Source organism: Pseudomonas sp. NBRC 111119, from assembly GCF_001320125.1.
Classification (GTDB): domain Bacteria; phylum Pseudomonadota; class Gammaproteobacteria; order Pseudomonadales; family Pseudomonadaceae; genus Aquipseudomonas; species Aquipseudomonas parafulva.
Window position 1 is genome coordinate 1 of sequence record NZ_BCAV01000008.1, and the last position, 113487, is coordinate 113487.

Sequence of the window (113487 nt, forward strand, 5' to 3'; positions counted from 1 at the left end):
GTGGTTTATTAAACCCTGACGCAAATATGAAACCTGCGTCATCTATGCCTGATGCCTGCCGGGCCGGTGCTACGCTCGCGGAAACTCCGCAAGGGTACTTCACCATGGAAATGAACTGGCACCAGGCCCTGCAACAGAGCCTGACCTGGCTTGCAATTGCCTCGTTTATTACGTTCGCCTGCTTCGCCATCACGGCGGCCCTGGCGGTTCGCTACGCGCGCTGGGGCCAGCAGTTCTGGCAGGTGGCAGGCCCGTATTTCAACCCCAGGCGCAGCTGGAAGCCCCTGCTGGGCTTCGCTGCGCTGCTGATACTGACGCTGTTTTCGGTCCGCCTGGAAGTGCTGTTTTCTTACTGGTACAACGGCTTCTACAGTGCGCTGCAGGGCCTTGACCAAACGGCGTTCTGGTCACTGCTTGGCGTGTTCGCGATACTGGCAACTATTCACGTGCTGCGCTCGTTGGTCGCTTTCTACGTTAGCCAGGCCTTCAGCATCCGGTGGAGGGTTTGGCTTACCGAGCGCCTGACCCGTGACTGGACCCAGGACGACGCCTACTACCGAGGGCGTTTCGTGAGTGAGCCCGTGGACAACCCGGATCAGCGGATCGAACTGGATGCCAGCGTGTTCGTCAGCAGCTCCCTGACGCTGGCCTTAGGGGCTGTGAGCGCTCTGGTTTCACTGGTCGCCTTTACCGGCATCCTCTGGGGGTTATCGGCGCCGCTGACGGTTTCTGGTATCGACATCCCCAGGGCCATGGTGTTTGCAGTGTACGTCTACGTATTATTGGCCACCTGGGTAGCCTTCCGCTTGGGTAAGCCACTCATCAAGCTCAACTTCCTCAACGAAAAACTCACTGCCAACTTCCGTTACGCCTTGATGCGCATGCGCGAGAACGCGGAGAACATCGCTTTCTATCAAGGTGGCACGCTTGAGCGACACACGCTGCTAGGCCGGTTCGGGGCGTTGATCCTCAATGCCTGGGCGCTTGTTTTCAGAAACCTCAAGTTCAGCGGTTTCAACCTGGGGGTGAGCCAAGTTGCAGTGGTGTTCCCCTTCATTCTCCAGGCTCCCCGGTTTTTCAGTGGTGCGATCAAGCTGGGCGATGTGATGCAGACCTCGCAGGCGTTTGGCCAGGTGCAAGATTCGCTGTCGTTCTTCCGTGAGTCCTACGATGCATTTGCCCAGTACCGGGCCACCCTGAATCGTCTGACCGGTTTTTTGAGTGCTAACCAGCAGGCCAGGGCGTTACCCCACACCGAGGTGAGCGACCAGCCCGATGGGCTGCTTGTTGAGGGCTTGCAGGTCAGGCGCCCGGACGGCGTCCCGCTGATCTCAGACCTCGATCTGGACCTGCGTGCTGGCGATGCACTGTTGATTCAGGGTGCTTCGGGCAGCGGCAAGACCACGCTGCTACGCGCGCTGGCAGGTCTGTGGCCTTACGCTGACGGTGCGGTGCGGCGTCCTTCAGGCCTGCATGCGCTATTCCTTTCACAGCGCCCTTACCTGCCCTTGGGGAATCTGCGCACCATCATCGCTTACCCGGCCACTTACTCGCTCAGTGATGAACAGCGGGTGGCGCAGGTGCTGAGCCAGGTGAGCCTGGGCCACTTGCGCGATCAGCTCGACACTCAATGCGACTGGGCGGGCGTGCTGTCCCTCGGTGAACAGCAGCGTCTTGCGTTCGCACGCGTACTGTTCAATCGCCCTGAGGTAGTGTTTCTCGATGAGTCCACATCGGCAATGGACGAGGGCCTGGAACAGGCCATGTATTCCCTGCTTCGGCAGCACATGCCACGCGCCTTGCTTGTCAGTGTGGGGCACCGCAGCACGCTCGCCGGGCTGCATACCCATCGACTGCGCTTGGATGGCGAGGGTGCATGGGGCATGCAACCCCTGTGAGCGTAGGTCGCAGCCTGACAGAAGGTTCCCTTGCGAAGGTGTAAATTTCGTAAATACGATATAAACACAATTGAGAATAAATGTATTTTCCATCCCTGTTGGCCACTCGAGCAGTGCGGGCCGGTGGGCGAGGGCTCCCGGTGACACCGGGTGCGCCGTTTCGCCCTTGAACAGCAGGAGATGTACCGATGCAGTGCAGAACTTCACCCAACAGCCTGGCCCTGGTGCTTTTCTCGCTGGTGTCACCGGCCGTGATGGCCACCTCGACCGACGATAAGGGTGAGGTTCTGAATGCCCCATCTGCCGATAACGCCCTGGTGATTCAGGACACACTGATCACAGCCGAGCGTGAGGCCCGGCAAGCACTGGGCACCTCGATCATCACGGCTGACGACATCAAGCGCCATCCACCTGCCAATGACTTGTCCGATATCATCCGCCGCGAGCCGGGTGTGAACCTGACCGGTAACAGTGCAAGCGGTGCGAGAGGCAACAACCGGCAGATCGACCTGCGCGGCATGGGCCCGGAAAATACTTTGATCTTGATCGACGGAAAGCCGTCCAACGCCCGCAACGCGGTACGTTATGGCTGGAACGGCGACCGTGACACCCGTGGGGAAACCAACTGGGTGCCGGCTGAGGCAGTCGAGCGCATCGAGATCCTGCGCGGTCCTGCTGCTGCCCGCTACGGCTCAGGCGCCATGGGCGGGGTGGTGAACATCATCACCAAGCGCCCTTCCGATGAACTCAAGGGTGGCGTGAGCCTGTACACCCAATTGCCTGAAGACAGCGCCGAAGGCGCCAGCCGGCGGGCCAACTTCAACCTGAGCGGCGGCCTTACCGAAAACCTTGGCCTGCGGGTTTACGGGGGGTGGGCCAAAACCGATGCCGACGACCTGGACATCAACGACGGCCACGCCACCAGCGCGTTGGTGGCGGGCCGCGAAGGTGTGCGCAACAAGGACATCAATGGCCTGGCGAGCTTGAGGCTTAACGATGAGCATCGTCTCGAAGCCAGTGCGGGCTACAGCCGTCAGGGCAATGTGTTCGCGGGCGATACCATGAACAGCAACGGCGGTGGTGATGTTGATTTTGTTTCCAGCTTGTATGGCCATGAAACCAATGTCATGCAGCGCAGCACTTACGACCTCACGCACCTTGGGGATTTCACCTGGGGCACCAGCAAAACCTCGCTAGGCTACGAGTACGTCCGTAACTGGCGCCTCAACGAAGGCCTGGCAGGCCGCACGGAGGGTGCCCCAAATGGCGAAGGCGCTGCCATGTCGCGGTTGCGCAACACCCGGTTGAGCAGTGAGGTGAACCTGCCGTTTGCACTGGGCAGCACCGAACACGTACTGACCCTGGGTGGCGAGTACCTGTACGAGGCGCTCAACGACCAAGGCTCGTTACGCCCGCAGAGTTCTGACCCTGCCGGGGGTGGAAGTATTGCCGGCTTCGAGCGCAGCAACTCCAAGATGACGGCCCGCAGCCATGCATTTTTCGTCGAAGACAACATCGTGGTTGGCAATACGACCGTCACGCCTGGCCTGCGTTTCGACCACCACGAAACCTTCGGCGACAACTTCAGCCCCAGCCTTAACCTTTCCCACAAGCTCACCGACGCATTGTCGCTCAAGGGGGGCATCGCACGGGCCTACAAGACCCCGAACCTGTACCAGTCGAACCCCAATTACCTGCTGTACAGCCGAGGCAACGGCTGCAGTGTCCTGCAAACCAACCGGGGCGGTTGCTACCTGCAGGGTAACGCGGACCTCAAGCCTGAAATCAGCGTCAACAAGGAAATCGGGCTGCAATACGACCAAGGCAGCTGGCGCACAAGTGCCACGTACTTTCGCAATGACTATAAAAACAAGATCATCGGCGATACCGATGTGCTGTACACCCTCGGCACAGGTAGCCGTGTGACCCAGTGGGACAACGCCGGCAAGGCGCGCGTGGAGGGCATCGAGGGCAACTACTTCGTCGAATTGACGCCCACCCTGGACTGGAATACCAACCTCACCTGGATGCTGGACAACCATAGCCGTGAGACGGGTGAGCCGCTCTCGGTCATCCCGCGCTTCACCGTCAATACTACCCTGGACTGGCGCGCTACCGAGCAGCTGTCCTTGCAGGTGGCGGGGACCTGGTTCGGCAAGCAGAAGTCGCCGTCCTACAACTACCGCACCCAACAGGACTACCATGCCAGTGCGCAGCAGGATGTAGACGCCTACGGCCTAGTAGATGTCAGTGCAGGCTACGCATTCAATGCCAACTACGATGTGCGGGTGGGTGTGAACAACGTCTTTGACAAGCAGATCCTGCGCGGTGGCAATGCCAGCACCTCAGGTGCCAACACCTACAACCAGCCGGGCAGGGCGCTGTTCATGGCATTGAATATCAACTTCTGACGCACTGGCCGCCCCGCTCCTGGGGCGGCTGCCTTTGATGTCCGGGCAGCAGGCGTGCTAAACCGTACGCTTGTTCCCGCGAGACCTCAGCATTGAAAGCCACGCACCTTACCCTCGTTTGCCATGCCTTGACCCAGTCGCAGAAGGCCGGGCGCCTGCCCGCACCTGGCGACCTCCTGGTCCAGTCAGCCTGGCAAGCCTTCGAGACGCCGCCAGATACACACGTGATCACAGCTCCCGAGCAGCGCGCGCGCGAAACGGCAAGCAGGTTCGGACACGCACGGGTAGCGCCGTCGTTGGCTGATTGCGACCTCGGTGACTGGCGGGGGATGCCGCTGAAGCAGTTGCAGGCAGAGCAACCGCAGGCGCTTGCTGACTGGCTGCAGGACCCGGCCAGCACGGTGCACGGTGGCGAGTCCTTCGCTGCGCTGTGCCAGCGCATGGCGGCATGGCTGGTGACCTTCGACAGGCCAGGGGCGTGGTTGGCAGTGACTCACCCATGGGTGATACGCGCCGTGCTGGTACAGGTGCTGGGCTGCCCACTCAGTGCAGCCCAGCGCATCGACATCCTGCCATTATCCCGCCTGCAGCTCGCCAGTACCGGTCAGTGGCGCCTGCGGGTCAGCTGAGCCTCAAAACGCCAGCTTGTAGCCGATCAGCAACAGCATCGCAGCCAGGCAGGGGCGCAGCACACGGTCCGAGATCCGCCCGGTGAGATGGCTGCCCAGGTAGATGCCTGGCAACGAACCCAGCAGCAGATAACCCAGCAGCGACCAGTCCATGTTGCCCATGCCGGCATGCCCCAGGCCGGCCACCAGCGTAAGCGGGACGGCGTGGGCGATCTCTGTGCCTACCAGGCGACGTGTGATCAGGAAAGGGTAGAGCAGGAACAGCGCCACCGTGCCTAACGCACCGGCGCCGATGGACGTAAGCGTAACCATCACGCCCAGTACCACGCCCGTGAGGATGGTCAGGGTATTGAGGCTGCGGTCGCTCAGGTGATAATGGTCGCCGGCATGGCGGCTGGCAAAGGCCTGCAGGCGGGACTTGAACAGGATCGCCAGCGCGGTGAGTATCAACACCACAGCGAGGCCCTGCTTGATGATGGCGTTCACCGCCGTGGTGTCTGTGTGCAGGGTGCTGAGAAACCACAGGGTCAGCGCCGCGGCCGGCACGCTGCCCAGGCTGAGCAGGCCCGTTATCTTCCAGTCGATGTTCTTGTTGCGCGCATGTACCCACACGCCGCTGGCCTTGGTGATTGCCGCGTAGAGCAAGTCGGTGCCTACGGCCGTGGCCGGGTTGATGCCGAACCACAACAGGATCGGGGTCATCAGCGAGCCGCCACCTACCCCGGTCATGCCGACGATGAAGCCTACAACCAGCCCTGCAATGGTGAACCCAAAAGAACCTACATCCATACGCTACTCGACTGCCCAGCTTTGCCCGTTATCGGATGCAGCCAGCATATAGGTTTTTTTATAGCCAAATAGACTTGTTCGTTATTAGGTTATAACCAGGGGTGGCGCCAGGTTACGCCACCCCTGCTGGGTCAGATCCTGAAGCTGCCCACCAGTTGCTTCAGGCGCCCGGCCTGTTGAGCCAGCTGGTCACAGTGCAGCAGGGTTTCATTCAGGTTCTCCACCCCTTGCTGGTTCAGCGCGTTGATCTGGGTGATGTCCAGGTTCAGGCTTTCGACAACAGCTGTCTGCTCTTCGGTAGCGGTGGCGACCGACTGGTTCATGCCATCGATTTCACCGATCCGCTGGGTGACGCTGGCCAGGCGCTCTCCCGCCTGGTTGGCAACCTGTACCGTCTGCTCGCTGGACACCTGACTGGTGTTCATCGTGTGCACGGCCTCCCGCGAACCCACCTGCAGGCTGGTGATCATGCGGTGGATTTCTTCTGCCGACTCCTGGGTACGGTGTGCCAGGTTGCGCACTTCGTCGGCCACCACGGCGAACCCGCGGCCCGCTTCACCCGCACGTGCGGCCTCGATTGCCGCGTTGAGGGCCAGCAGGTTGGTCTGTTGGGAGATGCCCTTGATCACGTCGAGGATCTTGCCGATTTCATCGGTACTGGCGTTGAGCGTCTCGATCTGCGCGCAGGACTCGCTGATGCGTTGCGACAAGGCGGTCATGGCGCTGATCGCCTCTTCGACAACCGCCCGGCCACCATGGGCCTGCTCGCTGGCGCCGCTGGCGTGCTGCGATGCATCGGCGGCATTGCGGGCAATTTCCTGGGTCGCAGCCCCCAGCTCGTTGATCGCTGCGGCCACGCTGTTGGTGCGCATGCTCTGCTCTTCAGAGCCATTGATGGACGCGTTGGATGCACTGACCACTTTCTCGGACAGGTCGTGAACCAGGCGCGTGGCCGACGATACTTCGCTGATGGACGCATGAATGCGTTCGACGAACCGGTTGAAGGAGGCTGCCACCTCACCGAACTCATCCTGGTTCTGCACCACCAGGCGGCGGGTGAGGTCGCCTTCGCCCTCGGCAATATCACGCATCGCACGGCCCATGGTAGTCAGCGGCCGCATCAGCACCGGGATCAGCAGGCCGAGCACAGCGGCGATGGCCGCCACCGCGATGAGCATGGCAATGATTGCAGAGGTGCGGAACTGACTGAGCGCGGCGTAGGCTTTGTCCTTGTCGATCGACAAGCCAATGTACCATTGCGCTGACGGCAGGCCGGCAACCGGAGCAAACGAAATCAGGCGCTCCTGGCCGTTGAGGGTGACATCCTGCATACCTGCAGCGACCCGCAGGTTGCTGCCGGGATAAATGTCTTTCAGGTTCTTCATGACCTGGTCTTTATCGGGGCTCACGATCACCTGGCCAGTGCTGTCTGCCAGGAAGGCGTGGCCAATGCCGCCAAAGTCGACCGAGTTGATGATTTCGACCAGGGTATCGAGGCTCACGTCGCCCCCCACCACGCCCATCATCTCGCCATTGGCCTTGCTCTTGACGGGCACGGCGATGGTTACCATCAGGCCGCCTACGGCACCTTGGTAGGGTGCCGTCAGTACAGTCTGCCCTGCGCTGGCAGCCACGCCATACCATGGCCGCTGCCTGGGGTCATAGCCTGCGGGCATCTGCGCATCGGGGCGCTGAGTGAAGCTGCCGTTGGCTTGGCCAAAGTAGGTGAAGAGGAAGTTGCGAGTGTACGAGGGCTGCTCGATCAACCCGGCCAGCTCGTTGCCGGCGCCCAGCAGGCCGATATCCTGGGCCAGGTTTTCCAGCACCAGAATGCGCCCGCCCATCCAGCTCTGCACGCTACTGGCCGTCAGCGCCCCTGACTGCTCCACCGAGGCTTCGATGTTCTGGCGGATGGTGTTGCGTTGCAGATAATCGTTGTAGAGGGTGAACAGGGCGAATGCCAGGACCACGACACCGCAGGCGCTGAGCAGGATCTTGTGGCGAAATTTCAGGTTCATGTTTCGAGACCTTGAGCCAATGAGGGGAGGGCGCCGTGCGCTCTTGACGCACGGCGGGGCCTGTCGACCGGGGTATCGGCTCACCCGGTAAAAGGTTGATACACCTACGGAAATTTCTTAAGGGCGTTTCGACAAACGGCGTTCAGCAGGCTGCCAGCTGTTCGATCAGCCGCCGCGCAGCTTGTTGCAGCGGCTGCTGCTTGCGCCAGAGGATATGCACCGGTAGCTGCAGGGCGTTGCGTGTGTTGCGAAAGTGCAGCCTCACCAGCCGGCCGCTGGCCAGCAATGGCGCCACCCGGGACAGTGGCAGGTCGCCCCAGCCCAGGCCGGCCTCGACCATCTGCAGGGCAAGGTCAAAGCTGTCGGTGGACCAATGCGCGGCGCCGATCAAGGGGCGCGGGTCGGCCAACGGCAGGTCGCGGCTGCGCACCAGAATCTGCCGTACCCGGGTCAGGTCCTCCAGGTAATGTATGGCGCCGCCGTCCAGGGCAGGGTGAGTGGGGGCCAGGGTCGCTACCAGCGACTCTTCACCTATGAATTGGAAACCACGGTGGCTCTCCACCTGCAAACCGGCGAAGGCCACGCACAGGTCCGCGCGGCCGCTGTCCAGCAATTGCAGCGCTTCTTCCTGAGGGGCGCTGAGCAAGGTGATGTCCAACAGGGGATAGCGTTCACCCAGCCGGGCGATGGCCGCTAGCAGCGGGCCGTGATCGATATCAGGGGCTACCGCCAGCGTGAGGCTGCTTTCCAGCCCTCGCGACAACTCCAGCGCATGCACCTGCAGCAACCCCAACTGCTCGGCTATCAGCCGGGCATGCGGCTCCAGCGCCAAGGCCTGCGCGGTGGGGCGCACTTCCCGTGCGCCCCTTTCGAACAGGCTGTAGCCAAGCTCGGCCTCCAGGTTGCCAATGCCCATGCTCACAGCTGAGGGTACGCGCTTGAGTGTGCGTGCGGCCGCTGAGAACGACCCTTGGTCGAGTACGCTGAGAAACAGCTGAATATTGTCGCTGGAAAAATTCATCGGGCTCTCCTGTCAGCTCATCTGACAGCTGCTGACTTTTACTGTCAAGCAGGGTGAAGCAAACTTTGCGCAATCATGTTGTGAGGTTGGAGGAAAACGCTGTGCAGGGTCTGAAACGCAAGCTGGTGTACGTGACGTTCTACGAGTTGATTGGGTTGTGCATGTCCACGCTCGGGCTCGCTTACCTGTCTGACACCCAGGCGTCTCACACTGGCCCGCTGGCGGTGATGATCACCACCATCGCCATGCTCTGGAACCTGATCTACAACATGGTGTTCGAGTATTGGGAAAGCCGCCAGCGTACCCGTGGGCGCAGCGTGGCAAGGCGCATCGTGCATGCCATCGGCTTCCAGCTGACGCTGGTGGTCTACTTGATACCGCTGATTGCCTGGTGGCTGGGCATGACCCTTGTGGAGGCGCTGCTGGTAGACATGGCGTTCATCATCCTGGTGCCGTGCTACACCTTTGCCTACAACTGGGCATTCGACCGGTTGTTCGGCCTGCCAACGTCAGCCATGGCGCCTGCCTGATCAGGCGTTGATCCGGCGCCGCCCACTGCTCAACCCAGTTGGAGCTTGCCTTCAAGCCGGTCGAGGTGCTTGTGCATCAGTGCCAGCGCAGCGGGCGCGTCGCCTTGCTCCACCGCATCGATGATCGCGGCGTGCTCCTGCCATGCACAGTGGTCGCAGCAGGGGGATTCGTAGCGGGCGATGATCAGCGAGGTCATCGGTACCAGCCCGTTGAGAAAGCGCGCCAGCGGGGCATTGGCCGCCACCTGCGCCAGTTTGAGATGAAACTCGCCGCCCAGCCGGATGGCTGCGCAGCGCTCGCCATTGTCGTAGTGCTGGCGTTCGCGTTCCACCAACTGGCGAAGCTGGCGCACCTGCGCTGGCCGGGCACGTTCGGCCGCCAGGGTAATCAGGGTGGTTTCGGCCAGGCGCCGGGCGCTCAGCACCTGGCGTGCCTGCTCAGGGTCGGGCGCCGCCAGGTGTGCCGTGTGGCTAGGGCGTTGCACCACCACCTGTTGGTCGCACAGGCGCCCAAGTACCCGGCGAATGACCGTCCGGCTGACGCCGAAGGCATGGCCCAGTGCCTGTTCGGGTAGCAGGCTGCCAGGCGGCAAGCGCTGTTCGAGGATCGCATCGAACAGCCGCGGGTAGATCTGCTCGGCCGAGAGCCGGGTTTCCCCCGCAGCAAGCAGGGCAGGCAAAGGGTGGGCGCCGTTCATCGTCGCTCTCCTGGGGTCAAGGGGTCGGGTGCTCATCGGGTACATTCAGGGCAATACCCATACGCAGCCCTTCTGCCAGAATGTGCTGTCGCATCTGCGCGCTGGCTTGCGCGCTGCTGCGCTCGCGTATGGCACGCACGACGGCTTCATTTTCTTTCAGCCGCGCTGCCAGATGCTCCGGTGAGTTGCGCAGCATGTCGGCGCTCTGCTTGAGGGCGTTGCCGGTTTGTTGCACCACGCTCTGGAAGATCGGGTTTGTGGTAAGGGCGAACAGCGCTTCGTGGAAAGCGATGTAGGCTTTTACCCCCGCCTCGCTGTCGTGCGCCTCCAGTGCTTCGCGCATGTCCATGAGGGTCAGGCGTAGTTGGCCGATGTCCTGGCTGTTGGCCGATTGCGCCACCAGGCCGACGATGAACGGCTCCAGGGTGTAGCGCAGCTCCAGCACATCGGCAAGGCTCGCCGCCGCGCCGGTGTCCAGGGTACGTTCTTGAACTGCACCCTCACCCTCGAGCACCAGTACGCCTTTGCCTGGCAATGATCTGACCAGGCCCAGGGTTTCCAGAACGGTTACCGCCTCTCTCAGGCTCGGCCGGCTGATGCCCATTTGCTCGGCCAGCTCGCGCTGGCCAGGCAGCATGTCCCCGCTGCGCCATTGGCCTCTGGCCAGGGCCTGGCGCAGTTTTTCAACCACTGAATTGACGACGGTGGATGAGCTGATCAAAGTTCGCTCCTTGGAGGGCCGGCACGGGGGCCGGCCGCACGCTTTCAAAAGTCCTGTTGATGGGTGCCTGGTTGTTTGCGGGGTGTGTGCGCAAAGCCGGGTTTGCCGTCGAGCACATTGTTGGCCCGCTCAAGGTCGATGTCCTTTTCCCAGCGTGCAATGGCCACCGTGGCGACGCAGTTGCCAATCAGGTTGGTCAGCGCCCGGCCGATGCCCATGAACCAGTCCACAGCCAGTACCAGCACCAGGCCAACCACGGGTATTGCCGGCACGGCGGTCAAGGTCGCCGCCAGAATCACCAGTGCAGAGCCTGGGATGCCATGAGCGCCTTTGGAAGTCACCAGTGACACCAGCAAAATGGTCAGCAGGTCGGTCATTTCCAGCGGCGTACCCGTCGCATTGGCGATGAATACGATGGCCAGGGTGAGGTAGATGGAGAAACCATCGAGGTTGAACGAGTAGCCGGTAGGAATCACCAGCCCCACCGTGGAACTGCCAATGCCCAGATGCTCCAGCTTGCGCATGATCTGCGGCAGCACGGCGTCGGACGAAGCGGTGCCCAGCACGATGGTGAGTTCTTCACGCAGGTATTTGATCAGGGGCAGCAGCTTGAGGCCAGACAAGCGCATCACGGTGCCCAGCACGATCAGCACGAACCCTGCGCAGGTGAGGTAGAACAACGCTACCAGGCCGCCCAGGTGCTGCAGCGATTCAAGGCCGTACTTGCTGGTGGTGAAGGCGATGGCACCGAATACGCCAATGGGCGCCAGGCGCACGATCATGCCCATGATGCGGAAGATCACATGGCTCAGCTCGTTGATCAGCCGCGAGATGCCGGCCGCCGAATCACCCACCAGGTTGAGTGCACTGCCGAACAGTACCGAGAACAGCAGCACTTGCAGGATATTGTTGTCGGCGAAGGCCCCGACCACCGAGTTGGGGATCAGGTCCATGAAGAAGGCGGTGGCACCATGGATGTGCTGGCCGCGCTCCGCCAGGCTGCTGGCGTCGGCGCTGGACAACTGGTCCAGATGAATGTTGGCACCGGTACCGATACCGCTGGTGAAGGCGAACACCAGGCCGATGACCAGGGCCAGTGTGGTCAACACCTCGAAATAGATCACCGATTTCAGGCCGATGCGGCCGACTTTCTTCAGGTCACCTGCGCCGGAGATACCACTCACTACCACGCAGAAGACGATAAGGCCGATGAGCATCTTGATCAGCTTGATAAAGCCGTCGCCCAAGGGTTTGAGTTGCAGGGAGAGGTCGGGGAAACTGAGTCCGCAGACGACGCCGAGGGCGAGGCCTAACACGACTTGAAGAAAGATCGAACGCGAGCACCATTTGAGCATGGAAGTGATCTCTGATCGGTGTCCCTGCTTCGGTAGCCGCATGGGGCGAAAGAGCGCAGGACTTAATTATTGTGGTCTTACCGGTTTGTTCAGCGCGTGGTCATAAAACCCCGAAATATCCTGCAATGCAAGGGTTTTTGGCCTTACCGGTCTGACCAGTTGTGGTGCACTTCAGTGGCCCGGGCTCTACTACGGTGCGTGCAGCGGTTTTTGCCGAACCGCATGCCGGGGTGACTGCACAGTGCAACGTAGCGGGTTGCAATCTGCTTGCCAGCTACCCGGAAGCTTGGCTGCTGCTCAAATGCAAGGCAAAAAAAAACGGCACCTGTATAAGGTGCCGTCGTGGGTGGCCAACAGTATCAGCCGTGCAGCTCTTCTGCTGCATACAAGGTGTTTTCCAGCAGGCAGGCCCGGGTCATCGGCCCGACGCCGCCTGGCACCGGGGTGATCCAGCCGGCGCGGGGCAGGGCGGTCTCGTAGACCACATCGCCGACCAGCTTGCCGTCTTCCTGACGGTTGATGCCCACATCAATCACGATGGCACCTTCCTTGATCCATTCACCCTTGACCAGCCCCGGCTTGCCGGCAGCCACGACCACCAGGTCAGCACGGCCAACGTGGCCAGCCAGGTCCTGGGTGAAGCGGTGGCAGACGGTCACGGTGCAGCCGCCAAGCAACAGCTCCATGGCCATCGGCCGGCCAACGATGTTGGAGGCGCCGACGATCACGGCATTCATGCCGTACAGGTCCTGGCCCGTGCTCTCGAGCAGGGTCATGATGCCCTTGGGTGTGCACGGGCGCAGCAGGGGGATACGTTGGGCCAGGCGACCGATGTTGTAAGGGTGGAAACCGTCCACGTCCTTGTCCGGGCGAATGCGCTCGAGCAGCAGTGAGGCGTCCAGGTGCGCCGGCAGTGGCAACTGCAGCAGAATGCCATCCACGGCTGGGTCATCGTTGAGGCGGTCGATGAGTTCGGTCAGTGCTTGTTGGGTGGTCTGGCTGGGCAGGTCGAACGCCTGGGAGATAAAGCCGACTTCTTCGCAGTCCTTGCGCTTGTGCGAGACATAGACTTGGGAGGCAGGGTCGGTGCCGACCAGGATCACTGCCAGCCCCGGTGTACGCAGGCCCTGCTGGCGCCGCTCCACGACACGTTGAGCGATCTGCTGGCGCAGCTTGGCGGCGATCGCCTTGCCATCGATTAGGTGTGCAGTCATAGACGCGTGATTAACCATCGAGAAGGAAACAATAAAGAGGGCGCATTCTCGCACGACATCGGCCAAGGGCAAAGGCGGGTGGTCGGGCAAATGCCCTAACCCCTTCAATAATTTATATTTTTTTGAAAAAGGTGTTGACGATCTACAGGGTCGCCTATAAGATTCGCCGCACTTGTCGGGCACAGCCTAGCACTGGTTGGCGAAGTCGGGCAGAATGAGCCGTTTGGCAGCAGCCTGCAAAACTTCTCGTTCGGTTAGGCTTCATGCTTAAGCGCCCGTAGCTCAGCTGGATAGAGCATCCGCCTTCTAAGCGGATGGTCGCAGGTTCGAGTCCTGCCGGGTGCGCCACTTAGGCAGCTTTGGCAAGCAAGTAGGCTGTAATGCAATATGGTGGGCGTAGCTCAGTTGGTAGAGCGCTGGATTGTGATTCCAGTTGTCGTGGGTTCGATTCCCATCGTCCACCCCATATTCTTCAAAGGCGCCGCGATAGCATCTGGCGCCTTTGTTTTAAGCGTTACGCGGACGTGGTGAAATTGGTAGACACACTGGATTTAGGTTCCAGCGGCGCAAGCTGTAAGAGTTCGAGTCTCTTCGTCCGCACCATGCTTCTGTAAGGCAGTACCGCAACACCGCAACATGGTGGGCGTAGCTCAGTTGGTAGAGCGCTGGATTGTGATTCCAGTTGTCGTGGGTTCGATTCCCATCGTCCACCCCATCTTTCGAAAGGCGCCTTGGTCATGGACCGGGCGCCTTTTTTGTTGCGCGTCGCGCGCAGCCCATGGCAGGTATTTTCAGGGCATATCACGGCTAGGCCCTTGCAATCCGCTGGTGAGGGCCCAATAAAAGCTGTTAGATTTCAGCCAGTTGAAATCCCGGCCCGTTGAGTCGGCGGAGGAGCAGCCCAATGATTGCAAAAGAAGCCCGTCAGGCCCTTGCGCTGCAGCGCTTTGCCCAGGCCCATCCACAGCTGCTGGAAGAGGTCCGTCAGCTTGATGCGCATGAGCAGGCGCAGCAAATCGAGTGGGCGTTCGAAGATGCCGCTCATGAGCAAGGCCTTCAGCCTTGGGAGTTGGCGCTGCAGTTGATTGCCGAAAGCCCCGAGCAACTGCAGGCGATGCGCCTGGAAACCCACCGGGAGGTGGCAGAGGCGCTGGGCATGGGCTGGGAGGAATACTGCCATTTCAACGAAATCGACCCTGCATAAAGGTAGCGATGTCGTTGAAGGTAGTTGTTGAACAAGATATTTCGGCCGCAGACCGTCATGGGCGTCCTGCGGCCCCTATTGAGACAGGTTCGGCGGCTTGCCGCCTGAGCCTTTAAAGCCAATCGACCGGCGTCGTCCAGGGGGCATCCCGGGTGGGGTGACTTCTGCTGCGTGACTCACTAGAATGCTTGCCCTTGATTCTGGAGTCGGGCAAACGCCGGCTAACGTCTGTGCAACGAGGAATATCCATGCAAGTTTCTGTTGAAAACACTTCCGCTCTCGAGCGCCGCATGACCATCGCCGTTCCGGCCGAGCGCGTCGAGAACGAAGTCAACAAGCGTCTGCAGCAGACTGCCAAGCGCGCCAAGGTTGCCGGTTTCCGTCCAGGCAAGGTGCCGATGAGCGTGATCCGCCAGCGTTTCGAAGCCGATGCCCGTCAAGAGGCGTTCGGTGACCTGGTCCAGGCTTCCTTCTATGAAGCGATCGTCGAGCAGAAGCTGAACCCGGCTGGCGCCCCTGCCGTCGAGCCCAAGTCCTTCGAAAAAGGCAAGGACCTGGAATTTGTCGCTATCTTCGAAGTGTTCCCCGAGTTCACCGTGGCTGGCCTCGAAACCATCAAGGTCGAGCGCCTGAGCGCCGAAGTGGCTGATTCCGACCTGGACAGCATGCTGGAAGTGCTGCGCAAGCAGAACACCCGTTTCGAGGCTGTCGAGCGTGCCGCCCAGAACGACGACCAGGTCAACATCGACTTCGTTGGCAAGGTAGACGGTGAGGCCTTCGCAGGTGGTTCGGCCAAAGGCACCCCGCTGGTTCTGGGTTCGGGCCGCATGATCCCTGGCTTCGAAGAAGGCCTGGTAGGCGCCAAGGCGGGCGAAGAGCGCGTTGTGAACGTAACCTTCCCTGAGGACTATCAGAACCTGGACCTGGCTGGCAAAGCCGCCGAGTTCACCATCACCGTCAACAGCGTTGCGGCACCTGTGCTGCCAGAACTGAACGAAGAGTTCTTCGCCCAGTTCGGCATCAAGGAATCGACCCTGGAAGGCTTCCGCACCGAAGTTCGCAAGAACATGGAGCGTGAACTGCGCCAGGCGATCAAGACCAAGGTCAAGAACCAGGTCATGGACGGTCTGTTGGCCGCCAACCCGATCGAAGTGCCAAAGGCGCTGCTGGAAAACGAAGTCAACCGTCTGCGCGTGCAGGCTGTTCAGCAGTTCGGTGGCAACATCAAGCCTGACCAACTGCCGGCCGAGCTGTTCGACGAGCAGGCCAAGCGCCGCGTCGTGCTGGGCCTGATCGTGGCCGAAGTGGTCAAGCAGAACGAGCTGAAGCCAGACGAAGCCAAGGTTCGCGAGATGATCGAAGAAATGGCCTCTGCCTATCAGGAGCCTGAGCAGGTCATCGCCTGGTACTACAAGAACGACGAGCAGATGAACGAGGTTCGTTCGGTTGTGCTGGAAGAACAAGTTGTAGATACTGTTCTGCAGAAAGCGACTGTGACCGACAAGTCGGTCTCGTACGAAGAAGCCGTTAAACCTGCCGAGGCACCCGCCGAAGCCGAGTAACGGGCCCTTCTCGTAGGAAACCCCCACAAGCCAGCCTTCGCGCTGGCTTGTGCGTATTCAAGCCATGACTATTTGGGAGTGAGCGCAGGACATGTCCCGCAATTCTTTTATTCAGCAGAGCTCTGACATCCAGGCTGCAGGCGGCCTGGTCCCGATGGTTATCGAGCAGTCCGCCCGTGGCGAGCGTGCTTACGACATTTACTCGCGCCTGTTGAAGGAGCGTGTGATTTTCCTGGTTGGCCCGGTAGAAGACTACATGGCGAACCTGGTCGTTGCGCAAATGCTCTTCCTTGAGGCGGAAAACCCGGACAAGGATATCCATCTGTACATCAACTCGCCGGGCGGTTCGGTGACCGCAGGTATGTCGATCTACGACACCATGCAGTTCATCAAGCCGGACGTTTCCACCATCTGCATTGGCCAAGCCTGCAGCATGGGTGCGTTCCTGCTGGCTGCCGGTGCCAAGGGCAAGCGTCACTGCCTGCCTAACTCGCGCGTGATGATTCACCAGCCACTGGGCGGCTTCCAGGGCCAGGCTACCGATATCGAGATCCATGCCCAGGAAATCCTCAATATCAAGGCCCGCCTGAACGAGCTGCTGGCGTACCACACAGGCCAGGACCTGGAAACCATCAAGCGTGACACCGAGCGCGACAACTTCATGAGCGCCTCGCGCGCGGCCGAGTACGGCCTGATCGACTCGGTATACGACAAGCGGCAACTGGCTTCCTGACCCTGGCAGCCAGAGCAGGTGGGCGCACATGGCGCCTGCCTGCGGACTTGAAAAAGCCCGCAATTGCCTTCATCTTGTGTTGCAAGCCTACCGGATTGGATCGATCGAATGACTGACACCCGTAACGGCGAGGACAGCGGCAAATTGCTTTATTGCTCCTTCTGCGGCAAAAGCCAGCACGAAGTACGCAAACTGATTGCCGGGCCCTCGGTATTTATCTGCGACGAGTGCGTCGACCTGTGCAACGACATCATCCGTGAGGAGGTGCAGGAAGCCCAGGCCGAGAGCAGCGCGCACAAATTGCCTTCGCCGAAAGAAATCAGCGGCATCCTGGACCAGTATGTCATTGGTCAGGAGCGCGCAAAAAAGGTGCTTGCCGTAGCGGTGTACAACCACTACAAACGCCTGAATCAGCGTGACAAAAAGGGCGACGAAGTCGAACTGGGCAAGAGCAACATTCTGCTCATCGGGCCTACCGGCTCGGGTAAGACATTGCTTGCAGAAACCCTCGCTCGCCTGTTGAACGTACCATTCACCATTGCAGACGCCACCACCCTGACCGAAGCTGGTTACGTGGGTGAGGACGTCGAAAACATCATCCAGAAGCTGCTGCAGAAGTGTGACTACGACGTGGAGAAGGCCCAGATGGGCATTGTCTACATCGACGAAATCGACAAGATCTCGCGCAAATCTGATAACCCGTCGATTACCCGTGATGTTTCGGGTGAGGGCGTGCAGCAGGCGCTGCTCAAGCTCATCGAGGGGACCGTTGCCTCGGTACCGCCTCAGGGCGGCCGCAAGCATCCGCAGCAGGAATTTCTGCAGGTTGATACCCGCAATATCCTGTTCATTTGCGGTGGCGCCTTCTCCGGCCTGGAAAAGGTCATCCAGAACCGCTCTACCAAGGGTGGTATGGGCTTTGGCGCTGAAGTGCGCAGCAAGGAAGAAGGCAAGAAGGTTGGCGAGTCGCTGCGTGAAGTCGAGCCGGATGACCTGGTCAAATTTGGCCTGATTCCGGAATTCGTCGGCCGTCTGCCTGTATTGGCGACGCTTGACGAACTGGACGAAGCTGCGCTGATCCAGATCCTGACCGAGCCGAAGAACGCCTTGACCAAGCAGTATGCCAAGCTGTTCGAAATGGAAAGCGTCGACCTTGAGTTCCGCTCTGATGCGCTCAAGGCCGTGGCACGCAAGGCCCTTGAGCGCAAAACGGGTGCTCGTGGCCTGCGCTCCATTCTCGAGGGCGTTCTGCTCGACACCATGTACGAGATTCCTTCCTCGAAGGATGTCAGCAAGGTGGTCATTGATGAGAGCGTCATCGAAGGCACTTCGCAGCCGCTGATGATCTACGAAAACAGCGAGCCGCAAGCCAAGGCCGCACCAGACGCCTGATACGGGCATGGTCGGTTGAAGTACCTGCATAAGGGGCCCACGGGCCCCTTTTTGCTTTTCCTGCGCTAGCGCTTGTAATTTCGCAGGCATGCCCCCACATTAGGTCCAAGCATAATTTCCAACGTTTTCCGGCCATAGGGCCGCTGTAGAGGCGAAATCATGAAGACCACCCTCGACTTGCCTCTTTTGCCATTGCGCGATGTCGTTGTTTACCCGCACATGGTCATCCCGCTGTTCGTGGGGCGTGAAAAGTCCATCGAAGCCCTAGAGGCGGCGATGACGGGCGAAAAGCAGATTCTGCTGCTGGCCCAGAAAAACCCGGCCGATGATGATCCGGGCGAGGACGCGCTGTACCGCGTCGGCACCGTAGCCACTGTGCTTCAACTGCTCAAGCTGCCAGATGGCACCGTCAAGGTGCTGGTCGAGGGTGAGCAGCGCGGTGCGGTCGAGCGCTTTAGCGAAGTCGATGGCCATGTGCGTGCCGAAGTGTCGTTGATCGATGAAACCGACGCTGCGGAGCGTGAGTCGGAAGTATTCGTGCGCACGCTGCTTTCGCAATTCGAGCAGTACGTGCAGCTGGGCAAGAAAGTCCCCGCCGAAGTCCTGTCATCGCTTAACAGCATCGATGAGCCTGGCCGCCTGGTGGATACCATGGCTGCGCATATGGCGCTGAAAATCGAGCAGAAACAGGAAATCCTTGAGATCGTCGACCTGTCGGCGCGTGTCGAACACGTGCTGGCGCTGCTGGACGCCGAAATCGACCTGTTGCAGGTCGAGAAGCGCATCCGTGGGCGGGTCAAGAAGCAGATGGAGCGCAGCCAGCGCGAGTACTACTTGAATGAGCAGATGAAAGCCATTCAGAAAGAGCTCGGTGACGGCGACGAGGGCCACAATGAGGTCGAAGAGCTTAAAAAGCGCATCGAAGCCGCGGGCCTGCCGAAAGATGCCATGACCAAGGCTCAGGCCGAGCTGAACAAGCTCAAGCAGATGTCACCGATGTCGGCCGAGGCCACGGTGGTGCGCTCGTACCTCGACTGGCTGGTGCAGGTGCCGTGGAAGGCCCAGAGCAAGGTGCGCCTGGACTTGACCAAGGCCGAGGAAATCCTCGATGCCGACCACTATGGCCTTGAAGAGGTCAAAGAACGCATTCTTGAGTACCTTGCCGTACAGAAACGCGTCAAGAAAATCCGTGGCCCTGTACTGTGCCTGGTTGGCCCACCCGGCGTCGGCAAGACCTCGCTGGCTGAGTCCATCGCTGCGGCCACCAACCGCAAGTTCGTGCGCATGGCCCTTGGCGGCGTGCGTGACGAGGCAGAAATCCGCGGTCACCGCCGCACTTACATCGGCTCCATGCCGGGCCGGCTGATCCAGAAGATGACCAAGGTGGGCGTGCGCAACCCGCTGTTCCTGCTCGATGAAATCGACAAGATGGGCAGCGACATGCGTGGCGACCCGGCATCGGCGCTGCTCGAGGTGCTTGACCCCGAGCAGAACCACAATTTCAACGACCATTACCTGGAGGTCGACTACGACCTTTCGGACGTGATGTTCCTGTGCACCTCCAACTCGATGAACATTCCGCCAGCGTTGCTGGACCGTATGGAGATCATCCGCCTGCCGGGTTACACCGAGGACGAAAAGATCAACATCGCGGTCAAATACCTGGTACCCAAGCAGGTCAAGGCCAACGGGTTGAAGAAGGACGAGCTGGAGGTCGACGTATCGGCGATCCGTGACATCATCCGTTACTACACCCGCGAGGCTGGCGTGCGTGGCCTGGAGCGGCAGATTGCCAAGGTCTGCCGCAAGGTGGTCAAGGAACATACTGGCCAGAAGCAGGTGAAGGTCAAGGTGGCTGGCGAACAGCTTGAGCACCTGCTGGGTGTACGCAAGTTCCGCTACGGGCTGGCGGAGCAGAAGGACCAGATCGGCCAGGTCACAGGCCTTGCCTGGACGCAGGTTGGCGGTGAACTGCTCACCATCGAAGCCGTGGTCATTCCTGGCAAGGGCCAGTTGATCAAGACCGGTTCGCTGGGTGACGTCATGGTCGAGTCGATCACGGCCGCGCAGACGGTTGTGCGTAGCCGGGCGCGTAGCCTGGGGATCGCTGCTGATTTCCATGAAAAGCATGACGTTCACATCCATATGCCCGAGGGTGCTACACCCAAGGATGGCCCGAGTGCTGGCATTGGCATGTGCACGGCGCTGGTATCGGCACTGACCCAGATACCCGTACGCGCCGACGTCGCCATGACCGGCGAAATTACCCTGCGCGGGCAGGTGCTGGCGATCGGCGGCTTGAAGGAAAAACTGCTGGCGGCTCACCGTGGCGGCATCAAGACGGTGATCATCCCGGAGGAGAATGTGCGCGATTTGAAGGAGATTCCTGAAAACATCAAACAGGATCTTCAGATCAAACCGGTCAAATGGATTGACGAAGTCCTGCAAATTGCGCTGCAATACGCCCCGGAGCCCTTGCCAGATGTGGCTTCCGAGATTGTCGCCAAGGACGAAAAGCGCGACAGCGATGCTAAGGAAAGAATCAGCACGCACTAGCAGTTTTAGGCTGGGGGGCTTTCCTTGACAGTATTTTCGGGGCCTTGCTATAAAGCGGCACGCTATTGTCATCAGGCCACCCAGCGTACGTTTCAAACGTTTTTGATTACATACTTAGAAACATACTCATTAGAGAGATAAGGGGACTTAGAGTGAACAAGTCGGAACTGATTGACGCTATCGCCGCATCCGCTGACATCCCGAAAGCTGTTGCTGGTCGCGCCTTGGACGCAGTCATCGAGTCTGTGACCGGTGCCCTGAAAGCAGGCGACGATGTGGTACTGGTGGGCTTCGGTACTTTCACTGTAAAAGACCGCGCTGAGCGCACTGGCCGCAACCCGCAAACCGGCAAGGCGATCAAGATTGCCGCTGCCAAGGTGCCGGGCTTCAAGGCTGGCAAGGGTCTGAAAGACGCCGTTAACTAACAAGTCGTCTCTTTCAGCCGAACCGGGCACTGCCAGGTTCGAGCACGCCGAAGGCGAGGCGCAAACGTTCTCGCCTGACACGTTTGCTAAGAAAAGGCGCATCCTCGGATGCGCCTTTCTTTTATCAGGACTCTACCCACGCTCCGCGGTTGTCGACGCAGTGGTACAGCCGTCTCTGGGGGACGCATGCTGCAAAATATCAGGGACAATTCACAAGGTTGGATTGCCAAGACCATCATCGGCCTCATCGTCGTTCTGATGGCATTGACCGGTTTCGAAGCTATCTTCCAAGCCGCCACCCATAGCCAGGACGCCGCCAAGGTCAACGGCGAAACCATCAGCCAGAACGAACTGAGCCAGGCAGCCGACATGCAGCGCCGCCAGCTGGTGCAACAGCTGGGCAAGGACTTCGACCCTGCGCTGCTGGATGACAAGCTGCTGCGCGAAGAAGCACTCAAGGGCCTGATCGCCCGCAAGCTGCTGCTCGAAGGCGCCAAGGATGCCAAGTTCGCCTTCTCCGATGCTGCCCTCGACCAGGTAATCTTGCAGACGCCGGAATTTCAGGTCGATGGCAAGTTCAGTGCCGACCGCTTCGACCAGGTCATCCGCCAGATGGGCTATGGCCGCATGCAGTTCCGCGACATGCTCGGCGAAGAAATGCTCATCGGGCAACTGCGTACCGGCCTGGCCGGCAGCAGCTTCGTGACCGACCAGCAGGTAGATGCATTCGCCCGCCTGGAAAAGCAGACCCGCGACTTTGCCTCCCTGACTTTCAAGGTCGACCCAACAGCGGTGAAGGTCAGCGATGAAGAGGTCAAGCAGCACTATGACCAGCACGCCAAGGAATTCATGTCACCCGACCAGGTGGTGATTGATTATGTCGAGCTGAAGAAGTCGGCATTCTTCGACCAGGCCAAGGTTACTGACGAGCAACTCAAGGCGCAGTACGAGAAGGAAATCGCCAACCTTGCCGAACAGCGTCGCGCCGCCCACATTCTGATCGAGGTCAACGACAAGGTCACCGACGCCCAGGCCAAGGCCCGCGCTGAAGAGATCGAGAAGCGCCTGGCCAAAGGTGAGGATTTCGCCGCGCTGGCCAAGGAGTATTCCCAGGACCCAGGCTCGGCCAGCAACGGCGGCGACCTCGGTTTCGCGGGCCCTGGGGTCTACGACCCGGCATTCGAGCAGGCGCTGTACAAGCTGCACGATGGCCAGGTCTCTACTCCGGTGCGTACCGAGTACGGCTACCACCTGATCAAGCTGCTGGGTGTGGAGGCGCCTGAGGTGCCGAGCTTCGCCAGCCTGAAAGACAAGCTGACCCGTGACCTGAAGACGCCAATGGTAGAGCAGCGTTACGTGGATGCCAGCAAGCAGTTGCAGGACGCGGCCTACGAGGCTTCCGACCTTGGGCAACCTGCCCAGGACTTGTACCTTAAGGTACATACCTCCGCGCCGTTCGGTCGTGAAGGCGGCGAGGGCATCACCGCCAACCGTTCCGTGGTGCAGGCTGCATTCTCCGAAGAAGTGCTGGAGGAGGGTGCCAACAGCACCGCCATCGAGCTGGACCCGGAAACCACCGTCGTGCTGCGCGTCAAGGAGCACCGCAAGCCTGAGCAATTGCCGCTGGAGGCAGTCGCCAAGAGTATCCGCGACCACCTGGCCAAGGAGAAGGCAACTGCGGAACTCAAAGCCAAGGCGGACAAGCTGATCGCCGGCCTGCGTGACGGTTCCATCGCTGCCGGTAGCGTGCACGAAGGCCAGGGCTGGAAGGCCTATGAGGCGGTGACCCGTGGCGAGGACGGGATTGACCCGGCTGAACTGCAGGCGCTCTTCCGTCTGGGCAAGCCTCAGGCCAAGGACAAGCCAGTCTATGGCAGCGTGGTGCTGCGTGACGGAAGCCTGGTGGTGCTGCAACTCAAGGGCGTGAACGAAGGCACCGCAGCGACTGACGAAGAGAAGCAGCAGATCCGCCGCTACCTTGCCTCCCGCGCCGGCCAGCAGGACTTCGCTGCGTACCGCAAGCAGCTGGAAGCCAACGCCGACATCACCCGCTACTGAGGTGATCACCTGGGGCTGCACAGCAGCCCCAGTATTCAATCCCCATCCCCCAGCCTTGCGCTAGCGCTTGGCCCCCTCGTAATTGTCCAGCGTGTCTCGCGCAATCTCCCGCCCCAGCGCAATCAGCTCTGGCGCTTTGTAGAACTCGAAGAACCGACAAACACGTTTGGGCACGTTGATCAGGACGTCTGGCGGATAACCGGCGATCTTGTACTGTGCCAGCGAGGTTTGCATCACCTCGAAGCTCTGGTTGATGAGGTCCAGCAGGGAAGCAGGGCCCACGTTATCGATGATGAACGAACCTGTTGCCGACTTCGGCGCCCCCTCGCGCTCGGGCGCGGCGGTGGGTTGCTGGGCCTGCGGGTTAGCTGCATCGGCCAGCCAGGGGTTTGGCGGCACCAGGCCCTCGGTACCCATGCCCTGAGCGATGCGCACTAGCTGCTCGGCTGGTTTACGGCGGAACGGCAAGTGTGAACCCAATGAATTCAACAGCGCGTCGAAACGCATCTTGAAAGCAGCCGGCCGCTCGATCACCGGCAGTTGGTAGTGCTTCTGGTTGGTGGCATTGAGGTTGACCGCAATAATCAGGTCGCAGTGGCTGGATACCACAGGCACGATCGGCAACGGGTTGAGGATGCCCCCATCGACCAGCATGCGGTTGCCCTGCATCACTGGGGTGAACAGGCTGGGGATGGCGGCCGAGGCGCGCATGGCCTGATGCAGGCAACCCTCCTGGAACCAGATTTCCTGCTGGTTGGTGAGGTCTGCGGCGACTGCCGTGTAGGGGATGCGCAACTGCTCGATGTTGATTTCGCCAACGATCTTGCGAATTTGGCCGAATACCTTGTCGCCTCGGATCGCGCCAAGGCGGAAGCTGACATCCACCAGGCGCAGCACATCCAGATAGTCCAGGCTTTCGATCCAGTGGCGGTACTCCCCCAGCTTGCCTGCAGCATAGATGCCGCCTACCACCGCCCCCATGGAGCAGCCGGCAACACAGGCGATCTCATAGCCGCGGCGTTCGATTTCCTCGATCACGCCGATGTGCGCATACCCCCGGGCGCCGCCCGATCCCAGTACCAGTGCCACGCGTTTGCTCATGTACAGTCCCCAGCCCGTGTAACCCTGCGCCTACAATGCACTGAACCCACCCCGGGCTTCAATGCGCATTGTGCGGGGCTACCCGCGTGGTGCAGCAAGCCGGGGCCAGGGGGGCACTTTTCAGATGCCCGAGCGTCCAAACGCCACTGTTTTCCTATCTTCGAGGTCTTAACAATGAAAGCCTGGATCTGCCTTCCCCTGATTGCCCTGGCCCTTGCCGGCTGCGCAGGCAAAACCGCGTACCGCGACAGCTGTGCCACCCAACTGGATGCGGCCTGGAAAGAGCTGGACCTGGCCAAGGCTGAAGGCTTCGCAGGCGCAGTGAGTTATTCCAAGGCGCTGTCACTGCTCACCGGTGCCAAGACCCAGCAACAGTTCGAAGGGTATGAGAGCTGCACCCGAAAAGCCGAAAAGGCCCGTTTCTACATTCGTGAGTCGCGTGCCGGTCGCTGACCAAGGAGCGCCACATGTCTGACATGCTCGATCATCTGGTCGCACAGGTACTCACCGTACAGGTACGGCTGTTGGCCTGCCGCGAGCGACTTGCTGCCGACACCGACAGCGAGGCCTTGCACGATCTGCGAACCACCTTGCGCCGCTTGCGCAGCCTGCTGCGGCCGCTGCGTGGGTTGCCCGGTGTCGAGCAGCTCGAGGAAGCTGCAAAGTCGCTGGGCACGCTGACGACACCGCTGCGCGACAATGAGGTACTGGCTGCAGAGCTGGTGGCGCGGGGGCATGCGCAGCCTGGGCAAAAACGCCTGGAAGGCCGCGCCAGCAGCTACGCCAGCGTCGCCGCCAGCCCGCAGCTGACACGCGTGCTGGCCATTGTCGATGCGTTCCCGTTGTTCCTGCGGGCTGCCGGGCGCGAAGGCCTTACCAGGTCCCTGGACAAGCGCATCGACAAGGGCCTGGTCAAGCAGTGGCGAAAACTCGAAGCGGCCCTGAAGGACCCTGCGCACGACCGCCACCGCCTGCGCCTGCTGATCAAGCGCGCACGTTACGGTGATGAGGCGTATCCGCAGCTCGACCACGCCGGCAAGCGCCTGCAGCAGGTGCTCAAGCGCGCACAAGGCGACCTTGGCGACTGGCATGACCGCCTGCAGTGGCTGCTGCAGGTGCGTGAACATCCAGACTTGCTGGTTTGCCAAGGTGAGTGGGAGCAGGAGCTGCATCAGGCTGAACGCAAGTCTGACAAGACGCTGGAGGCCCTGCGCAAGGCGTTGGTGCGTCGCAAGCCTGGACATTGACCGATATGAAGGCTGTGGTGTGAGCAGTTGGTGGCTAGGATGGGCAGACACGTCGATTGCGACCTGCTCAGGAATTGCCCGATGAACTTCACTCAGATGCTCGAGGCCGCCAGGGCCAACCCCGACAACATCAACGTGCCGGTCAGCTGGGCTCAGGGGCGGGCGGTGTTCGGGGGGCTGATGGCAGCGATGGTGTTCGAGGCCATGCGCCAGCGGGTGGAGGGTGATCGCCCCGTGCGCTCGCTGGCTATCAGCTTTGTTGCGCCGGCGGCGCCCGAGGTACCGCTTCGGCTCGAAATCGAGTTATTGCGCGAGGGGAAGGGGGTCAGCACCTTGTTGGGTCGGGCCGTGCAGGACGGCCAGGTGGTCACCTTGGTCCAGGGTAACTTCGGTGCCTCACGCGCTTCGGTGGTGCAGGTGCCTGCCTTGCCGCCCGAACCCATGAAAGCCCTGGCTGATTCAGCGGAGGAATTGCCCTTCATGCCAGGGATTACACCCGCGTTCATGCGGCACGTGGCCTTGCGCTGGGGCGTGGGCGACTTGCCGTTCACAGGCAGCAGCGCACGCAAGATGGGTGGCTGGGTGCGCCTGCGCGACATCGCGGCGCAGCCGCTCAGTGAAGCTCACCTGCTGGCATTGGTGGATGCCTGGCCGCCCAGCCTGCTTCCGTTCTTGAAGCATCCTGCTGCGGGCAGCACGTTGACCTGGACCATTGAGTTCGTCCAGCCGATCGCGCAGGCGTCTGCGACTGACTGGTACCGCTACTGCGTGGAAACCGAACATGCGCGTGACGGTTATGGCCATGCGGCGGCCGCGTTGTGGGCCGCCGACGGGGCTTTACTGGCGTTGAGCCGGCAGACTGTCACCGTATTCGCCTGATCTAGCCCGGATGCCGATGGCTGTGTCGCTGCAGGCTCGCGCCTGCAACCAGGGCAATGGCGCCGACGGCGGTTTGCGTCAGGTCGATGCCAAACAGGCCTGACAGCACCAGTAACCCACCCAGTATGCACAAAGGCACGGCAATGAAGTGTGGCGCAGGGTTGCCCGAGTGGCGGTGATTGTGGGCGTGGCGTCGCCATTGCCAAGCGGGCAGGTGGGGCAGGTATTTGTTCATGGGCAGTTCCTCTCGGTCATGCCCAAAGCTTAGTGCGGCCCCATGCAGTGGGCCAATCGAGGCTGGCTATGGCGACTATAGCTTCAGCTGGCCTATGGCCTTGTTCAGCGCGCCGGCCAGGGTGGCCAGCTCGGTGCTCGTGTTGGCCGAGCCCACGGTCTGCTGCACCGTCTGCTCGGTGACATCGCGGATACTCACCACGGCGCGGTTCATCTCTTCTGCAACCTGGCTTTGCTGCTCGGCCGCCACGGCAATCTGGGTATTGCTCTCACGCATCTGCGCCACAGCCCCGGTAATTTCCGCCAGTGCGGCCCCGGCTTCCTGAGCCTGCCTGACGCAGTCGTCGGCCTTGTAGGAGCTTTCTTGCATGAAGTCCACAGCATCGCGGGTGCCTGACTGCAAGGCGGACACCATGGTGGTGATCTCGTCGGTGGAGGTCTGCACGCGCTTTGCCAGGTTGCGCACTTCATCTGCCACCACTGCAAACCCACGGCCCAGGTCACCTGCACGCGCCGCCTCGATGGCGGCATTGAGTGCCAGTAGGTTGGTCTGCTCTGCGATGCTGTGAATCACGCTGACCACGCCATTGATCTTCTGGCTGTCTTCCGCCAGCTGGCGAATCATCTCGGCGGTCTGCTGCACGCCGCTGGACAAGCCCGAAATGGACGTCTGGACGCGGCTCACCACTTCCTTGCCACTGCCTGCCAGGGTGTCGGCCGTCTGCGACAGGTCACGGGTGGCCCCTGCGTGCTGGGCGATGTGGTGCACCGTGGCCGACATTTCATTGATGGCCGTGGCCGCCTGGTCAGTCTCACTCTGCTGGCCCAGCATGCCGTGACGCACGTCGCTCATGCTGGCAGCCAGGCGTACGGCGCCGGAGTCCAGTTGCGCTGCCGTGTGGGCGACGGTACTGACCACCCGGTGATAGGTTGCCTGCATGGCGTTGAATGCGCCGGCCATCTGGCCAACTTCGTCACCGCAGGCCAGCGGTACCCGGGCGGCCAGGTCGCCAGTCTTTTCCACGTGCAGCATCACATCCTTCAGGGTGTTCAGCTGGCTGAGCAAGAAGCGGATCAGCAACTGCGAGGCACCTAGCATGGCCAGCATCAGGATCAGTACGCACACCGCGTAATTGGTGAACCGCTCCACGAACACCTGACGCAGGCTGGGCGCCTGTGCGATCACGGCGACCTGGCGGTCGCCCAGGCTCAGTACCTGCGCACCCTCGATGGGGTCTTCACCCAGCAGGTGATCACCAGGCAGGTTTACCCAGCCTTGAGCGTTACGCAGATCGTCGAGGGGCTCGCCGGCAAAGGTTGGCGTTTGCCCGGCCGACCAGCTGACGACGGCGGCAGCGCGGGGCAGTGCCTGGCCTGCCGGCCAGGCCGCAAGCACTTCAGCCTGCGCCACGGCCTGGCGCTGCGCTGCCTCGGCGCGCGCACGCTGCTCCAGGTGCACGGCATACAGCACCAGCAGTAGGGTCGTGACAAAGGCCACCGCGTTGACGGCCCAGAACTTGTATTTCAGTGAAACATTGCTAAGCCAGGCACCCATGGGTAGGTCTTCTCTGAGTTGAGCGGAAACAGTATTGGCAAGGTGCCATCATTGTGCCGCTGACTGCCAGCGAGGGTGTTGATATGTATCAAGAAACAACGGGCACTGAAGGCAGGCCGAAGAAGGTACGTGCAGTGTCGGTGGTATGCGCAGCGGTTGTCTCGATACGCTCGGATCGGTGCAGCGCAACCTCCCTTAGCACCTCGCCCAGGTAGGCCGGTTCGTTGCGACCGCTTTTGGGCTTGGGCCGCAGGCTGCGCGGTAACAGGTAGGGCGCATCGGTTTCGAGCATCAACCGGCCTGCAGGCACATTGCCCACCAGCGCATGCAGGTGAGTGCCGCGCCGTTCGTCGCAAATCCAGCCCGTAATGCCTATATGCAGATCCAGGTCCAGGTACGCATACAGCGCTTCACGTTCACCGGTGAAGCAGTGCACCACTGCGCCTACCAGGTGGTCGCGGTACTCCTTGAGAATCGCGACCAGGCGCTCGCTGGCATCGCGTTCGTGCAGAAAAACCGGCATCTGCGTTTCCACCGCCAGCGCCAGTTGCCCATGCAGGGCGGCTTCCTGCTGTGGGCGAGGGGAAAAATCGCGGTTGAAGTCCAGCCCGCATTCACCCACTGCTCGCACCCGAGATTCTTTAAGCAACTGGCGTAAACGCTGCTCGCTCAAGCTGTCCCAGCCTTGGGCATCATGGGGGTGTACGCCTGCCGTGGCGAACAGGTGCGCGCCTGTTTCGTCAAGCTGATGGCACAGCTCCAGCGCTTGTTCGCTGACGGGCAGGCTGGTACCGGTCAGCACCAGTTGCGCCACATTCGCCTGCAGGGCGCGCTGGAAAACCTCGGCCTCTCGGCCCTGGAAACTGCTGTTGGTCAGGTTGACGCCGATATCGATCAGTTGCATGGTGCTACCTCGTGCCGCGGGGCGGCCAGCATAGCAAAAGCTTGCGTTTTTCTGAAAATCCAAGAACTTCATATGCTTGTAGAGGTCTTTTGCCGTCAAACCTCATGTGGCGATGGCCTGGTCAACCGGCCCCCACACCCCACGGATACGCTGCCTATGCCGCGATACTGGCTTGTTTTCCTGCTAACGCTCTGCCTGCCCCTGGCTGCGTATGCACAGGCGCGGGCGCCAGGCCCGCAGCACATTCCTGCGGCCAAGGCCCGCGACCTGCAGCAGATACGCAGCAGCAAGGTGTTGCGCGTGCTGGTCAACCAGAGCCGCAACAGTTCGGGCGAAGTGAAAGGCGAACCGGTGGGCATCGAATATTACCGGCTACGGGCCCTGGAGCATTTTCTCAACGCGCGTGTCGAGGACGGCCAGCGGTTGCAGCTCAAGCTGATCCCGCGGGCCAAGGAGCAGTTACTGGGCGCCCTGGCGCGGGGCGAGGGTGACCTGGCAGCACCGGGCGAACTGTTCGACCCTGGGGTAGTGCGTGGCGTCACGGCCACTGCGCCCATACGCGACCACGTAGCGCTGACGCTGGTCGGGCGCAAGGGTGAGCGCGGCTTCACCCAGGTGGAGCAGTTGTCTGGGCGTACCATCGCCCTGACCAGTGCCAGTGCCGCCGGCCCGCTCATTCAGCAGGTCAACCAGCGGCTGGCCTTGCGCAAGCGCCCGCCCATCAAGGTGGAATGGGTGGATTCAACGCTGGCGGTGGAGGATGTACTGGAAATGGTGCAGGCCGGCATCTATCACCTCACGGTGGTCGAGCAGCCGATTGCCCAGCGTTGGTCCAGAGTGATGCCACGCCTGCGCCTTAACCCGGGTGTACACCTTGGGCCGCCGCAGGCCATGCGCTGGTATGTGGGGCGCGATACGACCGAGCTGCAGGCCGCGGTCGACCGGTTTCTTCAGGGCTACCGTGCACCGGGCAACCAGGACGCTGCTTTCGAGCGTATCTACCGCCGCCAGTACCGTGTTCATGACCCCCTGGCAAGCAAGGCCCGCCAGCGCCTGGCCTCCGTGCGCTCGGTCTTGCAGAAGCATGGTGATGCGCAGCAGATCGACTGGCTGAACCTGGCGGCGCTGGCGTTCAAGGAGTCGACCCTGAACCCGACGGCGCGCGGCGCGGGTGGGGCGCATGGGTTGATGCAGATCACCCCCTCGGCGGCTCAACGGGTAGGGGTGAGCAATACGTCAACGGTGGATGGCAATGTGCAAGCGAGTGCCCGCTACCTGGCGCTGATCCGCCGCAAGTTCTTCTCCAGCCCGCGCATCAACGAGCGTGAGCGCATGGCCTTCGTCCTGGCTGCCTACAACCTGGGCCCGGAGCGGGTGCAGGCCATGCGCGCCGAAGCCCGCAAACGCGGCCTCAACGGTAACCAGTGGTTTTTCCAGACCGAACGGATTGCCATGGAGCAGGTGGGCATGGGGCCGGTCAACTTCGTCAACAGCGTGAACAAGTACTACGTGGCGTTCAACCGCCAGCGTGGGGTGCTCGAGCGCGTGGTGAAGCGCTGAGCGGCCAGGCTGGCGGAGGCTGTAGCCGAGCCGCTTGCAAGTTGTGGCACATCGCTCTAGCATACCGCTTGCGCCGATTTAAACAGCTACTTGCGGGGCGCAAAAACGCCCCAGGGGTGTTTTCAAATACCGCTAAAGCGCTGGTTCGGTGATGCCTCCCACCGCTGCCCAGCGGGATTTGCGAGGCAGAGAAAGCGCCATGAGTTGCCCACGTACCAGTGTCTGTTTAAGCCCTTTGCCTGCCAGCCAGGCGTCCCGTACACCGCGCATTCTGCTCGGTGGTCAGCATCAGCCCACCCTGTTGCGCCATCTCGAAGGCCTGTCTCGCCGCCGAGGCCAGGCCCGCGCCTTTCTGATCCAGTTTGCCGAAACCGGGCAGCACCTTGCCCAGTACGCCAATGATCGCTTTGACCTGGCGGTCATCCAGGCGCCCGCGCCGGAAGACGCTGCCGAAATCATCGGCAACTTGGTGCGCATTGCCCGCCAAGGCCTGATCACAGGCCGCTGAGGAGCGCTCAGTTGAGTACCAACATCATCACTGTTCAGGGCCATGAGGCGCTTAAGAAAGAGCTGGATCATCTCTGGCGGGTCTATCGCCCGGAAATCACCCAGAAAGTGACCTGGGCTGCATCGCTGGGTGATCGCAGCGAAAATGCCGATTACCAGTACAACAAGAAGCTTCTGCGCGAAATCGACCGGCGGGTGCGCTACCTGCGCAAACGCCTGGAGGACGTGAAAGTGGTGAGCTATGCGCCCGAGCAGGAAGGCCGGGTGTTCTTCGGCGCCTGGGTGGAAATCGAGAATGACGACGGCGCATCACTGCGCTTTCGCATCGTCGGTTACGACGAAATCCATGGGCGCAATGATTACATCTCGATCGATTCACCCATGGCGCGTGCCTTGCTAAAAAAACAGCAGGGCGATGAGGTGGTGGTGCACACCCCTACCGGCGAGGCAAGCTGGTACATCAACACCATCAGTTACACCCAGTAGGCGCACAGCCTTCCTGTGGCGCCTTAGCCATCGCGCAGCACGGCCAGTGGGCTTGCATTCAGCGCCCTGCGGGTGCCCAGTACGCCGGCCCCGCCTACCAGCAGTGCGCCAGCCACCGGCATCACCAACAGCCAGGGGTGCGGCCCCCAGGGCAGGTCGAACGCGTAGCGGTACAGTACCCAGGTGATCAGCTCGCAACCCGCGGCTGCCAACAACCCGCTGACTGCGCCCAGCAGGCCAAACTCGATACGGCGTGCTTTTACCAACAACGGTCGGGCCGCCCCCAGCGCCCGCAGCAGTGCACCTTGGCGGATACGCTCGTCCAGCGTGGCTTGCAGGCCTGCGAACAGCACGGCCAGCCCCGCAGCCAGCACGAACAACAGGACGTACTCCACAGCCAGCGTCACCTGCGCGAGGATGCTGCGCAGTTGATCCAGCAGGGCGTCAACCTGCAACAGCGTCACCGCAGGGAAGGCACGCGACAGCGCGACGACGTCCAGGTCATGCCCCGCCGCCAGGTAGAAGCTGGTCAGGTAGGTGGTAGGCAGGCCCTGCAACGTGCCAGGCTGGAAGATCATGTAGAAGTTGGGCTGAAAGCTGTCCCAGTGCACGCTGCGCAAGTTGATCACCCGGGCCTGACGTTGCTGCCCGCCGATATCGAACGCCAGCAGGTCACCCAACTTCAACCCCAGGCTGACAGCGAGTTCCGCCTCTACCGACACGCCGGGCACTTCGTCGCCTGCCGGCAGGCCTTGCCACCAGTGGCCCTCGGTCAGGGCGTTGCCCGTGGGCAGGTCCTGAGCCCAGGTCAGGCTCAGGTCACGTTGCACGGCGCGCTCGCCCGCCGAGTCCTTGCTGACGATCTGCTGCACCGGCTCGCCGTTCACGTGCACCAGCCGGCCCGGGGTGACCGGGTACAGCGGGGCGGCGGCTGCATTGATCTGTTTCAGGTGCGATGCGAAGGGTTCGCGATCGTCTGGCAGAATGTTGAGTGCAAAGTAATTCGGGGCATCCTTGGGCAGTTGCGCCTGCCAGGTGTCCAGCAGTTCTGCGCGCAGCAGGGCGACGAGGCCCATCGCCAGGAGAATCAGGCCAAATGCCAAGGCTTGCCCCGCCGCCGCCATGGGGTGGCGCAGCAGCTGGCCGAGCCCCAGGCGCCAGGCCAGTGGCGCGTTCGCCAGCAAGCGCCTCAGGCTGCGCAGGCTCAGCAACAGCAGGCCGCCGAGTGCCAGCGCTGTCACCAGGCCGCCGGCCAGTAATGCGAAGGTCAGCAGCAGGTCCAGGCTCAGGCGCCACATGATAAGGCCGAGCGCGAGCAGCGCCGCGCCGTACACGAACCAGCTGCCTGGCGGCACGGGCAGCAGGTCGCGGCGCAGCACCCGCAGCGGCGGCACCCGGCCAAGGGCTGCGATGGGCGGGAGGGCAAAACCTGCCAGCGCCACCAACCCGGTGGCGATCCCCGCAAGGGCAGGGGCGGCGTCCCCCGCTGGCACGGTGCTGGGCAGCAGGCCTTGCAACAGCCGGAACAGGCCCAACTGGGCAAGCCAGCCAAGCACGCCACCGGCGGCTGCCGCTGCGATGCCCAGCATGGCCAACTGCAGGCTGTAGAGGGTCAGCGCCTGGCGGCGCGAAAGCCCCAGGCAGCGCAGCAGCGCGCTGGCATCCAGCCGCCGGGAGGCATAGCGGCTGGCCGACATGGCGACGGCAACGCCCGCCAACAGCACCGCCACCAGGCTTGCCATGTTCAGGTAGCGCTCGGCTTTACCCAGCGCGCCGCCAATCTGCTGGTTGCCATCACGGGTATCGCGCAGGCGCTGACTGGCTGCCAGGTGCGGCTCTACAGCCTGGCGGTACTGCGCCAGCGCGTCGGTAGTGCCGCTCCACAGTTCGCGGTAGGTGACCCGGCTGCCTGGCTGGACCACGCCTGTGGCGGGCAAGTCCGCCAGGTTCATCAGTACCCGCGGCGTTAGGCTATAGAAGTTGTTGGCGCGGTCTGGCTCATACGTCAGCACCCGGCTCAGGCGCAGGGTTTTCATGCCCACGTCGATACTGTCACCTACCTTCAGCCCCAGTGCCGCCAGCAGCCGGGGCTCCACCCACGCCTCGCCGGGGGCGGGGAGGCCGCCAGGGCTTTCTTCGGCATAGGGCTGGGCGGCGCTGCGCAGTTGCCCGCGCAGTGGGTAAGCGTTATCGGCGGCCTTGACGCTGGACAGCTCGATGCCGCTGTCGCCGCCCACCACGCTGGTGAACTCCACCACTTGTGCGTGGCGCAAACCCTGGGCGGTCCCCGCGGTGATCTGCGGTTCGGCAGCCGGCGCGCTCCCTTGCAGCACCAGGTCGGCCCCCAGGAACTCGCTGGCACGCAACTGCATGGCGCCGTTCAGGCGGGCGCCGAAATAGCCGATGGCAGTGCTTGCCGCCACCGCCACCAGCAACGAGAAGAACAACACGCGCACTTCGCTGGCGCGCAAGTCCCGTAGCAGCTGGCGCGCAGCCAGCCCCAGCAGCCGTGCCAGGGGCATCCGTGTCATCCTGCCTCCAATGGCGCGACCAGGTGGCCGGCATCCAGGCGGATCTGACGGCGGCAGCGGCGCGCCAGGCGTTCGTCATGGGTGACCAGCACCAAGGTGGTGCCCCGTTCCTGATTCAGTTCGAACAACAGGTCACTGATGCGCTCGCCGGTGTGGCTGTCGAGGTTGCCGGTGGGTTCGTCGGCGAACAACACGGCGGGTTGTGCGGCGAATGCGCGTGCGATGGCCACTCGCTGCTGCTCGCCACCGGACAACTGCCTGGGTGTGTGGCTCAACCGCTGGCCCAGGCCAACGCGTTCCAGCAGGGTGCGGGCATGTTCCCTGGCATCGCGGCGGCCATCCAGCTCCAGGGGCAGCATGACATTTTCCAGGGTGTTGAGGCTGTCGAGCAGTTGAAACGACTGGAATACGAAACCCACGTGTTCGGCGCGCACCCTGGCGCGCTGGTCTTCATCCAGCGGCCCGAGGTCGTGGCCTGCCAGCAGCACGCGACCGGCGCTGGGTTGGTCAAGGCCTGCCAGCAGGCCGAGGAGGGTGGATTTGCCGGAGCCGGAGGCGCCGACGATTGCCAGCGAATCGCCGGCGGCAAGATCCAGTGACAACGCGTGCAGAATCACCAGTTCGCCTTCCGCGCTGGGGACCACTTTGCTAAGGTTCTGCGCAACGAGAATGCTGGGGCCCATGGAGAATCCAATGCGAAGAAGGTGGTTGAGTGCCGTGCTGGTCCTGTGTTGCCTGGCCCAGAGCGCCACGGCGGGGACACTGCTGATCGTTGGCGATAGTATCAGCGCCGGTTTCGGGCTGGATACCCGCCAGGGTTGGGTCTCCCTGTTGCAGACCCGCCTGCAGCAGGAAGGTTTCGACGACAAGGTGGTCAATGCCTCCATCAGCGGTGACACCAGCGCGGGGGGCCAGGCGCGGCTGCCGGCGCTGCTTGCGGCGCACAAGCCTGGGGTGGTAGTGCTGGAACTGGGAGGCAATGACGGCCTTCGTGGGCAGCCGCCTGGGCAATTGCAACAAAATCTTGCTTCGATGATCGAGCAGTCGCACAAGGCCGGGGCCAAGGTGCTGTTGCTGGGCATGCGCCTGCCGCCAAATTATGGCGTGCGTTACACCGAGGCATTTGCACAGGTCTACCAGCAATTGGCAGCGGACAAACACGTCGCGTTGGTGCCGTTCTTCCTCGACGGGGTAGGGGGTGTGCCGGAATTGATGCAGGCCGATGGTATCCACCCTGCGCAAGGTGCTCAGCAACGCCTGCTGGAAAATGCCTGGCCGGCGCTAAAACCCTTGCTGTGACGCTTTAAACGGGGCCGGCTTTCGGCTAATGTTGCGCCCCCCGTTTCGAGTGCCCCCGATGCCGCGCCCTGCCTGGTCCCTGTATGCCTATCAACTGATCGAGCCCGACGAGCAGCTTGACCTGTTCGCCTGCCAGGAGGTGCGTGTCCACCTGGTCGCCCGCCAGCTCGAGTTGGGCGTGCCGGTCGACAGGACATTGTGCGGGGGGTTGCTGCCGGCTCACCCTCGCTGGTCCGGGGTGCCGCAGTCGATCTACCGCGATGGCCGTCTGTGTGACCTTTGCCGTGCCATACTCGATGCACAACGGCGTGGCATGCGGCCCATCTGGCCCGAACTGCAGGCCAGTTGAAGCCGGGCCCTTTCATCATCTGCAAAGGCTTGCAACGCGCCAATGCCTCCCGCTGGCCCGGGGGCGGGTGTACAATCGAACCTCTTGACTCACCTTTCGAAGGATTTACCGGATGTTGCCGCGCTTTCCTGCCGTCACCCGTAGCCTGTCCCTGGCCGCCCTGCTGGTAGCGGGCCCCGCCGCCGCGCTGGAGCTGCCGCTGCCACCGCCCGGTGATGACCTGGTCGGTCAGGTGCACGTCATCAAGGCAAAGTACGAGGACACCTTCGCCGACATCGGCACCGCCAACGACCTGGGCTACCTTGAAATGATCGCGGCCAACCCCGGTGTCGATCCCTGGCTGCCTGGCGCCGGTACGGAAATCATCCTGCCCACGCGCTACATCCTGCCGCCGGGCCCGCGTGAAGGCATCGTCATCAACCTCGCGGAGTACCGGTTGTACTACTACCCCAAGGGGCAGAATGTGGTGCATACCTTCCCGCTGGGTATCGGTCGCGAGGGGTGGGGGTCGCCGGTCGCCAACACCAAGATCACTGCCAAAACGCCGAACCCCACCTGGACCCCGCCTGCTTCCATTCGTGCCGAGCATGCTGCGGACGGTGACATCCTGCCGGCCGTCGTCCCTGCAGGGCCCGACAACCCGTTGGGGCCCTTCAAGTTCACGCTGGGTGTGCCTGGCTACCTGATCCACGGCTCCAACAAAAAGTTCGGTATCGGCATGCGCACCAGTCACGGTTGCTTCCGCATGCTCAACAACAATGTGCTGGAGCTCTCGGGTATGGTGCCGGTGGGCACGCCAGTACGCATCATCAACGAGCCCTACAAGTTCGGGGTCAGTCAGGGCAAGGTATACCTGGAGGCCCACACGCCGCTGGATGACCAAGGCAACCCGTCGGTCGTGGACAAGCATACGGCTGTTATCAACGCCCTGCTCAAGCGCGAAGACCTGGCCAACAACGTGCGCATGAACTGGGACATGGTGCGTGACGTGGTGGCTGCCGAGGATGGCATGCCGGTCGAAATTGCCGTGCCGGCCAATGGCCCTGGCGATGCGCCGATGGTATCCACTATTCCGGCTGAGCTGCAGTAGCCTCGCCTACTGTGTGACAGGGCCTGCCATCGTGCAGGCCTTTTTGTATGAGCTCGACTGCTTTATTGCGGGCAACAAAAAAGCCGACCCACAGGTGGATCGGCTCGATAACAATCCGTGAGGATTATTACTTGCGGCTGGCTTTGTCCAGCATACGCAGTGCGCGCTCGTTGGCTTCGTCAGCGGTCTGCTGAGCCTTCTGAGCGGCTGCCAGTGCGTCGTCAGCCTTACGGTAGGCTTCATCGGCACGAGCTTGAGCACGAGCTGCTGCGTCTTCAGTCGCAGTCAGACGAGCTTCGGTTTCTTTGGAGACGCTGCTGCAACCGGTAGCCAGAACTGCGGCCAGAGCCAGAGCAGAGAATTTCAGAACGTTGTTCATCGTGTTCCCCTTCAAGGACTTTCTATTAAATAGCCATCTCTCAGAAAAGAGAAACTGGCCGGCGTACATAGTACCCATTACTTGTAGTAAGTAAACTGACGGAGCGCAAGAACTGCAAAAAAAAACAGCCCGCTGCTGCACGCTAGAAAGAGGCGCAAGGTGGGCGTGAAACAAAAAGGTGCAGTAATCGCAAGCGGTTGTAGTACCTGTACTTTTTTGTGGAACCAATAGTGACTTGCACTGTCATGGGACGTCTCAGTCCTACAACATCCGACAGCAATTGCTTGCAGCCACCCACAGTTGCGACAGCAGAGTTTGCCCTTTCATGGGTGCGCACCTTGAGCAACCCCTAGTAGGGCGCCTACTATCTTATGAGTGCTACAGATCCGAACGAACGCACTGCTGTGCGGATCGGTCGAAAGCCAAGAGGCGGCGTACTGCATAGTGCGCCGGATGAACCACCCGCTGTAAGGCGAAAAGGTCTGCCAGGAAGACCTGCGAGGAGTAGTGATGAGTGAAGCGCTGACCATCCACCATGACCAGGCCGGTCATCAGTTCGAGACCAGTGTGGACGGTCATCGTGCCTACCTGACGTACATGGACCTGGGCAAGCAGACCCTCGACATCTACCGCACCTTTGTGCCCAACGCTCTGCGGGGCCGGGGTATCGCTGCAGCCTTGACCGAGCAGGCCCTGGCGTACGCCGAGCAGATGGGGTACACGGTCATCCCGTCCTGCTCGTATGTAGAGCGGTACATGGAACGCCAGCAGCGTCATTCCAGCAAAGCCTGACATTCATACCGACCTGTCAGGCTGAGCGAGGTGCTGATCAGCCGCGCTTGCGCTGTGGCAGCACATCCTTGAGCTTGGCGCGCATGCTGCGCAGTGTTTTCTCGGTTGCCGACCAGTCGATGCAGGCGTCGGTGACCGACACCCCGTATTGCAACTGGGCCAGATCCTTCGGAATGGACTGGCAGCCCCAGTTCAAGTGGCTTTCAACCATCAGCCCGATGATGGACTGGTTGCCCTCGAGAATCTGGTTGGCCACGTTCTCCATCACCAGCGGTTGCAGTGCCGGGTCTTTGTTGGAGTTGGCGTGGCTGCAATCGACCATGATGTTGGGCTTGATCTTGGCCTTAACCAGGTCCTGTTCGCAAAGCGCGACGCTGACCGAGTCATAGTTGGGCTTGCCATTACCGCCCCGCAGCACCACATGACCGTACGGGTTCCCTTTGGTGGTGACGATGGACACGCCGCCTTCCTGGTTGATGCCAAGAAAGCGGTGAGGCTTGGACACCGATTGCAAGGCATTGATGGCCACGGTAAGGCCGCCATCGGTACCGTTCTTGAAGCCAACGGCCGAGGACAGGCCCGACGCCATTTCACGGTGGGTTTGAGATTCCGTGGTACGGGCGCCGATGGCGGACCAGCTGATCAGGTCCTGCAGGTACTGCGGCGAAATCGGGTCCAGTGCCTCGGTAGCGGTAGGCAGCCCCATCTCCGCCAGGTCCAGCAGCAGTTTGCGACCAATGTGCAGGCCATCCTGAATCTTGAATGAGTCATCCAGGTAGGGGTCGTTGATCAGGCCTTTCCAGCCGACAGTGGTGCGCGGCTTCTCGAAATATACACGCATGACCAGGTACAGCGTGTCGGACACTTCCTCGGCCAGCACCTTGAGGCGCTCGGCGTATTCGTGGGCTGCCTTGATGTCGTGAATGGAGCACGGCCCAACCACAACGAACAGGCGGTGGTCCTTGCCATCCAGAATATTGCGCACCACTTCGCGACCTGCTGTAACGGTCTGCAGGGCCTTGGTGCTGAGGGGGATTTCCTTCTTGAGCTGATCAGGGGTGATCAGCGTGTCGTTGGAGGCAACGTTCAAGTCATCGATCGGTAAATCAGCCATCGTGTTACTCGTCAGGTCACGGGTGCCGGCCGCCAACAGTCCCCGTGCGGCCCAGCAGCAAGAATAATCGCAGCGGGGAGCCGAACCTTAGCGCGTTAGCGTTGGCGCCACAATGGGGATTACCCCACCTGAATGGGTCAATCCGGTGTACAAAGTAGCCTCACATCCACAAGGAGGGCGGCATGCGCACAACCAACCCACGCATCGGCATCATCGGCAGTGGCGCGATTGGCGGCTTTTACGGGCTGATGCTGGCCCGGGCAGGCTTTGATGTGCACTTTCTGCTGCGCAGCGAGTACGAGGCGGTGCGCGAGCGGGGGCTGGCCGTGGAAAGTGCCGTTCACGGTGCCCTGCATCTGAACGCCCAATGCTATGCCTCGGGCACCCAGATGCCGGCGTGCGACTGGTTGCTGATTGGCGCCAAGGCTACCAGCAACCACCAACTGGCGCCGTTGATCGTGCAGGCCGCAGCGCCAGGTGCAAAAGTGGTGCTGCTGCAGAACGGCCTGGGGGTCGAGGAGCAACTGCGCCCGGCATTACGCCCGGACATGCACCTGCTGGGCGGGCTGTGCTTCATCTGCGTGAATCGCCAGGCGCCCGGGGTGATTTGCCATCAGGCGCTGGGTACCGTCAACCTCGGCTACCACAGCGGCCCGGCAGCCGACGGCGGGGCGCAGCTGGTCGAGCAGGGTGCCGGCTTGTTCAGGGCTGCAGGCGTGGCCTCGCAGGCCATGCCCGACCTCGCGCAGGCGCGCTGGCAGAAACTGGTGTGGAACGTGCCCTACAACGGGCTTTCCGTGCTGCTGGGTGCCAGTACCGGGCTGTTGATGGCCGACAGTAGCAGCCGTGCGCTGGTGCGGGCGCTGATGGATGAAGTGGTGCAGGGCGCAGCGGCCTGTGGCCATGTGCTGCCTGAGGGCTACGCCCAGCAGTTGTTCGAAGTGACGGAAGGCATGCCAGATTACTGGCCCAGCATGTACCACGATCACGCCCACGGCCGCCCCCTCGAACTGCAGGCCATCTATGCCGAGCCCCTGGCCCGCGCTCAAGCGGCCGGCTGCAGCTTGCCCCGCATACAGATGCTCCACCAGGCACTGGCCTTCCTGAGTGCCCGCGCCAACCGCTGAGGCCTGGGCAGATGCGGGCGCGCCGGATGGCCAGGCGGGTGTGCGGCGCGCTGCTAAGCTCTAGCTTGCTCTGCCGCCGCGGCAGTCGAGGAGGTCGAATGATCCGTTCCATGCTGTATGCCACCGACCTCGGTGTTTATGCGCCTTTCGTGATGCAGCATGCGCTGGCCCTGGCGCGCACCTTTTCGGCGGAGTTGTATGTGATACACGCCGTCGAGCCCATGGGCCAGTTTGCCGAATCCCTGTTGCAGAGCTACCTGGACGAGCAGACTCTCGATCAATTGCACAGTCAGGGCGTAAGCACGGTGATGGCCAACATCGAACAGCGTGTGCTGGAAAACCTGCGTGATGAGCTGGGTGAAGACGCTGACCTTGCCGTGCTCAAGGCGGTGCGCGTTCGCCAGGGGGACCCTGCGCAGGTCATCCTCGACCAGGCGCAGCGGCTTAGCGTCGACCTGCTGATATTTGGCAGCCACAGCGCCGGCGCGGGGGTTGACGTGCCCCTGGGCAGAACAGCGGTGAGGCTGTTGCAGCTGTCCCCGGTGCCGGTCTACATGGTGCCGCTGTCGCAGCATCTAGGTCGTAGGAAAGCGTGAAGCTGCGTGTAGGGCGCTTCCCTAGGCATGTAACAAAATAGTTCTAGATTTATTTCAATAACCACTAATATAGTTATATATCGTCGCTGCCCGCTGCCGCTGACTCATCGCTGAACCGAGGGAAACCTATGAAGCTTCAACAACTGCGCTACATCTGGGAAGTGGCGCACCATGACCTCAACGTCTCCGCGACAGCCCAGAGCCTGTACACCTCCCAGCCAGGTATCAGCAAGCAGATCCGCCTGCTCGAAGATGAGCTGGGCGTCGAAGTGTTCGCACGCAGCGGCAAGCACCTTACCCGCGTCACCCCTGCAGGTGAGCGCATCATCAACACTGCCGGGGAGATCCTGCGCAAGGTTGAAAGCATCAAGCAGATTGCCCAGGAATTCTCCAACGAGAAGAAGGGCACGCTGTCTATCGCCACCACCCACACTCAGGCCCGCTATGCGTTGCCGCCGGTAATCAGCAGCTTCATCAAGCAGTACCCTGAAGTTTCGCTGCACATGCACCAGGGCTCGCCGATGCAGATTGCCGAAATGGCGGCTGACGGCACGGTCGATTTTGCCATCGCCACCGAAGCGTTGGAGCTGTTCGGCGACCTGATCATGATGCCGTGCTACAAATGGAACCGCTGTGTAGTGGTGCCTCAGGGCCACCCGTTGGCAAAACTGCCTAAGCTCACCCTGGAGGCAGTGGCCGAGTACCCGATCGTTACCTACGTGTTCGGCTTCACTGGGCGCTCCAAGCTGGACGAGGCCTTCAACCACCGCGGCCTCACCCCGAAAGTGGTCTTCACCGCGGCGGATGCCGACGTGATCAAGACCTATGTGCGCCTTGGCCTGGGTGTGGGCATCGTCGCCGGCATGGCGGTGGACGCCAAGCTCGACAGTGACCTGGTCGCCCTGGATGCCAGTGAGCTGTTCGAAGCCAGCATCACCAAGATCGGCTTCCGCCGAGGCACGTTCCTGCGCGGCTTCATGTGCGATTTCATCGAGAAATTCGCCCCGCACCTCACCCGTGAAGTGATGGCCAAGGCCATTCAGTGCCACAACAAACAGGAGCTTGAGGCCCTGTTCGAAGGCGTCGAATTGCCTGTGCACTGAGTGCCGCGGGTGGCGGCCAGCTGCCGGCCAGCGCCGTGCAGCTGGCCGTGATGGGTTTCAGGCCTTGGTGATCAGGTTGCCAGCGTGCAGGCCGCATTCCTTCTGGGTGGACTCCTCCCACCACCAGCGCCCTTCGCGCTCATGCTGGTTAGGCAGCACCGGGCGTGTGCAGGGCTCGCAGCCGATGCTGATGAAGCCGCGCTCGTGCAAGCTGTTGTAGGGCAGTTCCAGCATGCGAATGTAGCCCCACACTTCCTCGCTGGTCATCTGCGCCAGTGGGTTGAATTTGTACAGGGTGCGTTCCGGGGTCGAAAAGCCGCTGTCGATTTCCAGGGCCGCCACCTGGCTGCGGGTGCCGGGGCTCTGGTCACGGCGCTGGCCAGTGGCCCAGGCGCTGACCGTGGCCAGCTTGCGGCGCAGCGGCTCGATCTTGCGGATGCCGCAGCACTCACCGTGCCCGTCGCGGTAGAAGCTGAACAGGCCTTTGTCTTTGACGAAAGGGTCGAGCGTGTTGCGGTCCGGGCTGAGGATTTCGATAGGCAGCTTGTACTGTTCGCGCACCTGGTCGATGAAACGGTAGGTTTCCGGGTGCAGGCGGCCGGTGTCCAGGCTGAACACCCTGACCTGCTTGTTCAGCTTCCAGGCCATGTCTACCAGCACCACGTCCTCGGCGCCGCTGAACGAAATCCACAGGTCATCACCGAAATGCTCGAAGGCAAGCTTAAGTATGTCCTGCGGGGACTTGTTGGCATAGGCCGCGGCCAGGGCAGCGACGTCGAAGGGTTGGCTCATCAGGCGGTTTCCATCTTGGCTGTGGCGCTGTGCGCTCGTAATGGGGTGATGGTAACAAAAAAATACGGGGCAGACGGCTCTACAGCGCCTGCAAGGCCTGCATCAGCACGCGTACCTTGGCGATCGACTCTTCGTATTCAGCTTGCCATTGCGAATCGGCGACCACGGCACCCCCGCCCCAGCAGCTGACGTGTCCGTCCTTGACCAGCAGGCTGCGGATGGCGATGGAGCTGTCCATTTCGCCGCGCACATCTACATACAGCAAAGACCCGCAGTACAGGGCGCGGCGGGTGGGCTCCAGCTCGTCGATGATCTGCATGGCGCGGATTTTCGGTGCGCCGGTAATGGACCCGCCCGGGAAGCTGTCACCGATCAGGTCCAGTGCATCCCTGCCGTCAGCCAGTGTGCCGATGACGCTGCTGACCAGGTGATGCACGTTCGGGTAGCTTTCCAGGCTGAACAGCTCCGGCACGCTGACCGAGCCGATCTGGCAGGTGCGCCCCAGGTCGTTGCGCAGCAGGTCGACGATCATCAGGTTCTCGGAGCGGTCCTTGGGGCTGTGCAGCAGTTCTTCGGCATTGCGCGTGTCTTCTGCCGGGTTGCTGCCGCGTGGCCGGGTACCCTTGATGGGCCGGGTTTCTACCTGGCCCTGGCTGACCCGGATGAACCGCTCTGGCGAAAAGCTCAGCAGGGCACTGCCGTCGGCCAGTTGCTGGTAGCCGGAAAACGGTGTGGGGCAGGCCCGGCGCAGTGCCTGGTAGGCGTGCCAAGGGTCGCCCTGGCAAGGTGCGCGAAAGCGTTGGGTGAGGTTGATCTGGTAGCAGTCACCGGCCTGAATGTAGCGCTGCACCTGGTTGAATGCGGCCTGGTACTGTGCCGGCTGCAGATCGCCGGCCATGGGCGCGAGCAGTTTGAAAGGGCCTGATGCACCAGGCGCTGAGCTGCTGAACAGGCTCACCAGGCGGTCCCGCTCGTCAGCAGCCAGGCTTGGGTGAAACACCAACTGGGTGGTGCCTTGCACATGGTCGGTGACCATTGCCCAGGCATACAGCCCCAACTGTGCATCCGGCAGGCCGAGGTCATCCACCGCCTGGCTGGGCAGTTGCTCCAGCCGGCGACCGAAGTCGTAGCTCAGGTAGCCGATCAGGCCGCCGGCGAACGGCAGCTCGCTGCCTGCTGGCAACTGTGCAGTGCCAAGCTGCGCCAGGCTTTCGCGCAAACGGTGCAGAAACGCGCGGCCATCTTCGCCAGGCCGTGCGTGAAGCTGCTGCACAGGCCAGGCGCTGAGCAGGTCGAACCGGCCACGGTCGGCGGCAGGGCGAGCGCTGTCCAGCAGAATCGCCCCCGGCGCCTGGCGCAGGTGGGCAAAAAAAGTGGCGGGGTCGGCTTGGTAGGGCAGGGGGTAAAGCGTACAGGTCGGCATCAGTGTGGACGGCGATGTAAAAGCGAGGGGGGCAATTGTAGACCGCTGCAGGAACTGCGCCTAGCACCGGGCTTTACATTCACCCGCACCCAATGCCACGTGAAGGAAGGGGCTGCAGGGCAGCCCCACCCGATCAATGGCCGGGCACGTGCCCGAACAGCCCCTGTGCGACCCGGACGCGTTGCTCGGCATCTTCAGTGATACCTTCCTTCGCCAGCGCTTCCAGGTGGGCTTCGATGGCATGGGTACGCTGGGTCAGGCCGCAGTCGTTGGCGATCTGGATGTTCAGCCCCGGGCGGGCGTTCAGCTCCAGAATCAGCGGCCCCTTCTCCTGGTCCAGTACCATGTCCACGCCGATGTAGCCCAGCCCGCACAGCTCGTAGCAGCCTGCGGCAAGCTTCATGAAGCCGTCCCAGGTGGGCAGTTGCACGCCATCCACCGAGTTGGTGGTGTCCGGGTGCTTGCTGATGATGTTGTTCAGCCAGGTACCGCGCAGGGTCACGCCGGTGGCCAGGTCTACACCCACGCCGATGGCGCCTTGGTGCAGGTTGGCCTTGCCGCCCGACTGGCGGGTGGGCAGGCGCAACATGGCCATGACCGGGTAGCCCATCAGCACGATGATGCGGATGTCCGGTACACCTTCGTAGCTGATGCTTTTGAAGATCTGGTCGGGCGTGACCCGGTATTCGATCAGTGCCCGGTCACGGTGCCCGCCCAGCGAGTACAGGCCGGTGAGGATGCTGGAAATCTGGTGTTCGATTTCCTCGTGGCTGATGATCTTGCCCGACACTGTGCGGTAGCGGTCCTCGAAGCGGTCGGCGATCACCATGATGCCGTCACCGCCAGCGCCTTGCGCCGGCTTGATAACGAAGTCATTGCGCCCGCCAATGATCTGGTCGAGCTTTTCGATCTCTTTTTCCGTCTCGATCACGCCGTACATTTCCGGCACATGAATGCCAGCAGCCAGTGCACGCTCCTTGGTGATGATCTTGTCGTCGACGATCGGGTACAGGTGGCGCTTGTTGTACTTCAACACGTAGTCCGCGTTGCGCCGGTTGATACCCATGATGCCCCGGGCCTCCAGGGCTTTCCACGTCTTGATCAGGCCAAACATCAGGCGTCAGCCTTCTTCAGGAATGCCTTGAAGCGCACCAGCTCGGTCAGGCGGTAGCCGCGGTAGCGGCCCATCGCGAGCATGAAGCCCACCAGAATCAGCAGCACTGCCGGGAAGGTGAAGACGAAGTACACCAGCTCCGGCACCATCATCAGCAGGTGTGCGAGGGATGCCGCGAACAGCGTGCCGATGGCCACCTTCATGGCATGGCCGCCCCCGCGTTCCTCCCAGGTGATGGACAGGCGCTCGATGGTCATGGTCAGGATCACCATGGGGAACAGTGCTACCGACAGGCCACGCTCCAGGCCAAGCTTGTGGCTGAACAGGCTGATGGCGGCAATCAGTACCACCACGAAGGTAAGCACCACCGACAACCGCGGCAGCATCTGCAGCTTCAGGTGTTCCAGGTAGGAGCGCAGTGACAGGCCAAGCGCGGTAATCACCGTGAACAGCACGATACCGAAGCCCAGCTGGGTCTCGCGGAAGGCCAGGGCGATCAGCACGGGGGTGAAGGTGCCCAGGGTCTGGATGCCGATCAGGTTGCGCAGGATCAGGATCACCAGCACGCCAATCGGGATCATCACCATGATCATGAAGGTTTGCTGGGTCTGCAGCGGCAAGCCGTAAAGCGAGTACTCGAGGAAGTCGGCGTCGGTGTTCTCGTCGGTCAACTTGGCCAGGCGGATGGCGTTCATCTCGCTGTTGTTCATGCTGAAGGTGACGTTGGCTTTCTTGCCGCCATCGACGGTGATCAGGTTGTCGTCACCGGTCCACCACAGCAGGCGGTCGCTTGGCAGGCCCTGTTCGCCGGTATCGGGGTTGAAGTACAGCCAGTCGTTGCCATTGAAGCTGCGCAGCCACAGCTCAGGGGTTTGCGGGGTGTCTGCCACCAGGCGGATGGTGTGCACTCTTTCCATCGGTACGTGGGCGATGGACAACAGCAGGTCGATCACCTGGGCCTTTTTCAGGGACGAGGTGTCGCCGGCCAGCAGCAGCTTGACGTTGTCGTCGTTGAGGTTGTTGACCCGCTTGATGGTCTCGCCGACAAAGGTTTCCACGTCGGCCGAATGCTGGCGAATCGGTGCCATCAGCGCTTCTGCGGCGATCTTCTCGGGGCCGTCCACCGCCAGGCTGTCGCGGAAGGTCGGGCCCTTGATCTTGGCTTTTTCGGTGCTGTAGCGCTTGGTCAGCACCAGGCGGTAGTACAGCGTCTGGTTGCCGCTGGCGCGGCGGGCCGACCAGGTGACCTTGCGGTTACCGTCGGCGCGGTTGACGCTGACCCCATAGTTGTTGGAGATGAAGCTCTCGTTGAGGCTCACGTAGTCGCGGTTAAGTGGCGGTACGAACATCTGCACCTTGACCGGGTCCTTGGTGCTGGCGACGAATTCGATCTTGGCGTCGATGTTCCACAAGTCGTCGGTTTCATCCTCGGTGACCGGGATGCCGAGCACCAGGATCTGATAGGCCGTGACGGCTACGCCCAGAAGCACCAGTACGGTGATCAGGACTTTCAGGTGGAGGGTAAGAGAGCGCATCGGGATTACTCTGCTTTGGGAGCGTCGGTGGCACAGGCAGGTTTGCCGGCCGCATATTTAAGGCTGGGGTCGACCAGTGCGTCGAAGTGTTTCAGGGCTTCAGAGCCGATCAGCAGCGGGAACTGGAAAGCGCTGCGGTCTGTGAGGTTGACTTCGATGGTGCGCCGGGCCTGGCCCATGCAGATATCGAGCTCGATGACCGGCCGCGCGGTATAGGCCTTGCCGGAGTCAGCGTCGTAGTCGCTGGCACGGCGCTTGATCTTGCTCACCCGCGCCAACGGGCGTTCGATGGGGTGAGAGTGGGCGGCGTCGATGGCCAGGTAGAAGCGCACCCAGCTTTCGCCGTTGCGTTTGAAGCGTTTGATGTCGCGGGCGCTGAGCGAGGCGGTCTTGGCACCGGTGTCGAGCTTGGCCGCCACCTCCAGGTCAAGGTCACCCAGGCGTGCGTACTCATTGAGCCCGTACACGGTCTTGCCCGCCGCCTGGCCAAGGGCCGGCAGCAGGGTGAGGCAAAGCAGTAATAAAGCAGGTGTAAGTCTCATAGTCCTGGCGCGGTATTGTGCAAGTTTCGGGGTAAGGCGACTGGCAACTGCTGCACAAGCTTCCTCGTTGAACTGTCAACACGCGTACGGCGTTGGCAGTCAGGCTATCCATACTCCATCGGAGGCGCGGCATTCTATCACGCCGACGTATTGACGCCAGCGGTGCGCGATCTGACAGCGACAGGGCAGGAGAAGTTCTGGTCAGCATAATTGTCAACAATCCATATTTAGCCTTTGACTGATCATGCCTTTTTGGCTAATTTCAGCGTATGGATTAAATAAGGTGTCGACAATATGCAGGACCTCTCCGCCGTTGGCCCGGCCTTGATGGACGAATCGGAAACCCTGTCCGAGCATGTGTTTCGGCGCATCCAGGCGGCCATCGTCAAAGGTGACATTGCCCCTGGCAGCAAGATTTCCGAGCCTGAGCTGGCCCGCACCTATGGCATCAGCCGTGGGCCCCTGCGCGAGGCCATCCATCGCCTCGAGGGGCAGCGCCTGCTGGTGCGCATACCCCATGTGGGCGCGCGGGTGGTGTCGCTCAACCATGCCGAACTGATCGAGCTGTACGAGATCCGTGAGTCGCTCGAAGGCATGGCGTGCCGGCTGGCAGCAGAGCGCATGAGTGTGGCCGACATCGAAGAACTGCGCCGGGTGCTGGACACCCATGAGCGAGATGCTGCCTTCCAGGCGGGTGTGGGGTATTACCAGCAGGAAGGTGATTACGATTTTCACTACCGGATCATCCAGGGCAGCGGCAACCAGACCTTGGTCAAGATGCTGTGTGGCGAGTTGTACCAGCTGGTGCGCATGTACCGCATTCAGTTCTCCGCCACGCCTAACCGCCCGCGCCAGGCATTTGCCGAGCACCACCGTATTCTCGATGCCATTGCCGAGCGTGATGGCGAGCTGGCCGAACTCCTGATGCGCCGCCACATCGGCGCCTCCAAGCGCAACATCGAGCGCCACTACCTGGACGCCCGCACTGACAGCCCAAGAGGTGAGAAATGACCGTGAAGAGCACACCCGGCCAGCGTTTCCGCGAAGCCGTTGCCGCCGAGCAGCCGCTGCAGGTGGTCGGCACCATAAATGCCAACCATGCACTGCTGGCCAAACGCGCCGGTTTCAAGGCCATCTACCTGTCCGGTGGTGGTGTGGCTGCCGGGTCGCTCGGCCTGCCTGACCTGGGCATCAGCAACCTCGATGACGTGCTCACGGATGTACGCCGCATCACCGACGTGTGCGACCTGCCCTTGCTGGTGGACGTGGACACCGGGTTCGGCGCATCGGCCTTCAATGTGGCCCGCACCGTGCGCTCGATGAGCAAGTTCGGCGCCGCCGCCATTCACATCGAAGACCAGGTTGGTGCCAAGCGCTGCGGGCATCGGCCCAACAAGGAAATCGTCAGCCAGCAGGAAATGGTCGACCGCATCAAGGCGGCCGTCGATGCCCGCACTGATGACAGTTTCGTGATCATGGCGCGCACCGACGCGCTGGCCGTCGAGGGCCTGAACGCCGCGCTGGACCGGGCTGCCGCCTGTGTCGAAGCCGGCGCCGACATGGTGTTCCCCGAGGCCATCACCGAGTTGTCGATGTACCGGACGTTCGCCGACCGGGTAAAGGCGCCGATCCTGGCCAACATCACCGAATTCGGCGCCACGCCGTTGTACACCACCGATGAACTGGGTTCGGTCGGCGTGTCGCTGGTGCTCTACCCGCTGTCGGCATTCCGCGCCATGAACAAGGCGGCTGAAAACGTCTACACGGCCCTGCGCCGCGACGGCACGCAAAAGAACGTGGTCGACACCATGCAGACCCGCATGGAGCTTTACGATGCCATCGGCTACCACGCGTTCGAACAAAGCCTGGACGCCCTGTTTGCCCAGAAAAAGGCCTGACCCCCCGTCCTTGTAGGAGCGAGCAAAGCTCGCGATAAAGGCCTCAGCCAAACCCATCAGCCAAACAGCATTCCCATAACAAATTCAAGAAAGGAGAAACACCATGGCCGAAGCAAAAGTACTCAGTGGCGCTGGCCTGCGCGGGCAGGTGGCCGGCCAGACCGCGCTGTCGACCGTGGGCCAGGCCGGTGCCGGGCTGACCTACCGTGGGTACGACGTGCGCGAACTGGCTGCCGGTGCCGAGTTCGAGGAAGTTGCCTACCTGCTGCTGTACGGCGAGCTGCCCAGCCAGGCCGAACTTGCCGACTACAAGCACAAGCTGAAAGGGCTGCGTGAGCTGCCCCAGGCCTTGAAGGAGGTGCTCGAGCGCATCCCGCGTGACACCCACCCCATGGATGTGATGCGTACGGGCTGTTCGATGCTCGGCACGCTGGAGCCCGAGCTCACCTTCGACGCCCAAGTCGAGAAGACCGACCGCTTGCTGGCGCTGTTTCCTGCGGTGATGTGCTACTGGTACCGCTACAGCCACCATGGCGTGCGCATCGACTGCCACAGTGACGAAGACACCCTGGGTGGCCATTTTCTGCACCTGCTGCACGGCAAGAAACCCAGTGCGCTGCATGTGAAGGTGATGAACGTTTCACTCATCCTTTACGCGGAACACGAGTTCAACGCCTCCACCTTCACCGCCCGGGTATGCGCCTCGACGCTGTCCGACCTGTATTCGTGCATCACGGCCGCCATCGGCGCATTGCGCGGCCCGCTGCACGGTGGTGCCAACGAGGCGGCCATGGAACTCATCGAGCGCTTCCAGAGCCCGCAGGAGGCCACGACCGAGTTGCTGCGCATGCTTGAGCGCAAGGACAAGATCATGGGCTTTGGCCATGCCATCTACAAGGAGTCCGACCCGCGCAACGAGGTGATCAAGGGCTGGGCGAAGCAGCTGGCCGATGAAGTGGGGGATACGGTGCTGTACCCGGTTTCCGAGGCCATCGACAAGACCATGTGGGCGCAGAAGCGCCTGTTCCCCAACGCTGACTTTTACCATGCGTCGGCGTACCACTTCATGGGCATCCCGACCAAGCTGTTCACGCCCATCTTCGTCTGCTCACGCCTCACAGGTTGGGCCGCGCATGTATTCGAGCAGCGCGCCAACAACCGCATCATCCGCCCAAGCGCCGAGTACGTGGGCGTGGAGCAGCGGCCATTTATGGCGATTGAGCAGCGGTGATGGAGCCTGGCCTGTAGAGCCGCACATAACCTGTGGATTCAGCAGGGGCCTGTGGGAGCGGCTTCAGCCGCGAACACCGGCGAAGCCGGTGCAATCCCGGGCTGCCTGCTTCGCGGGTGAACCCACTCCCACAAGGAGCGTGGGTTGCTTGCACAATCAGTTTGAACGCTATCCGTGAGCGAGCCTGATAACGATATGAACACTGCCTACCGCAAAGCCCTGCCAGGTACCGACCTGGAGTATTTCGATGCCCGCGCAGCCGTCGAGGCGATCAAGCCCGGCGCCTACGACGGCCTGCCCTATACCTCCCGCGTGCTGGCCGAAAACCTGGTGCGCCGCTGTGACCCTGCCCACCTGGCCGCCTCGCTGGGGCAGCTGATCGAGCGTCAGCGCGACCTGGATTTCCCGTGGTTCCCGGCACGCGTGGTGTGCCACGACATCCTCGGCCAGACGGCGCTGGTCGACCTGGCCGGCCTGCGCGACGCCATCGCCGACAAAGGCGGCGACCCGGCGCAGGTCAACCCGGTGGTGCCGGTGCAACTGATCGTCGACCACTCCCTGGCCGTGGAGTGCGGCGGCTACGACCCCCAGGCCTTCGACAAGAACCGCGCCATCGAGGACCGGCGCAACGAGGACCGCTTCCATTTCATCAACTGGACCAAGAAAGCGTTCAAGAACGTAGACGTTATCCAGCCCGGCAACGGCATCATGCACCAGATCAACCTGGAGAAGATGTCGCCGGTGGTACACAGTGACCATGGCGTCGCCTACCCAGACACCTGCGTCGGTACCGACAGCCACACCCCCCATGTCGACGCTTTGGGTGTGATCGCCATCGGTGTGGGTGGCCTCGAGGCGGAAAACGTGATGCTGGGCCGCGCCTCGTGGATGCGCCTGCCAGAGATCGTGGGTGTGCAGCTCACCGGCAAGCTGGCCCCGGGCATTACCGCCACTGACCTGGTGCTGGCCTTGACCGAGTTTCTGCGCAAGCAGAAAGTAGTAGGTGCCTACCTTGAGTTTCACGGGGAGGGCGCCAGCGCCCTGACATTGGGCGACCGCGCCACCATCTCCAACATGGCCCCCGAATACGGCGCCACGGCGGCGATGTTTGCCATCGACCAGCAGACCATCGACTACCTGCGCCTGACCGGGCGGGACGACCAGCAGGTTCGCCTGGTGGAAACCTACGCCAAGGTCACGGGCCTGTGGGCAGACAGCCTGGCAGGCGCCGTCTATGAGCGTACGTTGAGCTTCGACCTGTCCAGCGTGGAGCGCAACATGGCCGGCCCTTCCAACCCCCATGCCAGGGTCGCTACCCGCGATCTCGCGGCCAAGGGTATCGCGGGCGCGTGGGAGCAGGTGCCGGGGCAGATGCCTGATGGCGCGGTAATTATCGCGGCCATTACCAGCTGCACCAACACCAGCAACCCGCGCAACGTGATCGCTGCCGGGCTGCTGGCGCGCAATGCCAACAGGCTGGGCCTGGTTCGCAAGCCGTGGGTCAAGTCCTCGCTTGCACCGGGCTCCAAGGCTGTGCAGTTGTACCTGGAGGAGGCCGGGCTGGAGAAGGAGCTGGAGCAGCTCGGCTTTGGCATCGTGGCGTTTGCCTGCACCACCTGCAACGGCATGTCTGGCGCGCTGGACCCGGTGATCCAGCAAGAGATCATCGACCGCGATCTGTACGCCACTGCCGTGCTGTCGGGTAACCGCAACTTCGACGGGCGCATCCACCCCTATGCCAAACAGGCGTTTCTGGCGTCGCCGCCGCTGGTGGTGGCCTACGCCATTGCCGGCACTATCCGCTTCGACATCGAAAAGGATGTACTGGGCGTGGTTGACGGCCAGGAAATCCGCCTCAAGGACATCTGGCCAAGCGATGAGGAAATCGATGCCGTGGTCCGCGCTGCGGTCAAGCCAGAGCAGTTCCGCAAGGTCTACATCCCTATGTTCGCCATCGAGGAAGATCGCGGGCCGAAGGTGGCGCCGCTGTATGAATGGCGCCCGATGAGCACCTACATCCGCCGCCCGCCCTACTGGGAAGGCGCCCTGGCGGGTGAGCGGACCCTGCGGGGCATGCGCCCGTTGGCTGTGCTGCCGGACAACATCACCACCGATCACCTGTCGCCCTCCAACGCCATCATGCTGGACAGCGCAGCAGGCGAGTACCTGGCAAAAATGGGCCTGCCGGAAGAGGACTTCAACTCCTACGCCACCCACCGTGGTGACCACCTGACAGCCCAGCGTGCCACGTTCGCCAACCCCAAACTGTTCAACGAGATGGTGCGCAACGACGATGGCAGCGTGAGGCAGGGCTCGCTGGCGCGGCTGGAGCCGGAAGGCAAGGTGACCCGCATGTGGGAGGCCATCGAGGCCTACATGCAGCGCAAGCAGCCGCTGATCATCGTCGCCGGTGCCGATTACGGGCAGGGCTCTTCCCGTGACTGGGCCGCTAAGGGCGTGCGCCTGGCCGGCGTCGAGGCGATCGCCGCCGAAGGCTTCGAGCGCATCCACCGCACCAACCTGGTGGGCATGGGGGTACTGCCGCTGGAATTCAAACCAGGCACCGACCGCAACACCCTGGGCCTGGATGGCAGCGAAACCTACGACGTCGTGGGGGCACGTACACCGCGGGCCACGCTGACGCTGGTGATCACCCGCGCCAACGGCGAGCGCCTGGAGGTGCCTGTCACCTGCCGCCTGGACACGGCGGAGGAAGTGTCGATCTACGAGGCAGGCGGGGTGCTTCAGCGTTTTGCCCAGGACTTCCTCGAAGCCACTGCCTGAATGAAACGGGGCCGCCTGGCGGCCCTTGGACCCGAATCACCAGGATGCCTCAGACCATGGCACACGCTCCCCAGATCAAGATCCCGGCTACCTATATGCGTGGCGGCACCAGCAAAGGCGTGTTCTTCCGCCTGCAAGACCTGCCCGAACGGGCGCAGGCCCCGGGCCCCGCCCGTGACGCGTTGCTGCTGCGGGTGATCGGCAGCCCAGACCCCTACGCCAAGCAGATCGACGGCATGGGCGGCGCTACGTCGAGCACCAGCAAGGCCGTTATTGTCTCGCCGAGCACCCGGCCCGCGCACGACGTGGACTACCTGTTCGGCCAGGTCAGCATCGATAAACCCTTCGTCGACTGGAGCGGCAACTGCGGCAACCTGTCGGCTGCGGTCGGCTCGTTCGCCATCGCAAGCGGCCTGGTCGACCCGAGCCGTATCCCGCGCAGCGGCGTTGCCACAGTGCGCATCTGGCAGGTCAACATCGGCAAGACCATCATCGCCCACGTACCGATCAGCGAGGGTGAGGTGCAGGAAACCGGCGACTTCGAACTGGACGGGGTCACCTTCCCTGCCGCCGAAGTGCAACTGGAGTTCCTGGACCCGGCGGCCGACGAGGAGGGCGCAGGCGGCGCCATGTTTCCCACCGGTAACCTGGTGGACGACCTCGATGTACCGGGTGTTGGCACGTTCAAGGCTACCTTGATCAACGCGGGCATCCCGACCATTTTCCTCGAGGCTGGCGAAATTGGTTACACCGGCACCGAGTTGCAGGACGCGATCAATGGCGACCCCCACGCCTTGCAACGCTTCGAGACCATCCGTGCCTGGGGCGCCGTGCGCATGGGGCTTATCGAGCACGTTGACCAGGCGGCCGGGCGCCAACACACACCCAAGGTGGCGTTCGTGGCCCCGCCAGCCTCTTACACGGCGTCCAGCGGCAAGGTGGTCGGTGCCGCGGACATCGACGTGCTGGTGCGGGCCTTGTCGATGGGCAAGCTGCACCACGCCATGATGGGCACCGCCGCCGTGGCCATCGGCACGGCGGCCGCCATCCCCGGTACGTTGGTCAACCTGGCTGCAGGCGGCGGGGAGCGCACCGCCGTACGCTTCGGGCACCCCTCGGGTACCCTGCGGGTGGGCGCTGAAGCACGCCAAGTGGATGGGCAGTGGACGGTGACCAAGGCCATCATGAGCCGCAGCGCGCGTATTTTGATGGAGGGCAGTGTGCGGGTGCCGGCAGACAGTTTCTAGCTACACAGCCGCTGCCTGCCACACACAAAAAAGCCCCGGCATTTCTGCCGGGGCTTTCTTATACAGCAAGCGGCCTATGGCAGGCCGCTGGCTATTGGCCTTATGCCTGGACCACCGGGATCTTGGCGTTGGCGGCCGCTTCACGGAACTCGGCGATCTGGTCGAAGCTCAGGTAGCGGTAGACGTCGGCAGACATGCTGTCGATGTCCTTCGCGTACTGCATGTATTCTTCGACGGTCGGCAGCTTGCCGATGATCGAAGCCACAGCAGCCAGCTCGGCCGATGCCAGGTACACGTTGGTCGCGTCGCCCAGGCGGTTCGGGAAGTTACGCGTCGAGGTGGACACCACGGTCGAACCGGTCTGCACACGTGCCTGGTTACCCATGCACAGCGAGCAGCCTGGCATTTCCATGCGCGCGCCAGCCTTGCCGTAGATGCCGTAGTAGCCTTCTTCGGTCAGCTGGTGGGCGTCCATCTTGGTCGGCGGGGCCAGCCACAGACGGGTAGGGATGCCACCCTTGACCTTCTCCAGCAGCTTGCCGGCGGCGCGGAAGTGGCCGATGTTGGTCATGCACGAACCGATGAACACTTCGTCGATCTTCTCGCCCTGAACCTGCGACAGCAGGCGGGCATCGTCCGGGTCGTTTGGTGCGCAGAGCACAGGCTCTTTCACGTCGGCCAGGTCGATTTCGATGATTTCGGCGTACTCGGCATCGGCGTCGGCCGACAGCAGCTCAGGCTTGGCCAGCCACGCTTCCATGGCCTGGGCACGACGCTCCAGGGTACGGGCATCGCCGTAGCCTTCGCCGATCATCCAGCGCAGCAGGGTGATGTTGGACTGCAGGTATTCGGCGATGGCCTTTTCCGGCAGCTTGATGGTGCAGCCCGCAGCGGAGCGCTCGGCCGAGGCGTCGGACAGCTCGAACGCCTGTTCGACGGTCAGTTCGTCCAGGCCTTCGATTTCCAGGATGCGGCCGGAGAAGGCGTTTTTCTTGCCTTTCTTCTCGACGGTCAGCAGGCCCTTCTGGATGGCGTAGTAAGGGATGGCATGCACCAGGTCACGCAGGGTGATGCCCGGTTGCAGTTTGCCCTTGAAGCGCACCAGGATCGACTCTGGCATGTCCAGCGGCATCACGCCGGTGGCGGCAGCAAACGCCACCAGGCCAGAACCGGCGGGGAACGAAATGCCGATCGGGAAGCGGGTGTGCGAGTCGCCACCGGTGCCGACGGTGTCCGGCATCAGCATGCGGTTCAGCCAGCTGTGGATGATGCCGTCACCTGGGCGCAGCGACACGCCGCCACGGGTGCGGATGAAGTCGGGCAGGGTGTGGTGGGTGGTGACGTCGATCGGCTTCGGATACGCCGCGGTGTGGCAGAACGACTGCATCACCAGGTCAGCGGAGAAGCCCAGGCACGCCAGGTCTTTCAGCTCGTCGCGGGTCATCGGGCCCGTGGTGTCCTGGGAGCCGACGGTGGTCATCTTCGGCTCGCAGTAGGCGCCTGGGCGCACGCCCTGGCCTTCTGGCAGGCCACAGGCACGGCCGACCATTTTCTGCGCCAGGGTGAAGCCTTTGCCGGAGTCCGCAGGCTGCTCAGGCTTCTTGAACAGGTCCGAAGCCCCCAGGCCCAGTTCGGCGCGGGCTTTCTCGGTCAGGCCACGGCCGACGATCAGCGGGATACGGCCGCCAGCGCGGACTTCATCCAGCAGTACTTCGGTTTTCAGCGCGAAACTGGTAACCAGTTCGTCGCTGTCGTGGCGGCGCACTTCACCTTTGTACGGGTACACGTCGATGACGTCGCCCATGCCCAGGTTGGTGCAGTCGAACTCGATCGGCAGGGCGCCGGCGTCTTCCATGGTGTTGTAGAAGATCGGGGCGATCTTGGTGCCGAAGCAGAAGCCACCGGCGCGCTTGTTCGGCACGTACGGGATGTCGTCGCCGAAGAACCACAGCACCGAGTTGGTGGCGGATTTACGCGACGAACCGGTACCGACCACGTCACCCACGTAGGCGACCGGGAAGCCTTTGGCGCGTACCGCTTCGATCTGCTTCAGCGGGCCGACCGAACCGGGTTGCTCTGGCTCGATGCCGTCACGGGCCATTTTCAGCATGGCCAGGGCGTGCAGCGGGATGTCAGGGCGCGACCAGGCATCGGGTGCTGGGGACAGGTCGTCGGTGTTGGTTTCGCCAGGCACCTTGAACACGGTCAGGGTGTACTTGTCGGCGATGGCAGGGCGCGAGGTGAACCACTCGCCAGCAGCCCAGGATTCCAGCACGGCCTTGGCGTGAACGTTGCCCGCCTTGGCTTTTTCGGCCACGTCGTGGAAGGCATCGAACATCAGCAGGGTGTGCTTGAGCTTTTCGGCCGCGACGGCGCCCAGTTCGGCGTCATCCAGCAGCGCGACCAGCGTTTCGATGTTGTAGCCGCCCTGCATGGTGCCCAGCAGCTCGGTGGCGAGCTTGCGGTCGATCAGCGGGGACTTGGCTTCGCCCTTGGCCACGGCGGAGAGGAAAGCGGCCTTGACGTAGGCAGCTTCGTCTACCCCTGGCGGTACGCGGTTGGTGATCAGGTCTACGAGGAAGGCTTCTTCGCCGGCCGGCGGGTTTTTCAGCAGCTCGACCAGGCCTGCAGTTTGTTCGGCGTTCAGCGGCTGGGGCACGATACCCAGAGCGGCGCGCTCTTCGATGTGTTTGCGGTAGGCTTCAAGCACAGTTATTTCCCTCATCAGTGGTCCCTAAAGGGGGTCCGGGACGCTCATCCAGCATTCCGTGCACCCGTGCGCAATGACGGCTTCTTGGGCCGCCCAGCCAGGGTCGCAAGGAATCCTTACAGAAGCTGCTTTCAAAGTTTTACGCCTGCAGAACGGGAAACTGATGAGGGCTGGCCAGGGGCTGCTGAGGGTGCAGGGCCCGGGCCAACGCCGTTCTGCCGGATCAACTGTGCTCGTGACGCTTTGAAAACAGCTTCCAACGGACATTGTTGCCTTCGAAAAGGCCGAATGATTCTACGGTAAAAAATGCCCGAAGGTAAGGCGGCGATCATGACTTTAACGGGTGACCCCGGTTAGACAAAGGGCTAACATGGCCCGGTATTCCTTCTTCAAGCCGTTGTTTTTCATGTCCAACAAGTCCATCAAGACCCCTTGCGTCGGCCTGTGTTCCACGGTGTATGGGGACACCGTTTGCCGTGGCTGCAAGCGCTTCCATCACGAGGTCATCAACTGGAATGGTTACGACGACGAGCAAAAGCGCGCCGTGTGGCTGCGGCTGGAGCAACTGCTGGTCCAGGTGATGATGGCCAAACTGGAGGTGTTCGACAAAGCATTGCTGCGCCAGCAACTGGAGCAGCGCGCCATCCGTTTTGTCGAGCAGCAGTCGGAGTACTGCTGGGCTTACCAACTGATCGCCCGGGGGGCGCGCATGATCCGGGATGTTGAGGCCTACGGCATGGCCCTGCTGCCCGAGTTCAGAGACTGGGAGCTGCCACAGCTGCGTGACGCCATCGACCGTGAGTTCTTCCTGCTGTCCGAAGCGCATTACCAGCGCTACATCGCCCCGGCATTCCTTGCCGACGCCTTGAAGTAGGCTATTTCCACCTGCCGAAATGGCGGCGGGTTCCGGCATCGTCCTGGGCTTCTGAACCTGGGATTAACCGGCATGAGCTACTACAAATTTCAACCCTATCTGTGTTTCAACGCACGCTGCTGGTGGCACCCGGCGCAAGTGGGTGAGGCGGCGCAAGTCGACCCTGATACCTCAAAAGCCTTCATCCCAGTCTGGAGCACGGTGGACAGCGGTGACCGCGATGACGGCTGGGTCCGCTGCGGGCGTCTGCCGGCTTACCCCGAGGGTGATGGCGTGCTATGCGAACGTTTCTGGTTCGGGGTGTACCGCATCGGCGAGCAGTATGTCTATGACATTCGACCGGCCTATTCCGGGAGAACGCTAGACCTGTGGCCACGCCTGGACAGGGTGTTGGACAGCAACGTAGATGGCTACTTGGGCCTGTATGCCGTGCCCCAGGACCCTTACCGGTGGGAGCAGCCCACTGCACCACTGTGGCAGCTTGATGGGTTGGACCCTGAGCGGCTGACGCCTGGCGTACGCCGCTTCAATCTCACGTTGTGCAACCCGTCAGGCAAGAGCGTGAGGCGTACCGAGGATTTCACCCGCGCCTACCTCAACGACTGGAAAGGCGTCAGGGGCCTGGTGACCCTGGAGATAACGGAAGTGCCGGTGCCCCCGCATCCCCGCCCGCAGGGCTGACGTCAGTCGCCGGTATATTCGCAGCCACTGGTGCAGGTTTCGTGAATGCGCACCTTGGACAGCTCCGGGAGCAGGGGCTTGACCTGCTCCCAGATCCACTTGGCCATCACCTCACTGGTGGGGTTTTCCAGGCCAGGGATGTCGTTGAGGTAGTTGTGGTCCAGCCGGTCATAAATAGGCTTGAAGATCGCCTTGACCTCGGCGAAATCGCGGATCCAGCCGGTGTGCGGATCGAGCGGCCCGGTCAGGTGCAGCGCAACCTTGAATGAATGCCCGTGCAGGCGGCCGCATTTGTGGCCTTCGGGAACATGGGGCAGGCGGTGAGCCGATTCGAATGTGAACTCTTTGAAAATTTCCACGGGTGGACCTGTAAAGCTGGTGGTGAGGCGTATATTACCCTGTTTTGCAGCGCCAACCTGCCTGATTCTGCGACGGCCGGTAGCACGCGCGTTGCAGTTGGCCTTGTCGACGGGAGATCCGCATGAGCATTGATTGGACCCACTTCACGCCTTGGTCATCGCTGGGCGGGGGCGCGTTGATCGGCCTGGCTGTGGCGGTGTTCATGCTCGGTAACGGCCGTATCGCAGGTATCAGCGGGGTATTGGCCAGCGTCATGAACCCTCGCAGCGAAGGCTGGAGCGAAAAGGCGCTGTTCCTGTTGGGACTGCTGGCTGCGCCGCTGCTCTGGGGTGCATTCGCCGTACTGCCAGCAATCGACGTACAGGCCCACTGGCCAGCCCTGGTGATGGCGGGTCTGCTGGTGGGGATCGGGACCCGCTACGGCTCGGGATGCACCAGCGGCCATGGCGTCTGCGGGGTATCCCGGCTGTCCCCGCGCTCAATCGTGGCCACGCTGTGTTTCATGGTGGCGGGCATGGCGACGGTGTACCTCATTCGTCATGTGTGGGGCGTGTGAAAATGATCAAGCTAAGCGCATTCGTTGCCGGCCTGGTGTTCGGCCTGGGCCTGCTGCTGGCGGGGATGGCCAACCCCGCCAAGGTACTGGCGTTTCTCGATGTGACCGGTGCGTGGGACCCCTCGCTCGCGCTGGTGATGGTGGGTGCCATCGCGGTGGCGGCCGTGCCGCTGAACTGGGCGCGTACACGCCGGCAGTCGCTGCTGGGGGCTGCAGTGCAACTCCCGACCAAGCGGGGGCTGGATACCCGTTTGATCGTGGGCAGCCTGTTGTTCGGCGCCGGTTGGGGTATTACCGGTATCTGCCCCGGCCCGGCGGTGGCGGTGCTGTTGACCGGGCACTGGCAAATCGGGGTGTTCTTCATCGCCGTGCTGGCGGGGATGTACGCGTTTTTCCGTCTGGAGGCCTGGCGCGGGCAGTGAGTGTGTTGCCTGGTTGGCAAGGCTGTTACAGGGCCTGCAGCCGCTCATGCACTCGCCCTGTGGCAACCAGTTCGAGCAGTTCATCGCCCAACCGCTCACTCTCTGCAATGGCCTTGTACCAGTAGCGTTTACGTGAGGGTGCGTCGCCCATGAAGCGCTTGAAGTCATTACGGTCAGGCAGCTTGCCGTAGGGCAGGGCTGCCAGGTACTGCGGGGACGGTGTGAGCAGCACCACGTTCTGCAGGCGCGTGGGGTCACCCCTGCGCCAGGGTAGGGCCTTGTCGAACCAGCCGGGGACCACCTTGTCTGTAAAATGCGGGTACAACACCAGGTCGTCACCTTGGTAAGGCAGGTCGAGGTGGTAGTCGAGCAGGCCGCCATCGCGGTAGGTGCCTGCGCCAGCACCGGGAATGTCCTTTACACCTTCCATCACCATGGGGATGGAGCCCGAAGCCAGCAGGGCGTGGCGCAGGTTTGCCAGGTCCAGCGGCAAGTAGCGGGAAGGGAAGTCTGTCAGTTCGTTCAGGGGTGGGGGCGTGCGCCGGTCGTGCAGGATGACGCGTTCGAAGTGGCGCCCCAGCCTGGCGCGGCCCAGCAGGTTGCTGGCGACCACCGAACCCAGGCCGATACCCAGGCGGCCCCGATGGTCGTGGGCGAGCTGGCCATGGCTTTTGACCACCAGAATGTTCAGGCGGTAGTGCGGGTTGGCAAGCACCTCACCGTCGCGGGCTTGTAGCAGGTCGTCGAGCATGTACTGGCAACTGCGGCTGATGTCAGTGGGGGTTACGCCTTTGGCGAAATCCTGCTCGGTATACAGCTCGCCCAGGCGGCGCAGACCGGCGACCGGGTCTTCCAGGCAGGCGCTGGCGAAGCGCCAGGCGCCGATCGATGCGCCGATGAGGGCGCGAGGGCGCGGGGCCGCTGGCAGCCACTCGCCAAACAGCGCCAGGTCCAGGCCCTGGATGCCCAGCGGTTTAGGCCCGCCCGCGGCGCCGGGCAGTATGCCCACATCCGCCGCCTGCAGCCCGCGTTCACGCACCTGGCCCAGTGCGCGCCGCCCGGCCTTGAAGGTGAGGGCGGGGTATTTGATGTGGATGGCGCTCATGGCTGGGCTCCTGGGCAGAGAGTGTCGCATTATAAGGCGAGGCAGGGGCTGAAGGGGTTGATCGTGAAGCGTGCAGCGCCTGCGCTATCATGTCGCCAGCTTTTTCAGGTTCAATTAAGGACGGCTGGGTAATGTTGATTGCGTAGACAACTTGTACAGCTTCCAGGAGAAACCTACGATGAAAACCTTGACTGCCCTGTTCACCGCCGCCGCCCTTACTCTGGGTGCCAACGCCGCCTTCGCCAAGGACGTACAGCCCGATGAAGTGGTCAAGCTGGTGAACGCCAAAACCATCAAGTCGCTGGACGAACTCAAGGCCGCCGCCATCGCCAAACACCCGGGCTCCACCGTTACCGACTCGGAGCTTGAGAACGAATACGGCCGCTACATCTACAAGGTGGAACTGCGCGATGCCCAGAACGTCGAGTGGGACGTGGCCCTCGATGCCAAGACCGGTGAAGTCGTGAAGGACGAGCGGGACAGCTGATGAGTCAGCCACCACGGGCGGCAGGCTACCTGGCCCTGGCGTTACTGGCAGTATGCTCTTTGGTCGCTGCCCGTGACCTGGACCAGGACGAGGCCCTGGCGTTGCGCCAGAAGGGTGTCATCCTGCCCCTCGAGCACCTGCTGCAAACCGCCCTGGGGCGTCACCCCGGGGCGCGTCTGCTCGAGGCCGAACTCGAAGAAGAACACGACCGCTATGAATACGAAGTCGAGCTGCTGACGGCGGAGGGCGTGGTGCGCGAAATCAAGCTCGACGCCAGTACCGGCGCCCTGCTCAAAGACGAGGAAGATGACTGAATGCGCCTGTTGCTTGTCGAGGACAACGTGCCGCTGGCCGATGAACTGACAGCCACCCTGCAACGCCAGGGCTACGCGGTCGATTGGCTGGCCGATGGCCGCGATGCGGCCTACCAGGGCCAGTGCGAGCCCTACGACCTGATTATCCTCGACCTCGGCCTGCCGGGGCTGCCGGGCCTCGACGTGCTGGCCCAGTGGCGGGCAGCCGGCCTGGCTACGCCTGTGCTCATCCTCACGGCGCGAGGCTCGTGGGCCGAACGTATCGAGGGGTTGAAGGCTGGTGCCGACGACTACCTCAGCAAACCCTTCCACCCCGAAGAACTGCAATTGCGTATCCAGGCGCTGCTGCGCCGCGCCCGTGGCCTGGCCAACCAGCCAACGCTGGAGGCGGCGGGCCTGCACCTGGACGAGCGCCGACAGTGCGTGAGCCGTGAGGGTGTGGACATCCAGTTGACGGCTGCCGAATTCCGCCTGCTGCGCTACTTCATGCTGCACCCGCAGCAGATCCTCTCCAAGACCCACCTGGCCGAGCACCTGTACGACGGTGAAACCGAGCGCGACTCCAACGTCCTGGAAGTGCATGTCAACCACCTGCGCCGCAAGCTGGGGCGCAGCGTGATCGAAACCCGCCGCGGTCAGGGTTACCTTTACGCCGGTAGCGCTGCATGAAGTCGATCCAGGCACGCCTGAGCCTGGGCCTGGTGGCTGTGCTGGTGGTGGTAGGGGTGGTGCTGGCGCAGCTTACCCTGTGGTTGTTCGAAGCTGGCCTGCAGCGCTACCTGGAAAACGGCCTGCGCAACGAAAGTGAAACCCTGCTGGTGGCGCTGGTGCGAGGGCCCTCCGGGCTGCAGCTGGACGAGCGGCGTATCTCGGCCGCCTACCAACGGCCGTTTTCTGGCCACTACTTCCGCATTGATTTCGACCAGGGCACCTGGCGGTCGCGCTCGTTGTGGGACATGAACATGCCCAAGCCTTCCGCCCCTGGCCTGTCCGACCGGCACGAGCTGGGCCCCGAGGGCCAGGAATTGCTGACCCTGCGCGCCGACTACCGGCGCCTGGGCCAGGATATCTCGATCAGTGTCGCGCAAGATTACTCGCCGGTGCGCGAGGGGTTCCGCCGCCTGCAGCAGATCGGCCTGGGCATGGGGCTGGTGGCGCTGGCCTTGGTGCTGGTGCTGCAGCGCATCACCGTTACCCGGTCGCTGCGGCCGCTGGAGCGTGCCCGGCAGCAGATTGCGCAGTTGCAGCAAGGGCAGCGCTCGCAGCTGGACGACGAGGTGCCCAGCGAACTGGCACCGTTGGTGGGGCAGATCAACCACCTGCTCAATCACACCGAAGACAGCCTGCGCCGCTCGCGCAATGCCCTAGGCAACCTGGGCCACGCGTTGAAAACCCCGTTGGCGGTGTTGCTGAGCCTGGCGTCCAGCGACCGGCTGCACGGGGTGCCTGGGTTCAGCGGGCAGATGCGTGAGCAACTGGAGCAGATCCAGCAGCGCCTGGCGCGTGAACTCAACCGTGCGCGCCTGGCCGGCGATGCCTTGCCCGGCGCCCAGTTCGATTGTGACGCCGAGCTGCCGGGGCTGCTTGGCACACTCGGCATGATTCACGGTGAGGGCCTGCGGCTGGAAAGTGACGTGCCCGCCGGGCTGTTACTGCCCTGGGACCGGGAAGACAGCCTTGAGCTGCTGGGCAATCTGCTGGATAACGCCTGCAAGTGGGCGGACAGTGAAGTGCGCCTGGGGATCGCTTCCACAGCCGGCGGGTACCAACTGTGGGTGGACGACGATGGTCCTGGTATCCCGGAAAGCCGCCGGCAGCAGGTGCTTGAGCGCGGTTCGCGGCTGGACGAACAGGTCGACGGCCATGGCCTGGGGTTGGGTATTGTGCGCGATATCTGTGACGCCTGGGGTGGAACCCTGTCGCTCGCGCAGAGCCCCCTGGGTGGCTTGCGAGTCACGCTCGACCTGCCGCGCAAGGGGGCTTGAAACGGGGCTGCCATCCTCGATGTCTGGCTTCGTGGTGCAAGAAAATTGCACCTCAAGCGCATTTTTTTGAATTGGTTCGGTGGCGTTGGCCCGTGCAGAATCCCGCCCTTGAGCGAACCCGTTGCTCGATGACAGGGCGCTGTGTGGTTGCCCATTCCCTGCACAAGATAGATCCAATACCCGATGCCCGCCTCACGATCCCCGAATCGCCTGCACCGATGGCTGCCAGCGCCCCTGAATACGCCGCCGAAAGAATGGCTGCGTGCAGGTGTTGGCGCACTCCTGGGTTTATTCCTCGCCGGCTGGGCGACCAGCTTGGTATTCGGCCCCGCCATTGCCCTGCATCTGCTAGGCCCTCTGGCTGCCTCGGCGGTGCTGGTGTTCGCCGTGTATTCCGGCCCGTTGGCCCAGCCTTGGCCCGTGGTGGGCAGCTATGCATTGGCTGGCATCATCGGGCTGGCCATGCGGCAATCCCTCGGGCCTGAGCTTTGGGTGGCGGCCAGCGCCCTGGGCGTTTCGGTACTGGTGATGTGCCTGATGCGCTGCCTGCATCCGCCCGGTGGCGGTGTTGCGGTAAGCGTGGTGCTTGCCGACCCAGGGCTCACCGCCATGGGCGAGCACCTGCTGGAGCCGGTGCTGTTGAACGCAGGGGGGCTGGTAGCCGTGGCCATCCTCTACAACCGTTGCACGGGCGCGGCTTACCCAAAGGGCCTGGCCTCGCGCAAGGACCTGCACCACACCCAGGACCCGCCCCCCCGCGAACGGGTTGGCGTACGGGGCGAAGACCTGGACCAGGCCCTGGAGGCCCTCGGTGAGTTCGTCGACGTCAGCCGTGCTGAACTGGAGCAGATCATCCTGGCGACCGAGCAGCAGGCGCTGCGGCGCAGCTTGGGCGGCTTGACCGCAGCCTCGGTAATGTCCCGTGACGTGCAGTTCGCCACCCCTGACATGCCGCTGGCGCAAGCCTGCACGCGCCTGGCCGGCCATCACGTAAAAGCGCTGCCGGTGCTGGCCAAGGGTGAACTGGTGGGCATCGTCACCGTCAGCGACCTGCTCGGCCCCGCCATGCGACCACAGCGGCAAGGCTGGCGTCGGCTGTTGGGCGGTGAAGTGCTGCGCCTGGAGCAGGTGATGAGCCGTCAGGTGGTGAGTGTCGACAGCACGGCCCCGCTGGATACCCTGCTGCCCTTGTTGTGTGAACGAGGCTTGCATTGCCTGCCGGTACTGGAGGCCGGGCGCCTGGTCGGCGTCATCACCCAGACCGATGTCATCGCGGGCCTGCAGCGCCAGGTGCTCAGCCAGCCAAAGGCGTCAGATAGCCGGGTCCCAACGCTGTGACCAGTCGCTTTGGTCTGCGGCCACCAGGCGTCTTAACGTGGCGCACGCCTGTTGCAGTGCTGCGCTGTCGCGCTCGCGTGAATACACCAGGTAGGTCGGGTAGGTGAACTCGGGTGCTTGCGGCACCCGCTCGAACACGCCACTGTCCAGGTAAGCCTGCACCACCCGCGTGCGGAAATAGCCACTGCCGCCCTGGTCGAGGATGAACTGCAACGCCAGCGGGCCAAGGTTGAAGCTCAGTGCTGCCTGCGCACACTCTGGGAGCGCCGCGTCGTGCTGCCTGCGAAAGGCATCGCCCCAGTCGATGTACACGTAGGGTTCAGGCCGGTCCACCCGGCGGATGCGGATGAGCTTTTCTTCCATCAACTGCTCCACCTGCAACCCCGGGCCGTAGTTGGGCTGGTACACCAGGGCGGCATCCAGCAGGCCCATTTCCACCTTGCGCAGCAGCGCTTCGCCGTCGCTGACCTCACTTCGTATAGCGTAGCCGTGCAGCTCGCGGTGCAGGGCACTGACCCAGCCCAGCATCATCGGGTTACCAAGGCTTACTTCCCCACCCACGTGCAGCATCTGCTGGCAGCCCCGGGGCAGCGGCAGCTCGCGGCGCGCGGCCTCCCAGGTCTGCACCAGCTGGTTGGCGTAGCTGACGAACGCCTCGCCATCAGGGGTCAGGCTGGCGCCGCTGCGGCCACGGACGAACAGCTGGCAGCCCAGTTGTTGCTCCAGGCGCTGTACCCGCGCAGTGACGGCCGTTTGCGAGACGAACAGGCGTTCGGCAGCGGCCACCAGGCTGCCGCTGCGGACGATTTCCAGAAAGGTACGGGCCTGATCGATGTCCATGGGGCAGCCTCGGCAAGGGAGGGCCCATTCTAGTGGAAAGGCACGGAGCGTGGTAAAGGCAGGCCGTAGTAGGTGCTGGCACCTGATCCCTGCAAATTTGCAGGTCTGTTAGGCCTTTAGCCGCCTGGCGCGCCGGGTCAGCCCGGCCATACTCAGCATTCGCCCTTCAATAACAACAACGATCGGGTTCATTGCACATGAGCTACCAGCAAAGCTACGCACACTCCATCGCCGACCCGGCTGCCTTCTGGGCTGAACAGGCCCGGTCGATCGCCTGGTATCGCGCCCCTGCCATCACCCTGCAGGACAATGCCGACGGCACGCATCGCTGGTTCCCCGATGGCCGTCTGAACAGCTGTTACCTCGCCCTGGACCACCAGATCGAACAGGGCAGGGGGCAACAACTGGCGTTGGTCTACGACTCTCCTGTCACAGGGGCGCAGCAAGCCTATACCTACCTTGAGCTGCGCGATGAGGTAGCCCGCCTGGCTGGGCTGCTAAGCCAGCTGGGGGTGAAGAAGGGTGACGGGGTGATCATCTACATGCCGATGGTGCCGCAGGCCGCTATGGCCATGCTCGCCTGCGCCCGCATTGGCGCGGTGCATTCGGTGGTGTTTGGCGGCTTCGCAGCCAACGAGCTGGCGCTGCGTATCGACGATGCGCGCCCAACCCTGCTGCTCACAGCCTCTTGCGGGCTCGAGTTCGACCGGGTGATCGAATACAAGCCTCTGGTCGACCGCGCGTTGCAACTGGCCCAGCACCAGCCGCGCCATGTGCTGGTGTTGCAGCGGCCACAGGTGCAGGCACCGCTGCAACCAGGGCGAGACCTGGACTGGGCCGAGGCGCTTGTGGGCGCAGTGCCCGTCGCCCCGGTGGTGCTCGACGCTGGCGATCCGCTGTACATCATGTATACCTCGGGCACCACCGGCAAACCCAAAGGCATCGTGCGGGAAAACGGCGGCAACGCTGTGGCCCTGCGCTATGCCATGCACAACATCTACGGCATGCAGCCCGGTGATGTGTGGTGGGGCATATCGGACGTCGGCTGGGTGGTAGGCCACTCGCTGATCGTCTACGGGCCGTTGATGTGCGGTTGTACCACGGTGTTTTACGAGGGCAAGCCAATCCGCACCCCGGACGCTGCCGCCTACTGGCGCGTCGTGCAGCAGTACAAGGTCAACGGCCTGTTCTGCGCACCCACCGCCATGCGCGCTATCCGCAAGGAAGACCCGGAGGGCGAGCTGCTTGGCCAGTACGACCTGAGCTCGCTGCGCCAGTTATTCCTGGCCGGGGAAAAGCTCGATTCCAGCACCCACCAATGGCTGGAGCGCGTCACCGGTAAGCCGGTGCACGACCACTGGTGGCAAACCGAAACCGGCTGGCCCGTCACCGCGCCGTGCGTAGGCCTTGAAGGCAGTGCGGCCAGGCCGGGTTCGAGTAACCGCGCAGTGCCGGGTTACCACGTGCGCGTGCTGGATGACGAGGGCCATCTGCTGGGCACCCACCAGCAGGGCGCCATCGTGATCGCACTGCCCTTGCCCCCAGGGTGCAGCCAGACGCTGTGGGGGGACCACGACCGTTACCTGCAGGCCTACCTGCACACTTACCCTGGTTACTATCACACCGGCGACGGCGGGTTCCTGGACGACGACGGCTTTGTCTACATCATGGGGCGAACGGACGACGTCATCAACGTGTCCGGGCACCGGCTGTCCACCGGGGAAATGGAAGACCTGGTGGCACGCCACGCGGCGGTTGCCGAATGCGCAGTGATCGGCGTGCATGACGACATCAAGGGGCAGGTGCCGCTCGCCTTGGTCGTGTTGAAAGATGGTGAGGGCACTACCGAGGCGCAGTTGCTGGCAGACCTGGTGGCCAGGGTGCGTGAAGAAATCGGTGCGCTGGCCTGTTTCAACCGGGTGCGGCTGGTGCGGCGGTTACCCAAGACGCGTTCGGGCAAGATTCTGCGGGCGTTGCTGCGCAAGATCGCCGACGGGCAGGCCTACGTGCCACCCTCTACCCTGGATGATCCCGCCGTGCTTCAGGAAATCGAAACGGTGCTGGCCGACCTGCCTAAAGCAGTGTGAAAACAGTGCTGGTCAGGTCGGGCCAGGGCCGACCTGATGCAATTGCCCCAACCGGCTTCGGGTACGCATCAGGTCGGCAATGGCCCCGTCCAGGCTGTCTGCCAGCGGGCGTTTGCCAATGACAGTCACCTGGCGGTCCTGGTCGTACAGGACATCCACCAGATTGACAAAGCGCTGCTGCGCCGCCAGCGAACAGTCCGCCAGGTCGTCCAGCCCGTCGATGACCCACTCACTGAACTGGCGGGCCAGGGCCAGGTAGTCGATCACGGCGGTAGGCTGCTCGCACAGGTCGTCGAATGTGAACATCACCCGTGTGCCATCCACGGCCCTGGCCCGTAGTGAACGGTTGTTGATGTGCAGCACCCCGGGTGCCGCCTCGGGCAGCTTCAGGGCCAGGCGCTGCCCGGCATCGCCTGGCCATACATAGAGGCCGCGGGTGAAACACTGGTGTTCGCGGTTGGCCGGCAGGCTGCGAAAGTCGATAGCACCGCCCACTTCCATGACCTTCATGCGGGTGTTGATCAGGCGGATGACGGGTAGGAAGCGCTCATGGTAGAGCGGGTTGGGCAGCAGCCCCTCCGGCGCATAATTGGAGGTGACCAGCAGGTAGATGCCCCGAGCGAACAAGGCATCGAACAGGCGCGTAAGCAGCATGGCATCACCAATGTCATGCACATGGAACTCGTCGAAGCACAGCACCTCGCACTTGCCGATCAATTCGTCGAGGGTAGCGGCCATGGCGTTGTCCAAGGCGCGGTGGCGGTGCATGCCCTGGTGCAGTCGGGCGAAAAAGTCATGAAAGTGCAGGCGTAGCTTTGCCTGCACAGGCACAGCCTGGAAGAAGCCGTCCAGCAGCCAGCTTTTACCGCGCCCGACCGCGCCGTGCAGGTAAAGGCTACTTGGCTGCCCCTGCTCAAACTGGCTCAACTGCTGCCCCATGCACGCAATCACTTGGCGCTGACCCTCGCTCAACGCGTAGCCACGGCTCTGGGCTTTTTCCTCGAACCACGTGAGCAGTGCATGACGGTCAGCGCGGGCAGGGCTTAGGCGTTGGCCAAGTTGGCGTAGCGGGGCAGGGATCCAGGCAGGCACGAACTGAGCTCCTTGGGCAATAAACGGGCGCCCGGAAGCTTGCCCGGGTGCCGCGGATTTGACCAATAGAGAAAGTGACCGTCAACCATCACTTACCGCGATAGGTCATCACCGGCAAAACCCCGATCTCAGGCTTTACGTTCCAGCTGGCGCTCGATCATGTACTTCACCGCAAGCCGGCGTTCCTTGAGGTGGCGCAGGTCCTCATCGACGAAGTTGCCGGCCGAGATCGACTCCGCTGCAAGCACCTGGTTATCGATGTCGACGTACTCGTCCAGCAAGCGGTCTAGCGTCTGGTCCTGCAGGCGACGCTGCTGGACGATTTCACGGGGGTAGTGCAAGTCCTGATACAGGTCGTGAGAAACAGGCATACGGTCCTCCTTGGTCACTGCGTTGGGTTATCTGATTTGAAGGAGCGAATGCGATTGTGTTGAGGTACGGCGGCAGGAAAGCGACGAGCGGTAATTTTTTTTCTGCTAATAACTAAGCCGCTGTTTTTTGGCATTTTTTTTCGATTAGGGGCTTCACAGGCAGCAACATTGTTGTTAAAGTGCCGCGCATTCCAAGACAACAACACGTTGTCACCTTATTGGGATTATCCGGGCAGCGATTGCTGCATCTGATACAGGGGCGTCGCCAAGCGGTAAGGCAGCAGGTTTTGATCCTGCCATGCGTTGGTTCGAATCCAGCCGCCCCTGCCATTTTCTCAGATCAAAACATCTTTCCAGTGCTTATCACGTAAGCGCTGGTTTCGTCGTTTTTGTCGTTTGGCATTCAGTGTGTGGGCGAGTCGGGGCTGAGTGGCCCCGATTGCACAGGTTTACCCCGGTACGCCCAGCATTTCGTCCAGCGCCCTGGCCAGGTCGTCCGCCTGAACGGGCTTCTGGATCACAACGCTGCCCGGCAGGTCCAGGCCTTGCAACTCTGCGTAGCCAGTTAGAAAGACCACAGGTAGCTGAGGGAAGCGTTCACGAGCGGCAACGGCAAGCTGCGCGCCGTTGAACTCCGGCATGGCAAAGTCGGTGAGCAGCAGGTCGATGCCGTCATCCAGAAGCGCCAGTGCCTGCTCGCCACTGTGCGCCTGGCGCACCTCATAACCGTACTGGCGCAACACGTCGCCAAGCATGTCGCGCACCAGGTGGTCGTCGTCTACCAACAACACGGTGCGGTTGCTGCCGCTGTCGCTGATGGACTGGCTAACCACCGGGGCGGCAGGCTCGCTGATAACGTGATTCTTGACTGCCGGCAGGTAGACGGCCACCTGAGTGCCGCGTCCCGGGGTGGTTTCGATGCGCACACCGCCGCCAGACTGCTTGGCGAAACCGAACACCTGGGCCAGGCCCAGGCCAGAGCCTTTCCCGATGTCCTTGGTGGTGAAGAATGGCTCGAATACCTTGGCCACCACCTCTTCACTCATGCCGCAGCCTGTGTCGCGGATGCTCAGCATTACGTACTCACCAGGGTCCGGATCTTCCGGGCGCTGAGGTGGGGTGTCGATGCGCGTGTTGCGGGTCACCAAGGTCAACTGGCCGCCATCGGGCATGGCATCGCGGGCGTTGATGGCCAGGTTGAGGATGATCATCTCGGTCTGGGTGGGGTCGGTCAGGGCCTGCCACAACGCCCGGTCCAGGTCCAGGCGCACCGAAACGTTGCCCCCCAGCGTGCGCCGCAGCAGTTCTTCCAGGCCATCGAGGGTGCGGTTGAGGTTGAGGGGTACTGGCTCCAGGCACTGACGGCGGGAGAATGCCAGCAACTGCGAAGTCAGCTTGGCCCCGCGCTCACCCGCTTCACGCACGTGGGTCAGGCGGGAGCGGGCCTTGTCGAGGTCACCTTTGTTCAGGTCCCGCTCCAGGAAGCTCGCGCCAGTGAGGATCACCGTGAGCAAATTGTTGAAGTCGTGGGCAACCCCCGCGGTCAACTGGCCAACGGCTTCAAGGCGCTGCATTTGCTGCAGTGCAGCCTCGATTCGTTCGCGTTCGTTGATCTGTTCGCGCAGGCGGGCGTTGGCATCGGCCAGGCCCACTGCAGCTTCACGCTCGCTGGTGATATCCCGCGCCACCACGTACAGCAGGGTATCTTCCGGCACCACCACCCACGACAGCCAGCGTTGTTGGCCGCCGGCATGCAGAATGCGCCCGACGAAACGGGCACTGGTGCGGCCATGGGCGAGGGCAGCCAGCTCGGTGAGCAGCAGTTCCTGGTCGGGTTCGGGGAGCAGGTGCAGCAGCGATGACTGGCTCAGGCGTTCGCGAGACAACCCCAGGCTGGCTTCCCAGGCAGGGTTGAGCGCCACCGGGGTCAGGTCTTTGTTGAGTACGGCCAGCAGGTCCTGGGACAGCTCCCACGCCCGGTCGCGCTCGCGGGTGCGGCGTTCAACCCGTTCGCCAAGCATCTCGTTGAGCTGGCGTAGCGCCTGGGTCGCCACCCGTTGTGCATGGATGTCCTGAAGAACACCGGAAAAGCGCACGCATTTGCCGTCAGCGAACTGGCTCTGGCCACTGCTGAGCAGCCAGCGTGGCTCCTGGCCGTTCGGCTGAACGATCCTGAATTCCATGCGGTAGTGACCGCCGCTCTCAGGCTGCATGGCTTGGTCTACGGCATCCTTTACCATCGGCACATCTTCGTGATAGATGCCGGCGTAGAAGACTTCAAGGCTCATCTGCGTGTCGGTGGCCAAACCGAACAGCTTCTTGGCGCGCTCATCCCAGACGAGCAGCCCCTCCTGGGGGCGAAGATCCCATGTGCCCATGCCGGCAGCGTTGATGGCGATGCGGGCCCGCGCTTCAACCTCGGCCAGTGCTTCTTCAGCCCGACGACGGCGCTGACGTTCCTGCACTTCGGTGAGGGCGCGGCGTACTGCCTTGGGCAGCAACGGCAGGTTCTTTTTCAGTACGTAATCGGTAGCACCCAGGCGGATCATCTCCACCGCATGCTCTTCACCGTAGATACCGGACAGGAAAATGAACGGCACGTCCGGCGCCAGGCGCTGGGCGATGGACAGCACGTCGGTGCCGGACGAGCCGGGCAGTACGCAATCGCACAGGATCAGGTCGTAGCGCCCGTCGCGCAGGGCATTTTCGACACCCGTGTGGTCGAACACCAGGTGCGACTGAACGTGCAGCCCGCTGCGCTCCAGGCGCATCAGGGTCAGCTCGGCATCCATCGAGCTGTCTTCGACCATCAGTAGGTTCAGCGGGGTAGACTGCATCGTTGCGTGAGCCTCAGTTGCCGCGGCGGGTCAAGCGCAGGGAGCCAGGTGGCGGCTCGTTCAGCACGGCCCAGAAGACCCCAAGGTCGGAAATGGCGGCGACGAACTCCTTGAATTCGACTGGTTTGACCACGTAGGCGTTCACGCCCAGTTCATAGGCACGCAGCAGGTCAGGCTCTTCACGCGAAGACGTCAGCATCACGGTCGGGATGCTGCGCAGTTCGGGCGTGGCGCGCACTTCCTTGAGCACCTCGAGGCCATCGACTTTCGGCAGTTTCAGGTCCAGCAGCAACACGGCAGGGTTGCCGTCGTCGCGGTCGGCGTAGGCGCCACGGCGCAGCAGGTAATCGAGGGCATCGGCGCCGTCGCGCAACACGATAACTTCGTTGGCCAACTGGCTACGCTCCAGGGCCAGGAGCGTCAGCTCCAGGTCCCGAGGGTTGTCTTCGACCAGCAGGATGGGTTTGAGCATGATGGTAACGGTACCTCAGTGTGTCGCGGGGTGGCGCGGTAGAGTGAAATGGAAGCTGGCGCCTTTGTCGATCTGGCCGTCGGCCCAGACGCGCCCGTCGTGGCGTTCGATGATACGGCGCACGCTTGCCAGGCCGATTCCTGTGCCTTCGAAGTCTTCCATGCGGTGCAGCCGCTGGAACACCCCGAACAGCTTGTTGGCGTACGCCATGTCGAAGCCTACGCCGTTATCACGGATGCACACCTCGACTTCCTCGGCATGCTGCACGGCGAACACCTCGATGCGAGCCGGCGTGCGCCCACGTGTGTATTTGATGGCGTTGGCCAACAGGTTGTTCAACGCCAGGTTGATGAAGGCGGGGTCTCCATGAACCTTGGGCAAGGGCGCAATGGTCCAGATGATTTCACGCCCCGCGTAATCCGGTGCGAGTTCCGCACGGATGGCATCGATCAAGGCATTGAGGTCTACATCTGACATGCGCAGCGCTGAGCGGCCCATTTGTGAAAAATGTAGCAAATTGTCGACAAGGCTGCCGGCAAAATGAGCGGCTTCGCCGATATGCTGCAAGAAGCGCTTGCCGCGCTCGCTGAAACCGGGGCCTTCGATTTCGCTGAGCAGTTCGGTGTAGCCGGCAATGTGCCGAAGCGGCGCACGCAGGTCATGGGAGACGCTGTAGGAGAACGCCTCCAGCTCCTTGTTGGAGCGGCGCAGTTCGCCCGCCAGCTGGGCCATTTCTTCCGCTTTGCGCAGCACGATGCCCATCACGGCCGTACGCAGTTCGCTGACCCCCTCCACAATCAGTGGGTCCCACGGGGCACAATAGCCGCTCAGTTGTTCCTGCCAGCGCTCGAAGCTGTGCCGCGGGTCCAGGTTACCTTGCGGCCCCACCCGCTTGGTCGGCTGCCCCGCCCATTCAACGGTGCGCACCTGCTCGGGCCGGAACCACAGCAGGTAATGGGAATGGATCTGCGAGATGGCCACCGCAAGCACGCCACCCACATGGTTGCCAAGCTCAGGCAGCTCATCCACGTCGCGGCGCGCATTGTCGGTGTGGAAAACAAGATTACCCGCACGCCGAGACAACCAATGCACCAGTGCGTTGACCTGTGCCTCGGGCGGTGTCTGACCGTATAGCTCGCAACGGTCAGCAGAAATGACAGCAGCGCCTTGCGCGTTGGCAAATGCCAGTAACACGTCAGGAACGGCATGCAGCCCCTCGCTGACGCTATCGTGGTCTGCCATGGAGGCGATCATGCGCACGATGTGCTGGCGCAGCTCTAGCAGCCGTTGAGTGTCGGCGTGTGACTCGCGGGATTCAATCTGCAGCGACAGCACACTGGCCAGCAGTTCGCAGGCGGTGCGGGTACGCAGGTCGACCGGGCGAGGCTCCGCGTTGTGGCAGGAGATCAGCCCCCACAGCTTGCCATCCACCACGATCGACAGCGACATGGAGGCCAGTGTGCCCATGTTGCGCATGTATTGCAGGTGTACCGGCGACACGCTGCGCAGGCTGGCAAAGCTCATGTCCAGCGGCTTGCCGCTGAGCGGGTTGGTGCCCGGCACCAGCGGTGACGGCTGGTAGTTGGCATCTTCGATGACGCGGATGCGGTTGACCCGGTACAACTCACGGGCCTGAGCAGGAATATCGGATGCCGGGAAGCACAAGCCCATGAAGGTGGGGTAATCGGGGTCGGCGACCTCCGCCAGCACTTGCCCATTGCCTTCGGCGTCGAAGCGATAGGCCTTCACCCGGCCAAAACCGGTGACGCGCTTGAGCTGCAGCACCGTCTGGTGCAGCAGTTCTTCAAGGGTACCAGCCAGATGCACGGTGCTTATGAAGTTGCGCACCAAGGGGTAATAGTCGCCCTGCGAGGCCAAATCTTCCGGCAGACGTGGCGCCTCCAACTCGACGATCAGCGCCTGATCATGGCGGTGGGCCAGCATGTGCAATGCTTGGCGGTATGGAGCGCCTTCGCGAAGTTGCACATCGCCGATATGAAACGGGAAAACCTCATCTTGAGGAAGCCTGCCTAGATGCGCGCGCAAATCGAAGTCGCCAGTGACAACGTCACTGAAGGGCGAACCAACCAGCGATGCAGCGGATATGCCTAACCACTGCTGGGCGTTCTCGCTCGCCTGCAACACCCTCAGGTCATTTTCATCAAGCACAAGCAGAAAACCGTGTGGCTGAATGCTGCCAGGAATCTGGATAGGTTCCTGGGCACAGCGCTCCACCGCCTGGGCCAGCGTTAAGTCTGTCGTCATTGATGAAAACGCTCCTGTCGATTAGGTCCATGCATGCCGCATGAGTCTGGGCAGGATGAAGGTGATACACCCTATCAGAATATCGCTCGGGTTGCCGTTGTTTGCCAATTTTGAGCGCGTCTTCAGCAAAGCGTTCGGCTCAGTGCGTTGGGGGTGTATCGCACGCCCTATCGCTTTTTTTGCTAATACCAAAAACGGCCTCTCCGCCCGTTTGCCCATGCACCTCACTGCTACGCTCAAGACCAGCATAGATCGACAAGGGCCGAACAGGGAGGTTACGCCATGAGCCGCTCTTCGCTGTTGCTGTTGACCCTAGGGCCGCTGCTGGTCATCAGCGCTGCGTGGCCTGTTCGGCGATGTCGGGCCGGGCCGCCTTATCAATGGGCGCGAGTTGCTGCCCTACCAACTGGCCGTCGACCCATACCGACCAGCCCACATCCCCGGCCGCGAGCTATTCCGACAGTGTGGTACTGGACGTTCAGTTCTGAGGCTCAGCGCAAGCGGTCGACCATGTGCGCCAGCGTGTCCAGTACGGCGCTGGCCAGTGCCTTCGACCGTGCGCCCGACCAGCCGGTGACCGCATTGGGTGCGTCGTCATGGTCCTTGAAAGGCATCTCCAAGGTGAGCGACAGGCAGTCGTAGGCCATGCCGACGGCGTTGCAGGCCAGGGTGGTGTTGGCCTGGCCGGGCGCGTCGCGGGTGTAGCCGTGCAGCGTCTGGAAGTCAGCCGTCAGGCTGCACAGGGTGCTGCGGAAGTGCTCTTCAAGCTGGGCGAGGCGTGCAGAGTACCCCGGGTTGCCCTCGCAGGCGGCGGTGAATACGTGGGGGATTTCTTCGTCCCCGTGCACGTCGATGAATGCGTCCACGCCGTATTGCTTCATCTGCGCCTGGGCAAAGAACACTTCAGGCGTGAACTCGATGCTGGCGTCCTGCCAGGCGCGGTTGAGGTCCTTGCCCGGGTAGTTGGTGCGCAGGTGCCCGAGGAAGGCGCCGTCCGGGTTCATGTTGGGGATCAGGTACAGGTCAGCCTTGCCCAGCAACTGCTGAATGGTCGCGTCGTTGGCTTGAAGGCGGTCGATCACGCCCTCCATGAACCACTCTGCCATGTGCTCGCCGGGGTGCTGCTGTGCAATCAGCCACAGCTTGCGCTTGCCCGGTGCGGCATCACCGGCCCGCAGCAGAGGGATATCGCGGCCCTGCACGCTGCGGCCACTGGCCAGCAACTCGACGCCGGGCACTTGGCGGGCACGTTCGATCAACTGGTTGTGGCGGGCGCGTGAGTAGGGCTCGAAATAGGCGAACCACATCTGTGGTTGCTCGGCTGTCACCTCGAACGACAGCGCCGTGCCGTCGAACTGGCTGGGCACCCGGAACCAAGTTTGCTGGTCATGGGAGGCCACGGCGTTGTAACCGTGCCAGGCGTTGCGATAGGAGGAGCCGGAGGCGTTTTCCAGGCTGAAACGGTGGGTTTGCCCAGGGGTAAGGCCGCTTGCCTTGAAGTGGAACCACTGGTAGTGGCCACTGTGGGTGTCCGGGCGTATGGCCAGCCTTACATGGGCGGGGTCATTGGCATCGATCACCTGGATGTTGCCGGAATCGAAGTCGCAGTCGATCTGCAGGGGGGACAGCGTCACGGTCATGTGCCGGGCTCCTGTGCGGGCATTGTTGTGGGCCTACTGTACACAACTTGGCGGCTGAACTGCGTGCAGGCAGGGCACCTTGCGCAGCCAGGTTGAAACAGGTGGCCCGCCAGCGTATCCATGCCCCAGCCGCCAAGGCTGCCCGGCCTGGCTTCAAAGCCCCAGTTCAGAGAGGCCGGGGTGGTCATCGGGGCGGCGCCCCAGCGGCCAGTGGAACTTGCGTTCGGTTTCGGCGATGGGGTGCTCGTTGATGCTGGAGTGGCGGTTGTGCATCAGGCCGTCCTCGGCAAACTCCCAGTTTTCGTTGCCGTAGGCACGGAACCACTGGCCGCTGTCATCGCGGTACTCGTAGGCGTAACGCACGGCAATACGGTTGTCGGCGAAGGCCCACAGCTCTTTGATAAGGCGGTAGTCCAGCTCGCGGTTCCACTTGCGGGTAAGGAAGGCTTGTACCTCGGCGCGGCCACGTGGGAACTCGACGCGGTTGCGCCAGACAGTGTCCGGGGTATAGGCCAGGGCGACTTTGGCGGCATCGCGGCTGTTCCAGCCGTCTTCGGCCAGGCGAACTTTCTCGATGGCGCTGTCACGGGTGAACGGGGGCAGGGGTGGGCGGGACATCAGGTAACTCCTCGGCGGGTGACTGTGCAAGAGGAGCGTAGTACGCGGTTGGCGTGAGGAGAATGCTTACCTGCGGGCGTTGATAATTTCGCGTGGTGCAATAGCCAGTTGCGGGCAAGCCCGCCCCCGCAACTGGTCGCAAAGCGAATGGTCAGCGACGACGGAACAAGGGCAGTGGCTCGTCGGTGGCGCCTTGGTACGTCACCGAAAAATCCTTGAGGCTTTGCAGGGCTTCTTCCGGGTTCTTGTCGGCGCGGATGGCAAAGGCGTCGAAACCGCAACGGGCCATGAAGAACAGCTGGTCGCGCAGTACGTCGCCGATGGCACGCAGTTCACCCTTGAAGCCGAAGCGGTCACGCAGCAGGCGAGCATTGGAATAACTGCGCCCATCGGTGAATGCCGGGAAGTTCAACGCAATCACCTGGAAGTGCTGCACGTCTTCGCCGATTTCTTCGGCTTCCTCATCGCTGTCCAGCCACACACCCAGGCCACCGTCACGGGCCTTGAGGGCATGGGCGTGGTCGCGCCACATCTGCAGGGGTACGATGTAGTCGTCGCAGTTGGTCAGCTCGTCGAACGACGTTTCCTTGGGCAGCAGGTGCCAGGTTTCGTCGACGATCTGGTTGTTCTTAATGATTCGCTGCATACACGCGTTCCTTGAAGGGGTCGATGCCGATGCGCTGGTACGTGTCGATGAAACGCTCGTCTTCGGTGCGTTGCTCGACATACACGGCAATCAGCTTCTCGATCACGTCGGCCATGTCATCCTGTGCGAACGATGGGCCAAGGATCTTGCCCAGGCTGGCGCCGCGTGCAGCATTGCCGCCCAGCGAAACCTGGTAGAACTCCTCGCCCTTCTTGTCCACGCCAAGGATGCCGATGTGGCCGACGTGGTGGTGGCCGCAGGCGTTCATGCAGCCAGAGATGTTCAGGTCGAGTTCGCCGATGTCGAACAGGTAGTCCAGGTCATCGAAGCGGCGCTGGATGGATTCGGCAATCGGGATCGACTTGGCATTGGCCAGCGAGCAGTAGTCGCCGCCCGGGCAGCAGATGATGTCGGTCAGCAGGCCGATGTTCGGGGTGGCGAAGCCCCCTTCGCGCAGCTCCTGCCACAGCGCGTGCAACTGGCGCTGCTCGACGTCGGCGAGGATGATGTTCTGCTCGTGGGACGTGCGCAGGAAGCCAAAGCTGTAGCGCTCGGCCAGGTCGGCCACGGCATCGAGCTGCTTGTCGGTGAGGTCGCCTGGCGCCACGCCGGTCGGCTTGAGCGAGAGCGTTACCGCCACATAACCCGGGCGCTTGTGGGCGCGGGTATTGCGCGCACGCCAGCGGGCGAAGCCAGGGAAATCGGCATCCAGCGCGGCGTAGTCGACGTTTTCCAGCGCCAGGTAATCAGGGTCGACGAAGTGGCGCGACACGCGCTGCACTTCCGCTTCGGTCAGGGTGCTGCTGCCGCCGCGCAGGTGGGCCATTTCGGCCTCGACCTTCTGGGCGAACACTTCCGGGGTAAGTGCCTTGACCAGGATCTTGATCCGCGCCTTGTACTTGTTGTCACGGCGGCCGTAACGGTTGTACACGCGCAGGATCGCGTCCAGGTAGCTGATCAGGTCCTGCCAGGGCAGGAACTCGTTGATGAACGAGCCCACCACAGGGGTACGGCCAAGCCCACCGCCCACCAGTACCCGGAAGCCCAGCTCGCCGGCTTCGTTGCGCACCGGCTCAAGGCCAATGTCATGCACTTCGATGGCGGCGCGGTCTTGTTGCGAGCCGTTGATGGCGATTTTGAACTTGCGCGGCAGGAAGGCGAACTCGGGGTGGAAGGTGGTCCACTGACGCACGATTTCGCACCATGGGCGCGGGTCGATGACCTCGTCTGCGGCCACGCCGGCAAACTGGTCGGTGGTGGTGTTGCGCAGGCAGTTGCCGCTGGTCTGGATGGCGTGCATCTGCACGGTGGCCAGCTCGGCGAGGATGTCGGGGATGTCTTCCAGCGCCGGCCAGTTGTACTGCACGTTCTGGCGGGTGGAAATGTGCGCATAGCCCTTGTCGTAGTCGCGGGCGATCTTGGCCAGGGTGCGAACCTGCCGGGCGTTCAGCTGGCCGTACGGCACGGCGACACGCAGCATCGGCGCGAATCGTTGGATGTAGAGGCCGTTCTGCAGGCGCAGAGGGCGGAATTCTTCTTCGCTCAGCTCACCGGCCAGGTAGCGGCGGGTCTGATCACGGAACTGCTTGACGCGGTCCTCGATGATCCGCTGATCGTACTCGTCGTATACGTACATAAAAGTCCTGTCTCAGGCATGCAGCTATTCGCGCGCACGGCCGCGCACTCCGGTACGGAGCCGGGGAACGATAGCAGGTTGCGGTTATGCGCTAAAGTGATGTTTTAGCATATGAAAAGAACCAAATGGACTATGTGAGACTGACTGCCATTTGTGCCGTCGATAGCCTTGGGGCGTTATAATCCGCGGTTTGCTTTGCAGAGATGTCAGCCCATGTTCAAGGCCCTGTGCCAAAGCCTGTGCCTCGCCCTGCCGCTGACGGCGGGGGCGCAAGCGGCTTCGGTGGTTTTCCTCAACCCTGGGTTGTCGAACGAAACCTTCTGGACCAGTTATACCCGCTTCATGCAGGCAGCCGCGGACGAGCTGGGCATGGACCTGCGTGTCGAGTACAGCGAGCGCCGCGCCGATGTGGTGATGAAACAGGCCCGCGCGGCCCTGGCTGGGCCGCAGCGGCCCGACTACCTGGTGCTGGTCAACGAGCAGTACGTCGCCCCGGAAATCATGCGCCTTTCGCAGGGTACCGGGGTCAAGCTGCTGCTGGTCAACAATGGCCTTACGGCTGGCCAGGCGCGCCGGGTAGCTGCCCAACCCGACAAGTACGCCATGCCACTGGGTACGCTGACCACCAACGATGAGCAGGCGGGTTTCCAGATGCTCCACGAGATGGTGGCGCAACTGCCCAAGGGTGAAGGCACGTTGGACCTGCTTGCCTTTTCCGGCGTAAAGACCACCCCCGCCTCGCAACGGCGTGAAGACGGCATGCGCCGGGCATTGGCGGATTTTCCGCAGGTGCGCCTGCGCCAGGTGGTGTATGGCGGCTGGAGCCGCGAGCGTGCCTATGAACAGGCGCAGCTGCTGCTGCAGCGTTACCCCGACACCCGCCTGGTGTGGTCGGCAAACGACGAAATGGCTTTTGGGGCCATGCAAGCGTTCGAAGAGGCTGGGCGCAAGCCTGGGCGTGACGTGGTGTTCAGTGCGGTGAACAGTTCGTCCGAGGCCTTGCGTGCGCGCATTGACGGGCGTTTGAGCGTGCTGATGGGTGGGCACTTCACCCTCGGAGGGTGGGCCATGGTGATGCTGCACGATGATGCCAGGGGGTTGGCGTTTGCCCGCGACGGTGGTGGCGATTATAGCCTGCCCGTGCTGCAAAGCATTGACCAGGCGAAGGCCAGGCGTTGGCTCAAGCGCCTGGAGCTTGCCGATTACGGTGTGGATTTCAAAGCCTATAGCGCAGTGGGTCACCCGGCCAGCTATCGCTATCCGTTTCTCACGTCACCGGTCGAGTACTGAAAGCCCCTGCTTGAGGGAAGGGCATTGCTGGTCTTAACTGCTGGTGGTGAAGTGCATTCCCATAACCACTACAAGAGGCGATGCAATGGCCAACTCAACCAAGGCGCGCAAACCCGATAGCAGCGTGGATGCCTGGGCAATCCTCTGCCTGATCCTGCTGGTGGTCGTCACCGCGGTGTACTGGGTCAGCCACCAGTAAGCTAGCGTGCCAGGTGCAGGGCCAACTGCACCAGCCCGATCAAAACCGCCACGAAGGCCAGGGTGAACAGCACACCCAGCACAATGAAGTGGCTGGCCTTGCCGTGGGTGAAATCTCGCGCGCGGTTCTTGCCACTTTGCACGCCGAACGCGGCAGCAAGAATGCTCTGCAACATTTGCCACAGGGTTGGGGGTTTGCCTTGGCGATCATCGTCCATGGTGGCTCCTGGTTGCCTCACCGGGGGGGCGTAGGAGCGGGCATCGCCCGCTGCCACATCAGATATCGTAGCCCAGGTTGGGCGCAAGCCAGCGCTCGCTTACCGCCATGTCCTGGCCTTTGCGGGCGCTGTAGCTTTCTATCTGGTCCTTGTCGACCTTGCCGACCGCGAAGTATTGGGCCTGCGGGTGGGCAAAATACCAGCCGCTCACGGCGGCGGCCGGGAACATCGCAAAGTGCTCCGTGAGGAACACGCCGCTCGGGCCGGTTTCACCGATGGCGCTGCCATCGAGCAGGCGGAACAGCGTCTGCTTCTCGGTGTGGTCCGGGCAGGCCGGGTAACCTGGCGCCGGGCGAATACCCCGGTACTGCTCCTTGATCAGCGCCTCGTTGTCCAGTTGCTCGTCGCAGGCATAGCCCCAGTACTCTTTGCGTACCTGTTCATGCAACCACTCGGCACAGGCCTCGGCCAGGCGGTCGGCCAGCGCCTTGACCATGATCGAGCTGTAGTCGTCGCCTTTATCCTGGTAGGCCTTGGCCACTTCCTCTGCACCAATGCCCGCCGTGGTGATGAAACCGCCCACATAGTCGGTCACACCGCTTGCCTTGGGCGCCACGAAGTCTGCCAGTGACCAGTTCGGTTTGCCGTCGGGCTTGATGGTTTGCTGGCGCAGGTGGTGCAGGGTGGCCAGAGGCTGGCCATCTTCGCCATACACCTCGATGTCATCGTCGGCCACCTGGTTGGCCGGCCAGAAGCCGAACACGGCCCGGGCGCTGATGAGTTTCTCGTCGATCAGCTTGTCGAGCATTTGCCGGGCATCGTCGTACAGCGCGGTGGCGGCTTCGCCCACCACCTCATCGGTGAGAATGCGTGGGAACTTGCCTGCCAGGTCCCAGGAAATGAAGAACGGCGTCCAGTCGATGTACTCGGCCAGGGTGCGCAGGTCGATGTCCTGCAACACCTTAACGCCCGTGAACGAAGGCACTGCAGGCTGGTAGCCCGCCCAGTCATACTGAGGCTTGGCGGCAACGGCCCGGGTGTAGCTCAGGCGCTCGGTGCGGGCGCTGCGGTTGGCGGTGCGCTCGCGCACCTCCTGATAGTCCTGGCGGGTGCGTTCCACGAACCCTGCTTTCAGCTCCTTGGACAGCAGTTGGGTCGCCACGCCCACCGCACGCGAGGCATCGGTTACGTAGATGACGGCATCGTTGCTGTATTTGGGCTCGATCTTCACCGCCGTGTGCGCCTTGGAGGTCGTTGCGCCGCCGATCATCAGCGGCAGCTCGAAGCCCTGGCGTTGCATTTCACGGGCCACGTGCACCATCTCGTCCAGCGACGGGGTGATCAGGCCAGACAGGCCGATGATGTCGCACTTCTGCTCCCGCGCGGTCTGCAGAATCTTCTCGGCAGGCACCATCACCCCAAGGTCGACGATGTCATAGCCATTGCAGCCCAGTACCACCCCGACGATGTTCTTGCCGATATCGTGCACGTCACCCTTTACCGTGGCCATCAGGATCTTGCCCTTGGCTTCAGGCTTGTCGCCCTTTTCCGCTTCGATGAAGGGGATCAGGTGCGCCACGGCCTGCTTCATCACCCGGGCCGATTTCACCACCTGTGGCAGGAACATCTTGCCGGCACCGAACAGGTCGCCGACCACGTTCATGCCGTTCATCAGCGGGCCTTCGATCACTTCGATCGGGCGTGCGCATTGCTGGCGGCAGGCTTCGGTGTCTTCGACGATGAACGCAGTGATGCCCTTGACCAGCGCGTGCTCAAGGCGTTTTTCAACCGGCAGCGAACGCCACTCTTCGTTCTCCACTTCCTTGGTGGCGCCGCCGCCTTTGTAGTCGTCCGCAATCGCCAGCAACGCATCGGTGCCATGGGGTGTGCGGTTGAGTACCACGTCCTCGACCTTTTCGCGCAACTGCGGCGGGATCTCGTCGTAGATCTCCAGCTGGCCGGCGTTGACGATACCCATGGTCAGGCCGTTCTGGATCGCGTGGAAGAGGAACACCGAGTGGATCGCCTCGCGCACCGGGTTGTTGCCACGGAACGAGAACGACACGTTGGACACACCGCCCGAGCTGAGGGCATGGGGCAGGTGGTCACGGATGTAGGCACACGCTTCGATGAAGTCGACCGCGTAGTTGTTGTGCTCCTCGATACCCGTGGCCACCGCGAAGATGTTCGGGTCGAAGATGATGTCTTCAGGCGGGAAGCCCACTTCGTTTACCAGGATGTCGTAGCTGCGCTTGCAGATTTCCTGCTTGCGCGCAGCGGTATCGGCCTGGCCCACTTCATCGAAGGCCATCACCACCACCGCCGCGCCATAGCGCTTGCACAGGCGGGCGTGATGCTTGAACTGTTCCACGCCTTCCTTCATCGAGATGGAGTTGACGATGCCCTTGCCCTGAATGCACTTGAGGCCCGCTTCGATCACCTCCCACTTGGAGGAGTCGATCATGATCGGCACACGGGAAATGTCCGGCTCACCGGCGATCAGGTTGAGGAAGCGCACCATGGCGGCCTGGGAGTCGAGCATCCCTTCGTCCATGTTGATGTCGATCACCTGGGCGCCGGCTTCCACCTGCTGCAGTGCCACTTCCAGCGCCTCGGTGTAGTTCTCTTCGCGGATCAGCCTGGCGAACTTGGCGGAACCGGTAATGTTGGTGCGTTCACCCACGTTGACGAACAGCGACTGGCGGTCAATGGTGAACGGCTCCAGCCCCGACAGCCTGCAGGCTTTGGGGATGTCCGGGATCACCCGCGGCGGGTACTTGGCTACCGCTTGCGCAATGGCCTCGATATGGCCTGGCGTGGTGCCACAGCAGCCGCCGATGATGTTCAGGAAGCCACTGGCGGCAAACTCCTCGACCACGGCAGCCATCTCGGCCGGGGTTTCATCGTACTCCCCGAACGCATTGGGCAGGCCGGCGTTGGGGTGCGCCGAGACATGGGTGTCGGCCTTGCTCGACAGCTCTTCCAGGTAGGGGCGAAGGTCCTTGGCGCCGAGTGCGCAGTTCAGGCCTACCGAAATTGGCTTGGCGTGGCGTACCGAGTTCCAGAACGCCTCGGTGGTCTGCCCGGACAGGGTACGGCCAGAGGCATCGGTGATGGTGCCCGAGATCATGATGGGCAGTTCGACGCCATCGTCTTCGAACACCTGCTGCACGGCGAAAATCGCCGCCTTGGCGTTCAGCGTGTCGAAAATGGTTTCGATCAGCAGCAGGTCGGCGCCGCCCTCGATCAGGCCGCGGGTCGCTTCGACGTAGTTCTCTACCAGCGCGTCGAAGGTGACGTTCCGGTAGCCCGGGTCATTGACGTCGGGGGAAATGGAGCAGGTGCGGCTGGTGGGGCCCAGCACCCCGGCCACGAAGCGCGGCTTGTCGGGGGTTTCCAGGGTTTTGGCGTCGGCCACCTGGCGCGCGATGCGGGCGCCTTCGACGTTCAGTTCGTAGACCAGCGCTTCCATGCCATAATCGGCCTGGGAAATCTGGGTGGCGTTGAAGGTGTTGGTTTCGAGGATGTCCGCGCCGGCATCCAGGTAGGCTTTTTCGATGGCGGCAATCACGTCCGGCCGGCTGAGCAGCAGCAGGTCGTTGTTGCCTTTGACGTCGCTTGGCCAGTCGGCGAAGCGTGTGCCACGATAGTCGTCTTCCTCCAGGCGGTAGCTTTGAATCATAGTGCCCATGCCGCCGTCGAGAATCAGGATGCGCTCTTTAAGTGCTTGGTGGAGTGCTTGGAGACGAGCGCTGCGGTCGGACATATGAACTACCTGGTCGGGCGAATATCAGAAGGTGGCGAATCATAACAAAGCTGCGCGGATTTTAGGCGTATCGCCCATTTGCATGAAAACTGCTCATGTTGCCGGCCGGCATGCACCACCGCTTTACCAGGCAACACTCGTGATGGCTTTCAAGAACCAGGACTCTGCGCACATGCTGCATCGTATTCTTGCCGGTATCTTCGCCCTGCTGATCAGCAGCGCGGTGTTCGGGCAAGCGCCCCAATCCAGCCCGGCTATTTCCTACACCCGGGACATCCAGCCGATCTTCACCGAGAAGTGCGTGGCCTGCCATGCCTGCAACGACGCGGCCTGCCAGCTCAAACTGGAAAGTGCCGAGGGCGCTGTGCGCGGCGCCACCAAGGTGCCTGTGTACCAGGGGGAGCGGGCCGAGGCGGTACCGACCACGCGCTTGTTCTACGACGCGCATAGCGAAGCAGAATGGCGCAAGAAAGGTTTCTACTCGGTGCTCGACAACCAGGGCAGCCAGGCCGCGCTGATGGCGCGCATGCTCGAACTCGGCCACAAGACCCCGCTCACCCCCAACGCCAAGGTGCCGGACGAGATCGTACTGGGGCTGAACCGCAACAACATGTGCCCGCTGCCTCAGGAATTCGACGCCTATGCCGGCGCCCACCCCAAGGAAGGCATGCCGCTGGCCGTTACCGGGCTGACCGACAAGGAATACGACACCATGCGCCGCTGGCTGGCCGCCGGTGCGCCGGTGGAGTACCAGGCCATCAAGCCCAGTGCTGCCGAAGCCAGCCAGATTGCGCAATGGGAAGAGCTGCTCAACCGCCCAGGGTCTACCGAGGCGCTGGTGGGGCGCTGGCTGTACGAGCACCTGTTCCTTGCCCATATCTACTTCGTTGGGGGTGAGCAGGGCCACTTCTTCCAGTGGGTACGCTCGCGCACCCCGAGCGGCCAGCCGGTGGACATCATCGCCACCCGCCGCCCCAATGACCCGCCCGGCACCGATTTCTATTACCGCCTGATCCCAGTGCAGGGCGTGATCGTGCACAAGACCCACATCACCTACCCGATGGGGCCGCAGAAGCTCAAGCGGGTGAAACAGCTCTTCTACGCAGGTGACTGGCACGCCACCGCCTTGCCTGGCTACGGGCCGCGCCACCGCGCCAACCCGTTCGAAACCTTCGAGGCGATCCCGGCGGTGGCGCGCTACCAGTTCATGCTCGATAACGCTGAGTACTTCGTGCGCACGTTCATCCGCGGCCCCGTGTGCCGTGGCCAGATCGCCACCGACGTGATCCGTGACAACTTCTGGGCGCTGTTCCAGGAGCCGGCCTTCGACCGTTACGTTACCGATGCAACCTACCGGGGCGAGGCCACGCCACTGCTGGCCATGCCTGGGCAGAATGACGATGTAGGCAACGTGCTGAGCCTGTGGCGCGCCTACCGTGACAAGCGCAACGACTACGAGAAACTGCGCCGGGAAGCCTACGCGCAGATGCCCGCGCCGGGCTGGGCCACCCTGTGGGCCGGCAACGACAACGCCTTGTTGAGCATTTTCCGTCATTTCGACAGTGCCTCGGTGACCAAAGGCCTGGTGGGCGATGTGCCGCTCACCGTGTGGCTGTTCGATTACCCGTTGCTGGAACGCACGTACTACCAGCTGGCGGTGAACTTCGATGTGTTCGGCAACCTATCGCACCAGCTGCAGACGCGGCTGTACTTCGACCTGATCCGCAATGGCGCCGAGGTCAACTTCCTGCGCCTGATGCCGGCCAGCCAGCGTCAGGACATCCTCAGCGACTGGTACCAGAACAGCGGCAAGGTGAAGATGTGGCTCGACTATGAAGACATCGACACGGATACCCCGAGCGGCATCGTGCTGGACCCGCGCGACCCCAAGCGTGACTTCGGCCTCAAGCTGCTGCAGCGCACTGGCAGCCTCAACGTGGCACCCGACCCGATCAACCGCTGCCAGGGTGCGTACTGCTCACGGCCGCAGATGACCGAAGAGTTCCGTAATGTGGAGCAGTCCCTCAGCCGCCTAGTCTCCCGGCCAGCGGCAGGGCTGAAGGTAATCAAGCAGTTGCCCGAGGCGACCATGCTGCGCATCGAAGGGCAGGGCGGGCAGCGCCAGGTGTACAGCTTGTTGCGCAACCGCGCGCACACCAACGTCGCTTTCCTGCTGGGTGAGGCTTATCGCTACGAGCCAGGCCTCGATACCCTGACCTTGTACCCCGGGGTGCTCAGCAGCTACCCCAACTTCATCTTCAATATTCCCAGCAGTGATGTAGCGGAATTCGTCGAAGATATGGAAGACGCCAGGGATGACCCGGCCAAGTTCGAGCGCATCGTCATGCGCTGGGGCGTGCGCCGTAGCCACCCGCAGTTCTGGTTCTACTTCCATGACCTGAACAGCTTCATCAAGGAAACCGAACCGGTCGAAGCCGGGGTGCTGGACATGAACCGCTACGAGAACCTCTGATCGGGGCCGCTGACCTTTCTGGCCACCCTGCGGTCCCAAACGGTGGGTGGTATCGGCGCCACGCTGCAGCCGATGCCTCAATGCACCGGTAATCGCAGGGTACTCCATGCTGTATTCGCTTCAGGCACTTCGGGCATTCGCCGCCTGGGTGGTGGTATGTCACCATTTCATGCAGATCTTCTTCGATTTCAAGGCCAGTGGGCCGGTCGGCCAGTTGCTGGCTGACCGCGGCGCCGTGGGCGTGGACATCTTCTTCGTCATCAGCGGCTTGGTCATCTATCTGTCAACCCGGGATAAAACCGTAGCGCCGCGCGAGTTCCTGCTTAACCGAATACTGCGCATCGTGCCCGCCTACTGGTTCTACACGGCGCTGATGGCCGCACTGCTGCTGGCGTTCAGCCAATGGATGCCGCACCAGGAGTTCAGCTGGCATCACCTGCTGCTGTCGATGCTGTTCATACCGGCAGAGAACCCCGGCGGGTATGGCTTGTACCCGACACTTAACGTGGGGTGGACGCTGAACTTCGAGATGCTGTTCTACCTGTTGTTCGGCCTGGCCTTCTTCGTGCGCCAGCGGCACCACCTGTTGCTGGTTACTGCGGTGTTACTGCTGGTCAGCGAAGTGCTGGGCCGGATGGGCGTGCTGAGCCGCTTCTACAACAATGACATCATCTATGAGTTCCTGCTGGGCATCGGCCTGGGGGTGATGTACCGCCGGGGCCTGATCCGCCAGGGCCGCTGGCTGCCTCTGGTGCTGCTAGCGGCTGCAGTACTCGCCATCTACCACCTGGATGCGTCCCAGCGCCTGTTGCACTGGGGCATACCCAGCGCGCTCATCGTGCTCGCCTTCATCGCGCTGGAGCCGCTGTTTGCGGGCAATCGCGTGCTCAAGGCACTGGGTGACTGCTCGTATTCCGTGTACCTGATCCATGTGCTGGTGCTGTATGCCGGGTGGTTCGCCAGCCAGCGCCTCCAGCTCAACCCTTACCTGGTATTTGCCCTGTGCGTGCCTTCCATCGCGCTGCTGTCGTGGTTCAGTTACCAATGGCTGGAACGCGGCCTGTACCGGCGCATGCGTGCGTGGTTGGCCGCACCGCAGGAGGCGGGCCAGGCCTACACCCTTTCCCGAGTCAAATACTAGGACTTTGTTAGAGGGCCGGCTTGGCGTACACTTGGCCGCAAGTCTGTGAGGAACCTACATGAGCGCTATAACCATTACCGACGCCGCCCATGACTACCTGGCCGATCTGCTCTCCAAGCAGAATACGCCTGGCATCGGCATCCGCGTTTTCATCACTCAGCCGGGCACCCAGTACGCAGAGACGTGCATTGCCTACTGCAAGCCGGGCGAAGAAAAGCCTGATGATACTGCCGTGGGCCTGAAAAGCTTCACGGCGTACCTGGATGCGGTAAGCGTGCCGTTTCTGGAAGATGCGTTGGTGGACTACGCCACCGACCGCATGGGTGGCCAGCTGACCATCAAGGCGCCTAACGCCAAGGTGCCGATGGTGAACGAAGACAGCCCGATCAACGAGCGCATCAACTATTACCTGCAGACCGAGATCAACCCCGGTCTTGCCAGCCACGGCGGCCAGGTCAGCCTGGTGGATGTGGTGGACGACGGTATCGCCGTACTGCAGTTCGGCGGCGGCTGCCAGGGCTGTGGCCAAGCCGATGTGACCTTGAAGGACGGCATCGAGCGTACGTTGCTGGAACGCGTACCCGAGCTCAAAGGCGTGCGCGACGTGACCGACCACAGCCAGAAAGAGAACGCCTACTACTGACGTTGTCAGCGCCATAGGTTGGCCTGACACGTGCGCTTAGCAACAAAGTGTTACGGTTTCAATCCCTGCGACAACAGGCCGCAGCCCGTATTCAAAGGGCTGCGCACCGTTCCTGCCTGGCCTGGGTAGAACACCCCCAGGTGGCATGCCAGAATGCCCCGGTTTTTGGCTGGCCCGCCCCGAGGGCCGGCACCTTCCCTGTAAAGGATGGTTTCATGACTGATCTTCTGACCCGGCGCGCGGTTGTCGCCGGCATGGGTGTTCTCGGGCTCGGTTTGCTGGCGGGCTGCAGCCCGGCCCGGGGGCTCGATTTCAAGTACGGCAAGAACATGAGCAACGAGATCCTGGGGCGCAAGTTCAGCCTCAAGGACCCTCAAGGCAACGTGCGCACCCTGTCGAGCTTCTATGGCAGCATGCCGATGATCTTCTTCGGCTTCACCCAGTGCCCGGCCATTTGCCCCACCACGCTGGCGCGTGCCGCACAAATTCGCAAGTTGCTGCGGGGGCGTGACCGCGACCTGTTCCAAGTGGTGTTCATTACCCTGGACCCTGAGCGCGACACGCCCGAAGTGCTCGATGCCTACGTCAAGGCATTCGACCCCACCTTCACGGCGCTGACCGGTACACCTGAAGAGATCGACGCCGTGGCTCGGGAGTTCAAGGTGTTCTACGAGAAAGTCCCGGCCGGCGACACCTATACCATTTCCCATTCGTCCACCAGCTACGTCTACGACACGCGTGGCACCCTGCGCCTGAGCCTGGGCCATTCCCTGAACGCCAAGGAATGTGCCGAGGACCTGGTTACCCTGATGGAGATCTGCTGAATGTCGATGCAACCAGTCAAGCATGGCCTGGCGGCCCTTTTTCTCATGAGCCTGGGCTTGCCGGCACTGGCCCAGACCAGCGTGAGCGATGCGTGGGTACGCGCCAGCGTGCCGCACCAGCAGTCCACCGGTGCGTTCATGACGCTCACGGCCGATGCTGACAGCAAGCTGGTGAGCGTGGCCTCGCCAGTGGCCAAGACCGTGCAGGTTCACGAGATGACCATGAATGGCGACGTCATGGGCATGCGCGAGGTCAATGCGGTCGAGTTGCCTGCTGGTAAAGCCGTGACCCTGGACCCCAATGGGCTGCATGTGATGTTGATGGGCTTGAATGGTCAGGTAAAGGAAGGCGAGAAAGTGCCGCTGACCCTCACCGTGGAAACCGCCAAGGGCGTGAAGGAAACCGTAGAGGTACAGGCAGAGGTACGCCCGCTCACCGCCGAGGCCGGCAGTGGGCACGACCACATGCACATGAGCCACTGACCGGTTGAGCCGGGGCCGCGCGGCGGCCCTGTCGGCTCAACTGCGGAACCTGGGCAGCGGCCTGTCCAGGGTCAGCGACGTCAGCGTCTTGCGTACCCGCGCCTCGTCAGCCTCCAGCGCCCTGAGGCTTGCGCGAATCTTCCCAGCCGCAGGCACATCGCCCTGGCGGTCAATCCAGTCGGCAATTTCCTTGAAAGCACTGCTCAGGCAGGCCTGGCGCTGGTTCATCAGTGACAGAAGGGTGGTGATCTCTTTTTCGGACATGGCCGCATCCTCCATTCAGCCACTTGAGTGTAGCAGCGGGTGGTAGAACCGCCTGGGGCGCCTTGACGCAGTTCAGGCGTAGCGACAGGCGCTGCGATAGGCCCCCGGCGTAACCCCGTAGGCCTGCTTGAACTGCCGGTTCAGGTGGCTCTGGTCAGCAAAGCCCAGGGTGAAGGCCACGTCCGATGCGGCCAGGCCGCGCCTGAGCATTTCCCTGGCCCGCGCCAGGCGTCGCTGCTTCAACCACGCGTGGGGTGGCAGGCCTGTGGCTTGGCGGAACACCCGGGCAAAGTGAAAAGGCGACAAATTGACTGCAGCGGCCAGCGCTTCCAGCGAGGGCGGTTCGGCCAGGTGCGTTTCCAGCATTTCCCGCGCACGGGCTACCGCCAGCGGCTCCTGGCCAGGGGCGGATGGCTCGGCGCCTTGCCCGTGGCGCTGCACCAGTGCCAGCACCGCCTGGCGCCAGGCCGTCTGCTGCTGCAACGCGCTGGCACTGCTTTCGGACAACCGGTGCAGTTGGCTGAAGGCCGCTGCCAGGGCCGGGTCGACAATCACGCTGTCCCTGAAGCGCGGCATGCCTTGCCGGCTCAGCTCCAGTTCTTCGAGCACGCCGGTTACGCGTTGGTGTTCCGGGTAAAAGCCGCGGTATTGCCAGCCAGCCTCATGGGCCTTGGCCCCGGTATGCAGCTCGTCAGGGTTGATCAGCACCATGCTGCCCACAGGCGCCAGGTGCTCGCTGCCACGGTGCCAGAAACGTTGCGCGCCGGACTCGATCACCGTGAACACATACCCTTCATGCACATGCGGGGCAAAGCGCTGTTGAACGTAGCGGGCGTGCAGCATCTCTACGTCGCCCAGCGCTGGCGCCTGCCACAGGTGAGTCTGCTCACGCAGGGGCGTGCTCATGCCAGCCAACTGCGCAGAAGAAAGAAGATCAACATGCTCACCAGCATGCTCAGCAACACGCGGCGGGTCAACATCACCAGGGCGATGGCCACCAGTGAGCCGAGCAGGTAAGGGTTCAATAGGCTCAGGTCAAGCTGGTGGTCGGGCATGAAGATGATCGGGCCACAGATGGCCGTCAGCATGCCGGGGACGGCGAAGCCCAGAAACTGTCGGGCGTTGGAGCCCAGGCGCAGGGGCAGGCGCGGTTCCAGAAACGCATAGCGGTTCAGGAACACCAGGGTGCCCATCCCGGCGATCAGCAGCCAGATCATGAACGGCCCCCTGCCAGCTTCTGGCACACGAAGCCTGCACCCATGCCCAGCAGGCCAGCGGCAACCAGCGCGGTTTCCCAGTGCCAATGGGTAAACAGCACCGAGGTGAACAGCGACACCGCCACACACACCAGCGTGGGCAGGTTGCGCACCAGTGGCGTGATCAGGGCGACGAAGGTGGCGACGATGGAAAAGTCCAGGCCCAACTGGTCGAGGTGTGGAATGTTCTGCCCCACGATGATGCCGACCAGGGTGAACAGGTTCCAGGCAACATAGAAGGTCAGCCCAACCCCCAGCGCATACCAGCGGTTGAACTGCTGCTGGTCGTAGCGGCTGGTCAGGGCGAAAAACTCGTCGGTCAGCAGAAAGCCCAGGCCCAGACGCCAGCGCAGTGGCAGTGGCGACAGCACCGGGCGCATCGACAGGCCGTACAGCAGGTGCTGCGAGGTCAGCAGCAAGGTGGTGAGCAGGATCGAGGCCAGGTTGGCACCGCCTTTGAGCATGCCGATCGCCACCAGTTGCGCGGCGCCGGCGAAGACAATGGCCGACAGCCCTTGACCTTGCAGCGCGGTGAGGTTGGCTTCGATGGCCATGGAGCCGGCCAGTAGCCCCCAGGGGGCAACTGCCAGGGACAGCGGCACAATGGCGAGGGCGCCGTGCAGGAAGGCGTGGCGGGCGAGCTGGGGCATGAGGGCTGGCGCATAGGCTGTAAGGCAGGCCAGCATGCCAGACGGGGCAGGGGCTGGCTTGAACGTTCTTGCTGTCCGCCTGCCCTAGGGGCGGCTGGTCAAGTGCTGCTGGGCAGTGACACAGCCGTTGGTATCCACCGCCTTTTGCAGCAGCGTCGCGCGGTGCTGTGGGTCGAGGTCGCTGAGCAGCCGGTACACCTCAGCCTGATAGTCACGCTGGCGGCCCCACAGCATGGACAGCCCCTGGGGCTGATTGCGGTTACAGGCAAGGCGCGTGGCAGGTTGCGGGTAATAGGCCGCATACAGGGTGGCCATGCTGGGGATGGCTTCCAGTGCCGCGCGGTAATCGGCACTGGCATTGTAGGGGGGGCACCAGGTGGCAATGGCGGGCGCCGGTGCGGCAAAGCCCTGGCTCAGGCTGGCTTCGAGCAACGGGCAGGCAGCATCGGAAATTTGCGCGGAGGGCAGGTAGGTCATGTAGTACAGCGCCAGGCGGTACTGCGCCACCGGGTGGCCAAGCTCCACCGACTTTTTCAGCAATGCCACAGCGGTGGGCAGGGTGTGGGCCATGGCCTGGCCCTGGCGGCTGAGCTCGGCGTCGTTACCCAGTGCCGTGCGCAAACTGCCCGGGCTGTCGTCTTGGTTGTCCGCCTGTTCAAGCAGCGGCAAGGCCTGGCGATACAGCAGGTCGGCGTGGGGGTCGATGTGCACCTCCAGCGCCTGGGCAAGCACAGGCGCAAGGGCAGCCAGCAGCACCGGTAAGCGGTGCAGCGGCCTCATAGGCTTGCCCCGCAGGTTGCCAGGCGGTGATGGACGGCTTCGGTAATCATGGCAGTCAAGCGTGCGCCTCTGGCAAATCGGAACGACTTTGTATTCTAGCCACCGAATGGGGCTTGCCGAAAGGCCAACCGACGATTGTCAGGCAAGCCGTGCCGCCGCTCGTTGTGGCCAGGGCATTATTGCCTAGACCCGTGCGATGCAGGCGGTCAATGAACAGGGGGCTTTGGAGGGTGTCATGGATGCTCCGGCGCTGCCGTCAGGCAGCCAGTTCCCTGACGTTGTACAGCAGGCCACCGATGGCGATCAGCAGCAGCGCCACACCCGAAGCCAGGCTGATGAAGCGGTTGCTGCGCTCAGAGGCAATCTTGCCGATGGCGAAGATGTACAGGCTGAGCACCGCGAAGTCGATGATGACCCACAGCAACGACAGCACCACCATGCTCTTGCCGAACGACTCGGTGATCTGGATGAACTGCGGAAAGAAGGCGATGAAAAAAATGATGTCCTTGGGGTTGGAAATGCCCACCATGAAGCCCTGCCACAGGCCGCCACGGCCAGGTTTCATGGCGTCGTTCGCGGTGTCCGTTGCTGGCGCCTGGAGGGCCTCCTTGAGCGTGCCCACTGCGATGTACCCGATGAACAGGCAGCCCAGCAGGCTCATGGTGCTGAGCCAGGCCTTGTCAATGGCGGCACTGGTGAGGATGATCCAGGCAGCCGCACCAATCAGCACCAGTGACGCCCAGTTGGTCCCTAGGGCCGTGAAGATGGCCTTGCGCGAGCCGGAGGCGGCGGCAGTATTGACGATCAATGCCACCACTGGCCCAGGGGTGGCGATCAGCAGCAGCACGGTGAGGGCGTAGGTGGCGGTCAGGGCGGTATTCACGTTCAGTTCTCGGTAAGGATGTCAGGTACTGCCTGGGTGGCGGCGTGGGCATGAAAAGGGCAACGTGGCGGGTTCAGTGAGCCCGCTTCCTGCAACTGGTATTGCTTCCATTCGTAGTTGTCGGCATCGCCGAAAAAGCCGAGTGTGTCGGGCATCACGCCGTCGTTGTAGTGGTGCACGCGCTCGCGGATCCGCTCACGGATGCGCTTGCCACTCTCAGTGCCGGCATTGGCGACTTCGTCGAAGTTCTCCCGGGGGTTGATGACCAGGGTGATGTGCGGGCCCAGGTTGCGGCTTTTCATGGCCTGGTGGCCGGGGAAGTTCATGTTGATGAACAGCGGCATGCCGGCGTAGCAGAATGACCAGTTCGTGTCATCGGGGTCGGTCGGTACCCCTTGTGGCCAGGGGTGAGGGTCTCGCGCATGCACGCCACGCAGTACCTTCCAGGCCAGCGCCTGCTGTTGGGCCAGGGTGCTGTCGGTGGCCGTTTCGAGAAACACCACCAGTGGGCTGCCGATGCGCTGCTTTGGTTTGATGGGGCCGACATGGCGCACGTAGTCCGCAAGCCCCTGGGCGACGTCATCAGCCAGTTGCTCGGCGCGGGCGAATAGAACATGGCAGGTTTGGCCGTTGACTGCCTTGCGGCCGAACAGGCAGGGGAAGTCGGGGTTGGCGAGGATGTTGCGAAAGTGCTCCAAGGTTGAGTGAGTCCAGTGTTGCTTGTTGCTTCCATGTTCGGCGGTCAGCTCCAGCGCATCCAGGCGATAGCAGTGTCCATATCCCGTAAACATGATTTCCCCAGATGTAAATTAGATGAACGTTCCACACTTTTGCAGGCAGGATCTTGGTTATATTTATAAATTAACTGCATTTTCCGAAACCCGCTCCGCGTTGTAAAACGCGTGGAACTATGACCTACTATTAGTCTCGCTCATGCTTGGGACCTACACATGTCGGAACGGATTCAGGCCTTGCACGCCCTGCGTGCCTTCGAGGTGGCCTCTCGATATGGTTCTTTCACCCGCGCCGCGGAAGAGCTGGCCCTGACCCAGGGCGCCGTCAGCCATCACATCAAGACGCTGGAAGCCATGTTCGGCTGCGACCTGTTCGAGCGACGCGGCCCCAAGCTGAGCCTCACCGAGCACGGGCGTCTGCTGGCCCAGGAGCTCAAAGTCGGGTTCAAGATCATCGAGAACGCCTGTGCATTGCTGCGCCAGGACCGCTACGGGCTGCGCCTGAAGGCCCCCTCCACATTGACCGTGCGCTGGCTGCTGCGGGCGCTCGACGGCTTCAAGAAGCACGAAGACACCTGCAGCGTGCAGTTGTCCAGCGTGTGGATGGACATCGACACCGTGGACTTCTACTCCGAGCCTTACGACTGCGCGATCTTGCTGGCCAGCGGCCGTTTCCCGGCCGATATCGAGAGTTTCCGGCTGTTCGATGAATGGCTGATCCCGGTGTGCCACCCCGACTACATGGCGCAGGTGCAGCCCGCACTGGCGGACCTGAACCACTGTGAGTTCCTGCACCCGTCCCCCGACCGCAGGGACTGGCGGCGCTGGCTGGCGCGCATGGATGCGCTGGACATCAGCATCGACCAGGGGCAGGTGTTCGACACGCTGGACCAGGGTATTTCCGCCGCTCAGCAGGGGTTGGGTATCTCGGTGGTCGACCTGGTACTGGCCAGCGCAGACCTCGCCGCAGGTCGCCTGGTGACGCCTTTCAAGCACGCCGTGGCCACCGGTGACGGTTACTACATGACTTGGCTCAAAGCCAGCCCCAAGGCCCGGCAGATGCACAAGCTGCGTGACTTTCTGCTGGGGCAGGTGCCGCCGTTGGCCCTGAAGGACATCAACTACCTGTACGGCTGAACCCGCTTCGAGGTGTAGGCTGTTGGCCGCACGGGTACAATTGGCCTTCAACAAGTGATTCAGAGGGCAATGGGGTGGAGTTGCAGCAGGGCTTCGTGCTGACCCGGCACTGGTACGACACGCCTGAAGGTACCTGCGTGGAGTTCTGGCTGGCCACCGACCACGGGCCGCGATTGCTGCGCCTGGCGCCTCAGGTGTCGGTGGCGTTCATCCCCCAGGCGCAACAGGCCCATGCCCAGGTGCTGCTGGCCGACGAGCCAGGCGTGGAGCTGCGCCCGCTTGGGCTCAAGGCCTTCGACCAGCGCCCGGTGCTGGGGTTGTATTGCCGGCAATATCGGCAGTTGCTGCAGCTTGAGCAGCGCCTGCGCACGGCGGGTATCGACGTGTTCGAGGCCGACATACGGCCACCGGAACGCTACTTGATGGAGCGCTTCATCACCGCCCCTGTGCAGTTCGCAGGCCAGGTCGATGCCCAGGGCGTGGTGTGCGAAGCCCAGCTCAAGCCGGTCGCCGCGTACCGGCCGCCGCTACGGCTGGTGTCGCTGGATATCGAAACCACCGAGCGCGGCGAGTTGTACAGCATCGCCCTGGAAGGTTGCGGCCAGCGCCAGGTGTACATGCTTGGCCCGGCCAACGGCGATGCGGCGCAGGTAGATTTCGACCTGCACTACTGCACCGACAGGGCCGCCTTGCTGCATTGCCTGAACCAGTGGGTGGCGCGCCACGACCCGGACGCGATCATCGGCTGGAACGTCGTGCAGTTCGACCTGCGCCTGCTGCACGAGCACGCCGGGCGCCTGCAGGTGCCCCTGGCGCTGGGCCGGGGCGGTGCACCCATGACACTGCGCGCCCACGCCAAGGGCGGGCACGTGTTTGCCGAGGTGCCGGGGCGCCTGCTGATCGACGGGATCGAGGCGCTGCGGTCGGCCACCTGGAGCTTCCCGTCGTTCAGCCTGGAGAACGTTGCCCAGACCCTGCTGGGCGATGGCAAGGCGATCAGCACGCCCTACCAGCGCATGGATGAAATCAACCGTATGTTCGCCGAGGACAAGCCGGCCCTGGCGCGCTACAACCTCAAGGACTGCGAACTGGTCACACGCATCTTTGCCCATACCCGATTGCTGGAATTTCTACTGGAGCGCGCCTCGGTGACCGGGCTTGCAGCCGATCGCAGCGGGGGATCGGTGGCCGCGTTCTGTCACTTGTACATGCCCCACATGCACCGCCTTGGGTTTGTCGCGCCCAACCTGGGCAGCCGGCCGGAAGAAGCCAGCCCGGGCGGCTTTGTCATGGATTCGCGGCCAGGGTTGTATCATTCGGTGCTGGTGCTGGACTACAAGAGCCTGTACCCCTCGATCATTCGCACGTTCCTGATCGACCCGGTCGGGCTGGTCGAGGGCCTGGGCCAGCCCGATGACCAGCACGCGGTGGAGGGCTTCAGGGGGGCGCGTTTCTCGCGAACCCGGCATTGCCTGCCGGCCATCGTCGAGCGCGTGTGGCAGGGCAGGGAGCAGGCCAAGCAGGTCGGCAATGCGCCGTTGTCACAAGCCCTGAAAATCATCATGAACGCCTTTTACGGCGTGTTGGGCTCCAGTGGCTGCCGCTTCTTCGACGCGCGGTTGGCATCCTCGATTACCCTGCGTGGCCACCAGATCATGCGACAAACCCGCGCGTTGATCGAAGCGCGAGGGTTTGATGTGATCTACGGCGACACCGACTCCACGTTCGTGTGGCTGAAAACGGCCCACGATGAGGCGGCTGCCGCGCAGATCGGCAAGGCCCTGGTGGCCGAGGTCAACCAGTGGTGGCAAGGGCACCTGCAGCAGACACTGGGCATCGAGAGCGCCCTGGAACTGCAGTTCGAAACCCATTACCGGCGTTTTCTGATGCCGACCATCCGCGGCACCGATGAAGGCAGCAAGAAACGCTATGCCGGGCTGGTCCAGCGTGCCGATGGCACCGAAGACATGGTCTACAAAGGGCTCGAGTCGGTGCGCACCGACTGGTCGCCGCTGGCCAGGGCGTTCCAGCAGCAGTTGTATGGCCGCATCTTCCGGGGCGAGCCCTACCGTGATTACGTGCGCGGGTATGTGGCGCGCACCCTCGCCGGGGAGCAGGACGAACTGCTGGTCTACCGCAAGCGCTTGCGTCGGCCGCTGGCGGAGTACCAGCGCAACGTGCCGCCCCATGTCCGTGCCGCACGCCTTGCCGATGACTACAATCGCCAGCTTGGCCGTGGCCTGCAGTATCAGCGCGGTGGCTGGATCAGCTATGTGATGACAACGTCCGGGCCCGAGCCGCTGGAAAACCGCAGGGCACCGATCGACTACGAGCATTACCTGACGCGTCAGTTGCAACCGGTCGCTGACGCGATTCTGCCTTTTGTAGGCGACAGCTTCGCGGCGTTGGTTGATCACCAGATGCTGTTGTTCTAGGGCGGCGCTTGACCCGTGCGGGTGGTAGTAGGTCGCCACTTCAATGGGGCGACCTTTGCATACCCTGGCACCCGTATCGACATTGCGGGAGCACCGGATGGACACCACCACTCAACCCAACCTGCTCGAGCAAGCGGGCCAGGACCGGCTTCTCGCCGCGCAACTGCCCACCTGGCTCAAGGCTGTCAGCCATCAGCACATGCCCGTCGTATGCCAAGCGCTGCGCAGCAGCCTGGCCTGCCGGCAGCGGCTCAGTGTGCGCTGGGCGGCTATCGAGGGCATCGATCACTTCGTCACCCCCCTGCTGCAAGCGGCCCTCGCCCAGCGCCATGGGGTGAGTGAGCCAGTGGATCAATTGTGGTTTCGCAATGCCTACCAGGTGCCCTTGCTGACTTACGCTCCGATTCGCGTGCCGCTGACCCAACGGGTGTATTACCAGATCCCGCTGCTGGAAGCTGTGCTGCGCAATTTCACCGCTGACGAAGCCACGCCAGGCATCCTTGCGCCCGGGGCCGGATTGCACGACGGGGCAGGGCAGCGTTTGCGTGAACCTCACGCTGCCCAGTTCGCCCGCCTGGTTCGCGAGCTGGACCTTGGAGCGCGCTATCAGGCGCATCTGCAGGCCCACCTTGCCCCCGCGGCCATGGTTGCGGTGCTGGGGGAACTGACCCGGCACGAGATGCTGATCGACGCATTCAAGGCCCGTGCGCGTGGCGTATTGACCGAGGCGGAACTGGGTTTGCTGATCAACCTTTGGCGTGATGGCCGGTTGGGGCCCCTGCAAGGCGATCGCGTGGTTGCGAAAAACCTCGAAGTGCTGGGCTGCCCGTTGCAGCAGATTGTGGTGTTGGACGTGCGAGACGAGTCTCTGGCACCGTTCTATACGTCCAGCCGGCGGGTACTGGTGTACATCCCTGGCGACCCGAAGGGCGCCTGGAGTGCTGCAGAAAACCTGGCGCGGTTTGCCCGCAAGGTGCTGAACGCCCGTCTGCGCGAAAAGCCCTACCAGCAATTCTTCGCCCGTTTCGTGCGCCGTCGTGACAGCCAGGTGTTCTTCGCCAAGTTGGCCACCCGCTTCTATCACGATATCCCGGCATGGGCCACCGCCGACCTGTACCCCCGCGCCTATCCGTTGCCCGGGCCGCTGTTCGAGAGCCTTGCGCTCGCCCGCATCGCGCAGATCCAATCCGATGCAGCCACATTGCTACCGCCCGTCCAGCAACTGGACCGCGAACGCGAGCAGGCTCACGAGCAGCGCCTTGCGGCTGAGGGCTGGACATTGCTGGGGCTGGCCAGCCTGTGGGTGCCGGGCATCGGTGCTGTGCTGTTGGCTGTGACGGTGTGGAGCCTGTTGCAAGAGGCCTTCTATGCCCTGGACGCCTGGCATGAGGGTGAGGCCGAGCAGGCTTTGGAGCACCTCGACCACGTGGCCACCGACCTGGCACTGGTGGCGGCCGGCGCTGCCGGCGTGCACGTGGTGCGCCAGGCCTGGAAGCGCTCCGCTTGGGTAGACAGCCTGGTCCAGGCCAACGTCCAGGGCGGCGGCAAGCGCTTGTGGGCGGGGGACCTTGCCCCTTTTCATAGCGAACAACCACCTGCGCATGCCGTCACTGATGCCCAAGGCGTCAGCCGCACCGACGCGCATGCCTGGATACGCATGGACGGGCAGACGTACCGCGTGCGGCAACGCCCCACCGATGGGCAGTGGCAACTGCTGCCCCGTGACGGGTATGGCCCTTTGCTGCAACACAATGGGGCCGGTGCCTGGCGGCTGTGGAGCGAGTCGCCCATGGACTGGCAAGGTACACGCTACCTGTTCCGGCGCCTTGGCGGCCCGATGGCCGAACTGGACGACAGCGCTATCGACCACGTGCTGGCTGTTCACGGCCTGGACGATGCACAGCTGCGAGCATTGCACCTGAGCGCGGATGCCTGTGCCCCCGGTCTGATCGATACAGCGCTACGGGCAGGGCTTGAGCAACGTTTGCGCGGGCTGGTTGCGCAGCTGCGTGCTGGTGGGCCTGCCGACGACCTACAGTGGTTTGACGACGTGATTGCGCCCCCGTTCGAGCAAGGGCGCACGCAGGAACAGATGGCAAACTGGGTGTACGCGCAACGGCGGCCATTGCTGCAGCGCTTGTACCAGGCGCTGCCGCAACCGGATGACGAGGGCTGCCGGGCGTTATGCCGTGTTTTCCCTCGCTTGTATGGCAGCGCTGCGCAAGCCTTGTTGCGCCGTGCCAGCCAGGCAGACCTGGCGCGGCTGAGGCTGACGGGGCGTGTACCGCTGCAGTTGGCCGAGGCCGCGCGGGTACGCTCGCTGCAGATCCGCCTGGACCGGGCACTCGAAGCGCTGTACTTCGATACCCCCCAGAGCACTGATGTGGCACGGCTGGCGTTCGGTATGTTGCGTCAGCTGGCAGGCGCTTCGGCCGGGATCCGCTGGCGGCTGTTCAGCAGCCAGGCGAGGGGTGCCCTGCTGGCTGACACTCGGTCGGGGCAGCGGGTGCTGGACGTGCTGTACGACGATGGCCTGTTCAGCGTGCTCGATGCACAAGGCCGGGTGCTGGCACCCGCGGGTGAGTTGTTCCAGGTCATGGCCAGCGTGTGCGACCAGGCAGACCTCGCTACCCTGCAGCTTGAAGCCCCTTTCGCCGAGCACTTGCAAGCCCGGGTGCTGCGGCTCACGGAAGCCAACCGCACGACCTTGCCGGGATTGCTGGGCAGCAGCGACCCTGGTGCCTGGCGGATGCCGGTTCGCCTGCCGGATGGCCGGGTTGGCTACCCGTTGAGCGGGCGCAGGAGCCGGCGCCCCAACCCCTATCATCGCAGGCTGCGGTTACTCTACCCAACCTATACCGATGGTCAGCTCGATGCCTGGCTGGCCCAGGCGCAAGAGGCGCCAGGGGGCGTGGAGGCACGCCTGCATCAAGTGGAGCAGGAGTTCGAGCTGATCAATGTTCAGCTGCGCCTGTGGACCAGCCGCGGCACCACACGTGCAGAACGGCAGCGGCGCCGTGAGCTTCGGCAGGCCTTGCAGAACTGCTGGCAGCACGTGCTTGATCAGGGCACCCATGGCAACGACCTGATCCAGGCATACCGTTGGGACATGATTGGCATTCACACCGAAACCTTCCCGGAGCTGCCTGAACAGGCCAACTTCGACCATGTGTATTCGCTGACCCTGCGTGACGCTCACATCACCCAGCTGCCCGAAAGCTTTCTGCGGGCATTCTCCAATGTGCGGTCGCTGGAGATGCCCAACAACCGTCTGCCGCGAGTCCCACAAGCATTGCTGCAGATGGAAAACCTCTGGACACTCGACCTTTCTTGCAACCTCATCAGCCTGGACCCGGGCCAGGCGACCATCCTTGCCAGTTGCGCCAACCTGCGCTTTCTCGACCTGTCGCGCAACCCGCTGGGCAGGCCGTTCGCGGTCAATGGCCTGATCCACCTGCACGAGCTGCGGTTGGCCGGTACCCAGCTGCGCAGCCTTCCTTACCTGTTGATGGAAAATACCTCGCTGAGGGTACTGGACCTGCGGGACAACCAGATCACCGAATTGCCCGAAGGCTTCTACGAGTCGCCCTTGTGGGTGCAGGGCGAGGTGCACCTCAGTGGCAACCCCTTGACCGACGCCGAGCGCGAGCGGCTGCAGGAGGCGCTGCAGTCGGCGGCCTCGCTGGACGATGCCCGCGCCTGGGCGTTGGCCCGCTTGCGCTGGATGGACGCCATCGGCATGGACCAGCGCACGGAACTGGGTGCATGTTGGGAGCCGCTGCAGGCTATGCAAGGCGCTGCGCAGTTTTTCAACTTGTTGCAGCGCTTGACGGAAACCGCCGACTTCCAGAACCGCACTGGCGCGCGATACCTGGCCTGTCGGGTCATGGGCCTATTGCAGGCCATGCGTGATTCAGCGGAGCTGCGAGACGCGATGTTCAGTGACGCCGAGCAGCTTACCTGCCAGGACAGTGTCGCCCTCCGGTTCAGCGACCTGGAACTGCGCCTGCTGGTGTGGCAGGCCGAAGCCAGCGCGCAGGCGGGCGACCAGCAGCAGATGCTGCTGCACCTGGGCAGGCAGCTGTGGCGCATGGATGAAGTGGACCACATCGCGATGGAGGACATGCAGATGCGCCAGCGCTCCGGTGCCGACCCTGATCTGATCGAAGTGGCGCTGGCCTATCGCCTGGCGTTGCGTGACGACCTGGACCTGCCCGTCAACACCCGTGGCATGACGTTTCGCGAAGTGGCCGGTGTTAACGAGCGGCACATCAGCCAGGCCCGCAGTCGGGTGCTGGCGGCTGAAAGCACGGAGCAACTGGCCGCTTCGTTGCTGGGGCGAGAGTTTTGGTGCCGCCACCTGCGCCGTGCCTACCCTGAGCGGTTCGAGGCGTTGAATGCCCCATTTCATGAACGCCTGGAGGCCATACAGGAAGCCCCAGGGCTCAGCGAGATGCAGCGCCTGGAGCAAACCGCCGTCATCGCTGACCAGCGCCAGGCAGCGGAGCGCGCGCTGATGCTGGAGCTGACCCGGCATGCCCTGGATACCGCCGTCGACTGAGGTTGAAAGCGTGTGCTGCACCTGTGCAGGCAGGGCAACGACGTGGGTTTGGGCTATGCTCAGGTGCACGCGTTAGGGGCTTTTGCTGATCTGCATGTGGTGGGTAGAAACGCCAGGTTACTTTTGCGCAGGCCCATTGCCAGCCCAGTTGGTTTAGGCTCCCGCGTCGGATCTTTCTCCAGGATCTGTAGTCTTTGGTTTATCGAGAGAATAAGGAGATGCGCATGCTCGTCCGGTCACTGACCCTCGCCACCCTGCTCGCCGTTGCCAGCCCGTTGTTCGCTGCAGACAGCGATGCACCGCTGGCCAAGGAACTGGGCAAGGCAAGGCCGTTGGTCATCATCGCCCCCAGCAGTGCCGACCCGACCCTGAGGGCGGTCAACAAGGCATTCGAAGACCCAGCGACCCAGGCGGCCTTCAAGGAACGGGGCCTGGTGTTGTTCAGCGTGGCTCAGATGATGGGCAAGCGTGATGACAAGAACCTCGAGCAGCAGACCACCATGGCCCTGATCCGCGAGTTGAAGCTCGGTGCCAGCAAAGGCACCAAGGTGATTCTGGTCGGCAAGGACGGCGAGCGGCACATGCTCAAGGATGATGACACCGGTGACGTGCTGGACCCGCAGGTGATTCTCAAGGCGGTGGACGATCTGCCCGCCACTGAACAAGCCGTGAAGGCGCCAGAACCGGTAGCGGCGGCGCCGCAGGAGGGGGCCAAGGAAAGCAAGCCTGGCAAGCCGGCCAAACCTGCGAAGCCCGCCGCCCCGCCAAAACCCCTCGATGATTGAACCGCACCCCAGGGCTGCACGGCAGCCCTTGGTTTCAGGTAAAGCTGGCGAAATGCGCTTGCATCCGTGCGGCGTCAGCTTGCTTTCCGCTGAACAGCTCGAATGCCTTCACCGCTTGGAATACGGCCATGTTGCTGCCATCGAGCGTGCGACAGCCAATGGCCCTCGCGGCACGCAGCAATTCGGTTTCCAGCGGGAAGTAAATGATTTCTGCTACCCACAGCTCAGGGTGCAACAGCTCCACCGGCAATGGGGTGCCGGGCAGCTTGGCCATGCCGACCGGCGTGGTGTTGACCAAACCGTCTGCGTCTGCCAGGGCAGGGGCCAGGTCAGTCCCCAATACCGCGCGCTCGGCGCCGAAATGGGCATTGAGGTTGTCGACCAGGGCCTGAGCCCGCGCAGCGTCCACTTCGAACAGCACCAATTGGCCAACGCCTTCGGCCAGCAGGGCGTGTGCCACCGCCGAGCCCGCGCCGCCAGCCCCCAGCTGCACCACCACCCGCCGTGATACATCTGGCAGGCCCCGGCGCAGGCCCTCGGCGAAGCCCAGGCAGTCGGTGTTGTGGCCCACGCGTTTGCCATCCTTGAACACAACGGTGTTGACCGCGCCGATGCCCCTGGCTTCCTCGGACAGCTCATCCAGCAGCGGAAGAATCGACTGTTTGAAGGGGTAGGTGATGTTCAAGCCGGTAAAGCCGGTGCGCTGCGCGCCATCGAGCAAGCTGGGCAGGGCGCTGTCATCCAGCTGCAACTGGTCGGCATCAATCAGGCGATACAGGTAGCGCAAGGCTTGGGCATCCCCCTCGTGCTCGTGCAGCGCCGGGGTGCGTGACAGTTGGATGCCACGGCCGATGAGGCCGGCAAGGATTGCCTGCTGGCTCATGCCGAACGCTCCTGCAACAGCGCGCCGAAATGGCTGATGGCCATGCGGTAGCCATGGCTGCCCAGGCCGCAGATAACCCCGACGGCGATGGATGAAACGAACGACAGGTGCCTGAACGGCTCACGCTTGTGCACATTGGACAGGTGCACCTCGATCACCGGCACTTCGCTGGCGACCAGGGCATCGCGGATGGCCACGGAGGTATGTGTCCAGGCGCCAGGGTTGATGACGATGCCGGCGCAGCGGCCACGGGCGGCATGCACCCAGTCGATCAGCTCGCCTTCGTGGTTGGTCTGGCGGAACTCGATGTCCAGGTTCAATGATTGGGCAGTGTCGGCACAGCCCTGCGCCAGGTCGGCCAGTGTCTCGTAGCCGTACTGGGAGGGTTCGCGGGTACCCAGCATGTTCAGGTTGGGGCCGTTGAGCACAAGAATGAGGGGCTTCATGGGGAGTATCGCTTTGTTGTTGTTGAATGCCTCCAGTTTTGTACCAGCCGGTTAATTTAGTCAATTGCACCCAGCCCTGGCCTGGCGAAAGTGTGCGATTAACGAACCGGGGCCGCACTGCGGCCCCCTCGCCTCAAACCGCGGGACGCGCACCGCTGCCTGCCGGGTCGGTCGGCACTTCGTCATGCAGCGAAATGCGCGAGGTTTCTGGCAGCGCCAGCCCGCCAATCAAGGCCACCAACGCGATCACCACCAGGTAGAAGGCCGGTGCCAGGCTGCTGCCGGTCTGCCCGATCAGCCACGTCGCCACCAGGGGGGCGGTGCCGCCGAACAGGGTGTAGGCCACATTGTAGGTGATGGCCGACGCGGTATAGCGGGTGCGGGTGGGGAAGCTCTCGGACAGCAGCGCTGCCGTGACCACGCCGCTGCACAGGGCGCCCACCGCCAACAGGATCACCCCCAGCAGTGCCCCGGGCATGGAACCGGAGCTCGCCAGCCAATAGGCCGGGAACACGCAGGCCATCACCCACAGGCAGGTGAAGCCGATGGTCTTGCGCCGCCCCACACGGTCGGAAAATGCCCCTGCCAGCGGGCACCCCACCGCGGCAAAGATCAGTGCCACCGTGGTGACCAGCAGCGACTGGGCGCGGGTCAGGTTGCCCACCAGTTGCAGGTAGGTGGCGAAGTACGTGGTGAACATGTAGAACGACAGCGCGGTCAGCGAGATGAACGCACCCAGGTTGCGGATGGTGCGGCCATGGTGGCGCAAGGTGTCCTTGAGCGGTGAATGCTCGTGGACCGTGCCCTGGGCAAGCGCCTCGCGGAACGCCGGGGTTTCTTCCATGCGCCAGCGCAGGTACAGGCCCACCAGGCCCAACGGGGCGGCGATCAGGAAGGGGACACGCCAGCCCCAGGCGCTCATGGCTTCGGCAGACAGGCTGGCCTCCAGGCCATAGGCGATCACCGCGGCGCAGGCAAAGGCGGAGAAAGTGGACACCGGTACGAAGCTGCCATAGAACGCACGCTTGTCGTCAGGCGCATGCTCCATCAGGTAGGCGCAGGCACCGGCATACTCGCCACCGGCAGAAAATCCCTGCAGGCAGCGCGCCAGCGTAAGCAGCGCCGGCGCCGCCAGGCCGATGCTGGCGTAGGTGGGCAGCAGGCCGATGAGCGTCGTGGAGCCCGCCATCAGCAGGATGGTCAACGACAGAATGCGCTTGCGCCCAAGGCGGTCGCCCAGCGCGCCGAACACGATACCGCCCAGCGGGCGCAGGGCAAAGGCCACCGCAAACACGGCGAACGTCTTGAGCAAGGCCACGCTGGCATCTTCGCTGGCAAAGAACTGGCTGGCGATCAGGGTGGCGAGAAAGCCATACACCGCAAAGTCGAACCACTCGACAAAGTTGCCGATGGCTGAAGCGGCGATGACGCGACGCAGGGTGGCGGGGGATACCTCATGAGTTGCGGACATGCGGGTGCTCTCCGGTTTCCATTGGCAGTCATGAAGAACGTGGGGCGGTCGGGCCGCCCCATCATTTTTATGTGTCTGCCAGTAGATCGCCGTTGCCCGCAGGCCGCTTTGTCGAGGGCGACGTTCGGATACCTGATACGACCGCAGGGGCCGCGACCCGCCAAGTGGTCAGGCGTGAACCACCCGGTTGCGCCCCTGTTGCTTGGCCTGGTACAGCGCACGGTCAGCCGCACCTAGCGCGTCGGCGGGCTCATTGCCACCCTTGGCATCCCAACGCGCTACTCCCAGTGACACCGTCACCGCGCCTACCGGTTCCACGGGAGTATCCTGCACCGTCAGCCTCAGGCGCTCGGCCACGTTGGCCGCTACCTCCAGCCCTGCGCCTGGCAACAGCATGAGGAATTCCTCGCCGCCGGTACGGCACAGCAGGTCACCCTCGCGGCAGCAGCTGCGCATCAGCTCTGCCAGGCGCCGCAGCACCTGGTCACCCACCTCATGGCCATGGTTGTCGTTGACCCGTTTGAAATGGTCGATGTCCAACACGATGGCCGAGAACGATCGGCCCTCGGCCTGCAGCAGTGCCAGGCTGAACTCCAGGCCGCGACGGTTGACAAGGCCTGTGAGCGGGTCGGTCTGGGCGTCGCGGTTGAGCCGGCCAATGCGTTCTTGCAGCAGGTTCAGCCCGAACAGCAGGGCGCGCTTGAGCTCGGCCGCCTCGAAGTACCAGGCTGGCACCCGGCGCAGGTGCTCGGCGGTTTCCGGGCTGTCCATGGTGCGGGCACCGGCAGCCAGTTGCCACAACGGCTGCGCGATGATCAGGGCCAGCCACCACAGCAGCAGGAAGCCCACCAGGGCCAACGGCGCCGATGTACCCACCACGTTGAGGATGAGGTCCCCCAGTGGCGTCAGTGTGCGCGTCAGGGGCTGCTGCGCCACCACGCCCCAGCCGGCACTTGGCACGGTGGCGAAACCTGCCAGCATCTCCACCCCCTGGCTGTTGCTCAGTTGGCGGGTGCCGTTGCGCAAGGTGCCCAGCTGGTTGATCAGCGAGTTGCTCTGCACCACTGTGCCAACCCGCTGCGGGTTGGGGTGGTACAGCAGGCGGCGCTGGCTGTCGACCACGTACAGGTAGGAGCCATCCTTGTAAAAGTGCTCGCCCAGCAGGCTGTTGAGGATGTTGCGCTCGTGCAGGTAAAGGCTTCCCGCCACGTAGCCCAGGTAACGGCCATCGGCGCCGAAGATCGGTTGTGACAATGTCACGACCAGGTTGTTGGCTGCCGAGACATAGGGGGTGGAAACCAGCGGGCGGCGTTCGTGCAGGGCTTCTTCTACACCGGGGGACTGCATGCGCCCACCCACCAGGTGCCGCAGGTGTGCAGGCGATACCGACAGCAGTACACCGTTCGCGTCGATCACGAAGGTAGAGTTGAAGGCCATGCTCTGGCCCAGCACCCGGTCGGTTTCGGCCCGTAGCGCAGCGCTGTCGGCCAGTTGCTGGCGCTGCACACCCGCGCTGAATGCCAGTTGCTGCAGGGCGTTGCGGATATAGGTTTCAGTGATGGCAGCCAGCTTTGCCGCATAGACCCGGTTGGCTTCCAAGGCGTGATCGATCAGCAACTGACGCTGCACCCGGTAGCTGGCGAAATAGCTGGCGCACAGCATCACCAGCGCGGTAAGGGCGCAAAGCACCAGAATAAGTGTGCGCAGATCGAGCCGCATTCCTTGCTTGGCGTTTGGCAATCCTGACCTCGAAGGCGAACAGATGCGGCAAAAAGGGCGATAACCCTACAGGTTATCGGTGCTTTGGGGAACTGCTTGACGTCAAGATGGCCACCATCGGGTGAGTTGGGGCGCAAAGCGCCCCAATTAGCGCTTCCGGGCCTATCACCCAGCAGGGCTGGCGTTGTCCAGCCTCCGCAGTTCGTCTTCCACCTGCTGCATGCGTTGTTTGGCCAAGGCTTGCACATTGGGGTCCCCAGCGGTGTCGCGCATCAGCGACGTGAGTTTTTCGCTCAGGTGCCGGCCATTCTCCGTGTCCTCGAGAGCCCGTGCCTTGGCCGGGTCCTGCAGCGCCGTGACGATCGTGTCGAACTCTGCATCGCTGAAGTTTTTCTCGCTGTAAAGCCGGAACAGGTCCTGGCGCTGGTCCTCGACCGTGAGGTGTTTGCGCAGTACCTGCTCGATGCTTGCCTGTGTCAACCGAGGGTGGGTGCGCGCGAGCAGGGCAGCCATGCGCTCGATGTTATGGGTATAGGCCTCCTGCAGCGGCAGCCGCGCGAGGATCTGCTCTTCACGGGTGGGTTTCTGATCGCAAGCGGTAACGGCGAGGGCCAGCAGCAGGGGCAACAGCAACTTGTTGAGGCAAGGCATGGCGTGGCCTGGTCGGGCTGTGAGGATGGCGATTATAACGGTGTCTGCGCAACGCCGACGAGCCTTGTCGTTTGCCATGGCCGCGCGGCTGGGGTAGAACCTGGCCTCCATTGCCCGGTGGCTGCCCCATGCCCGACCTGACCCTGCAACCTGTTCCACGCGACGCCATTGATGAAGTGGTGGCGTTCGTCGAAGCGGCCCGCCGCGAATTGTTCCCGATGCTCGCCGGCACCCCCTTGCCCCATGACCTGGCGCACTTCGCCAGCACGTACCTGGACGGCGCTGGCTGTTTTCTGGAAGCGCGGGACGGCGGGCGCCTGGTGGCCGTGATTGGCTACCTGCCCTACGATCACCGCTTTGCCCAGCTCTGCTACCGCGGCCAGCAGGTGGTCGAGGTGGTGCGGCTGTTCGTCTTGCCGGCCTACCGCAGGCACGGCCTGGCAGCCGCGCTGTTCGCCAGGTTGCGTCTGCAGGCTCAGGCGCAAGGGGTAGACTGCCTGTACCTGCACACCCATCCATTTCTGCCCGGCGCCATCCGCTTCTGGGAGCGCCAGGGTTTCAGCGTGGTGGACGTTGAACAAGACCCGGTGTGGCAGACCACGCACATGCAACTGCCCCTGCGCTGAACCTACGGAATTGCCCTACACACGCCTGGCGGCAGTGATCCACGCGTTCATTTCCTTGCCTGCCAGGCCGTGCTTACCCTCCCAGGACATGGATTTTTCATCGCTGCAGAGGGAGAAGGACGATGCCACACATGGCCCTGTACAAGCTCAAGTTGCTGGACGAATTCGAAGCACGCCTGGAGGGGTGGACCTCCGATGATTTTGAGAACAGGCTGATGGACCTGTGGCGCGGTGCCACCCGGCAGGATGCCCGGAGCCTGATCAATGCGGCGCACCGTGAAGGGCGCTGGCCCAACACGGTCAGGCAGTACCTGCAGACCCGCGTGAGGGCTGCTGGCCATGTCGATGCGGAGCTCGAAGCCGCGTTCGCCGACCTGGCGTACAGCCAGCCACCCCTGTCATAACCCCCCGGACAACGGCCATTCCACCGCCAGCCGAAGCTGGTCGACATCCAGCTCGGCTTGCGCCTGGTTACCCCGGTGCACGTTGTGCCGGACCGAGAAGGTGAGGCCCTTGGCCCGGCCGCCCTGCACCACATAGCGGGCCTCAAGGTCACGCTCCCAGTGCTTGCCGCCCTTGCCGTAGCCCAGATAGGCATAGCCACCTGCCGGGTCTACCCCGGTGCCGTCGATGCCGAAGCCGCGTACGTACAGCGCCGTCAGCGCCAGGCCCGGGATGCCGTAGGCACCCATGTCCAGGTCGTAGCGCGCCTGCCAGGACTTTTCGTTCGGCCCGTTGAAGTCGGACATCTGCACCGCATTGGCGATGTAGATGGCGCCCCGCGAGACGTAGTCGAACGGTGTGTCTCCATGCACCTGCTGCCAGCCCAGGCTCAAGCCGTGAGGCCCCTGGTTGTAGCGCGAAACCAGGCTCCAGGTGGTGTTGTCGATACGCCCCGACAGTGCCTTGCCGGTGTCGGTGGTGCGGTACAGGTTGAGGTCCAGGCTGACACTGCGCTGCTCGTCCAGGGCATGGCTCAGGGTGCTGCCCAGGTAGTGCTGGTTCCAGGTGTCTTCATACCGCGACGTGTACAGGCTGGCGCTGAAGCCAGGGCTGGCCGTGAAGATGGCGCCGGCCAGGTCGACCTGGTTACCCTGGCGGCCATTGGAGTAATTGACCGCAAAGCCCCGGCCATGGCTGGAGGCATTGCGGTCGGCGTCTTCGGTGAAATGCCCGGCCACCAGCCTGAGCGCTTCCAGTTCATCACTGGCCAGGAAGAACCCGGTGAAGGTTTCCGGGAGCAAACGGCTGTCGGAGGCACTGAACACCGGCGTTTTCACCCGTTGCTCGCCGTAGGTGAGCACGGTGTTGGCAATGCGCAGTTTAACGGCGGCGCCTGCGCGGCTGTAATCAGATTGCGGATGCCCGTCGTTGTCCACGGCCAGCAGGCGCGCTTTGCCCGCCCGGCCGCCGCCGCTGTCCAGCTTGACGCCCAGGTAAGCGTGGGCATCCACGCCCACCCCCACCAGCCCCTGGGTGAAACCAGACTGGAAGGTACCCATCAGACCGTAGCCCCATTCTTCCGCCTTGCCGTTACGCGCGTTGCGCGGCTTGTAGGCATTGCGCGCTGCACCGTTGCGCCCGCCATGCTTGAAGTCGCGCTGGTCGTACACGCTGCGGTTGAGCACGCTCCAACTGGCGCCTTCAACAAAACCCTGGCTTTGGGATTGGGCATTTTCGGCCTGTACCCAGGGGGCTATCGCCACCAGTGGCAGCGCCAGTGACAACCTTCTCACTGGCCGGCCGCCAGCTGTTGCAATTGCGCCCCGAAGCGCGCCTTGGCCCTCGCCGGCAGGCTTGCCGGCACCGCGGCCTCGGTAAAGTCACCGACCTGAATGAGCATGACCATGCCCATCGCCAGGTGCGGAATGCATTGCACGCCGTACAAGCCCGGCACGGTAAAGCGCTGCTCGAACACCTGGTTGAGCTTGCTCTTGAAAGCCGTAGAGCCCTCTGGCATCAAACCCGGCACGCTCGCAGCGTTGTGCCCGCTCTGGGTGGGTACGAAACGCACCGTGTCGCCCGGTGCGATGCGCAGGTGATCAGGTTCATAGACCATCGCCCCCGCCTCACCGCGGTTGAGCATTTTTACTTCGTGAACCTCGGCCAGGGCTGTGGGGGCGAGCAGGGCGCTGGCGAGCAGCAAGGCAACAGAGCGCAACGACATGGGCAGAACTTCCTGGTTCAAGGGGCGCGAAAGCGCAGGATGCGCGCGCCGTCGTAGGGGTCGGTGAGGTAGTGGGCATGCACACCGAAGGTGTCGAGCAGGCGCTGGGGCGTGAGCACCTCCAGCGGCTTGCCCAAGGCAACCAGGCGGCCTTTGTCGAGCACCGCCACGCGGTGGCAGGTGAGGGCCTGGTTGAGGTCATGCAGGGCCACCACGGTGGTGACCTGCAAGGCTTGCACCTGGTGCAACAGGCTTAGCTGGTGCTGGATATCCAGGTGGTTGGTGGGCTCGTCCAGCAGCATCAGGCGCGGCTGTTGGGCCAGGGCGCGGGCGATATGCACGCGCTGGCGTTCACCACCCGATAACGCGCCCCACAGCCGGCCGCGCAGGTGCAGGGCATCCACGTCGGCCAACGCCTGTTCGACGATGGCACGGTCGTTTGCGCAGAACGGTGCAAGCGCCGACAACCATGGCGTGCGGCCCAGGGCAACGGCATCGAACACGCGGATCGCATCGAGCGTATCAGCCTGTTGCTCCACCAATGCCAGGGCCTGGGCGATCTGGCGCCTGGGCACCTGCGCCAACGGTTGGCCCATCAGGTTTACGCTGCCGCGGGTGGGTTTGCGCAGCCCGGCCAGCAACTTGAGCAGCGAGGACTTGCCAGAGCCGTTGGGCCCGACGATAGCCAGGGTCTCGCCGGCGTGCACCGTCAGGTCGAGGGTGTCCAGTACGGTGTTGCCGGCCAGGTCCAGCCCCAGGCCCTGGCAGCTCAGCGGTGCGATGTGCGCGGGTGCCATGGCGGTCACGAGTGCCCCCGTCTTGCGACCAGGATCAACGCAAATACCGGCGCGCCGATCAGCGCAGTCACCACCCCCACGGGGATGACCTGCCCGGCAATCAACGTGCGCGAAAGAATGTCGGCCGCTACCAGGAACAATGCGCCGCCCAGTGCGCTGGCGGGCAACAGGCGCCCGTGACCGGGGCCTAACAGCAAGCGCAGGGCATGGGGAATGACCAGGCCGACGAAACCAATG

The 113487-nt window shown here is 62.8% G+C and carries 102 protein-coding genes, 5 tRNA genes and 1 pseudogene (1 of these 108 only partly in view); 56 read left to right on the plus strand and 52 right to left on the minus strand.

All coding sequences use genetic code 11. From position 1 onward, the window contains the following. The first annotated feature begins 104 nt into the window (after positions 1-104). From APH25_RS04065 to APH25_RS04075, 3 genes are all read left to right on the plus strand, one after another. Positions 105-1898, plus strand: a complete 1794-nt coding sequence (locus APH25_RS04065; RefSeq protein ID WP_060481151.1) for an ABC transporter ATP-binding protein/permease — start codon at positions 105-107, stop codon at positions 1896-1898. A gap of 188 nt (positions 1899-2086) precedes the next feature. Next, the gene (locus APH25_RS04070) at positions 2087-4309 is read left to right on the plus strand and encodes a TonB-dependent siderophore receptor (protein ID WP_060481152.1); all 2223 of its coding nucleotides are present in this window, start codon (positions 2087-2089) and stop codon (positions 4307-4309) included. 92 nt (positions 4310-4401) lie between these two features. Beyond that, on the plus strand, positions 4402-4938 hold the full coding sequence (locus tag APH25_RS04075) for a histidine phosphatase family protein (protein WP_060481153.1): 537 nt from the start codon (positions 4402-4404) through the stop codon (positions 4936-4938). Positions 4939-4941: 3 nt separating this feature from the next. On the opposite strand, the gene APH25_RS04080 is transcribed toward APH25_RS04075, so the two are convergent. The 3 genes from APH25_RS04080 to APH25_RS04090 all read right to left on the minus strand — a co-directional run bounded on the left by APH25_RS04080 (position 4942) and on the right by APH25_RS04090 (position 8766). Further along, positions 4942-5727: a sulfite exporter TauE/SafE family protein gene (locus tag APH25_RS04080; RefSeq protein ID WP_028634553.1), complete on the minus strand. Its 786-nt coding sequence runs from the start codon at positions 5725-5727 to the stop codon at positions 4942-4944. Positions 5728-5858: 131 nt separating this feature from the next. Continuing rightward, positions 5859-7745, minus strand: coding sequence for a methyl-accepting chemotaxis protein McpA (gene mcpA, locus APH25_RS04085; protein ID WP_060481154.1), 1887 nt, complete (start codon positions 7743-7745; stop codon positions 5859-5861). 142 nt (positions 7746-7887) lie between these two features. Further along, positions 7888-8766 (minus strand): LysR family transcriptional regulator, encoded by an 879-nt coding sequence (locus APH25_RS04090; protein ID WP_060481155.1) that lies wholly within the window; start codon positions 8764-8766, stop codon positions 7888-7890. Positions 8767-8867: 101 nt separating this feature from the next. Between APH25_RS04090 and APH25_RS04095 the strand changes: the two genes are divergently transcribed. Further along, entirely contained in the window at positions 8868-9296 is a 429-nt protein-coding gene (locus APH25_RS04095) for a PACE efflux transporter (RefSeq protein ID WP_060481156.1), read from the plus strand. 29 nt (positions 9297-9325) lie between these two features. On the opposite strand, the gene APH25_RS04100 is transcribed toward APH25_RS04095, so the two are convergent. From APH25_RS04100 to folD, 4 genes are all read right to left on the minus strand, one after another. Continuing rightward, the gene (locus tag APH25_RS04100) at positions 9326-9994 is read right to left on the minus strand and encodes a GntR family transcriptional regulator (RefSeq protein ID WP_060481157.1); all 669 of its coding nucleotides are present in this window, start codon (positions 9992-9994) and stop codon (positions 9326-9328) included. A 16-nt stretch (positions 9995-10010) separates the two neighbouring features. Beyond that, a complete protein-coding gene (locus APH25_RS04105; RefSeq protein WP_028634548.1) occupies positions 10011-10715 on the minus strand; it encodes a FadR/GntR family transcriptional regulator in 705 nt (234 codons plus the stop codon). A 44-nt stretch (positions 10716-10759) separates the two neighbouring features. Next, positions 10760-12070, minus strand: a complete 1311-nt coding sequence (locus APH25_RS04110) for a C4-dicarboxylate transporter DctA (protein ID WP_028634547.1) — start codon at positions 12068-12070, stop codon at positions 10760-10762. A 359-nt stretch (positions 12071-12429) separates the two neighbouring features. Continuing rightward, positions 12430-13284, minus strand: a complete 855-nt coding sequence (folD, locus tag APH25_RS04115; protein ID WP_028634546.1) for a bifunctional methylenetetrahydrofolate dehydrogenase/methenyltetrahydrofolate cyclohydrolase FolD — start codon at positions 13282-13284, stop codon at positions 12430-12432. Positions 13285-13555: 271 nt separating this feature from the next. On the opposite strand from folD, the gene APH25_RS04120 reads away from it, so the two are divergent. The 11 genes from APH25_RS04120 (at position 13556) to APH25_RS04170 (ending at position 23214) form a co-directional block, all read left to right on the plus strand. Further along, positions 13556-13632: transfer RNA gene (locus APH25_RS04120), tRNA-Arg, on the plus strand. Between the two features lie 42 nt (positions 13633-13674). Continuing rightward, positions 13675-13750 (plus strand) — tRNA-His (locus tag APH25_RS04125). 52 nt (positions 13751-13802) lie between these two features. Continuing rightward, positions 13803-13887: transfer RNA gene (locus APH25_RS04130), tRNA-Leu, on the plus strand. 36 nt (positions 13888-13923) lie between these two features. Continuing rightward, positions 13924-13999: transfer RNA gene (locus APH25_RS04135), tRNA-His, on the plus strand. Between the two features lie 189 nt (positions 14000-14188). Then, entirely contained in the window at positions 14189-14488 is a 300-nt protein-coding gene (locus APH25_RS04140; RefSeq protein WP_028634545.1) for a DUF6388 family protein, read from the plus strand. Between the two features lie 248 nt (positions 14489-14736). Further along, positions 14737-16050, plus strand: coding sequence for a trigger factor (gene tig / locus APH25_RS04145; protein ID WP_028634544.1), 1314 nt, complete (start codon positions 14737-14739; stop codon positions 16048-16050). Between the two features lie 91 nt (positions 16051-16141). Continuing rightward, positions 16142-16783, plus strand: a complete 642-nt coding sequence (clpP, locus tag APH25_RS04150; RefSeq protein ID WP_023536171.1) for an ATP-dependent Clp endopeptidase proteolytic subunit ClpP — start codon at positions 16142-16144, stop codon at positions 16781-16783. A gap of 108 nt (positions 16784-16891) precedes the next feature. Then, positions 16892-18175: an ATP-dependent Clp protease ATP-binding subunit ClpX gene (gene clpX / locus APH25_RS04155; RefSeq protein WP_028634543.1), complete on the plus strand. Its 1284-nt coding sequence runs from the start codon at positions 16892-16894 to the stop codon at positions 18173-18175. Positions 18176-18334: 159 nt separating this feature from the next. Next, positions 18335-20731: an endopeptidase La gene (gene lon / locus APH25_RS04160; RefSeq protein WP_060481158.1), complete on the plus strand. Its 2397-nt coding sequence runs from the start codon at positions 18335-18337 to the stop codon at positions 20729-20731. 152 nt (positions 20732-20883) lie between these two features. Next, complete coding sequence (locus APH25_RS04165) at positions 20884-21156, plus strand: HU family DNA-binding protein (protein ID WP_028634541.1); 273 nt, start codon at positions 20884-20886, stop codon at positions 21154-21156. Between the two features lie 186 nt (positions 21157-21342). After that, a complete protein-coding gene (locus APH25_RS04170) occupies positions 21343-23214 on the plus strand; it encodes a SurA N-terminal domain-containing protein (protein ID WP_060481159.1) in 1872 nt (623 codons plus the stop codon). Between the two features lie 60 nt (positions 23215-23274). On the opposite strand, the gene APH25_RS04175 is transcribed toward APH25_RS04170, so the two are convergent. Then, positions 23275-24315, minus strand: coding sequence for a patatin-like phospholipase family protein (locus APH25_RS04175; RefSeq protein ID WP_060481160.1), 1041 nt, complete (start codon positions 24313-24315; stop codon positions 23275-23277). A gap of 174 nt (positions 24316-24489) precedes the next feature. Between APH25_RS04175 and APH25_RS04180 the strand changes: the two genes are divergently transcribed. The 3 genes from APH25_RS04180 (at position 24490) to APH25_RS04190 (ending at position 26441) form a co-directional block, all read left to right on the plus strand. After that, entirely contained in the window at positions 24490-24768 is a 279-nt protein-coding gene (locus APH25_RS04180) for a lipoprotein (RefSeq protein WP_003250254.1), read from the plus strand. Positions 24769-24782: 14 nt separating this feature from the next. Further along, the gene (locus APH25_RS04185; protein WP_060481161.1) at positions 24783-25562 is read left to right on the plus strand and encodes a CHAD domain-containing protein; all 780 of its coding nucleotides are present in this window, start codon (positions 24783-24785) and stop codon (positions 25560-25562) included. 81 nt (positions 25563-25643) lie between these two features. Then, a complete protein-coding gene (locus APH25_RS04190; RefSeq protein ID WP_060481162.1) occupies positions 25644-26441 on the plus strand; it encodes an acyl-CoA thioesterase II in 798 nt (265 codons plus the stop codon). Positions 26442-26454: 13 nt separating this feature from the next. Here APH25_RS04190 and APH25_RS04195 read toward each other — a convergent pair. The 3 genes and pseudogenes from APH25_RS04195 to APH25_RS04205 form a co-directional block, all read right to left on the minus strand. Then, positions 26455-26676, minus strand: a pseudogene (locus APH25_RS04195) (terminase); the annotation flags it as partial. A gap of 75 nt (positions 26677-26751) precedes the next feature. Then, positions 26752-28230, minus strand: a complete 1479-nt coding sequence (locus APH25_RS04200) for a methyl-accepting chemotaxis protein (protein ID WP_060481163.1) — start codon at positions 28228-28230, stop codon at positions 26752-26754. An 88-nt stretch (positions 28231-28318) separates the two neighbouring features. Further along, positions 28319-29134: a TatD family hydrolase gene (locus APH25_RS04205; RefSeq protein ID WP_060481256.1), complete on the minus strand. Its 816-nt coding sequence runs from the start codon at positions 29132-29134 to the stop codon at positions 28319-28321. Between the two features lie 156 nt (positions 29135-29290). On the opposite strand from APH25_RS04205, the gene APH25_RS04210 reads away from it, so the two are divergent. From APH25_RS04210 to greB, 3 genes are all read left to right on the plus strand, one after another. Then, on the plus strand, positions 29291-30694 hold the full coding sequence (locus tag APH25_RS04210; RefSeq protein ID WP_060481164.1) for a transglycosylase SLT domain-containing protein: 1404 nt from the start codon (positions 29291-29293) through the stop codon (positions 30692-30694). 199 nt (positions 30695-30893) lie between these two features. After that, positions 30894-31202: a hypothetical protein gene (locus tag APH25_RS04215; RefSeq protein ID WP_028634532.1), complete on the plus strand. Its 309-nt coding sequence runs from the start codon at positions 30894-30896 to the stop codon at positions 31200-31202. An 11-nt stretch (positions 31203-31213) separates the two neighbouring features. After that, positions 31214-31687, plus strand: coding sequence for a transcription elongation factor GreB (gene greB / locus APH25_RS04220; RefSeq protein ID WP_060481165.1), 474 nt, complete (start codon positions 31214-31216; stop codon positions 31685-31687). Between the two features lie 23 nt (positions 31688-31710). On the opposite strand, the gene APH25_RS04225 is transcribed toward greB, so the two are convergent. Beyond that, complete coding sequence (locus APH25_RS04225; RefSeq protein ID WP_060481166.1) at positions 31711-34218, minus strand: ABC transporter permease; 2508 nt, start codon at positions 34216-34218, stop codon at positions 31711-31713. Continuing rightward, positions 34215-34901, minus strand: a complete 687-nt coding sequence (locus APH25_RS04230) for an ABC transporter ATP-binding protein (RefSeq protein WP_060481167.1) — start codon at positions 34899-34901, stop codon at positions 34215-34217. Before APH25_RS04230 ends, APH25_RS04225 begins: the two co-directional genes overlap by 4 nt. A 10-nt stretch (positions 34902-34911) precedes the next feature. Between APH25_RS04230 and APH25_RS04235 the strand changes: the two genes are divergently transcribed. The 3 genes from APH25_RS04235 (at position 34912) to APH25_RS04245 (ending at position 36956) form a co-directional block, all read left to right on the plus strand. Continuing rightward, on the plus strand, positions 34912-35517 hold the full coding sequence (locus tag APH25_RS04235; RefSeq protein ID WP_060481168.1) for an arylesterase: 606 nt from the start codon (positions 34912-34914) through the stop codon (positions 35515-35517). A 58-nt stretch (positions 35518-35575) separates the two neighbouring features. After that, a complete protein-coding gene (locus APH25_RS04240) occupies positions 35576-35866 on the plus strand; it encodes a hypothetical protein (protein WP_028634527.1) in 291 nt (96 codons plus the stop codon). A 112-nt stretch (positions 35867-35978) separates the two neighbouring features. Beyond that, the gene (locus tag APH25_RS04245; protein ID WP_028634526.1) at positions 35979-36956 is read left to right on the plus strand and encodes a L,D-transpeptidase family protein; all 978 of its coding nucleotides are present in this window, start codon (positions 35979-35981) and stop codon (positions 36954-36956) included. 127 nt (positions 36957-37083) lie between these two features. On the opposite strand, the gene oprI is transcribed toward APH25_RS04245, so the two are convergent. Beyond that, complete coding sequence (gene oprI, locus APH25_RS04250) at positions 37084-37335, minus strand: outer membrane lipoprotei OprI (protein WP_003259780.1); 252 nt, start codon at positions 37333-37335, stop codon at positions 37084-37086. 510 nt (positions 37336-37845) lie between these two features. On the opposite strand from oprI, the gene APH25_RS04255 reads away from it, so the two are divergent. Continuing rightward, positions 37846-38127, plus strand: coding sequence for a GNAT family N-acetyltransferase (locus APH25_RS04255; RefSeq protein WP_028634525.1), 282 nt, complete (start codon positions 37846-37848; stop codon positions 38125-38127). 37 nt (positions 38128-38164) lie between these two features. On the opposite strand, the gene APH25_RS04260 is transcribed toward APH25_RS04255, so the two are convergent. Beyond that, positions 38165-39241, minus strand: coding sequence for a 3-deoxy-7-phosphoheptulonate synthase (locus APH25_RS04260; RefSeq protein WP_028634524.1), 1077 nt, complete (start codon positions 39239-39241; stop codon positions 38165-38167). Positions 39242-39423: 182 nt separating this feature from the next. Between APH25_RS04260 and APH25_RS04265 the strand changes: the two genes are divergently transcribed. The 3 genes from APH25_RS04265 (at position 39424) to cysB (ending at position 42067) form a co-directional block, all read left to right on the plus strand. Then, complete coding sequence (locus tag APH25_RS04265; protein ID WP_028634523.1) at positions 39424-40368, plus strand: putative 2-dehydropantoate 2-reductase; 945 nt, start codon at positions 39424-39426, stop codon at positions 40366-40368. Between the two features lie 98 nt (positions 40369-40466). Then, positions 40467-40964, plus strand: a complete 498-nt coding sequence (locus APH25_RS04270) for a universal stress protein (RefSeq protein ID WP_028634522.1) — start codon at positions 40467-40469, stop codon at positions 40962-40964. Between the two features lie 128 nt (positions 40965-41092). Then, the gene (gene cysB / locus APH25_RS04275) at positions 41093-42067 is read left to right on the plus strand and encodes an HTH-type transcriptional regulator CysB (RefSeq protein ID WP_003250297.1); all 975 of its coding nucleotides are present in this window, start codon (positions 41093-41095) and stop codon (positions 42065-42067) included. Positions 42068-42124: 57 nt separating this feature from the next. On the opposite strand, the gene APH25_RS04280 is transcribed toward cysB, so the two are convergent. The 5 genes from APH25_RS04280 to APH25_RS04300 all read right to left on the minus strand — a co-directional run bounded on the left by APH25_RS04280 (position 42125) and on the right by APH25_RS04300 (position 47473). After that, entirely contained in the window at positions 42125-42859 is a 735-nt protein-coding gene (locus tag APH25_RS04280) for a phosphoadenylyl-sulfate reductase (protein ID WP_060481169.1), read from the minus strand. Between the two features lie 79 nt (positions 42860-42938). After that, positions 42939-44282: an aminodeoxychorismate synthase component I gene (pabB, locus tag APH25_RS04285; RefSeq protein ID WP_060481170.1), complete on the minus strand. Its 1344-nt coding sequence runs from the start codon at positions 44280-44282 to the stop codon at positions 42939-42941. A 133-nt stretch (positions 44283-44415) separates the two neighbouring features. After that, positions 44416-45396 (minus strand): alpha-L-glutamate ligase-like protein, encoded by a 981-nt coding sequence (locus APH25_RS04290; RefSeq protein WP_028634519.1) that lies wholly within the window; start codon positions 45394-45396, stop codon positions 44416-44418. Then, the gene (locus APH25_RS04295) at positions 45396-46931 is read right to left on the minus strand and encodes an inactive transglutaminase family protein (protein ID WP_028634518.1); all 1536 of its coding nucleotides are present in this window, start codon (positions 46929-46931) and stop codon (positions 45396-45398) included. Before APH25_RS04295 ends, APH25_RS04290 begins: the two co-directional genes overlap by 1 nt. A gap of 5 nt (positions 46932-46936) precedes the next feature. Next, positions 46937-47473 carry an ATP-dependent zinc protease gene (locus APH25_RS04300; RefSeq protein ID WP_028634517.1) on the minus strand — a complete coding sequence of 179 codons (537 nt, stop codon included), beginning with the start codon at positions 47471-47473 and terminating at the stop codon, positions 46937-46939. Between the two features lie 294 nt (positions 47474-47767). Between APH25_RS04300 and APH25_RS04305 the strand changes: the two genes are divergently transcribed. From APH25_RS04305 to prpF, 5 genes are all read left to right on the plus strand, one after another. Then, positions 47768-48484 carry a GntR family transcriptional regulator gene (locus APH25_RS04305; RefSeq protein WP_028634516.1) on the plus strand — a complete coding sequence of 239 codons (717 nt, stop codon included), beginning with the start codon at positions 47768-47770 and terminating at the stop codon, positions 48482-48484. After that, positions 48481-49371 (plus strand): methylisocitrate lyase, encoded by an 891-nt coding sequence (prpB, locus tag APH25_RS04310; RefSeq protein ID WP_060481171.1) that lies wholly within the window; start codon positions 48481-48483, stop codon positions 49369-49371. The genes APH25_RS04305 and prpB overlap by 4 nt, the downstream gene beginning before the upstream one ends. 103 nt (positions 49372-49474) lie before the next feature. Then, complete coding sequence (prpC, locus tag APH25_RS04315; protein WP_060481172.1) at positions 49475-50602, plus strand: 2-methylcitrate synthase; 1128 nt, start codon at positions 49475-49477, stop codon at positions 50600-50602. Between the two features lie 195 nt (positions 50603-50797). Next, the gene (gene acnD, locus APH25_RS04320) at positions 50798-53386 is read left to right on the plus strand and encodes a Fe/S-dependent 2-methylisocitrate dehydratase AcnD (RefSeq protein ID WP_060481173.1); all 2589 of its coding nucleotides are present in this window, start codon (positions 50798-50800) and stop codon (positions 53384-53386) included. Between the two features lie 56 nt (positions 53387-53442). Then, complete coding sequence (gene prpF / locus APH25_RS04325; RefSeq protein WP_060481174.1) at positions 53443-54633, plus strand: 2-methylaconitate cis-trans isomerase PrpF; 1191 nt, start codon at positions 53443-53445, stop codon at positions 54631-54633. 100 nt (positions 54634-54733) lie between these two features. Here prpF and acnB read toward each other — a convergent pair whose 3' ends face one another. Next, on the minus strand, positions 54734-57343 hold the full coding sequence (acnB, locus tag APH25_RS04330) for a bifunctional aconitate hydratase 2/2-methylisocitrate dehydratase (protein ID WP_060481175.1): 2610 nt from the start codon (positions 57341-57343) through the stop codon (positions 54734-54736). A gap of 406 nt (positions 57344-57749) precedes the next feature. On the opposite strand from acnB, the gene APH25_RS04335 reads away from it, so the two are divergent. After that, positions 57750-58217 (plus strand): DUF1289 domain-containing protein, encoded by a 468-nt coding sequence (locus tag APH25_RS04335; protein ID WP_154660089.1) that lies wholly within the window; start codon positions 57750-57752, stop codon positions 58215-58217. A 72-nt stretch (positions 58218-58289) separates the two neighbouring features. Further along, complete coding sequence (locus APH25_RS04340; protein ID WP_060481176.1) at positions 58290-58898, plus strand: hypothetical protein; 609 nt, start codon at positions 58290-58292, stop codon at positions 58896-58898. A 2-nt stretch (positions 58899-58900) separates the two neighbouring features. On the opposite strand, the gene queD is transcribed toward APH25_RS04340, so the two are convergent. Beyond that, positions 58901-59257 carry a 6-carboxytetrahydropterin synthase QueD gene (gene queD, locus APH25_RS04345; RefSeq protein ID WP_060481177.1) on the minus strand — a complete coding sequence of 119 codons (357 nt, stop codon included), beginning with the start codon at positions 59255-59257 and terminating at the stop codon, positions 58901-58903. A 122-nt stretch (positions 59258-59379) separates the two neighbouring features. On the opposite strand from queD, the gene APH25_RS04350 reads away from it, so the two are divergent. Together APH25_RS04350 and APH25_RS04355 are read left to right on the plus strand one after the other, a co-directional pair. Then, complete coding sequence (locus tag APH25_RS04350) at positions 59380-59814, plus strand: YeeE/YedE family protein (RefSeq protein WP_060481178.1); 435 nt, start codon at positions 59380-59382, stop codon at positions 59812-59814. Between the two features lie 2 nt (positions 59815-59816). Continuing rightward, the gene (locus APH25_RS04355) at positions 59817-60236 is read left to right on the plus strand and encodes a DUF6691 family protein (RefSeq protein WP_060481179.1); all 420 of its coding nucleotides are present in this window, start codon (positions 59817-59819) and stop codon (positions 60234-60236) included. Positions 60237-60261: 25 nt separating this feature from the next. Here the strand turns inward: APH25_RS04355 and APH25_RS04360 are convergent, their stop codons facing one another. After that, positions 60262-61341: a patatin-like phospholipase family protein gene (locus APH25_RS04360; RefSeq protein WP_060481180.1), complete on the minus strand. Its 1080-nt coding sequence runs from the start codon at positions 61339-61341 to the stop codon at positions 60262-60264. Between the two features lie 178 nt (positions 61342-61519). Here APH25_RS04360 and APH25_RS04365 point away from each other — a divergent pair, with 178 nt between their 5' ends. The 5 genes from APH25_RS04365 (at position 61520) to APH25_RS04385 (ending at position 65465) form a co-directional block, all read left to right on the plus strand. Then, positions 61520-61828: a PepSY domain-containing protein gene (locus APH25_RS04365; protein WP_060481181.1), complete on the plus strand. Its 309-nt coding sequence runs from the start codon at positions 61520-61522 to the stop codon at positions 61826-61828. Beyond that, the gene (locus APH25_RS04370) at positions 61828-62142 is read left to right on the plus strand and encodes a PepSY domain-containing protein (RefSeq protein WP_060481182.1); all 315 of its coding nucleotides are present in this window, start codon (positions 61828-61830) and stop codon (positions 62140-62142) included. The genes APH25_RS04365 and APH25_RS04370 overlap by 1 nt, the downstream gene beginning before the upstream one ends. Further along, positions 62143-62811 (plus strand): response regulator transcription factor, encoded by a 669-nt coding sequence (locus tag APH25_RS04375; RefSeq protein WP_028634502.1) that lies wholly within the window; start codon positions 62143-62145, stop codon positions 62809-62811. It begins immediately after the preceding gene. Beyond that, positions 62808-64127 (plus strand): sensor histidine kinase, encoded by a 1320-nt coding sequence (locus tag APH25_RS04380; protein WP_060481183.1) that lies wholly within the window; start codon positions 62808-62810, stop codon positions 64125-64127. The genes APH25_RS04375 and APH25_RS04380 overlap by 4 nt, the downstream gene beginning before the upstream one ends. A gap of 183 nt (positions 64128-64310) precedes the next feature. Next, a complete protein-coding gene (locus tag APH25_RS04385; RefSeq protein WP_060481184.1) occupies positions 64311-65465 on the plus strand; it encodes an HPP family protein in 1155 nt (384 codons plus the stop codon). Here the strand turns inward: APH25_RS04385 and APH25_RS04390 are convergent. After that, positions 65439-66305: a LysR family transcriptional regulator gene (locus tag APH25_RS04390; RefSeq protein ID WP_060481185.1), complete on the minus strand. Its 867-nt coding sequence runs from the start codon at positions 66303-66305 to the stop codon at positions 65439-65441. The genes APH25_RS04385 and APH25_RS04390 overlap by 27 nt on opposite strands. A 197-nt stretch (positions 66306-66502) precedes the next feature. On the opposite strand from APH25_RS04390, the gene APH25_RS04395 reads away from it, so the two are divergent. Continuing rightward, positions 66503-68392, plus strand: a complete 1890-nt coding sequence (locus tag APH25_RS04395) for an AMP-binding protein (protein ID WP_060481186.1) — start codon at positions 66503-66505, stop codon at positions 68390-68392. A gap of 12 nt (positions 68393-68404) precedes the next feature. Here APH25_RS04395 and zapE read toward each other — a convergent pair whose 3' ends face one another. The 3 genes from zapE to APH25_RS25430 all read right to left on the minus strand — a co-directional run bounded on the left by zapE (position 68405) and on the right by APH25_RS25430 (position 70061). Beyond that, positions 68405-69484 (minus strand): cell division protein ZapE, encoded by a 1080-nt coding sequence (gene zapE / locus APH25_RS04400; protein ID WP_060481187.1) that lies wholly within the window; start codon positions 69482-69484, stop codon positions 68405-68407. Positions 69485-69612: 128 nt separating this feature from the next. Then, entirely contained in the window at positions 69613-69855 is a 243-nt protein-coding gene (locus APH25_RS04405; protein WP_028634496.1) for a hypothetical protein, read from the minus strand. A 14-nt stretch (positions 69856-69869) separates the two neighbouring features. Further along, positions 69870-70061: a hypothetical protein gene (locus APH25_RS25430; protein WP_156333137.1), complete on the minus strand. Its 192-nt coding sequence runs from the start codon at positions 70059-70061 to the stop codon at positions 69870-69872. A 49-nt stretch (positions 70062-70110) separates the two neighbouring features. Between APH25_RS25430 and APH25_RS04410 the strand changes: the two genes are divergently transcribed. Then, a tRNA-Gln gene (locus tag APH25_RS04410) sits at positions 70111-70185 on the plus strand. A 119-nt stretch (positions 70186-70304) separates the two neighbouring features. On the opposite strand, the gene APH25_RS04415 is transcribed toward APH25_RS04410, so the two are convergent. The 7 genes from APH25_RS04415 to APH25_RS04450 all read right to left on the minus strand — a co-directional run bounded on the left by APH25_RS04415 (position 70305) and on the right by APH25_RS04450 (position 79969). After that, complete coding sequence (locus APH25_RS04415; RefSeq protein ID WP_060481188.1) at positions 70305-72692, minus strand: response regulator; 2388 nt, start codon at positions 72690-72692, stop codon at positions 70305-70307. Positions 72693-72705: 13 nt separating this feature from the next. Beyond that, the gene (locus APH25_RS04420; RefSeq protein ID WP_060481189.1) at positions 72706-73164 is read right to left on the minus strand and encodes a response regulator; all 459 of its coding nucleotides are present in this window, start codon (positions 73162-73164) and stop codon (positions 72706-72708) included. A gap of 15 nt (positions 73165-73179) precedes the next feature. After that, positions 73180-75429, minus strand: a complete 2250-nt coding sequence (locus tag APH25_RS04425) for an ATP-binding protein (RefSeq protein ID WP_060481190.1) — start codon at positions 75427-75429, stop codon at positions 73180-73182. 491 nt (positions 75430-75920) lie between these two features. Beyond that, positions 75921-77069, minus strand: a complete 1149-nt coding sequence (locus APH25_RS04435) for a M14-type cytosolic carboxypeptidase (RefSeq protein WP_060481191.1) — start codon at positions 77067-77069, stop codon at positions 75921-75923. Between the two features lie 153 nt (positions 77070-77222). Continuing rightward, complete coding sequence (locus APH25_RS04440) at positions 77223-77687, minus strand: nuclear transport factor 2 family protein (RefSeq protein ID WP_060481192.1); 465 nt, start codon at positions 77685-77687, stop codon at positions 77223-77225. A 151-nt stretch (positions 77688-77838) separates the two neighbouring features. Continuing rightward, positions 77839-78333, minus strand: a complete 495-nt coding sequence (locus APH25_RS04445) for a DUF934 domain-containing protein (protein ID WP_028634488.1) — start codon at positions 78331-78333, stop codon at positions 77839-77841. After that, the gene (locus APH25_RS04450) at positions 78317-79969 is read right to left on the minus strand and encodes a nitrite/sulfite reductase (protein ID WP_028634487.1); all 1653 of its coding nucleotides are present in this window, start codon (positions 79967-79969) and stop codon (positions 78317-78319) included. Before APH25_RS04450 ends, APH25_RS04445 begins: the two co-directional genes overlap by 17 nt. Before the next feature lie 213 nt (positions 79970-80182). On the opposite strand from APH25_RS04450, the gene APH25_RS04455 reads away from it, so the two are divergent. Next, positions 80183-81259 carry an ABC transporter substrate-binding protein gene (locus tag APH25_RS04455; protein ID WP_060481193.1) on the plus strand — a complete coding sequence of 359 codons (1077 nt, stop codon included), beginning with the start codon at positions 80183-80185 and terminating at the stop codon, positions 81257-81259. A 200-nt stretch (positions 81260-81459) separates the two neighbouring features. Here APH25_RS04455 and APH25_RS04460 read toward each other — a convergent pair whose 3' ends face one another. Together APH25_RS04460 and metH are read right to left on the minus strand one after the other, a co-directional pair. Beyond that, a complete protein-coding gene (locus APH25_RS04460) occupies positions 81460-81675 on the minus strand; it encodes a DUF2970 domain-containing protein (RefSeq protein WP_060481194.1) in 216 nt (71 codons plus the stop codon). A gap of 58 nt (positions 81676-81733) precedes the next feature. Beyond that, positions 81734-85441, minus strand: coding sequence for a methionine synthase (gene metH, locus APH25_RS04465; RefSeq protein ID WP_060481195.1), 3708 nt, complete (start codon positions 85439-85441; stop codon positions 81734-81736). A 172-nt stretch (positions 85442-85613) separates the two neighbouring features. On the opposite strand from metH, the gene APH25_RS04470 reads away from it, so the two are divergent. The 5 genes from APH25_RS04470 to APH25_RS04490 all read left to right on the plus strand — a co-directional run bounded on the left by APH25_RS04470 (position 85614) and on the right by APH25_RS04490 (position 91005). Next, positions 85614-87914, plus strand: coding sequence for a fatty acid cis/trans isomerase (locus tag APH25_RS04470; RefSeq protein ID WP_060481257.1), 2301 nt, complete (start codon positions 85614-85616; stop codon positions 87912-87914). A 106-nt stretch (positions 87915-88020) separates the two neighbouring features. Next, entirely contained in the window at positions 88021-89055 is a 1035-nt protein-coding gene (locus tag APH25_RS04475; RefSeq protein ID WP_060481196.1) for an acyltransferase, read from the plus strand. Between the two features lie 58 nt (positions 89056-89113). Next, the gene (gene nfuA / locus APH25_RS04480; RefSeq protein ID WP_028634481.1) at positions 89114-89698 is read left to right on the plus strand and encodes a Fe-S biogenesis protein NfuA; all 585 of its coding nucleotides are present in this window, start codon (positions 89114-89116) and stop codon (positions 89696-89698) included. Positions 89699-89913: 215 nt separating this feature from the next. Then, positions 89914-90522, plus strand: a complete 609-nt coding sequence (locus APH25_RS04485; protein ID WP_028634480.1) for an SCO family protein — start codon at positions 89914-89916, stop codon at positions 90520-90522. Beyond that, positions 90523-91005 (plus strand): copper chaperone PCu(A)C, encoded by a 483-nt coding sequence (locus APH25_RS04490; protein ID WP_060481197.1) that lies wholly within the window; start codon positions 90523-90525, stop codon positions 91003-91005. A gap of 36 nt (positions 91006-91041) precedes the next feature. On the opposite strand, the gene APH25_RS04495 is transcribed toward APH25_RS04490, so the two are convergent. The 7 genes from APH25_RS04495 to APH25_RS04525 form a co-directional block, all read right to left on the minus strand. After that, positions 91042-91269, minus strand: a complete 228-nt coding sequence (locus tag APH25_RS04495) for a hypothetical protein (RefSeq protein ID WP_028634478.1) — start codon at positions 91267-91269, stop codon at positions 91042-91044. 72 nt (positions 91270-91341) lie between these two features. After that, positions 91342-92175 carry an AraC family transcriptional regulator gene (locus APH25_RS04500; RefSeq protein ID WP_060481198.1) on the minus strand — a complete coding sequence of 278 codons (834 nt, stop codon included), beginning with the start codon at positions 92173-92175 and terminating at the stop codon, positions 91342-91344. After that, on the minus strand, positions 92172-92486 hold the full coding sequence (locus APH25_RS04505; protein WP_060481199.1) for an AzlD domain-containing protein: 315 nt from the start codon (positions 92484-92486) through the stop codon (positions 92172-92174). Before APH25_RS04505 ends, APH25_RS04500 begins: the two co-directional genes overlap by 4 nt. Then, positions 92483-93175, minus strand: a complete 693-nt coding sequence (locus APH25_RS04510) for an AzlC family ABC transporter permease (RefSeq protein WP_060481258.1) — start codon at positions 93173-93175, stop codon at positions 92483-92485. Before APH25_RS04510 ends, APH25_RS04505 begins: the two co-directional genes overlap by 4 nt. 84 nt (positions 93176-93259) lie before the next feature. Beyond that, positions 93260-93955: a hypothetical protein gene (locus tag APH25_RS04515; RefSeq protein ID WP_060481200.1), complete on the minus strand. Its 696-nt coding sequence runs from the start codon at positions 93953-93955 to the stop codon at positions 93260-93262. A 256-nt stretch (positions 93956-94211) separates the two neighbouring features. Further along, a complete protein-coding gene (locus APH25_RS04520) occupies positions 94212-94838 on the minus strand; it encodes a LysE family translocator (protein ID WP_060481201.1) in 627 nt (208 codons plus the stop codon). A 2-nt stretch (positions 94839-94840) separates the two neighbouring features. Then, positions 94841-95629 (minus strand): YqcI/YcgG family protein, encoded by a 789-nt coding sequence (locus tag APH25_RS04525; RefSeq protein ID WP_060481202.1) that lies wholly within the window; start codon positions 95627-95629, stop codon positions 94841-94843. 159 nt (positions 95630-95788) lie between these two features. Between APH25_RS04525 and APH25_RS04530 the strand changes: the two genes are divergently transcribed. The 4 genes from APH25_RS04530 (at position 95789) to APH25_RS04545 (ending at position 104490) form a co-directional block, all read left to right on the plus strand. Beyond that, positions 95789-96709 (plus strand): LysR substrate-binding domain-containing protein, encoded by a 921-nt coding sequence (locus APH25_RS04530; RefSeq protein ID WP_028634471.1) that lies wholly within the window; start codon positions 95789-95791, stop codon positions 96707-96709. Between the two features lie 74 nt (positions 96710-96783). After that, on the plus strand, positions 96784-99144 hold the full coding sequence (locus APH25_RS04535; protein ID WP_060481203.1) for a DNA polymerase II: 2361 nt from the start codon (positions 96784-96786) through the stop codon (positions 99142-99144). A gap of 97 nt (positions 99145-99241) precedes the next feature. Then, positions 99242-103705: an NEL-type E3 ubiquitin ligase domain-containing protein gene (locus APH25_RS04540; protein ID WP_060481204.1), complete on the plus strand. Its 4464-nt coding sequence runs from the start codon at positions 99242-99244 to the stop codon at positions 103703-103705. 224 nt (positions 103706-103929) lie between these two features. Then, positions 103930-104490: a DUF4174 domain-containing protein gene (locus APH25_RS04545; RefSeq protein WP_060481205.1), complete on the plus strand. Its 561-nt coding sequence runs from the start codon at positions 103930-103932 to the stop codon at positions 104488-104490. A gap of 34 nt (positions 104491-104524) precedes the next feature. On the opposite strand, the gene APH25_RS04550 is transcribed toward APH25_RS04545, so the two are convergent. From APH25_RS04550 to APH25_RS04570, 5 genes are all read right to left on the minus strand, one after another. Beyond that, entirely contained in the window at positions 104525-105373 is an 849-nt protein-coding gene (locus APH25_RS04550) for a shikimate dehydrogenase (RefSeq protein ID WP_028634467.1), read from the minus strand. Continuing rightward, on the minus strand, positions 105370-105819 hold the full coding sequence (gene aroQ, locus APH25_RS04555) for a type II 3-dehydroquinate dehydratase (protein WP_060481206.1): 450 nt from the start codon (positions 105817-105819) through the stop codon (positions 105370-105372). The genes APH25_RS04550 and aroQ overlap by 4 nt, the downstream gene beginning before the upstream one ends. A gap of 133 nt (positions 105820-105952) precedes the next feature. Beyond that, positions 105953-107290, minus strand: coding sequence for an MFS transporter (locus tag APH25_RS04560; protein ID WP_060481207.1), 1338 nt, complete (start codon positions 107288-107290; stop codon positions 105953-105955). A gap of 168 nt (positions 107291-107458) precedes the next feature. After that, complete coding sequence (locus tag APH25_RS04565) at positions 107459-109030, minus strand: sensor domain-containing diguanylate cyclase (protein WP_060481208.1); 1572 nt, start codon at positions 109028-109030, stop codon at positions 107459-107461. A 144-nt stretch (positions 109031-109174) separates the two neighbouring features. Then, positions 109175-109660 carry a hypothetical protein gene (locus tag APH25_RS04570; protein WP_028634463.1) on the minus strand — a complete coding sequence of 162 codons (486 nt, stop codon included), beginning with the start codon at positions 109658-109660 and terminating at the stop codon, positions 109175-109177. Between the two features lie 128 nt (positions 109661-109788). Between APH25_RS04570 and APH25_RS04575 the strand changes: the two genes are divergently transcribed. Together APH25_RS04575 and APH25_RS04580 are read left to right on the plus strand one after the other, a co-directional pair. After that, on the plus strand, positions 109789-110286 hold the full coding sequence (locus tag APH25_RS04575) for a GNAT family N-acetyltransferase (RefSeq protein WP_060481209.1): 498 nt from the start codon (positions 109789-109791) through the stop codon (positions 110284-110286). Between the two features lie 131 nt (positions 110287-110417). Next, the gene (locus APH25_RS04580) at positions 110418-110690 is read left to right on the plus strand and encodes a hypothetical protein (protein ID WP_060481210.1); all 273 of its coding nucleotides are present in this window, start codon (positions 110418-110420) and stop codon (positions 110688-110690) included. On the opposite strand, the gene APH25_RS04585 is transcribed toward APH25_RS04580, so the two are convergent. The 4 genes in view from APH25_RS04585 to APH25_RS04600 are tightly spaced (at most 17 nt apart) and all read right to left on the minus strand, a layout consistent with a single transcriptional unit that may run on beyond the window. After that, positions 110685-112022, minus strand: coding sequence for an OprD family porin (locus tag APH25_RS04585; protein WP_060481211.1), 1338 nt, complete (start codon positions 112020-112022; stop codon positions 110685-110687). The genes APH25_RS04580 and APH25_RS04585 overlap by 6 nt on opposite strands. Continuing rightward, on the minus strand, positions 112019-112453 hold the full coding sequence (locus tag APH25_RS04590) for a pseudoazurin (RefSeq protein WP_060481212.1): 435 nt from the start codon (positions 112451-112453) through the stop codon (positions 112019-112021). The genes APH25_RS04585 and APH25_RS04590 overlap by 4 nt, the downstream gene beginning before the upstream one ends. 17 nt (positions 112454-112470) lie before the next feature. Next, a complete protein-coding gene (locus APH25_RS04595) occupies positions 112471-113250 on the minus strand; it encodes an ABC transporter ATP-binding protein (RefSeq protein WP_060481259.1) in 780 nt (259 codons plus the stop codon). A gap of 5 nt (positions 113251-113255) precedes the next feature. Beyond that, positions 113256-113487 carry the 3' end of an iron ABC transporter permease gene (locus APH25_RS04600; RefSeq protein ID WP_060481213.1) on the minus strand. The gene runs 788 nt beyond the window's last position, so only the last 232 of its 1020 coding nucleotides appear in the window; its start codon lies off the right edge, out of view; it ends in the stop codon at positions 113256-113258.

Bases quoted from the DNA above. Each gene is read 5' to 3' on its own strand.
- APH25_RS04065 (WP_060481151.1), top strand. From the start codon at position 105: ATGGAAATGAACTGGCACCAGGCCCTGCAACAGAGCCTGACCTGGCTT.
- APH25_RS04070 (WP_060481152.1), top strand. From the start codon at position 2,087: ATGCAGTGCAGAACTTCACCCAACAGCCTGGCCCTGGTGCTTTTCTCG.
- APH25_RS04080 (WP_028634553.1), bottom strand. From the start codon at position 5,727: ATGGATGTAGGTTCTTTTGGGTTCACCATTGCAGGGCTGGTTGTAGGC.
- mcpA (WP_060481154.1), bottom strand. From the start codon at position 7,745: ATGAACCTGAAATTTCGCCACAAGATCCTGCTCAGCGCCTGCGGTGTC.
- APH25_RS04090 (WP_060481155.1), bottom strand. From the start codon at position 8,766: ATGAATTTTTCCAGCGACAATATTCAGCTGTTTCTCAGCGTACTCGAC.
- APH25_RS04100 (WP_060481157.1), bottom strand. From the start codon at position 9,994: ATGAACGGCGCCCACCCTTTGCCTGCCCTGCTTGCTGCGGGGGAAACC.
- APH25_RS04110 (WP_028634547.1), bottom strand. From the start codon at position 12,070: ATGCTCAAATGGTGCTCGCGTTCGATCTTTCTTCAAGTCGTGTTAGGC.
- folD (WP_028634546.1), bottom strand. From the start codon at position 13,284: ATGACTGCACACCTAATCGATGGCAAGGCGATCGCCGCCAAGCTGCGC.
- APH25_RS04140 (WP_028634545.1), top strand. From the start codon at position 14,189: ATGATTGCAAAAGAAGCCCGTCAGGCCCTTGCGCTGCAGCGCTTTGCC.
- tig (WP_028634544.1), top strand. From the start codon at position 14,737: ATGCAAGTTTCTGTTGAAAACACTTCCGCTCTCGAGCGCCGCATGACC.
- clpP (WP_023536171.1), top strand. From the start codon at position 16,142: ATGTCCCGCAATTCTTTTATTCAGCAGAGCTCTGACATCCAGGCTGCA.
- clpX (WP_028634543.1), top strand. From the start codon at position 16,892: ATGACTGACACCCGTAACGGCGAGGACAGCGGCAAATTGCTTTATTGC.
- lon (WP_060481158.1), top strand. From the start codon at position 18,335: ATGAAGACCACCCTCGACTTGCCTCTTTTGCCATTGCGCGATGTCGTT.
- APH25_RS04170 (WP_060481159.1), top strand. From the start codon at position 21,343: ATGCTGCAAAATATCAGGGACAATTCACAAGGTTGGATTGCCAAGACC.
- APH25_RS04175 (WP_060481160.1), bottom strand. From the start codon at position 24,315: ATGAGCAAACGCGTGGCACTGGTACTGGGATCGGGCGGCGCCCGGGGG.
- APH25_RS04180 (WP_003250254.1), top strand. From the start codon at position 24,490: ATGAAAGCCTGGATCTGCCTTCCCCTGATTGCCCTGGCCCTTGCCGGC.
- APH25_RS04185 (WP_060481161.1), top strand. From the start codon at position 24,783: ATGTCTGACATGCTCGATCATCTGGTCGCACAGGTACTCACCGTACAG.
- APH25_RS04190 (WP_060481162.1), top strand. From the start codon at position 25,644: ATGAACTTCACTCAGATGCTCGAGGCCGCCAGGGCCAACCCCGACAAC.
- APH25_RS04200 (WP_060481163.1), bottom strand. From the start codon at position 28,230: ATGGGTGCCTGGCTTAGCAATGTTTCACTGAAATACAAGTTCTGGGCC.
- APH25_RS04205 (WP_060481256.1), bottom strand. From the start codon at position 29,134: ATGCAACTGATCGATATCGGCGTCAACCTGACCAACAGCAGTTTCCAG.
- APH25_RS04210 (WP_060481164.1), top strand. From the start codon at position 29,291: ATGCCGCGATACTGGCTTGTTTTCCTGCTAACGCTCTGCCTGCCCCTG.
- APH25_RS04215 (WP_028634532.1), top strand. From the start codon at position 30,894: ATGAGTTGCCCACGTACCAGTGTCTGTTTAAGCCCTTTGCCTGCCAGC.
- APH25_RS04225 (WP_060481166.1), bottom strand. From the start codon at position 34,218: ATGACACGGATGCCCCTGGCACGGCTGCTGGGGCTGGCTGCGCGCCAG.
- APH25_RS04230 (WP_060481167.1), bottom strand. From the start codon at position 34,901: ATGGGCCCCAGCATTCTCGTTGCGCAGAACCTTAGCAAAGTGGTCCCC.
- APH25_RS04235 (WP_060481168.1), top strand. From the start codon at position 34,912: ATGCGAAGAAGGTGGTTGAGTGCCGTGCTGGTCCTGTGTTGCCTGGCC.
- APH25_RS04240 (WP_028634527.1), top strand. From the start codon at position 35,576: ATGCCGCGCCCTGCCTGGTCCCTGTATGCCTATCAACTGATCGAGCCC.
- APH25_RS04245 (WP_028634526.1), top strand. From the start codon at position 35,979: ATGTTGCCGCGCTTTCCTGCCGTCACCCGTAGCCTGTCCCTGGCCGCC.
- oprI (WP_003259780.1), bottom strand. From the start codon at position 37,335: ATGAACAACGTTCTGAAATTCTCTGCTCTGGCTCTGGCCGCAGTTCTG.
- APH25_RS04255 (WP_028634525.1), top strand. From the start codon at position 37,846: ATGAGTGAAGCGCTGACCATCCACCATGACCAGGCCGGTCATCAGTTC.
- APH25_RS04260 (WP_028634524.1), bottom strand. From the start codon at position 39,241: ATGGCTGATTTACCGATCGATGACTTGAACGTTGCCTCCAACGACACG.
- APH25_RS04265 (WP_028634523.1), top strand. From the start codon at position 39,424: ATGCGCACAACCAACCCACGCATCGGCATCATCGGCAGTGGCGCGATT.
- APH25_RS04270 (WP_028634522.1), top strand. From the start codon at position 40,467: ATGATCCGTTCCATGCTGTATGCCACCGACCTCGGTGTTTATGCGCCT.
- cysB (WP_003250297.1), top strand. From the start codon at position 41,093: ATGAAGCTTCAACAACTGCGCTACATCTGGGAAGTGGCGCACCATGAC.
- APH25_RS04280 (WP_060481169.1), bottom strand. From the start codon at position 42,859: ATGAGCCAACCCTTCGACGTCGCTGCCCTGGCCGCGGCCTATGCCAAC.
- pabB (WP_060481170.1), bottom strand. From the start codon at position 44,282: ATGCCGACCTGTACGCTTTACCCCCTGCCCTACCAAGCCGACCCCGCC.
- APH25_RS04290 (WP_028634519.1), bottom strand. From the start codon at position 45,396: ATGTTTGGCCTGATCAAGACGTGGAAAGCCCTGGAGGCCCGGGGCATC.
- APH25_RS04295 (WP_028634518.1), bottom strand. From the start codon at position 46,931: ATGCGCTCTCTTACCCTCCACCTGAAAGTCCTGATCACCGTACTGGTG.
- APH25_RS04300 (WP_028634517.1), bottom strand. From the start codon at position 47,473: ATGAGACTTACACCTGCTTTATTACTGCTTTGCCTCACCCTGCTGCCG.
- APH25_RS04305 (WP_028634516.1), top strand. From the start codon at position 47,768: ATGCAGGACCTCTCCGCCGTTGGCCCGGCCTTGATGGACGAATCGGAA.
- prpB (WP_060481171.1), top strand. From the start codon at position 48,481: ATGACCGTGAAGAGCACACCCGGCCAGCGTTTCCGCGAAGCCGTTGCC.
- prpC (WP_060481172.1), top strand. From the start codon at position 49,475: ATGGCCGAAGCAAAAGTACTCAGTGGCGCTGGCCTGCGCGGGCAGGTG.
- acnD (WP_060481173.1), top strand. From the start codon at position 50,798: ATGAACACTGCCTACCGCAAAGCCCTGCCAGGTACCGACCTGGAGTAT.
- prpF (WP_060481174.1), top strand. From the start codon at position 53,443: ATGGCACACGCTCCCCAGATCAAGATCCCGGCTACCTATATGCGTGGC.
- APH25_RS04335 (WP_154660089.1), top strand. From the start codon at position 57,750: ATGTCCAACAAGTCCATCAAGACCCCTTGCGTCGGCCTGTGTTCCACG.
- APH25_RS04340 (WP_060481176.1), top strand. From the start codon at position 58,290: ATGAGCTACTACAAATTTCAACCCTATCTGTGTTTCAACGCACGCTGC.
- APH25_RS04350 (WP_060481178.1), top strand. From the start codon at position 59,380: ATGAGCATTGATTGGACCCACTTCACGCCTTGGTCATCGCTGGGCGGG.
- APH25_RS04355 (WP_060481179.1), top strand. From the start codon at position 59,817: ATGATCAAGCTAAGCGCATTCGTTGCCGGCCTGGTGTTCGGCCTGGGC.
- APH25_RS04360 (WP_060481180.1), bottom strand. From the start codon at position 61,341: ATGAGCGCCATCCACATCAAATACCCCGCCCTCACCTTCAAGGCCGGG.
- APH25_RS04365 (WP_060481181.1), top strand. From the start codon at position 61,520: ATGAAAACCTTGACTGCCCTGTTCACCGCCGCCGCCCTTACTCTGGGT.
- APH25_RS04370 (WP_060481182.1), top strand. From the start codon at position 61,828: ATGAGTCAGCCACCACGGGCGGCAGGCTACCTGGCCCTGGCGTTACTG.
- APH25_RS04375 (WP_028634502.1), top strand. From the start codon at position 62,143: ATGCGCCTGTTGCTTGTCGAGGACAACGTGCCGCTGGCCGATGAACTG.
- APH25_RS04380 (WP_060481183.1), top strand. From the start codon at position 62,808: ATGAAGTCGATCCAGGCACGCCTGAGCCTGGGCCTGGTGGCTGTGCTG.
- APH25_RS04385 (WP_060481184.1), top strand. From the start codon at position 64,311: ATGCCCGCCTCACGATCCCCGAATCGCCTGCACCGATGGCTGCCAGCG.
- APH25_RS04390 (WP_060481185.1), bottom strand. From the start codon at position 66,305: ATGGACATCGATCAGGCCCGTACCTTTCTGGAAATCGTCCGCAGCGGC.
- APH25_RS04395 (WP_060481186.1), top strand. From the start codon at position 66,503: ATGAGCTACCAGCAAAGCTACGCACACTCCATCGCCGACCCGGCTGCC.
- APH25_RS04405 (WP_028634496.1), bottom strand. From the start codon at position 69,855: ATGCCTGTTTCTCACGACCTGTATCAGGACTTGCACTACCCCCGTGAA.
- APH25_RS04415 (WP_060481188.1), bottom strand. From the start codon at position 72,692: ATGCAGTCTACCCCGCTGAACCTACTGATGGTCGAAGACAGCTCGATG.
- APH25_RS04420 (WP_060481189.1), bottom strand. From the start codon at position 73,164: ATGCTCAAACCCATCCTGCTGGTCGAAGACAACCCTCGGGACCTGGAG.
- APH25_RS04425 (WP_060481190.1), bottom strand. From the start codon at position 75,429: ATGACGACAGACTTAACGCTGGCCCAGGCGGTGGAGCGCTGTGCCCAG.
- APH25_RS04435 (WP_060481191.1), bottom strand. From the start codon at position 77,069: ATGACCGTGACGCTGTCCCCCCTGCAGATCGACTGCGACTTCGATTCC.
- APH25_RS04440 (WP_060481192.1), bottom strand. From the start codon at position 77,687: ATGTCCCGCCCACCCCTGCCCCCGTTCACCCGTGACAGCGCCATCGAG.
- APH25_RS04445 (WP_028634488.1), bottom strand. From the start codon at position 78,333: ATGCAGCGAATCATTAAGAACAACCAGATCGTCGACGAAACCTGGCAC.
- APH25_RS04450 (WP_028634487.1), bottom strand. From the start codon at position 79,969: ATGTACGTATACGACGAGTACGATCAGCGGATCATCGAGGACCGCGTC.
- APH25_RS04455 (WP_060481193.1), top strand. From the start codon at position 80,183: ATGTTCAAGGCCCTGTGCCAAAGCCTGTGCCTCGCCCTGCCGCTGACG.
- APH25_RS04460 (WP_060481194.1), bottom strand. From the start codon at position 81,675: ATGGACGATGATCGCCAAGGCAAACCCCCAACCCTGTGGCAAATGTTG.
- metH (WP_060481195.1), bottom strand. From the start codon at position 85,441: ATGTCCGACCGCAGCGCTCGTCTCCAAGCACTCCACCAAGCACTTAAA.
- APH25_RS04470 (WP_060481257.1), top strand. From the start codon at position 85,614: ATGCTGCATCGTATTCTTGCCGGTATCTTCGCCCTGCTGATCAGCAGC.
- APH25_RS04475 (WP_060481196.1), top strand. From the start codon at position 88,021: ATGCTGTATTCGCTTCAGGCACTTCGGGCATTCGCCGCCTGGGTGGTG.
- nfuA (WP_028634481.1), top strand. From the start codon at position 89,114: ATGAGCGCTATAACCATTACCGACGCCGCCCATGACTACCTGGCCGAT.
- APH25_RS04485 (WP_028634480.1), top strand. From the start codon at position 89,914: ATGACTGATCTTCTGACCCGGCGCGCGGTTGTCGCCGGCATGGGTGTT.
- APH25_RS04490 (WP_060481197.1), top strand. From the start codon at position 90,523: ATGTCGATGCAACCAGTCAAGCATGGCCTGGCGGCCCTTTTTCTCATG.
- APH25_RS04495 (WP_028634478.1), bottom strand. From the start codon at position 91,269: ATGTCCGAAAAAGAGATCACCACCCTTCTGTCACTGATGAACCAGCGC.
- APH25_RS04500 (WP_060481198.1), bottom strand. From the start codon at position 92,175: ATGAGCACGCCCCTGCGTGAGCAGACTCACCTGTGGCAGGCGCCAGCG.
- APH25_RS04505 (WP_060481199.1), bottom strand. From the start codon at position 92,486: ATGATCTGGCTGCTGATCGCCGGGATGGGCACCCTGGTGTTCCTGAAC.
- APH25_RS04510 (WP_060481258.1), bottom strand. From the start codon at position 93,175: ATGCCCCAGCTCGCCCGCCACGCCTTCCTGCACGGCGCCCTCGCCATT.
- APH25_RS04515 (WP_060481200.1), bottom strand. From the start codon at position 93,955: ATGAGGCCGCTGCACCGCTTACCGGTGCTGCTGGCTGCCCTTGCGCCT.
- APH25_RS04525 (WP_060481202.1), bottom strand. From the start codon at position 95,629: ATGTTTACGGGATATGGACACTGCTATCGCCTGGATGCGCTGGAGCTG.
- APH25_RS04530 (WP_028634471.1), top strand. From the start codon at position 95,789: ATGTCGGAACGGATTCAGGCCTTGCACGCCCTGCGTGCCTTCGAGGTG.
- APH25_RS04540 (WP_060481204.1), top strand. From the start codon at position 99,242: ATGGACACCACCACTCAACCCAACCTGCTCGAGCAAGCGGGCCAGGAC.
- APH25_RS04545 (WP_060481205.1), top strand. From the start codon at position 103,930: ATGCTCGTCCGGTCACTGACCCTCGCCACCCTGCTCGCCGTTGCCAGC.
- APH25_RS04550 (WP_028634467.1), bottom strand. From the start codon at position 105,373: ATGAGCCAGCAGGCAATCCTTGCCGGCCTCATCGGCCGTGGCATCCAA.
- aroQ (WP_060481206.1), bottom strand. From the start codon at position 105,819: ATGAAGCCCCTCATTCTTGTGCTCAACGGCCCCAACCTGAACATGCTG.
- APH25_RS04560 (WP_060481207.1), bottom strand. From the start codon at position 107,290: ATGTCCGCAACTCATGAGGTATCCCCCGCCACCCTGCGTCGCGTCATC.
- APH25_RS04570 (WP_028634463.1), bottom strand. From the start codon at position 109,660: ATGCCTTGCCTCAACAAGTTGCTGTTGCCCCTGCTGCTGGCCCTCGCC.
- APH25_RS04575 (WP_060481209.1), top strand. From the start codon at position 109,789: ATGCCCGACCTGACCCTGCAACCTGTTCCACGCGACGCCATTGATGAA.
- APH25_RS04580 (WP_060481210.1), top strand. From the start codon at position 110,418: ATGGCCCTGTACAAGCTCAAGTTGCTGGACGAATTCGAAGCACGCCTG.
- APH25_RS04590 (WP_060481212.1), bottom strand. From the start codon at position 112,453: ATGTCGTTGCGCTCTGTTGCCTTGCTGCTCGCCAGCGCCCTGCTCGCC.
- APH25_RS04595 (WP_060481259.1), bottom strand. From the start codon at position 113,250: ATGGCACCCGCGCACATCGCACCGCTGAGCTGCCAGGGCCTGGGGCTG.